General features: G+C 55.1%; 113 protein-coding genes, 2 pseudogenes and 1 riboswitch. Of the genes and pseudogenes, 78 read left to right on the forward strand and 37 right to left on the reverse strand.

The genetic code is table 11. The annotated features are described in order from the left end of the window. The first annotated feature begins 468 nt into the window (after window positions 1-468). The 3 genes from C8P63_RS10030 to C8P63_RS10040 all read left to right on the forward strand — a co-directional run bounded on the left by C8P63_RS10030 (window position 469) and on the right by C8P63_RS10040 (window position 3,754). Window positions 469-1,554 carry an acyltransferase family protein gene (locus C8P63_RS10030; RefSeq protein WP_170109598.1) on the forward strand — a complete coding sequence of 362 codons (1,086 nt, stop codon included), beginning with the start codon at window positions 469-471 and terminating at the stop codon, window positions 1,552-1,554. Between the two features lie 130 nt (window positions 1,555-1,684). Further along, window positions 1,685-2,776 carry an acyltransferase gene (locus tag C8P63_RS10035; protein WP_108023759.1) on the forward strand — a complete coding sequence of 364 codons (1,092 nt, stop codon included), beginning with the start codon at window positions 1,685-1,687 and terminating at the stop codon, window positions 2,774-2,776. A 360-nt stretch (window positions 2,777-3,136) separates the two neighbouring features. Next, window positions 3,137-3,754 (forward strand): vanadium-dependent haloperoxidase, encoded by a 618-nt coding sequence (locus tag C8P63_RS10040; protein WP_245920824.1) that lies wholly within the window; start codon window positions 3,137-3,139, stop codon window positions 3,752-3,754. Window positions 3,755-3,863: 109 nt separating this feature from the next. Here C8P63_RS10040 and C8P63_RS19375 read toward each other — a convergent pair whose 3' ends face one another. Further along, window positions 3,864-5,360 (reverse strand): FAD-dependent thymidylate synthase, encoded by a 1,497-nt coding sequence (locus C8P63_RS19375; protein WP_108023761.1) that lies wholly within the window; start codon window positions 5,358-5,360, stop codon window positions 3,864-3,866. Window positions 5,361-5,734: 374 nt separating this feature from the next. On the opposite strand from C8P63_RS19375, the gene C8P63_RS10050 reads away from it, so the two are divergent. The 5 genes from C8P63_RS10050 to nikC all read left to right on the forward strand — a co-directional run bounded on the left by C8P63_RS10050 (window position 5,735) and on the right by nikC (window position 11,899). Further along, window positions 5,735-6,745: an ABC transporter ATP-binding protein gene (locus C8P63_RS10050; protein ID WP_108023763.1), complete on the forward strand. Its 1,011-nt coding sequence runs from the start codon at window positions 5,735-5,737 to the stop codon at window positions 6,743-6,745. Continuing rightward, a complete protein-coding gene (locus tag C8P63_RS10055) occupies window positions 6,720-7,697 on the forward strand; it encodes an ABC transporter ATP-binding protein (protein ID WP_245920825.1) in 978 nt (325 codons plus the stop codon). The genes C8P63_RS10050 and C8P63_RS10055 overlap by 26 nt, the downstream gene beginning before the upstream one ends. Before the next feature lie 562 nt (window positions 7,698-8,259). Continuing rightward, window positions 8,260-9,873 (forward strand): ABC transporter substrate-binding protein, encoded by a 1,614-nt coding sequence (locus C8P63_RS10060; protein ID WP_108023766.1) that lies wholly within the window; start codon window positions 8,260-8,262, stop codon window positions 9,871-9,873. Between the two features lie 104 nt (window positions 9,874-9,977). Further along, complete coding sequence (locus C8P63_RS10065) at window positions 9,978-10,988, forward strand: ABC transporter permease (protein WP_108023938.1); 1,011 nt, start codon at window positions 9,978-9,980, stop codon at window positions 10,986-10,988. After that, window positions 10,985-11,899, forward strand: coding sequence for a nickel transporter permease (gene nikC, locus C8P63_RS10070; RefSeq protein ID WP_425437281.1), 915 nt, complete (start codon window positions 10,985-10,987; stop codon window positions 11,897-11,899). The genes C8P63_RS10065 and nikC overlap by 4 nt, the downstream gene beginning before the upstream one ends. Before the next feature lie 85 nt (window positions 11,900-11,984). On the opposite strand, the gene C8P63_RS10075 is transcribed toward nikC, so the two are convergent. Then, window positions 11,985-13,628, reverse strand: a complete 1,644-nt coding sequence (locus C8P63_RS10075; protein WP_245920827.1) for an SLC13 family permease — start codon at window positions 13,626-13,628, stop codon at window positions 11,985-11,987. A gap of 188 nt (window positions 13,629-13,816) precedes the next feature. Between C8P63_RS10075 and C8P63_RS10080 the strand changes: the two genes are divergently transcribed. The 6 genes from C8P63_RS10080 (at window position 13,817) to C8P63_RS10100 (ending at window position 18,713) form a co-directional block, all read left to right on the forward strand. Continuing rightward, entirely contained in the window at window positions 13,817-14,764 is a 948-nt protein-coding gene (locus C8P63_RS10080) for an MBL fold metallo-hydrolase (protein ID WP_108023768.1), read from the forward strand. A gap of 53 nt (window positions 14,765-14,817) precedes the next feature. Next, on the forward strand, window positions 14,818-15,045 hold the full coding sequence (locus tag C8P63_RS10085) for a glutaredoxin domain-containing protein (RefSeq protein WP_108023771.1): 228 nt from the start codon (window positions 14,818-14,820) through the stop codon (window positions 15,043-15,045). Window positions 15,046-15,311: 266 nt separating this feature from the next. Continuing rightward, window positions 15,312-16,814: a sodium-dependent transporter gene (locus C8P63_RS10090; RefSeq protein WP_108023773.1), complete on the forward strand. Its 1,503-nt coding sequence runs from the start codon at window positions 15,312-15,314 to the stop codon at window positions 16,812-16,814. Continuing rightward, window positions 16,811-16,930 (forward strand): MetS family NSS transporter small subunit, encoded by a 120-nt coding sequence (locus C8P63_RS18795; protein WP_146172159.1) that lies wholly within the window; start codon window positions 16,811-16,813, stop codon window positions 16,928-16,930. Before C8P63_RS10090 ends, C8P63_RS18795 begins: the two co-directional genes overlap by 4 nt. Before the next feature lie 168 nt (window positions 16,931-17,098). Beyond that, window positions 17,099-18,607 carry a sodium-dependent transporter gene (locus tag C8P63_RS10095; RefSeq protein ID WP_108023775.1) on the forward strand — a complete coding sequence of 503 codons (1,509 nt, stop codon included), beginning with the start codon at window positions 17,099-17,101 and terminating at the stop codon, window positions 18,605-18,607. Between the two features lies 1 nt (window position 18,608). Next, entirely contained in the window at window positions 18,609-18,713 is a 105-nt protein-coding gene (locus tag C8P63_RS10100) for a MetS family NSS transporter small subunit (RefSeq protein ID WP_108023777.1), read from the forward strand. 41 nt (window positions 18,714-18,754) lie between these two features. Here C8P63_RS10100 and C8P63_RS10105 read toward each other — a convergent pair whose 3' ends face one another. Then, a complete protein-coding gene (locus C8P63_RS10105; protein WP_108023944.1) occupies window positions 18,755-19,780 on the reverse strand; it encodes a M23 family metallopeptidase in 1,026 nt (341 codons plus the stop codon). 227 nt (window positions 19,781-20,007) lie between these two features. Between C8P63_RS10105 and C8P63_RS19120 the strand changes: the two genes are divergently transcribed. Continuing rightward, window positions 20,008-20,160, forward strand: a complete 153-nt coding sequence (locus C8P63_RS19120) for a hypothetical protein (protein WP_170109599.1) — start codon at window positions 20,008-20,010, stop codon at window positions 20,158-20,160. Between the two features lie 266 nt (window positions 20,161-20,426). Further along, window positions 20,427-21,323: a lipoyl synthase gene (lipA, locus tag C8P63_RS10110; RefSeq protein ID WP_108023779.1), complete on the forward strand. Its 897-nt coding sequence runs from the start codon at window positions 20,427-20,429 to the stop codon at window positions 21,321-21,323. Window positions 21,324-21,371: 48 nt separating this feature from the next. Here the strand turns inward: lipA and C8P63_RS10115 are convergent, their stop codons facing one another. Next, window positions 21,372-22,013, reverse strand: coding sequence for a YhcN/YlaJ family sporulation lipoprotein (locus C8P63_RS10115; protein ID WP_170109600.1), 642 nt, complete (start codon window positions 22,011-22,013; stop codon window positions 21,372-21,374). 186 nt (window positions 22,014-22,199) lie between these two features. Between C8P63_RS10115 and C8P63_RS10120 the strand changes: the two genes are divergently transcribed. Next, window positions 22,200-22,541: a YutD family protein gene (locus C8P63_RS10120; RefSeq protein ID WP_108023783.1), complete on the forward strand. Its 342-nt coding sequence runs from the start codon at window positions 22,200-22,202 to the stop codon at window positions 22,539-22,541. Window positions 22,542-22,571: 30 nt separating this feature from the next. On the opposite strand, the gene C8P63_RS10125 is transcribed toward C8P63_RS10120, so the two are convergent. The 4 genes from C8P63_RS10125 to C8P63_RS10140 form a co-directional block, all read right to left on the reverse strand. Then, window positions 22,572-22,838: a hypothetical protein gene (locus C8P63_RS10125; protein WP_108023946.1), complete on the reverse strand. Its 267-nt coding sequence runs from the start codon at window positions 22,836-22,838 to the stop codon at window positions 22,572-22,574. Window positions 22,839-22,911: 73 nt separating this feature from the next. Beyond that, a complete protein-coding gene (locus C8P63_RS10130; protein WP_108023785.1) occupies window positions 22,912-23,184 on the reverse strand; it encodes a DUF3055 domain-containing protein in 273 nt (90 codons plus the stop codon). A 145-nt stretch (window positions 23,185-23,329) separates the two neighbouring features. Then, window positions 23,330-23,980 carry a MerR family transcriptional regulator gene (locus C8P63_RS10135; protein ID WP_170109601.1) on the reverse strand — a complete coding sequence of 217 codons (651 nt, stop codon included), beginning with the start codon at window positions 23,978-23,980 and terminating at the stop codon, window positions 23,330-23,332. A gap of 174 nt (window positions 23,981-24,154) precedes the next feature. Next, entirely contained in the window at window positions 24,155-25,222 is a 1,068-nt protein-coding gene (locus C8P63_RS10140) for an acyltransferase family protein (RefSeq protein ID WP_108023788.1), read from the reverse strand. Window positions 25,223-25,430: 208 nt separating this feature from the next. Between C8P63_RS10140 and C8P63_RS19780 the strand changes: the two genes are divergently transcribed. After that, complete coding sequence (locus C8P63_RS19780) at window positions 25,431-25,553, forward strand: hypothetical protein (RefSeq protein ID WP_281258704.1); 123 nt, start codon at window positions 25,431-25,433, stop codon at window positions 25,551-25,553. 160 nt (window positions 25,554-25,713) lie between these two features. Continuing rightward, the gene (locus C8P63_RS10145) at window positions 25,714-25,935 is read left to right on the forward strand and encodes a GNAT family N-acetyltransferase (protein ID WP_281258709.1); all 222 of its coding nucleotides are present in this window, start codon (window positions 25,714-25,716) and stop codon (window positions 25,933-25,935) included. A gap of 21 nt (window positions 25,936-25,956) precedes the next feature. On the opposite strand, the gene C8P63_RS10150 is transcribed toward C8P63_RS10145, so the two are convergent. Next, the gene (locus C8P63_RS10150) at window positions 25,957-26,304 is read right to left on the reverse strand and encodes a spore coat protein (RefSeq protein ID WP_245920829.1); all 348 of its coding nucleotides are present in this window, start codon (window positions 26,302-26,304) and stop codon (window positions 25,957-25,959) included. A gap of 13 nt (window positions 26,305-26,317) precedes the next feature. Further along, complete coding sequence (locus C8P63_RS10155; protein WP_245920831.1) at window positions 26,318-26,563, reverse strand: ferritin family protein; 246 nt, start codon at window positions 26,561-26,563, stop codon at window positions 26,318-26,320. A 150-nt stretch (window positions 26,564-26,713) separates the two neighbouring features. On the opposite strand from C8P63_RS10155, the gene C8P63_RS10160 reads away from it, so the two are divergent. The 5 genes from C8P63_RS10160 to C8P63_RS10180 all read left to right on the forward strand — a co-directional run bounded on the left by C8P63_RS10160 (window position 26,714) and on the right by C8P63_RS10180 (window position 30,414). Beyond that, window positions 26,714-27,172 (forward strand): DUF86 domain-containing protein, encoded by a 459-nt coding sequence (locus C8P63_RS10160; protein ID WP_108023792.1) that lies wholly within the window; start codon window positions 26,714-26,716, stop codon window positions 27,170-27,172. Then, on the forward strand, window positions 27,172-27,747 hold the full coding sequence (locus C8P63_RS10165) for a hypothetical protein (protein WP_108023794.1): 576 nt from the start codon (window positions 27,172-27,174) through the stop codon (window positions 27,745-27,747). The genes C8P63_RS10160 and C8P63_RS10165 overlap by 1 nt, the downstream gene beginning before the upstream one ends. A 193-nt stretch (window positions 27,748-27,940) precedes the next feature. Then, a complete protein-coding gene (locus tag C8P63_RS10170; RefSeq protein ID WP_108023950.1) occupies window positions 27,941-28,672 on the forward strand; it encodes a class I SAM-dependent methyltransferase in 732 nt (243 codons plus the stop codon). Next, window positions 28,669-29,436: a TIGR01457 family HAD-type hydrolase gene (locus C8P63_RS10175; protein WP_108023797.1), complete on the forward strand. Its 768-nt coding sequence runs from the start codon at window positions 28,669-28,671 to the stop codon at window positions 29,434-29,436. The genes C8P63_RS10170 and C8P63_RS10175 overlap by 4 nt, the downstream gene beginning before the upstream one ends. Before the next feature lie 12 nt (window positions 29,437-29,448). Beyond that, window positions 29,449-30,414 (forward strand): MBL fold metallo-hydrolase, encoded by a 966-nt coding sequence (locus C8P63_RS10180; protein ID WP_108023799.1) that lies wholly within the window; start codon window positions 29,449-29,451, stop codon window positions 30,412-30,414. A 42-nt stretch (window positions 30,415-30,456) separates the two neighbouring features. On the opposite strand, the gene C8P63_RS10185 is transcribed toward C8P63_RS10180, so the two are convergent. Then, window positions 30,457-30,981: a phosphatidylglycerophosphatase A family protein gene (locus C8P63_RS10185; protein ID WP_108023801.1), complete on the reverse strand. Its 525-nt coding sequence runs from the start codon at window positions 30,979-30,981 to the stop codon at window positions 30,457-30,459. 119 nt (window positions 30,982-31,100) lie between these two features. On the opposite strand from C8P63_RS10185, the gene C8P63_RS10190 reads away from it, so the two are divergent. From C8P63_RS10190 to C8P63_RS10200, 3 genes are all read left to right on the forward strand, one after another. After that, a complete protein-coding gene (locus C8P63_RS10190; protein ID WP_108023803.1) occupies window positions 31,101-31,886 on the forward strand; it encodes an SDR family oxidoreductase in 786 nt (261 codons plus the stop codon). A 77-nt stretch (window positions 31,887-31,963) separates the two neighbouring features. Then, complete coding sequence (locus C8P63_RS10195) at window positions 31,964-33,055, forward strand: phosphotransferase (RefSeq protein WP_108023805.1); 1,092 nt, start codon at window positions 31,964-31,966, stop codon at window positions 33,053-33,055. Window positions 33,056-33,349: 294 nt separating this feature from the next. Then, window positions 33,350-33,544 (forward strand): PspC domain-containing protein, encoded by a 195-nt coding sequence (locus C8P63_RS10200; RefSeq protein ID WP_108023807.1) that lies wholly within the window; start codon window positions 33,350-33,352, stop codon window positions 33,542-33,544. Window positions 33,545-33,641: 97 nt separating this feature from the next. Here the strand turns inward: C8P63_RS10200 and C8P63_RS10205 are convergent, their stop codons facing one another. Further along, window positions 33,642-34,178, reverse strand: a complete 537-nt coding sequence (locus C8P63_RS10205) for a cysteine hydrolase family protein (protein ID WP_108023809.1) — start codon at window positions 34,176-34,178, stop codon at window positions 33,642-33,644. Between the two features lie 281 nt (window positions 34,179-34,459). On the opposite strand from C8P63_RS10205, the gene C8P63_RS10210 reads away from it, so the two are divergent. Further along, window positions 34,460-36,163: a GAF domain-containing sensor histidine kinase gene (locus C8P63_RS10210; protein ID WP_245920833.1), complete on the forward strand. Its 1,704-nt coding sequence runs from the start codon at window positions 34,460-34,462 to the stop codon at window positions 36,161-36,163. Further along, window positions 36,135-36,791 (forward strand): response regulator, encoded by a 657-nt coding sequence (locus C8P63_RS10215; RefSeq protein WP_108023811.1) that lies wholly within the window; start codon window positions 36,135-36,137, stop codon window positions 36,789-36,791. The genes C8P63_RS10210 and C8P63_RS10215 overlap by 29 nt, the downstream gene beginning before the upstream one ends. A 446-nt stretch (window positions 36,792-37,237) precedes the next feature. Here C8P63_RS10215 and C8P63_RS10220 read toward each other — a convergent pair whose 3' ends face one another. Then, entirely contained in the window at window positions 37,238-38,671 is a 1,434-nt protein-coding gene (locus C8P63_RS10220; protein WP_108023813.1) for a YheC/YheD family endospore coat-associated protein, read from the reverse strand. A 166-nt stretch (window positions 38,672-38,837) separates the two neighbouring features. On the opposite strand from C8P63_RS10220, the gene C8P63_RS10225 reads away from it, so the two are divergent. Further along, window positions 38,838-39,590 (forward strand): YheC/YheD family protein, encoded by a 753-nt coding sequence (locus C8P63_RS10225; protein WP_170109603.1) that lies wholly within the window; start codon window positions 38,838-38,840, stop codon window positions 39,588-39,590. Between the two features lie 306 nt (window positions 39,591-39,896). On the opposite strand, the gene C8P63_RS10230 is transcribed toward C8P63_RS10225, so the two are convergent. Continuing rightward, window positions 39,897-40,358: a macro domain-containing protein gene (locus tag C8P63_RS10230; RefSeq protein WP_170109604.1), complete on the reverse strand. Its 462-nt coding sequence runs from the start codon at window positions 40,356-40,358 to the stop codon at window positions 39,897-39,899. A gap of 108 nt (window positions 40,359-40,466) precedes the next feature. Next, window positions 40,467-40,760 carry an MTH1187 family thiamine-binding protein gene (locus C8P63_RS10235; RefSeq protein WP_108023819.1) on the reverse strand — a complete coding sequence of 98 codons (294 nt, stop codon included), beginning with the start codon at window positions 40,758-40,760 and terminating at the stop codon, window positions 40,467-40,469. A 164-nt stretch (window positions 40,761-40,924) separates the two neighbouring features. Here C8P63_RS10235 and C8P63_RS10240 point away from each other — a divergent pair, with 164 nt between their 5' ends. The 3 genes from C8P63_RS10240 to C8P63_RS10250 are packed head-to-tail and all read left to right on the forward strand — an operon-like array spanning window position 40,925 to window position 42,024. Beyond that, window positions 40,925-41,179: a spore coat associated protein CotJA gene (locus tag C8P63_RS10240; RefSeq protein ID WP_108023821.1), complete on the forward strand. Its 255-nt coding sequence runs from the start codon at window positions 40,925-40,927 to the stop codon at window positions 41,177-41,179. Window positions 41,180-41,189: 10 nt separating this feature from the next. After that, on the forward strand, window positions 41,190-41,432 hold the full coding sequence (locus C8P63_RS10245; protein WP_108023823.1) for a spore coat protein CotJB: 243 nt from the start codon (window positions 41,190-41,192) through the stop codon (window positions 41,430-41,432). Between the two features lie 22 nt (window positions 41,433-41,454). Next, window positions 41,455-42,024: a manganese catalase family protein gene (locus tag C8P63_RS10250; protein WP_108023825.1), complete on the forward strand. Its 570-nt coding sequence runs from the start codon at window positions 41,455-41,457 to the stop codon at window positions 42,022-42,024. A 249-nt stretch (window positions 42,025-42,273) separates the two neighbouring features. Here the strand turns inward: C8P63_RS10250 and C8P63_RS18800 are convergent, their stop codons facing one another. Further along, entirely contained in the window at window positions 42,274-42,606 is a 333-nt protein-coding gene (locus tag C8P63_RS18800; RefSeq protein WP_146172160.1) for a hypothetical protein, read from the reverse strand. Further along, complete coding sequence (gene recQ, locus C8P63_RS10255; RefSeq protein ID WP_245920834.1) at window positions 42,603-44,780, reverse strand: DNA helicase RecQ; 2,178 nt, start codon at window positions 44,778-44,780, stop codon at window positions 42,603-42,605. The genes C8P63_RS18800 and recQ overlap by 4 nt, the downstream gene beginning before the upstream one ends. Before the next feature lie 406 nt (window positions 44,781-45,186). On the opposite strand from recQ, the gene C8P63_RS10260 reads away from it, so the two are divergent. From C8P63_RS10260 to abc-f, 8 genes are all read left to right on the forward strand, one after another. After that, on the forward strand, window positions 45,187-45,396 hold the full coding sequence (locus tag C8P63_RS10260) for a hypothetical protein (protein ID WP_108023827.1): 210 nt from the start codon (window positions 45,187-45,189) through the stop codon (window positions 45,394-45,396). Between the two features lie 14 nt (window positions 45,397-45,410). Further along, on the forward strand, window positions 45,411-47,156 hold the full coding sequence (locus tag C8P63_RS10265; RefSeq protein WP_108023957.1) for a Rieske (2Fe-2S) protein: 1,746 nt from the start codon (window positions 45,411-45,413) through the stop codon (window positions 47,154-47,156). Between the two features lie 483 nt (window positions 47,157-47,639). Further along, complete coding sequence (locus C8P63_RS10275) at window positions 47,640-49,328, forward strand: M6 family metalloprotease domain-containing protein (protein ID WP_108023831.1); 1,689 nt, start codon at window positions 47,640-47,642, stop codon at window positions 49,326-49,328. Between the two features lie 217 nt (window positions 49,329-49,545). Beyond that, entirely contained in the window at window positions 49,546-51,237 is a 1,692-nt protein-coding gene (locus C8P63_RS10280; RefSeq protein WP_170109605.1) for an RNA polymerase sigma factor, read from the forward strand. 164 nt (window positions 51,238-51,401) lie between these two features. After that, window positions 51,402-51,872 (forward strand): VOC family protein, encoded by a 471-nt coding sequence (locus C8P63_RS10285; RefSeq protein ID WP_108023835.1) that lies wholly within the window; start codon window positions 51,402-51,404, stop codon window positions 51,870-51,872. Between the two features lie 81 nt (window positions 51,873-51,953). Beyond that, window positions 51,954-52,640 carry a DNA/RNA nuclease SfsA gene (sfsA, locus tag C8P63_RS10290; protein ID WP_108023836.1) on the forward strand — a complete coding sequence of 229 codons (687 nt, stop codon included), beginning with the start codon at window positions 51,954-51,956 and terminating at the stop codon, window positions 52,638-52,640. A gap of 287 nt (window positions 52,641-52,927) precedes the next feature. Then, window positions 52,928-53,041, forward strand: coding sequence for an RAxF-45 family protein (locus tag C8P63_RS19785; protein WP_281258705.1), 114 nt, complete (start codon window positions 52,928-52,930; stop codon window positions 53,039-53,041). A gap of 102 nt (window positions 53,042-53,143) precedes the next feature. After that, window positions 53,144-54,790, forward strand: coding sequence for a ribosomal protection-like ABC-F family protein (abc-f, locus tag C8P63_RS10300; RefSeq protein WP_108023840.1), 1,647 nt, complete (start codon window positions 53,144-53,146; stop codon window positions 54,788-54,790). A 55-nt stretch (window positions 54,791-54,845) separates the two neighbouring features. Here the strand turns inward: abc-f and C8P63_RS10305 are convergent, their stop codons facing one another. The 3 genes from C8P63_RS10305 to C8P63_RS10315 form a co-directional block, all read right to left on the reverse strand. Further along, the gene (locus C8P63_RS10305) at window positions 54,846-56,174 is read right to left on the reverse strand and encodes an aspartate aminotransferase family protein (protein WP_108023842.1); all 1,329 of its coding nucleotides are present in this window, start codon (window positions 56,172-56,174) and stop codon (window positions 54,846-54,848) included. Between the two features lie 25 nt (window positions 56,175-56,199). Then, a complete protein-coding gene (locus C8P63_RS10310) occupies window positions 56,200-57,582 on the reverse strand; it encodes a YjiH family protein (protein ID WP_425437282.1) in 1,383 nt (460 codons plus the stop codon). Between the two features lie 375 nt (window positions 57,583-57,957). Beyond that, window positions 57,958-59,487, reverse strand: coding sequence for a Na+/H+ antiporter NhaC family protein (locus C8P63_RS10315; RefSeq protein WP_108023846.1), 1,530 nt, complete (start codon window positions 59,485-59,487; stop codon window positions 57,958-57,960). A gap of 150 nt (window positions 59,488-59,637) precedes the next feature. Between C8P63_RS10315 and C8P63_RS10320 the strand changes: the two genes are divergently transcribed. The 3 genes from C8P63_RS10320 (at window position 59,638) to C8P63_RS10330 (ending at window position 62,612) form a co-directional block, all read left to right on the forward strand. Further along, window positions 59,638-60,039: a hypothetical protein gene (locus C8P63_RS10320; RefSeq protein WP_108023848.1), complete on the forward strand. Its 402-nt coding sequence runs from the start codon at window positions 59,638-59,640 to the stop codon at window positions 60,037-60,039. Window positions 60,040-60,320: 281 nt separating this feature from the next. Beyond that, entirely contained in the window at window positions 60,321-62,210 is a 1,890-nt protein-coding gene (locus C8P63_RS10325; RefSeq protein WP_108023850.1) for an OPT family oligopeptide transporter, read from the forward strand. 27 nt (window positions 62,211-62,237) lie between these two features. Then, window positions 62,238-62,612, forward strand: coding sequence for a PqqD family protein (locus C8P63_RS10330; protein WP_108023959.1), 375 nt, complete (start codon window positions 62,238-62,240; stop codon window positions 62,610-62,612). A gap of 51 nt (window positions 62,613-62,663) precedes the next feature. On the opposite strand, the gene C8P63_RS10335 is transcribed toward C8P63_RS10330, so the two are convergent. Further along, on the reverse strand, window positions 62,664-63,074 hold the full coding sequence (locus C8P63_RS10335; protein ID WP_108023852.1) for a DUF3899 domain-containing protein: 411 nt from the start codon (window positions 63,072-63,074) through the stop codon (window positions 62,664-62,666). A gap of 204 nt (window positions 63,075-63,278) precedes the next feature. Here C8P63_RS10335 and C8P63_RS10340 point away from each other — a divergent pair, with 204 nt between their 5' ends. From C8P63_RS10340 to C8P63_RS10365, 6 genes are all read left to right on the forward strand, one after another. After that, window positions 63,279-64,922: a peptide ABC transporter substrate-binding protein gene (locus tag C8P63_RS10340; protein WP_245920836.1), complete on the forward strand. Its 1,644-nt coding sequence runs from the start codon at window positions 63,279-63,281 to the stop codon at window positions 64,920-64,922. A gap of 433 nt (window positions 64,923-65,355) precedes the next feature. Next, window positions 65,356-66,972 carry a peptide ABC transporter substrate-binding protein gene (locus C8P63_RS10345; RefSeq protein WP_108023854.1) on the forward strand — a complete coding sequence of 539 codons (1,617 nt, stop codon included), beginning with the start codon at window positions 65,356-65,358 and terminating at the stop codon, window positions 66,970-66,972. Window positions 66,973-67,109: 137 nt separating this feature from the next. Beyond that, window positions 67,110-68,039 carry an ABC transporter permease gene (locus C8P63_RS10350; protein WP_108023856.1) on the forward strand — a complete coding sequence of 310 codons (930 nt, stop codon included), beginning with the start codon at window positions 67,110-67,112 and terminating at the stop codon, window positions 68,037-68,039. Window positions 68,040-68,048: 9 nt separating this feature from the next. Beyond that, the gene (locus C8P63_RS10355) at window positions 68,049-68,987 is read left to right on the forward strand and encodes an ABC transporter permease (RefSeq protein ID WP_108023963.1); all 939 of its coding nucleotides are present in this window, start codon (window positions 68,049-68,051) and stop codon (window positions 68,985-68,987) included. 17 nt (window positions 68,988-69,004) lie between these two features. Continuing rightward, a complete protein-coding gene (locus C8P63_RS10360) occupies window positions 69,005-70,039 on the forward strand; it encodes an ABC transporter ATP-binding protein (RefSeq protein WP_108023858.1) in 1,035 nt (344 codons plus the stop codon). Next, window positions 70,036-71,049, forward strand: coding sequence for an ABC transporter ATP-binding protein (locus C8P63_RS10365; protein WP_108023860.1), 1,014 nt, complete (start codon window positions 70,036-70,038; stop codon window positions 71,047-71,049). The genes C8P63_RS10360 and C8P63_RS10365 overlap by 4 nt, the downstream gene beginning before the upstream one ends. Window positions 71,050-71,125: 76 nt before the next feature. On the opposite strand, the gene C8P63_RS10370 is transcribed toward C8P63_RS10365, so the two are convergent. After that, window positions 71,126-72,385, reverse strand: coding sequence for an Nramp family divalent metal transporter (locus tag C8P63_RS10370; RefSeq protein ID WP_281258706.1), 1,260 nt, complete (start codon window positions 72,383-72,385; stop codon window positions 71,126-71,128). 134 nt (window positions 72,386-72,519) lie between these two features. Next, a complete protein-coding gene (locus C8P63_RS10375; RefSeq protein WP_108023862.1) occupies window positions 72,520-72,741 on the reverse strand; it encodes a NifU family protein in 222 nt (73 codons plus the stop codon). Window positions 72,742-73,058: 317 nt separating this feature from the next. On the opposite strand from C8P63_RS10375, the gene cysK reads away from it, so the two are divergent. Genes cysK through C8P63_RS10390 form a run of 3 tightly spaced genes read left to right on the forward strand, consistent with a single transcriptional unit; the run spans window position 73,059 to window position 75,483 of the window. After that, entirely contained in the window at window positions 73,059-73,985 is a 927-nt protein-coding gene (gene cysK / locus C8P63_RS10380) for a cysteine synthase A (protein WP_108023864.1), read from the forward strand. 3 nt (window positions 73,986-73,988) lie between these two features. Further along, window positions 73,989-75,122 carry a bifunctional cystathionine gamma-lyase/homocysteine desulfhydrase gene (locus tag C8P63_RS10385; protein ID WP_108023866.1) on the forward strand — a complete coding sequence of 378 codons (1,134 nt, stop codon included), beginning with the start codon at window positions 73,989-73,991 and terminating at the stop codon, window positions 75,120-75,122. A 22-nt stretch (window positions 75,123-75,144) separates the two neighbouring features. Beyond that, a complete protein-coding gene (locus tag C8P63_RS10390; RefSeq protein ID WP_108023868.1) occupies window positions 75,145-75,483 on the forward strand; it encodes a YuzD family protein in 339 nt (112 codons plus the stop codon). A gap of 70 nt (window positions 75,484-75,553) precedes the next feature. Here C8P63_RS10390 and C8P63_RS10395 read toward each other — a convergent pair whose 3' ends face one another. Then, window positions 75,554-76,165, reverse strand: a complete 612-nt coding sequence (locus C8P63_RS10395) for a sortase (RefSeq protein WP_108023870.1) — start codon at window positions 76,163-76,165, stop codon at window positions 75,554-75,556. Between the two features lie 238 nt (window positions 76,166-76,403). Between C8P63_RS10395 and C8P63_RS10400 the strand changes: the two genes are divergently transcribed. The 6 genes from C8P63_RS10400 to C8P63_RS10425 all read left to right on the forward strand — a co-directional run bounded on the left by C8P63_RS10400 (window position 76,404) and on the right by C8P63_RS10425 (window position 79,735). Next, window positions 76,404-76,664: a DUF1450 domain-containing protein gene (locus C8P63_RS10400; RefSeq protein WP_108023872.1), complete on the forward strand. Its 261-nt coding sequence runs from the start codon at window positions 76,404-76,406 to the stop codon at window positions 76,662-76,664. A gap of 212 nt (window positions 76,665-76,876) precedes the next feature. Beyond that, entirely contained in the window at window positions 76,877-77,113 is a 237-nt protein-coding gene (locus C8P63_RS10405; protein ID WP_170109606.1) for an aspartyl-phosphate phosphatase Spo0E family protein, read from the forward strand. Between the two features lie 206 nt (window positions 77,114-77,319). Continuing rightward, window positions 77,320-77,676, forward strand: a complete 357-nt coding sequence (locus C8P63_RS10410; RefSeq protein ID WP_108023875.1) for a HesB/IscA family protein — start codon at window positions 77,320-77,322, stop codon at window positions 77,674-77,676. A 234-nt stretch (window positions 77,677-77,910) separates the two neighbouring features. Next, entirely contained in the window at window positions 77,911-78,630 is a 720-nt protein-coding gene (locus tag C8P63_RS10415) for a hypothetical protein (RefSeq protein WP_108023877.1), read from the forward strand. A 160-nt stretch (window positions 78,631-78,790) separates the two neighbouring features. Beyond that, window positions 78,791-79,099 (forward strand): hypothetical protein, encoded by a 309-nt coding sequence (locus C8P63_RS10420; RefSeq protein WP_108023879.1) that lies wholly within the window; start codon window positions 78,791-78,793, stop codon window positions 79,097-79,099. Between the two features lie 123 nt (window positions 79,100-79,222). Next, window positions 79,223-79,735, forward strand: a complete 513-nt coding sequence (locus tag C8P63_RS10425; RefSeq protein WP_170109607.1) for a DUF2179 domain-containing protein — start codon at window positions 79,223-79,225, stop codon at window positions 79,733-79,735. 41 nt (window positions 79,736-79,776) lie between these two features. Here C8P63_RS10425 and C8P63_RS10430 read toward each other — a convergent pair whose 3' ends face one another. The 3 genes from C8P63_RS10430 to C8P63_RS10440 all read right to left on the reverse strand — a co-directional run bounded on the left by C8P63_RS10430 (window position 79,777) and on the right by C8P63_RS10440 (window position 81,344). Next, entirely contained in the window at window positions 79,777-80,040 is a 264-nt protein-coding gene (locus tag C8P63_RS10430; RefSeq protein WP_245920837.1) for a hypothetical protein, read from the reverse strand. A gap of 5 nt (window positions 80,041-80,045) precedes the next feature. After that, window positions 80,046-80,240, reverse strand: a complete 195-nt coding sequence (locus C8P63_RS10435; RefSeq protein WP_108023885.1) for a hypothetical protein — start codon at window positions 80,238-80,240, stop codon at window positions 80,046-80,048. 99 nt (window positions 80,241-80,339) lie between these two features. After that, a complete protein-coding gene (locus tag C8P63_RS10440) occupies window positions 80,340-81,344 on the reverse strand; it encodes an NAD(P)/FAD-dependent oxidoreductase (RefSeq protein ID WP_108023887.1) in 1,005 nt (334 codons plus the stop codon). A 1,117-nt stretch (window positions 81,345-82,461) separates the two neighbouring features. On the opposite strand from C8P63_RS10440, the gene C8P63_RS10445 reads away from it, so the two are divergent. From C8P63_RS10445 to C8P63_RS19125, 5 genes are all read left to right on the forward strand, one after another. Beyond that, window positions 82,462-83,655 carry an NAD(P)/FAD-dependent oxidoreductase gene (locus C8P63_RS10445; RefSeq protein WP_108023889.1) on the forward strand — a complete coding sequence of 398 codons (1,194 nt, stop codon included), beginning with the start codon at window positions 82,462-82,464 and terminating at the stop codon, window positions 83,653-83,655. Between the two features lie 82 nt (window positions 83,656-83,737). Beyond that, window positions 83,738-84,202 carry an NUDIX domain-containing protein gene (locus C8P63_RS10450; RefSeq protein ID WP_108023891.1) on the forward strand — a complete coding sequence of 155 codons (465 nt, stop codon included), beginning with the start codon at window positions 83,738-83,740 and terminating at the stop codon, window positions 84,200-84,202. A 451-nt stretch (window positions 84,203-84,653) separates the two neighbouring features. After that, window positions 84,654-85,391, forward strand: coding sequence for an ABC transporter ATP-binding protein (locus C8P63_RS10455; RefSeq protein WP_170109608.1), 738 nt, complete (start codon window positions 84,654-84,656; stop codon window positions 85,389-85,391). Continuing rightward, entirely contained in the window at window positions 85,388-87,064 is a 1,677-nt protein-coding gene (locus tag C8P63_RS10460; RefSeq protein ID WP_108023893.1) for a putative ABC transporter permease subunit, read from the forward strand. The genes C8P63_RS10455 and C8P63_RS10460 overlap by 4 nt, the downstream gene beginning before the upstream one ends. A gap of 335 nt (window positions 87,065-87,399) precedes the next feature. Then, on the forward strand, window positions 87,400-87,534 hold the full coding sequence (locus C8P63_RS19125; RefSeq protein WP_170109609.1) for a YuiA family protein: 135 nt from the start codon (window positions 87,400-87,402) through the stop codon (window positions 87,532-87,534). 46 nt (window positions 87,535-87,580) lie between these two features. Here the strand turns inward: C8P63_RS19125 and C8P63_RS10470 are convergent, their stop codons facing one another. Then, complete coding sequence (locus tag C8P63_RS10470; protein ID WP_108023897.1) at window positions 87,581-88,324, reverse strand: chlorite dismutase family protein; 744 nt, start codon at window positions 88,322-88,324, stop codon at window positions 87,581-87,583. Between the two features lie 230 nt (window positions 88,325-88,554). Here C8P63_RS10470 and C8P63_RS10475 point away from each other — a divergent pair, with 230 nt between their 5' ends. Both C8P63_RS10475 and C8P63_RS19560 read left to right on the forward strand, forming a co-directional pair. After that, on the forward strand, window positions 88,555-88,809 hold the full coding sequence (locus C8P63_RS10475) for a YuiB family protein (RefSeq protein WP_108023899.1): 255 nt from the start codon (window positions 88,555-88,557) through the stop codon (window positions 88,807-88,809). A gap of 185 nt (window positions 88,810-88,994) precedes the next feature. Beyond that, a pseudogene (locus C8P63_RS19560) lies at window positions 88,995-89,474 on the forward strand (3D domain-containing protein); the annotation flags it as partial. 40 nt (window positions 89,475-89,514) lie between these two features. Here the strand turns inward: C8P63_RS19560 and C8P63_RS10485 are convergent. Continuing rightward, window positions 89,515-90,321, reverse strand: coding sequence for an ABC transporter substrate-binding protein (locus C8P63_RS10485; RefSeq protein ID WP_108023971.1), 807 nt, complete (start codon window positions 90,319-90,321; stop codon window positions 89,515-89,517). A 13-nt stretch (window positions 90,322-90,334) separates the two neighbouring features. Between C8P63_RS10485 and C8P63_RS10490 the strand changes: the two genes are divergently transcribed. After that, the gene (locus tag C8P63_RS10490) at window positions 90,335-90,931 is read left to right on the forward strand and encodes a GNAT family N-acetyltransferase (RefSeq protein ID WP_170109611.1); all 597 of its coding nucleotides are present in this window, start codon (window positions 90,335-90,337) and stop codon (window positions 90,929-90,931) included. On the opposite strand, the gene C8P63_RS10495 is transcribed toward C8P63_RS10490, so the two are convergent. Continuing rightward, on the reverse strand, window positions 90,928-91,410 hold the full coding sequence (locus tag C8P63_RS10495) for a divergent PAP2 family protein (RefSeq protein WP_108023904.1): 483 nt from the start codon (window positions 91,408-91,410) through the stop codon (window positions 90,928-90,930). The two genes, C8P63_RS10490 and C8P63_RS10495, sit on opposite strands and share 4 nt — an antisense overlap. Window positions 91,411-91,696: 286 nt before the next feature. Here C8P63_RS10495 and C8P63_RS10500 point away from each other — a divergent pair, with 286 nt between their 5' ends. Then, a complete protein-coding gene (locus tag C8P63_RS10500; RefSeq protein ID WP_108023906.1) occupies window positions 91,697-93,784 on the forward strand; it encodes an amylo-alpha-1,6-glucosidase in 2,088 nt (695 codons plus the stop codon). 47 nt (window positions 93,785-93,831) lie between these two features. Here C8P63_RS10500 and C8P63_RS10505 read toward each other — a convergent pair whose 3' ends face one another. Next, the gene (locus C8P63_RS10505; protein WP_108023908.1) at window positions 93,832-94,116 is read right to left on the reverse strand and encodes a hypothetical protein; all 285 of its coding nucleotides are present in this window, start codon (window positions 94,114-94,116) and stop codon (window positions 93,832-93,834) included. Window positions 94,117-94,444: 328 nt separating this feature from the next. Here C8P63_RS10505 and C8P63_RS10510 point away from each other — a divergent pair, with 328 nt between their 5' ends. Next, window positions 94,445-95,470 carry an asparaginase gene (locus C8P63_RS10510; protein WP_108023910.1) on the forward strand — a complete coding sequence of 342 codons (1,026 nt, stop codon included), beginning with the start codon at window positions 94,445-94,447 and terminating at the stop codon, window positions 95,468-95,470. A 42-nt stretch (window positions 95,471-95,512) separates the two neighbouring features. Here C8P63_RS10510 and C8P63_RS10515 read toward each other — a convergent pair whose 3' ends face one another. Both C8P63_RS10515 and C8P63_RS10520 read right to left on the reverse strand, forming a co-directional pair. Next, a complete protein-coding gene (locus tag C8P63_RS10515) occupies window positions 95,513-96,235 on the reverse strand; it encodes a GDYXXLXY domain-containing protein (RefSeq protein ID WP_108023912.1) in 723 nt (240 codons plus the stop codon). Further along, complete coding sequence (locus C8P63_RS10520) at window positions 96,232-97,458, reverse strand: DUF2157 domain-containing protein (protein ID WP_108023914.1); 1,227 nt, start codon at window positions 97,456-97,458, stop codon at window positions 96,232-96,234. Before C8P63_RS10520 ends, C8P63_RS10515 begins: the two co-directional genes overlap by 4 nt. Window positions 97,459-97,646: 188 nt before the next feature. On the opposite strand from C8P63_RS10520, the gene C8P63_RS10525 reads away from it, so the two are divergent. The 5 genes from C8P63_RS10525 (at window position 97,647) to C8P63_RS10545 (ending at window position 102,147) form a co-directional block, all read left to right on the forward strand. After that, window positions 97,647-98,153, forward strand: a complete 507-nt coding sequence (locus C8P63_RS10525) for an FTR1 family protein (protein ID WP_146172162.1) — start codon at window positions 97,647-97,649, stop codon at window positions 98,151-98,153. 284 nt (window positions 98,154-98,437) lie between these two features. Continuing rightward, window positions 98,438-99,112 (forward strand): C40 family peptidase, encoded by a 675-nt coding sequence (locus C8P63_RS10530; RefSeq protein ID WP_108023918.1) that lies wholly within the window; start codon window positions 98,438-98,440, stop codon window positions 99,110-99,112. 173 nt (window positions 99,113-99,285) lie between these two features. Next, window positions 99,286-100,437 (forward strand): Re/Si-specific NAD(P)(+) transhydrogenase subunit alpha, encoded by a 1,152-nt coding sequence (locus tag C8P63_RS10535; protein WP_211308275.1) that lies wholly within the window; start codon window positions 99,286-99,288, stop codon window positions 100,435-100,437. Window positions 100,438-100,459: 22 nt separating this feature from the next. Next, entirely contained in the window at window positions 100,460-100,744 is a 285-nt protein-coding gene (locus C8P63_RS10540) for an NAD(P) transhydrogenase subunit alpha part 2 (RefSeq protein ID WP_108023920.1), read from the forward strand. Window positions 100,745-100,770: 26 nt separating this feature from the next. Continuing rightward, window positions 100,771-102,147 (forward strand): NAD(P)(+) transhydrogenase (Re/Si-specific) subunit beta, encoded by a 1,377-nt coding sequence (locus tag C8P63_RS10545; RefSeq protein WP_108023922.1) that lies wholly within the window; start codon window positions 100,771-100,773, stop codon window positions 102,145-102,147. 65 nt (window positions 102,148-102,212) lie between these two features. Here C8P63_RS10545 and C8P63_RS19790 read toward each other — a convergent pair whose 3' ends face one another. Continuing rightward, on the reverse strand, window positions 102,213-102,347 hold the full coding sequence (locus C8P63_RS19790) for a VOC family protein (RefSeq protein ID WP_281258708.1): 135 nt from the start codon (window positions 102,345-102,347) through the stop codon (window positions 102,213-102,215). A gap of 192 nt (window positions 102,348-102,539) precedes the next feature. Here C8P63_RS19790 and C8P63_RS19130 point away from each other — a divergent pair, with 192 nt between their 5' ends. The 4 genes and pseudogenes from C8P63_RS19130 to C8P63_RS10570 all read left to right on the forward strand — a co-directional run. Then, window positions 102,540-102,698, forward strand: a complete 159-nt coding sequence (locus C8P63_RS19130; protein WP_170109612.1) for a hypothetical protein — start codon at window positions 102,540-102,542, stop codon at window positions 102,696-102,698. Between the two features lie 327 nt (window positions 102,699-103,025). Beyond that, a complete protein-coding gene (locus C8P63_RS10560; protein WP_108023926.1) occupies window positions 103,026-103,910 on the forward strand; it encodes a hypothetical protein in 885 nt (294 codons plus the stop codon). A gap of 178 nt (window positions 103,911-104,088) precedes the next feature. Beyond that, a riboswitch (FMN riboswitch) is annotated at window positions 104,089-104,234 on the forward strand. Window positions 104,235-104,355: 121 nt separating this feature from the next. Next, complete coding sequence (gene ribB / locus C8P63_RS10565; protein WP_108023928.1) at window positions 104,356-104,991, forward strand: 3,4-dihydroxy-2-butanone-4-phosphate synthase; 636 nt, start codon at window positions 104,356-104,358, stop codon at window positions 104,989-104,991. Window positions 104,992-105,254: 263 nt separating this feature from the next. After that, window positions 105,255-105,434: pseudogene (locus C8P63_RS10570) on the forward strand (DUF255 domain-containing protein); the annotation flags it as partial. A gap of 287 nt (window positions 105,435-105,721) precedes the next feature. On the opposite strand, the gene C8P63_RS10580 reads toward C8P63_RS10570, so the two are convergent. From C8P63_RS10580 to C8P63_RS10590, 3 genes are all read right to left on the reverse strand, one after another. Then, window positions 105,722-106,588: an IS3 family transposase gene (locus tag C8P63_RS10580; RefSeq protein WP_108023932.1), complete on the reverse strand. Its 867-nt coding sequence runs from the start codon at window positions 106,586-106,588 to the stop codon at window positions 105,722-105,724. After that, window positions 106,585-106,878, reverse strand: a complete 294-nt coding sequence (locus C8P63_RS10585; protein WP_108023934.1) for a helix-turn-helix domain-containing protein — start codon at window positions 106,876-106,878, stop codon at window positions 106,585-106,587. Before C8P63_RS10585 ends, C8P63_RS10580 begins: the two co-directional genes overlap by 4 nt. 518 nt (window positions 106,879-107,396) lie before the next feature. Next, on the reverse strand, window positions 107,397-108,029 hold a 633-nt coding region (locus C8P63_RS10590; RefSeq protein ID WP_108023936.1), incomplete at its 5' end, for an IS4 family transposase.

The raw sequence follows: 108,029 nt of genomic DNA on the forward strand, positions 1-108,029 counted from the left end.
GCACCTCTCTTGTGGGTAAACTGTGGTGGGTTTTCCCATTATACAGGAGAGTGCTCTTTTTGTTTATCCGAAATTTTGGCTAATCAACAGGCCTGATACATAACATTACATTCTATTATATACAGGTCATTTCAAGGGAGATAGTAGAAAATCACCAACGAATAACAAGTTAGGAGCATTCCATTAAAGAAAGAACTCACTGTGAAAAAGAAAGAGTACCTCCTGTAGGCTGTTAGCGAGGGCACAACGTGTTGAAGCCGCTCATGAATCCATCGGAATATGAATCCCCGGATGCGGCGGCTCCTTTTGTCGGGACTCACCATACAGGCATTGGGGGTGCGGGGCAGGCGCGGGGATTGTTAAGGTTTGCTCATTTCTTTGTTAAGGGTGATGGAGGACCGGTTCCCGCCGGGATTTTATGTTAAGATACAGGTGGCAGGTCCATTGACGGAAAGAGGGGGGGAGGCTTTGAACCACCTGAAACGGCGGTCTTTTATCGAAGAGCTGTTTTTTGTCCGGGCCATCGCTTGCCTCTGTGTGGTGTTGATTCACGCCATCTCGGCCAACATCGATCTTTATGACCTGACCCCCTTGGAAACAGAAGCGTTTCGCTCTCTCCAGCTGGCAATGATGTTTGCCACCCCGCTGTTCATCTGCATATCGGAATTGCTGCTCGCCCACGCGTATCCTGACCGAACCCCCACGGGATTCTGGGGAAAACGGATCCGGTTCATCCTGATCCCGTATATCGCGATCGGGTTGCTCTACACCATCCTGTATTACGAAGCATCCTTTGAAGAGTTTTGGAGCCGGGCGGTGGACATCGTGGTGTTCGGCCGCTGGAACGGATACTTTGTCCTGATCATTTTTCAGTTTTACTTCCTCCATCGGATTTTCATCCGTTACATGAAAGATTGGCCGCCGGTTCCGGTTCTGGTCACTTCGTTTGGGATCAACTTTCTTTACTTGGCCGTCGTTATGGCCGCCGGACGGTTCGATCTGGTGGATCCGGCTCTCCTGTCCCATCACAAACTGCCCTTCCCCGGCTGGTTGTTCTATTTCACCGCAGCCTATTACATCGGGCGCAACCTGGGCGGCTTCCGCGAGTGGATCCGTCTGCGATGGCGTTGGGTGGGGTGGAGCTTTTTCGTCTGCATGGCCGGAGTGCTTCTGCTCAAAATGACGGGCTTGGTCCATACCGCCTCTTCCAAGCGGGTGGATATGCTCCTGTATACCGTGGCCGCCCTTGGTTTTCTGTTCGGGCTTGCCATGAGGCTCCGCCGGATTCCGGCCGCGCTGGTCCTGATCAGCCGGCTCTCGTACGGGATCTATCTGCTTCATCCCCTCGCCATGATGTATGTGGGACAGTGGTGGCTGTCCACCGGGTCCCTCCCCTATGCCGTCAGCCTTTTTCTCCTGTTCTCCGCCGGGGTGGTCGTGCCGGGGATTCTGACCTGGTTGTTGAACCTGACGGACTGGGGTCCGTACTTGGTGGGGAAAATCGGATCCGCCGCCCCGGGTGAGAAAGGCTACCGAACCGCACGGGTCACCTGACCGCCGGGAACGATCGGCGGTCCTTTTTGTTAAGGAAACATTTGTTTATTTAAGGTTGGATGAATGCTCCGTTTCAAAGTTCTTTTTGTGTTATGTTGGAAGAAAAAAGAGTCGCTGGGGGTTTTCATCCATGAAACCGGCACGATTTATTTCCGAAATCAATTTTGTGCGGGCGCTGGCGTGTCTGGCCGTTTTGGCCGTTCACGTTTCAGCGGGGGTGTTTTACCGGCAGGGGTACTGGGACCCCGTCGCCGCTGGGATGAATCAAATCGGGCGGTTCGGTACGCCCGTTTTCGCCGTGATCAGCGGTTTTCTCCTCTTTAACCAGGTGAGGGTGAAAGGATTTTCGTTGCCGCGCTTCATCCGGTCCCGGACGACCAAGATCATCGTTCCGTATCTGGTATGGAGCACGATCTATCTCTCTATTTTGAAATTCGGGTACGGGATCGATCATTTTGTCTCCTTCGACCACTGGTTGAAGACGGTTCTGTCCGGCAATGTTTTTTATCACCTGTATTTTGTCATGGTGGTCATCCAGTTTTATCTGGTATTTCCGCTTCTGCAACGGATTCTTCGGACTCGTGCGGCCTGGTGGGTTGGAACCGCGGCCGCCCTGGTTGTAAACGCCGCCGTCCTGATGGGGGACGTCACCGACTTGCCCGGCTGGATCGGAAAGGGATTTACCTTTTTTAGCAAAGCATCCCTGCCTTATTGGATCTTCTATTTCCTGTTCGGAGGGTGGCTGGCCTTTCACTGGGACGGGCTGGCCCAATGGTTCCAGAAAAAATCCGCGGCCGTTGCCGCTTGGATCGCCGGAGCAGTGGTCACGGCGGGAGCGGTGGTGGAATATCAATGGCTGGGGATGTACGGTTCCAGCCGACTGGCCAACCTGTTCAATATTCCGGTCCTGATCCTGACCGGTTCCGTTCTGTATGCGTCTATCCGCCGGGCGGTCCGGCTTCGGGAAGGGCTTCAGACGATCGGAAGCCTGGGATTCGGAATCTATCTCGTGCATCCCCTCGTGATTCTGTGTTTGGTACAGGTCCTTCCCGCATCGATGTGGAGGCCCCATTTTCTCCCGGTGCTCTTCCTCCTGGTCCTCCTGCTCACGGTCGGAGCGGTCAAAGCCATCCAACGGCTCCCCTTCCACCAGTATCTTCTGACGGTTCCGTCCCGGAATACGGGCTATACTGCAGGGAAGAGAGGAACGGAGCTGCGCTGATTTCTTTGTATGTAAAAAATCTCTCACTCCTTTCTGGGCTCATGCATAACTAAATGTAGAACCTCGGATTGGAGGGTGGAGGTTGAACCGCAAGCATCCCAGATGGTCCCGGCTTCCCTATGCCGGGGAAAGAAATCCGCCGACGAACCCGGTCAATCCGCTGGCCGGATCATGGCCCACCTGCTTTCTCAAACGGGGGCCGAAGGGGACATTCCGAACCCGGGGAGGGAAACGGATCCGGTTAGCAATCAGACATCCCAACACCATCGATTTTCATAAACAGTTACGAAGGGTGCAAAAAAAACGCTCAATACGATCACCCCGCGTCAGATCATCATCGCGAAATATTGGGGAGCCGGAGTGGCAACCAAGCAGTGGACGCCAATCATCGACCGGCTGATCGACACCTACGGTTTTTCGCCGCCGAGAGCGGCCCGGGTTTTGGCGGCAACCCAAGCCGCTATAAATGATGCCTTCGTCGTTGTCTGGTATTTGAAGTATCTCTGGGATGTGGCCCGTCCCAATCAGTTGGACCGAAGCTTGGCCACCATCCTGTGCACCCCGCGCTTCCCCGCTTACCTATCCGGACATGCCGTCATGGCGGCCACAGCGGCCGGCGTACTGAGCCATTTTTTCCCGCCCGAATCCAAACGGTTGCATGAATTGGCCCGGGAGTGTGCGATCTCCCGATTGTATGCGGGTGTTCATTTCCCGGTGGATAACAACCAGGGCTTGCGTCTCGGTCGACAGATCGGAAACATCGCCGTCAACATATTGAGAAAACAACGGAATTCCGCCGGAAAACGGATTGATGGTTTGAATTTGGAGGATCGAAACGCCGATCTGATTCCGCCTCCGTACAGACAGGCCATTCCCTTCAATTTTGATGAATCCTGCCAGTCGCTGGTTCGCGACACCTCCGAAATCGGGGAAGAATTCCCATACCGGATGAGCGATGAAGAAGACTGGGAGGAATAGAAATGACCGGCTCCCCGCTTAAAATGATTCAGAAAATTGGGAGTGAACCCGGGGAAGGTGAAAGGGGATTTCTCACCTTCCCCCGGGGGTTCGTTTTCTCATCCCTGTTTCATCCCCGTCGTTTGGCGTACCGCGCCAGGACGGGGTGTTCTTTTTCCCATTCGGTGAAGAGCTGTTCGAAGGCATGGCGGATATCCCATTGGGCCTCCGGTGTGGTTCTGAGGTTGATCAGGTGGTACATCTCCCACAGGCTGGCGGTGGCCACCACCTGGCGGTGATGGGCGTTGGTGACGCAATAGGGGGCGGCTTCCGGACATTCTTCCATCATCTGTTCGTGGACACGGTCCGCCTCTTCCACCAACCGGGAAAAAGGTTCCGCCAGCCCCGCTGCCCGCACGTGGGGAGGAACGGTGTACCCCCAGTCCACAGCGGGCTCCCCGAAGGTAAAGTGGGTGCCGCGGTTGTGGCGGAGCAACTGATGCCAATTGGCTTCCGAAACCGACAGCTCCATCGTGTAAAAGAGATGACGGAACAAATCCTTCGGGTTGTCGAAGAAGCGCAGGTGTTTTAAGGCCGCTTCCAGTCGTGTCTCCATTTCCTTTTGTTCCATTTGCTTTACCGCCGACTCCGCCTGCTCCCAGGAGAAACCGTATGCTTCCACCAGCAGGTGGGCGCACAAATCTTCCAACGCTTGCCGATAATCCGGCAGGCGGACAAAACGGGCGCAGGGTCCGTCAAAGGCGCGGCCACGCCAGGAGGTTTCCGGAGGTTGGATGGGGTTCTCCATCAGTTCCTTCCGGGTTTCCAGCAGGTAATCGCTCGGCCGGACGTGTTTGAGCAAGGTGGGGATGACACGACTGATCTCCCGTTCCATCTGCCGGGCCAGTTTCCGGGATTCGGAGTGACGGCTGGACAACAGGCGGACCAGCGTGTCCCTCAGGGCACGCCCGTTGCCTGTCAGCCCCAGGCTGGTTTGGGTGGCCAAGGTCAAAACGTAACGGGCGTCTTCGAAGGCCACTTTTTCCACGCGGGAAGAAAACCGCTTGTCGCTTTCCCCTTCATTCCGGGGGAGGGTGGCTTCCAGGTAAGGGACGAGCCCCGCCAGAAGGCGTTCATAGGTATCGTAGGCTTTCCCGTTGAGCCGGATAAACGCTTCTTTGGCCGCGGGGCGGGATTCCAGTTCCGCCGGGATGTGGAAAGAACCCCGTACGGGCCGCTGATAGCGTTGGCTGTACTCGGTGAAGCTGTTGAAGGTGTTGGCCAGTTCCAGTTCCGCCGATGCCAGACGGCTGATTTGCTCCACTCCCAAGTGGGCGACGGCGTGTTCGGCGACGCTGCTGTGTCCGTAACCGACGACCCACTTTTCGTGGAACCGGGCCGCTTTTTCCGAGTAGGCGGTGGCCATTCCGCCGGAGGAATCGCCCACGGCCAGTTCATCGTCCTTCAGAAGCTTGGCCAGGTTTTCCCGGAATCCGGCCGGGCTTCGGCTTACATAGGCGAAGATGACGGCGATCACTTCTTCCGGCAGGTTATAGATGGCGTATACGTTTTTGTCCTGGTTGGAGACGTACCGGGACAGGTCGATTTTCTCCTCCGCTTGCGTCACGCTCTCTCCTCCGTTTCCGATTCCGATGATGAGCTTCTCTTATTCTATCAGGAGAGGGGCCGATGCCCAAGGAGGAAGAGGCGGGAGCCCGCCCGTGTTTTTCCTCTTTTTTAAATCCATTTAATACCATGGAAGATTATTCAAGATTCAGTCTGTCCGATGAGTGCGAACACTCCGAAACCCCGACGGGAAGAGGGGTTGGAGAATTTCAAGGCGATCGGTGAAAAGATTTAGCATTATCCGTCTTTTTGAATACTTATTGACGAAAGGGGAATTGTTTAGTTATATCGAATATAGCAATGGTGAAAGGATTCATTCTTTTTCTTCGATTCAACGAATTTAATGTCTGATTTCACGATGATTGAGGTGTCTTCATGACTGAACCGTTACTCGAGATCTCCCAGTTCAAACTGCACTTTCACACGGACAAAGGGGTCGTGAAGGCGGTCGACGGTGTGGACATCACCGTGGGTGAAGGCGAAGTGGTCGGACTGGTCGGGGAATCCGGCTGCGGAAAAAGTGTCACCTCCCTCTCGGTCATGGGACTGGTTCCCCAGCCCCCGGGCAAGGTGGCGGGGGGCTCCATCCGGTTGGCGGGTAAGGATTTGACCCGCCTTGGGCGGAAGGAGTGGCGGAAAGTCCGCGGCAACGAGGTTTCCATGATCTTTCAGGAACCGATGACTTCCCTCAACCCTGTGTTCACCATCGGAAACCAAATGGTGGAAGCCATCCGGCAGCACCGGAAGCTCGATAAAAAGGAAGCCCGGCGATTGGCTGCGGAAACCTTGAGGGAAGTGGGGATTTCCCGTGAAGGGATCCTCGACGAGTATCCTCATCAGCTCTCCGGAGGGATGCGGCAACGGGTGATGATCGCCATGGCGATGGTTTGCCGTCCGAAGCTTCTGATCGCCGATGAACCGACCACGGCGCTGGATGTGACCATCCAGGCCCAGATCCTGGACCTGATGCGGCGCCTTAATGAGGAGACGGGGACCGCGATTCTGATGATCACCCACGATCTCGGGGTGGTGGCGGAGATGTGTGAACGGGTGGTGGTGATGTATGCCGGACAGGTGGTGGAGCAAGCGGACATCCAAACCTTGTTCCGCGACCCCCGGCATCCTTACACCCAAGGTCTTCTGAAATCCATCCCCAAGTTGGACAAGCGCACCGATCGCCTTTATTCCATTCCGGGAAACGTTCCCAATCCACGATCGATGCCCCAAGGGTGCCGTTTCGCCCCGCGTTGCGAATTTGCAATGGACATCTGCCGGGAAAAGGAACCGGGCCTCTTCACCCTGGGTGAAAACCGGGTGAGTCGGTGCTGGTTGGAAGAAGAGAAAAAGGAGGATGCGGATCGTGGCACAACCACAGTCCATTCTTGACGTACGCAACCTGAAAAAATATTTCCCGATCCGCGGCGGTGTGTTCGGCAGGAAAGTGGGCGAAGTGAAAGCGGTGGACAACGTCTCCTTTTCGGTCAACAAAGGGGAAACGCTTGGAATCGTGGGTGAAAGCGGTTGTGGAAAGTCCACCACCGGACGGACCATTCTCCGGCTGGAAGAGCCGACATCGGGGGAGGTGCAGTTCGAAGGGAAGAACCTGGTTCGATTGAAAGGAGAAGAGATGCGTCGGATGCGCCGGGAACTGCAGATGGTTTTCCAGGACCCCTTCGCCTCCCTCAATCCCCGGAAAACTGCCGGTGAAATCATCGAAGAACCGCTTCAGGTGCACGGGATCGGCAGTGCCAAAGAGCGCAAAGAACAGGTGAAGGAGCTCCTCCGGGTCGTGGGCCTCGATGCCTTCCATGCCGGGAGGTATCCCCACCAGTTCAGCGGGGGGCAGCGGCAGCGGATCGGGATCGCCCGGGCGCTGGCGGTCAAGCCGAAACTGATTGTCGCCGATGAACCGGTTTCCGCCCTGGATGTCTCCATTCAGTCGCAGGTGTTGAATCTTCTGGAAGATTTGCAGGAAAAGTTTGATTTGACTTACTTATTTATCGCCCACGACCTGAGCGTGGTCCGTCACATCAGTGACCGGGTGGGCGTGATGTACCTGGGGCGGATGGTGGAGTTGGCGGACCGGGACGGATTGTACGAAAACCCGCTCCATCCATACACCCAGGCGCTGCTCTCCGCCGTGCCGGTGCCGGACCCGGAAACCAAGCGGGAACGAATCATCCTGAGCGGAGACGTTCCCAGTCCCAGCAATCCGCCGAAGGGATGCGCCTTCCACACCCGCTGTCCCCATGTGATGGACGTCTGCCGGGAAGTGCGTCCGGAGTTCAAGGAACACGGAGACGGTCATTTCGCGGCCTGTCATCTGCTGGAGAAATGAGATTCCGTGAAGGAGGTGTTGTCGAAAGGGAGAACTTCTGGAAGCGTTGTGATTGATGGTCAGGCTCAGAAGAAGGGAAGCGTTTACCCGAAACAGCGACTTTGCTGTTTTGCCCGGCGGAGAATCAGCAGCAAGGGCATTCAGGGGCAAAAGCTTCTCTGTGTTGCATCCGCAGGCGTTGGCCCCTGCCGCAGCAGGAAGATTCGGCCACGGACAGAGCATACACCCTGCAGGACAGCATAGCGAGACCGGGAGAGAAGCGACCCCGGCGAGACTTGTGCTCTGTGAGTGCATAGCGAGACCGGGAGAGAAGCGACCCCGGCGAGACTTGTGCTCTGTGAGTGCATAGCGAGACCGGGGAGAGAAGCGACCCCGGCGAGACTTGTACTCTGTGAGTGCATAGCGAGACCGGGGAGAGAAGCGACCCCGGCGAGACTTGTACTCTGTGAGTGCAACCGGAGCGGCTTCGGGTAAATGCCGCCGCTCACTTTTTTTCACAATACTTCCAGCGCGACTGATAAGCTGGAATCCATCTGAAAGGTTTAAGGGGGTCATATCAAAGATGAAAATTCACAAATCGTTATGGATCGCCATCGGATTCGTACTTGTGTTATCGACGGTCCTGGCCGGCTGCGGCGGCGGGGGGTCGAATGCCGGAGGCCAGGGGAAAACCCTGATCTACGGACGCGGGGCCGATTCACCGAAATTGGATCCGGCGCTGGTCACCGACGGTGAATCCTTCCGCGTGACCGAAAACGTGATGGAAACACTGGTGGATTACGAGAAGGACAGCATGGACGTCCGTCCGGCCCTGGCCACCAAGTGGGAGACATCCGACGGCGGCAAGACCTGGACCTTCCATTTGCGCAAGGACGTCAAGTTCCATGACGGAACCGACTTCAACGCCGAGGCCGTTGTCTTCAACTTTGAGCGATGGATGAACCAGGAGCACAAATCCGGCAAGAAAGACGATTTCACCTACTACGCTTCCATGTTTGGCGGATTTAAGGGGGATGAAGGCCACCTTATCGAAAGCGTGAAAGCGGTGGATGATTACACGGTCGAGTTCAAACTGAAAGAGCCGCAGGGTCCGTTCCTGCAAAATCTGGCCATGTCTCCCTTTGCCATCGCTTCCCCGAAAGCGGTGAAGGAGGACCCCGGCAAATTCGCCCAACATCCGGTGGGGACCGGACCGTTTAAGTTCAAGAGCTGGAAAAAAGGCGACTCCATCACCATCGTCAAAAACGAAGATTACTGGCAGAAAGGCCTTCCGAAACTGGACCAGGTCATCTTCAAATCGATTCCGGATAACTCCGCCCGCCTGACCGCTCTCCAATCCGGGGACATCGACGTGATGGACGGGCTCAACCCGGACGATGCCAAGACGGTGGAGCAGAACGACAAACTGCAACTTTTCAAGCGACCGCCCAACAACGTCGGGTACCTGGCCTTCAACATGGAAGAGAAGCCCTTCGACGACAAAAAGGTGCGTCAGGCCATCAACCACGCCGTCAACAAAGAAGGTCTGATCAAGAGCTTCTACGCGGACCTGGCCGAACCGGCCAAAAACCCGATGCCGCCTTCCATGTGGGGATACAACGACGAGATCGAGCCTTATGAGTACAACCTGGAAAAAGCCAAGAAGCTTTTGAAGGAAGCCGGGTACGAAGACGGATTCGAAGTGGAGTTTTACGCGATGCCGGAACCCCGTCCCTACATGCCCGACGGCAAGAAAATTGCCGAGTACATCCAGGCTGATCTGAAGAAAATCGGCATCAAAGCGAAGATCGTCAGCCCCGAATGGCAAAGCTACCTGGAAGCCACGGAAGAAGGAAAGCACGACATGGCCCTCCTGGGCTGGACCGGTGACAACGGCGACCCGGACAACTTCCTCTACGTGCTTCTGGACAAGGACAACGCCCGGATTCCCGCCCAGAACATCGCATTCTACAAAAGCGACAAGCTCCACGACATCTTGATCAAAGCACAACGGGAAACGGACAAAGCCAAGCGTACCGAGCTTTACAAAGAAGCGCAGGAAATCATCCGTGAAGACGCACCCTGGGTTCCGCTGGTCCATGCGACCCCGCCGTTGGCCGCTCAATCCTACGTGAAGAACTATGTTCCCCATCCGAAGGGTTCCGACAGCCTGGCGGAAGTCGACATCCAAAAATAAGACCCAAAAAAGGGCGGCGTTGCGTCAGGGCAATGCCGCCTCTTTTTAACCGATTCGGACCCGGTGTCAGGTGGGTCAGTCAGGAAGGAAAGGTTGGTGAGAACGTGATTGCCTATACGATCCGGAGAATTTTAATGTTGATCCCGGTCTTGATCGGGATGTCCATCATTACCTTTTTCATCGTTCATGCCATTCCGGGAAGCCCCGCCAAAGCGATCCTGGGGGAACGGGCCACTCCCGAAGCGGTGGAGCGGCTGGAGAAGAGCATGGGGTTGAATGACCCCCTCTACATCCAATACTTCCGTTACCTTGGGAACATCCTTCAGGGGGATTTGGGGACCTCGGTCAAAACCGGCCGTCCGGTGCTGGAAGAGATCGGACCCTACCTTGCAGCCACCTTCGAGCTGGCGTTGTTCGCGATGTTGATCGCCATCTTCTTCGGAGTCAATCTGGGGATTATCTCGGCATGGCGGCATAACTCCACCGTGGATTACGGCTCGATGGTGATCGCTCTCATCGGGGTCTCCATGCCGGTGTTCTGGCTGGGTCTCATGGAACAATGGATCTTTGCCCAGGAATTGGACTGGCTTCCGTCCAACGGGCGGATGGATCCCCGAATGTTTTTTGAACCGATCACCCATTTTTATTTCTTGGACGCGTTGATTCAGGGGAATTTTTATGCCTTGCAGGATGCGTTCAACCATATTCTGCTCCCCGCCGTCGCCTTGGGAACGATCCCGATGGCGATCATCGCCCGGATGACCCGGTCCAGCATGTTGGAGGTGATGCGTTCCGATTACATCCGCACTGCCCGGGCCAAAGGGGTGGGGGAAACCCTGATTATCTACAAGCATGCATTGAAAAATGCTTTTATCCCGATTGTGACGGTTTTCGGTCTTCAGATGGGCCTTCTGTTGGGAGGAGCGATCTTGACGGAGACGATCTTCAGTTGGCCGGGGGTGGGACGTTATCTTTACGATGCCATCCACTCCCGCGACTATGCCGTGGTCCAGTCCGGGATTCTGGTCGTGGCCACCATCTTTGTGGTGATCAACCTGATCGTCGACCTTCTGTACGCCTATATTGACCCACGGATCCAATACGGGAAGGAGTGAGTGAGATGTCCATGAACGCCCCCACGATGCCAAACCAGGAGTCGGTGACGGAGACGAAGCCGGAACAGATGGATTCTCCCTTCCGGGATTCCATGCGGGCCCTGTTACGCCACCGATCTGCGATGATCGGAGGAGGGATTATCCTCTTTTTCATCCTGATCGCTCTGATCGCTCCTCTGTTGCTCCCGTTCGGGTACAACCAGATTGACGCCGACGCCCGCCTTCAGGCACCGTCTGCCGAACATTGGTTCGGAACGGACGATTTCGGCCGTGATATCTTCGCCCGGGTGATCTACGGTGCCCGCATTTCCCTCTGGGTCGGATTTTTCGCCATTACGGGATCGATTGTGGTCGGTTCCGTCCTAGGACTGATTGCCGGTTTTTACGGCGGGTGGCGTGATACCCTGATTTCCCGGTTTTTCGATATCCTGCTCGCGTTTCCGGCGATTCTTCTGGCCATCGCCATTGTGGCCATGCTGGGTCCCGGCCTGGAAAACGCCATGTATGCCATTGCCATCATCAATGTTCCCACCTTCGGACGGTTGATGCGCTCCCGGGTCCTGGCCGTGAAGCAGGAGGATTACGTCCTGGCGGCTCGGGCCATCGGGATGAAGAACAGCCGCATCCTGTTCCGCCATATCCTCCCCAACTCCTGGACACCGATCATGGTCCAGGGGACCCTGGGATTCGCCACGGCGGTGCTGGAGGCGGCGGCTCTCGGGTTTATCGGGATGGGGGCCCAGCCTCCGGAGCCCGAATGGGGAAAGATGCTGTCCGATTCCCGTGCGTTTATCCAGTCGGCCCCCTGGACGATGGTCTTCCCGGGTCTGGCCATCATGTTGACCGTTCTCGGTTTCAACCTGTTGGGCGACGGCCTCCGGGACGTGCTGGATCCCCGGATGAAGCAGTGACTTCCAAGGAAAAACCCCCGTCCGAACCCATGGGACGGGGGTTTCGTGTTTCTCCCGGTTTGTTGGCGAGGCGATTTTGTTTTTCTCACTTCATCGGCGACATCAGGTCGATTCCCCAGAGGTTGGGGAGTAAGAGGTAAACCGCCAGGGTGATCAAGAGGATGGAGAAAAGGTTGATCCACAAACCGGTTCGGGCCATGTCCTGGATCCGGACCGACCCCGAACCGAACACCACGGCATTGGGCGGGGTGGCCACCGGCAACATGAAAGCGCAGGAGGCAGCGATTCCGGCGGCCACCATCAACCCGTAAGGGTGAACCTGCATCGCCCCCGCGAAGGCGGCCATGATCGGAAACATCATGGTGGCGGTGGCGGTGTTGGAGGTGATTTCCGTCAGGAAAATGACGAGTGCCGTCACCAGGGCGAGAATCAGAAGGTAGTTCAACCCTTCGAGGGAGATGAGCTGCTTCCCGATCCATTTATCCAGGCCGGATTCCGTGATACCGGCGGCGATGGAGAGACCTCCCCCGAAAAGGAGCAGGATGCCCCACGGGAGGTTTTTAGCTGTGTCCCAGTTGAGCAGGAAGACGCCGGGACGGTTCCTGGAGGGGATCAGGAAGAGAACGGCGGCGGCGCTGATGGCGATCACCGTGTCGTCGATTCCCGGAATCCATTTCTTCAGAAGAAAGTCCCGGGTGATCCAGGCCAGGGCGGTCAAGGCAAAGACGGTGAAGACGGCTTTTTCTTCATAGGTGGTTGCCCCGAGGGCGCGTTGTTCCCTTTGGATGATCTCTTTGCCGCCGGGGATGTTGTCAAAATTCATCGGGTAGGCCACTTTGATCAGATACCACCAGGCGACGGCGAGGAGAAGGATCACCAGCGGAACGCCGAAGAGCATCCAGGTGGCGAAGGAGATCTCCACGCCGAACAGCTTGTTGACCTGGGCGGCGAAAATGGCGTTGGGAGGAGTGCCGATCAGAGTACCCAGTCCGCCGATGGAAGCCGAGTAAGCGATCCCCAGCATCATGGCGGTTCCGAAGGGGAACCGGCCCGGGGTGGTATCCACTTCCCCGTGTCCCTCCCTGCGGAACGATTCGGCCACATGACTGATGACGGCCATTCCGATCGGGACCATCATCATGGCCGTGGCCGTGTTGGAGATCCACATCGAGAGAAAACCGGTGGCCACCATCGACCCGAGGACGAGCCGGCCTGGCTGGGTCCCGATCCAGGCGATGATGTTGAGGGCAATCCGCTTGTGGAGATTCCACCGCTCCATCGTCAGTGCGATCATGAAACCGCCCATGAAAAGGAAAATGGTCGGGTCGCCGTAAGCGGCGGTCGCTTTGTCCACTTCCAGCGCACCCGTCAGGGGAAACAGAACCACCGGGAGAAGGGAGGTGGCGGGGATCGGAATCGCTTCCGTGATCCACCAGGTGGAAATCCAGAGGGTGCAAGCGAGCACGGCCCGGGCTTGATCCGTCATCCCTTCGGGAGAAAAACCGAAAAGTGCGAGAAAAAACAGGAGCGGTCCCAAGATCAAACCCACTTTTTGCCGGGGGGTGTATCCCGGAGTGGGGGGGCGGGTTTGGGCACGTGTCCCACCGGAGGAGATCCGGCCGCCTTCCGGTCCCGGTTCACCGGAGGGGGCGGCGGTGAAGCGGAGAAGTTGCTTTGCTTCTTCGTTCCACTGCCAAAGACGGTGCCACCAAAGTCGCAGGGTACTCAAAGTTTCAACCTCCTTCAGTAAGCGTTTACATCCTGAGCTTTATCTTAGACTCCGGGTCCGGGGGGCTGTCAAGGGGTATTTATACTGTGAGGTTGATCCGGATGCAACAGACGGTTTCCGCTTTGGGGTTGAATCCGTTATCATGGAGAGGAACGGGATTCAATCCACATTCATCCGAGGAGGTTACCATGGAACCGATCCGCCTGTTCGACTGGGGTCACCGCATCCGTATGATCGACGGTTACGATTTGAACATGCCGAGCCGAACCGGCATCTATGTCCTGGAAGAGGAAGAACTCACCCTGATTGAAACCGGTCCGAGCCCGTCGGTCCCGTACATATTAAAAGGGTTGGAAGAACTGGGGCACCGTCCGGAAGATGTCCGGAACGTCATCGTCACCCACATCCACCTGGACCATGCGGGAGGGGCCGGTCTGCTGTTGAAGAGTTGTCCGGAAGCGAGGGTGGTGGTCCACCCAAGGGGAGCCCGGCACCTGGCTGATCCCTCCCGGCTGATCCAGGGAGCCCGGATGGTGTACGGAGACCAGTTCGACGCCTTGTTCGACCCGGTGCTCCCGATCGGGGAGGAACGGATCCTGGTGCGGGGAGACGGGGAAAAGCTGGCCATCGGTCCGGATCGGACACTGACGTTTCTGGATTCCCCGGGCCATGCCGCCCACCATTTCACGATCCACGATCCGGTGAGTAACGGTCTGTTCACCGGGGACACGGCCGGTATTCATTACGCCCAGACGGAGGAATTCGGTTTTCGGCTATACCTTCCCTCCACTTCCCCCAACCAGTTTGACCCGGATGCCATGAAAGCGTCCATCGAGCGGTTCCGCGAACGACGGCCGGAAAGGATCTTCTTCGGCCATTTCGGAATGTCGGAAGAACCTGCTGCCGTCTTTGAACAAGTGAAGGAGGAACTGGAGGCCTTCATGGAGATTGCGGAACGGAGTCTGGCGGTCGGGGAAGGAGCAGCCGGCATGGAACGGGGTTTAAAAGACCGTTACCGGCGGATGCTCATGGAAAAGGGAGTTCCGGAGGATCATCCCGTGTTTCGGATCTTGTATCTTGATCTGACCGTCTGTGCCATGGGCCTGGAACATTACCTGAACCGGAAAAACCGTTGACGGCGGGGCCCGGTAACCGACGGAAAAGGGTCACACAGAGGAAGGTGGCAGAAATGAACGTGGTTGTATTTTCCAAGCCCCACTGCCTGGAGTGTAACTTGGTGAAACGGTTTCTCCGGGACCATGGGGTGGAATTCGAGGTGAAGGACTGCGGAAGTGACCCGCGGTACTTGGAGGAAGTGAAGGCGATGGGGTTCCTGGGGGTTCCGGTCACCGTGATCGACGGCACGCCGGTCCAGGGACTTCAGCCGGAAAAGTTGAAAGAGCTTTTGTATCTTTGATCTTATCCAGGGCCCGGCTCCCGAAGCCGGGCTTTTCCATGAGTAAAATTTTATAAAATTGAATCGGACGTGTCCTCTGAAGATGATCAAAACCAGAAAATGGTGTGGATTCCTTCTATTTTTGTATCTGAATACATGGACATTTGAATCACATTACGTTAATATTTCATAAAAAGTCCTTAGCAGTGGGGTCGATAAGGCAACTGAATTTTCATTCTATTCCAGCTCTATTTGCATCACCATTTACATTCAGGAGGCACTGCAATATGGCAACACGGGAACAATGGAACACCAAAGCGGGTTTTCTCTTGGCTGCGATCGGTTCAGCGATCGGGCTGGGCAATATCTGGCGTTATCCTTATATTGCCTATGAAAACGGCGGCGGGGCATTTTTGATTCCTTATTTCATCGCCCTCTTGACAGCCGGAATCCCGATTTTGATCCTGGAGTATTCCTTGGGTCACCGATACAAGGGATCCGCCCCTCATGTATTTCGCAAACTTTCGCAAAAATGGGAATGGCTTGGTTGGTGGCAGATTTTTATCTCCTTTGCCATCATTACCTACTATGTCATTATTATCGGCTGGGCTTTGAGTTACACTTTCTTCTCCTTCGGAACCCGGTGGGGAGAGAGCACGGATACGTTTTTCTTCGGTCAATACCTCGGCACCACCGATTCCTTCTGGGAAGCGGGGGGACTTCAGTGGAACGTACTCCTGCCGGTTCTTCTGATCTGGGCCGCGATCCTTGTGGTCATGCATAAAGGGATTCGCAAGGGAATCGAACGGGCGTCCAAAATCCTCATGCCGGTTCTGATCCTGATGATGGTTTTCATCACCATTCGGGCCGTCACACTTCCGGGGGCTTCGGAGGGGTTGAATGTCCTGTTCACCCCTGACTTCGATTCCCTCACCGATCCGAACGTCTGGATTGCGGCTTATGGCCAAGTGTTCTTCTCTCTCAGCATCTGCTTCGGCATCATGATCACTTATTCCAGTTATTTGCCGAAAAAGTCCGACCTGGCCAACAGCGGCATGATCGCGGCGCTGGCCAACAGCGGGTTTGAATTCATGGCCGCCATCGGGGTTTTCGGCGCTCTCGGTTTCCTGGCCGTCAGCCGGGGGATTCCGGTCAACGAGGTGGCCGATGCGGGGGTGGCCCTGGCCTTTGTTATCTTCCCGCAGATCATCAACCAGTTTCCGGGCCTCAATTCCCTCTTCGGGGTGTTGTTTTTCGGGTCGCTGCTTTTCGCCGGCTTCACTTCGGCAGTCTCCATTCTGGAACCGGCCGTCGCGGGGGTGAAAGAGAAGTTCAACCTGACCCGTCGCGGAGCGGTGAACTGGGTTTGCGGTTCGGCGATGGTTGTCAGCCTTCTCTACACCACCCAAGGCGGGATCCGGTATCTGGATACCGTGGACCATTTCATCAACCAATACGGGATCGCCGTGGCCGGTTTGGTCGAAGTGATCCTGATCGCCTGGTTGCTGCGTAAGTTGGATGATCTGAAGGGCCACATCAATGCCGTTTCCGATATCCGGATCGGTGGCTGGTGGAATTTCTGTCTGAAAGGAATCACCCCGATCATGGTTTCGCTCATGACCGCATTCAACCTTGCCGCGGAATGGGCCAAGCCCTATGAAGATTATCCGATGAGCGGTTTGGTGTCCATGGGTTGGGGTTCTGTCGCGCTTGTGATTCTGTTGGCCTTTGTTTTTCAGAATATCGGATGGCGGGATCCGGCCATCCGGCTTAAGGGGGGGCGGAGATGAATCCGGAAGCCGTCGCGGTACTGATCACCGGGGCCACGGGTTTGTGGGGCGGTCTGGCTTTCTTTCTGTGGCACGCTTATCGCTGTAAACGGAAAAATCAAACCGGTTCGGTTTAACCGAAAAAGGGATCCCCTGTCGGGTCTGACGGGGGATCCCATAACTTTTGTTTGATTGAATTATAAGAGGGAGGGATTAATTCAGAAAATGTCGAATACAGTTATAGTGACGGCCGAACAGGCTGTCACTCATAAACATCATGTTTTTTTACTCAAGGGGGGAACGATATGGCACAAGCAAGGGACCAGTGGACCACGCGCACCGGGTTTATCCTGGCCGCGGTCGGGTCCGCCATCGGTCTGGGGAACATCTGGCGTTATCCTTATGTCGTTTACGACAACGGCGGCGGGGCATTTTTGCTTCCATATTTCTTTGCTTTGCTGACGGCCGGGATTCCGATTTTGCTCTTGGAATACTCGCTCGGTCACAAGTACAGGGGATCCGGCCCGCTGTCTTTCCGCCGGCTGTCCAAAAAGTGGGAGTGGCTCGGTTGGTGGCAGTCACTGATCGCCTTTTTGATCTCAGGGTACTATATGGTGATCCTGGGGTGGGCACTCAGCTACACCTACTATTCCTTCGGAACCCAATGGGGGTCGGAGACGCAAACGTTCTTTCTGGAGAAGTACCTCGGAGCGGCAGATTTCGGTTCCTTTACACCACAGCTCAAAGTACTGATTCCGGTCGTTCTCCTGTGGGCTTTTGTCTACTACGTGATGCGGCAGCAGGCCCACAGAGGAATTGAAAAGCTGGCCCGCATTCTGATGCCTCTGCTGGTCATCATGCTGGTGATCATCACCATCCGGGGGGTGACCCTGCCGGGAGCCGCCGAGGGTCTGAACACGCTGTTCACACCGGACTTCACCGCGCTGGCCGATCCCCAGGTGTGGGTGGCGGCCTACGGACAGGTGTTTTTCTCCCTCAGCGTCGGTTTTGCCACGATGATCACCTATGCGAGCTATCTGAACAAAAAAGAGGATCTGGCCAACAGCGGGTTGGTCGCCGCTTTTGCCAACTCCGGATTTGAGTTCATGGCCGCCATCGGGATCTTCGGTGCTCTCGGCTTCTTGGCCGCCCAGTCCGGCGTGGGGGTCGATGAGGTGGTAAACCAGGGCGTCATTTTGGCCTTCGTGATTTTCCCGCAAATCATCAACGAACTGCCATTCCTCAACTCTTTCTTTGGGGTGACATTCTTCGGGGCCCTCGTGTTTGCGGGGCTGACCTCCATCGTCTCCCTGCTGGAGCCGGCAATCTCCGCCATCCGTGACAAAACGGGAGCGGCCCGGACAACCGTGGTGAACTGGATTGTCGGTCTGGCCGCCCTGATGAGCGTACTCTATGCAACCGACGGCGGGCTCAACTACTTGGATACGATCGACCATTATCTCAATTCCTATGGCCTGTTGATCGCGGCCACCTTGATGGCGGTCGCCACGGCCTGGACCACCCGGAAGGTCGGTGAGCTGCAGAGCCACATCAACCAGGTGTCCGATGTCCATATCGGCAAGTGGTGGGTCATCTGCGTCAGTGTCGTCACTCCGGTTATGTTGATCATTATGACCGGGCTGAATATCCGGACGGAATGGCTGGTGCCGTACTCCGGTTATCCGATGCCCTGGCTGATCGGGATGGGCTGGGGTGCCTTGGTTGCCGTTCTGATCGCAGCTGTCATCTTGCAGTCCAAGGAGTGGAAGGTGAACACCGGGCAGGCTGAACAACAAGAGAAGGAGGGAGCGTAAGATGGGAGCCAGCGCTTGGGTGATGTTTCTGATCGGTGCGGTCCTTCTCTGGGGAGGGTTGGCTTTCTTCCTGTATAAGGCGATGAAAGCCGGTCAAAAAGCCTGAACCGGATCATGCCGGAAAGACCCCTTTGACAGGGGTCTTTTTTATGAGCGTTTGCGTTTGGCTTTCCGGGTCTTTTTTCGCTTTTTGTATTCTTTTCGTTCCCATGCTTTCAGAAAAGGGTAGGGATCAAAAGAGAACGTGGTCCGCCCGTTGTACTTGTAAATCCCATAATGAAGGTGAGGAGGGAATTTCCCGGAGGTGCCCGGCGGGCCGTAGCCGGAGGAGCCCACGTACCCGATCACCTGGCCCGGTTCCACCACGTCACCCTTCTTGATCTCCTTGTTGAAACGGCTCAAGTGGGCATAGTAATGGTAATTGTTTCGCAAGTCCCGGATCCCGATGCGCCAGCCCCCGTACCGGTTCCATCCCTTTAATTCCACGTACCCGTAACTGGTGCTGAACACCGGGGTGCCGTAGTCAGCGAAGATGTCGGTGCCCTCATGGATTCGGAGCCCTCCCCAACCCCGTCGGTCGCCCCAGGTGTTGTGGTAGGTGTAGTTGTATTGAAGCGGCATGATGAAGTGGTTCCGGTCCAGTTGGGTCGTTCCGAAATGCTGATAGACCTTGGCGATGTGAGAGATGATGTCGACAGCGGTGGGGTTTTGGTAGTAGCGCCACAGGCCGATACGGAGGTCGTCCCGGCTCAGGCCGGTGTCGGAGAGGTACTTGGTAACGGTATAAAGAACGTCGATGGAATTTCCGGGGTCCGCCGTGCCATCTTCGTTGCCGTCTTTTCCGATGCCCCCGAAAAAGCGGATCGATTCCGGCACGGAGTCATAGGGGTCCGGGTTGGTGGGGCCGCTCCACATACGGGGTGGGACCGCAATGGACACTAGCCCCTTTCGCTCTTTCAAATCCTGTCGTGCCCGTTGAATGTTCCGCTCGTACTGGTCCATGGCGGCAAGAAAATACCAGGGTACCCCTGTCAACGTTTCCATTTTTTCGAAGAGAGCCTGTCGCTCCGCTTCGAATTTGTTTTCTTTTCTTGTCGCAGCCACTGGAGAGACGGTCCACAGATGGGTCCCCAAGGCGATGATCAGCACGAGAGAAAGAAGTTTTTTTCCCATCCAAAACACCGCGTTTCCTGATTGATATTTCATAGTCTGCATGTTCGGAGAGGGCTTCATTTAGGTATTTGATGGAAATCTCCTCCCGGGAAAAGGGAGGGGGCGGGGGATTCAGGAGACGGTGGCTTTGGGCGAGGTCACGGGCTTCCCGGGCCTCTTGGAACGGGATCAGCCATTCCGGACCGATGAGAAACAGTTCCTGAATCATCAAATGATCGATCACGCCGATGACTGACCAGACCGGGATCATCGCCCCGATCAACAGCAAGATGCCGATCCGTTTCTTGGTTTCCGCCACACCCGCGATCACGGATATCCGTATCCGGCGGGCCGGCGTTCCCATCCGGCGGGCCATCCAGCCGCAGACAAGGTTCCCGTGAGCAACGGCACAAACAGGGGAAGCACTTCAATGACGGGGTCATATTCCCTTTTCTTCCTGTTCCACAGAATGGATCTGAGATATTTTCCGAGTTCACCGATCCGTTCATGCTAATGGGGGCGTAAGACGGGGAGGTTTGTGGTAAACTATCCGTGGGTGCCGTAGGCGGTCAAGCTGAAACAACCAGAGAGACATCGCCATTTTATCATTTGGATCATCCACGGGCACGATGAGGCCCGTAAAACTTACATAGAGGAGGGCGCGGTTTTGGCATACGAATATAAACGGAAACCGGAATGGTTGAAAACGAAGTTGACCGTGAACGAAAATTTCCGTGAGATCAAAAAGATGATGCGGGGCAAAACCCTCCATACGGTGTGCGAGGAAGCGAAATGTCCCAATATCCATGAATGCTGGGCCGTTCACCGCACGGCCACCTTCATGATCCTGGGGGATATCTGCACCCGTGCCTGTCGCTTTTGCGCGGTCAAAACGGGGCTTCCCACGGAACTGGACCGGCAGGAACCGGAACGGGTGGCGGAAGCCGTGGAACAAATGGGTCTGAAACACACGGTGATCACTTCGGTGGCCCGCGATGATCTGAAGGATGGCGGCGCCTCGATCTTCGCGGAAACCATCAAAGCGGTGCGGAAGCGGAATCCCCAGACCAATGTGGAGGTCCTCATTCCCGATTTTCAAGGGAACTGGGACGCATTGAAAACCGTGATGGACGCCCGGCCCGATGTTCTCAACCACAACCTTGAAACCGTACGCCGGCGCTCCGACCGGGTCCGTTCCAAAGCCAAGTACGAACGTTCCCTGGAGCTGTTAAAACGGGCCAAGGAGTTACAACCCGACATCCCGACCAAATCAAGTATTATGATCGGTGTGGGGGAAGAGTGGGATGAAATCCTCGAGACAATGGACGATCTCCGCGGAGTGGACTGTAACATCATGACCATCGGACAGTATCTGCAGCCGACCAAAAAGCATCTGAAACTGGAGAAGTACTACACCCCGCAGGAGTTCGCCGAATTGAAAAAAGAGGGCATGAAAAGAGGGTTCGACCATGTGGAATCAGGCCCCTTGGTCCGCAGCTCGTACCATGCCCACGAACAGGTGGCAGCCGCCAAAGGGACTGCCGCCCGGGCCAAAGCCCAATAAAGCGCAAAAAAACAGCCTCCGAAAAAATCGGGGGCTGTCTTTTTTAGATCAGTCGTTCGGGTTGACAACGTTTCCAGGGGATGGGTTGTCCGGAATATGTTTTTTCATGGGGTACCCTCGATCCATCCGATCAACAAGGTCTTCCATCTCCTCTTTGTTCAGGCGATGGTTCTGCTGCGCATTTCCGGCCTTTCGTCCGATGTTCATCAGTTCCTTCCGGATCGTGTCGTTTTTGGTGACGTATACCTGATAATAACGGGGGGTCAGGCTCCATGCGGTCCGACGGACTTCATAGAGGGTGTCGTCGCTGATGTTACCCTTGTTGTTTTTGACACCGATGAAAACCTTGTCGTCCGTCACCACAACCGTGGCGTCATCCACTGTCGGCAGCCTCGTTGACAGAGAGGAAATCTGACGGGCCAGGGCGCTGCGGTTGATGTATACGTCCGGCCCGGGAACGGCCCCGCCGTCGGTGGCGTTGTAATATTCCCTTCCCTTCTGCCGGCTGAAGCCGATCTCGTTATAGAAGTTTTGCCGGGGGCGCCGTCCCTTGTTTGTCACGTAATCGTAAGCACCGTTCTGTGTGTCCGGGTTGAGGGATTCATCGTACCCGTCGTTGGGCCGCTCCGCGGGCGCACAGGCGGACAGGGCCAGGAACAGGGCCATGACGGGGAAAAGGTAACGTTTCACGGCATTCACCTCCTCCTTTTTGATTAGGTTGCCCCCGGACAAGTGGGATACCCTTGGACAATTCCTCCACTTTCTTTTGGGAAAAGAAGGAGATGCGGTGGGTTTTTCCGAAGAATTCAAGGAAGTGATCGAAAGGAATGCTTGTGGTAACATATAATGAGAACAGGAAATGTTGAGGGGTCGTCCATGGAAAAGATTGAAGTCAAAGGAAAGCCTTACGAGGTGATCATCAATCACAAGAATGGATGGAACCGGGAAGCCTTCGACAAACGATACAGTGAGATATTGGATAAATATGATTACATTGTGGGGGACTGGGGGTACGGTCAGCTTCGGCTGAAAGGTTTTTTTTCCGACCAGCACCCCCGTGCCACACGGGAAACGCGGATTACCCATGTGGAGGAGTACATCCACGAATTCTGCAATTTTGGATGCGCTTATTTTGTCCTTCGCCGTCTCCGTCCCTCAAAATCTCATTCCTTTCGGAAAGGGAAGCACCGGGAACGGCGTTCGGCGCGGTCCAAATAAAACCCGACGCCTTTTTGAGGCGTCGGGTTTTTACGATTCTTCGTCCCGCTTCGGATCGTCATGGGTCGGATGGCTTCCCGGCACCTGGCGGGGAATCCCTTCATGGAAATCACGCATTTCGTAGACAAAGGCGGAAGCGGCATGCTGGGAAGCTCTCCAGGGGGATTCTTTTCCCAACACATCTTCGTTGGTGGTCGCTCCGTAGGGGCCTTCCGGGAATTCTTCCGGAATCAGATCGTTTCTTTGGGACTCCACGCTTTTCAAGTCGTTGAATGGAGTGTTTCTGCGCCGGATCAACACAAACCACCTCTTTCGAATACCTTGTCCAAAGAGGGGGTCCATTATTCAACCTGTGAGTTGGATGGGGGGATCAAAACAGGGATTCAAGAAACTCCTTCAGTTCCGCTGCTTCTTCTTCTCCGATTCCGTACACGTGCTCCAGGTAACCCGGCTCCTCCAGGTCGTCCTGTCCGATGATGGCGTAACGGTTGGATTGAATATTGAAGATCAGCAGCTTTCCGTAGAAGCGGTTCGTCACCGTGATTCCGAGATCAAAACGGTTCGTTTCGCCCATGAAGCTGACAAAGCGTGTACGGGTGTCTTCCGATTCATCATACAGAAATTCAAAGTCATCTTGGGTCATGGGGAGAGCTCCTTTTCAAGTGTCTCCCCCATTATACCGAAACCCGGAAGTTTCCCGAAACCCTCGGAAGCGTTGTGAAAAAGTGAGCGGCAGCATTTACCCAAAGCCGCTGTTTCTTCTGAGCCTGAAATAAATCACAACACTTTTAGAAGATCCCGAGAAAACGGGTCCGCTTCTGCCGTCTGGGGGTCAGTTGCTGGGTTTCCGAGGTGGCGGAAGCGAGCCTGTGGGAGAAGGTGGCATTCCGGAGTTCGGCCTTCAACTGATCTTGTTTTTTTCCGATCTCATCCATCATGTGCTGAACCGTGGTTACCGGAAGGGTGTTTTGTTGGGAGGAAATCACCTTGCTCTCCATCTCCTCCATCATGTCGAACATGGTAAACACATGATCTTCCAGCTGATCGAGACGGGTGAAGACCGTCTCCATCATTTCACCGATTTCATCCAGGCTTCCCACCAGACGGTGAATGGGATATTCGGTCCCGAAGGGAGCCGCCGGAGCCTCGGCCGTCTCTTTTAAGGCGGGGGTTTTCTCCACGGTCCGTTCCAATTCCCATTTCCCTTCTTTGATCAAATCCTGCCGGATCTGACGCATGGATTTGTTGGTTTCCTGCAACCGATCCTGAATGTCCACCAACCTCTGGAAGCCTTCGGGAGACAATAGATAATGTCCACGGTCATTCACTTCGGGAGAGATGTATTCTTCAAACGCGTCAATCCATTTTCTTACCGTACGTGCATGAACGTGGAGGCGTTCGGCGGCCTCTCTGGTAGAAATGCGCGCCTCTTCGGACATACGATTACCTCCCCGGGATACTTGTTTCACACACTTTTTCGTTCGTCCCATACGGATTCCTTCCCCTGTGACAAAGGATGTCAGTCTGTGACAAACAAAGCGAAGAGATGACAAAGGTTGGGATTCCGAAAGGAATCCGGGAAATAAAAGACGGCCCTCCGTGGGCCGTTTTTGTCAGTAGGCAGCTTTGTTCAATTGGTTTCTTTTTTCCTGCTTTTGAAACAACCAGTCCATCTTGGGTTGTAAAAGCGGGCTTGCGATGTTTTGGATCCAGCCGGAGGACAGGATAAAGGTCAGGGCGATGGCCGCGAGAGTGGCCACGATATACATGGTGGGGCCGGCATATTTATCATCCAGGTCAATGGAGTCATAGAACTTGATGAAAAACCCGTGCAGGAGATAGACGTAAAGGGAACGACTCCCCAGGTGGCTGAAAAAGGTTTTCCCTCTGGGAATCACCGCCAAAAAGAGCGCCGAGGCTGCCAGGGCCAAAAGAATGAAGGCGAGTCGGATGGTGCCCGCATACCATTCGGGGTGACCCAGATCTTCGTACGGAAAGACGAAATAGAGCCACCGGCGATAGTCCAGGTCGATGGAGGAGTGGAATTCCAGGAAGTACATCAGAGAGACCAGGGAGAGTCCCCCCGCCACTCCGGCGATCTGTTTCCACCTGGAGAACAGTACTTCGAAATGCTTTCGTCGGAGGTAAAATCCGAGCAGAAAGAACGGGAAAAACGCCACAGTCCGTGACAGGCTGAGAAAGCTGTCGGCATCGTCGATATATCCCACCCCGATTGAAAGGAGGAATGCAATGATCAGAGGGTACTTGAGGTTGACGAAGTACGGCAGCATCAGCCGCCACAGGAAGAGGCTGAACAGGAACCACATGATCCAGTAGGGTTCCAGAATGGCGATCTCGATTTCGTCCGTTTGGTAGACAAAGTGGTCGTACAAGGAATAAAGCACTTGAAAAATGAAATAGGGGATCAGGACGGAGCGGATCAGTTTCTTGTTTTGTCCCTCTTTGTTGAAGTTTTTGGCGAAATAGCCGGATACCAGAATAAAGAGAGGCATGTGAAAGGTGTAAATGGCCAAGTACACCGCCTTCACGATTCCACTTTCATCGATCAGGGGGCGGTAGGTGTGGCCCAGGACCACCAGCATGATTAATACGAATTTGACATTGTCAAAATAGTAATCCCTTGACTTGGGAGTGCGGGCCTCTTGATTTGTTTCAGACATAAGCCGTTTTGGATAACCCCCTAAAACCGCAAATAAGCGGTTATATTTTTAAGGCATAAGACCAATCAGAATCCTATCTTAGAAACGTCGGGAACGCTCTGTAAGTTTCACCACAGACCCGATACGGTTTTTTATTTTATACCCCGGATGGAAGGTGCGCAAACCGTTTTGGCGGGTATGATATAATCCGCACAAAGGGGGGGTGAACTTGACGATTCGGGTTCGTCCGGTATCGGATCAAGACATTGAAGGAATCCGGGAAGTGGCTGTCCGTTCCTGGAGAGATACCTATGACGGGATCTTACCATCAGAAGTGATTGAAAAATTTTAATCTTCCGCTTATTCCCCTGACGCTTTGCGTTCAGTCGTAAAGGGAGGGAATCCCTTTTTTTGGGCGGCGGAAAACCGGGGACATCTGATCGCTTTTGCGGAGATGGCTGCCCGGGAAGGCGGGGTTTATGAGTTGACCCGCATCTACGTGGATCCGGATTCTGGGTGCGGGTTCGGCTCTCCTCGGACGCTTGTTGGATCAGGCGCCGGTTCGAAACTTGGTTGCTTGGGTGGAAAAAGAGAACCGGAAGGGGCGAAGGTTTTACGAAAAGCACGGTTTTCACGCGGTGGAAGAGATCGAGGAAGAATTCATGGGATTCCGCACCCGGACGCTTCGCTGCCTTCTGGTGTTGGAGACAAAACAAAACCGGCCGGAGATGTAATCCGACCGGTTTTGCTGTGGATTACCGGTAGGGAAACTGGGTCTGGTAGTTGGTGAACTTTTGGGCGGCTTTGGCGACGTTTTGTTGATCGGCGTTGTCAAATTTGTACCAGCCTTTGGCGTGCATCAGGTTGAAAACATCCCGCTGGCACTGGTGAATGTCGGAGAGGATGTTCATCTGCACCCTGTAGAGCGCATCATTGCTCGCTTCATTGGAGGCGACGTTGTAAGCCAACATCATGTACTTTTCCATGGCCAGCACATCATTGATTCGGTCACGATCGTTCATTTCCGGACCTTTGATTTTGGAAAGCTGGGACTGGGCTTGCCCTCCCGCTTGTTGGCCTTGTTGCGGTTGTGGGTTTTTCAAGGGCCTTCCCTCCTCATTGTGTCATGTTGGCACCCGATGGAGCGGGTTGGGTTGCTTGGGTGCCGCCGGCATTTGCGGCGTTCAGTTGTTGCAGGAGCTGTTCGTAGTGTTGCTGATGTTTGCGGCCGATGTCATCGATCAGCTGTTTCACTTGGGGATCCTGGCACTCTTTGGCATAATGGTGACACTTCTTGAAGGCCAAAAGCTCCCAGGACATTTCGTCTTTGAGATAGTTCAGGTCTTTGGTGCTGAGTTGCATCCTTTTCCCCGCCTTTCTGTTGGAGGTGATTTCCTTACTATCCTTCGATATCCGGGTGAAAATATGCAAAAAGGGTCCGTCTTCCCCAGAGGGGCGGACTGGGCTATAATGGAGGGGGTTTGAAGCCAACGACGGGAAAGGGTGGCATGAATGATTTATGAAGTGGATACGGAACGGATCAAGAGCCAGTTGGAGTACCTGGAGAGATGTTTGGATGTGATGTTTGACGCCCGAGAGGCGTGGTCCCGGGACGATCGGCTGGCTTGTTTCGCCGGGGCACGGGCGTTACATATCGGGGTGGAATGCGTCATCGATGTGGGCAGCACCATGATCGACGGGTTCATCATGCGGGATCCGGGCGGTTACCTCGACATTGTCGACATTTTGGAAGATGAAAACGTGGTTCCCTCATACGGGGCGGTCCGGCTGAAGGAACTGATTCGTTTCCGGGACCGGTTGGTCCGTCGATACCATGAAGTGTCGGAGGAAGAGCTGTTTCGGGAACTGTCCGACACGGAAGTCTTTCATTCTTATATCACGTGGGTCCGGGATTATCTGAAACAGGAGCTGGGTTCCGCCTACCCGGGCCCCAAGGGAGAAGAACGTTGATGAGCCGTTTTGCCTTTCATTCCCTCTCCGGATTTTGCGAGCGGATGGCCGAGCGGAAGATCCCCAGTCCGGCGGCGGGAAGCAGCTTGGCCGCATCGGTTATGATGGCTTGCTCCTTGTTGGAACTGACCGTATCTTCCCTGGCGGAGAAAGGAGAGAGTGTGGGAGAGAGGAATCCTGCCAGTGACTGGAGGCGGATCAGGGAATGGCGGAAAGAAGCAGAGTTTTTGGTCGATGAAGATATCCGGATCGTGGGGGAAATGATTCGTGAAAAAGAGCAAGTGAAACCAAAGGAATGGCTGAAGCCGATTCGGCGTCTACACGACATGGCCGTCGAGATTCTGGATCTGATCCCCGTTTATCTCCCCGTATCGGGGAACAAAGCCAGCGACACTGTGGTATCCTGCCTTCACCTGCGCACAGCGATGGCGGGGTCGTATCATATCGCCTGTTCCAATGCTCGTGCGTTTGGTTGGGAGTGTCCGTTTCCCGCGAATGGGGAAGCGGCATTGGAACGAGCGGACCGATTGGTGAGGGAGGCGCTCCGGACGGTGAAAGGCGCCCCTTTCTCCTGAAGGAAGTTTCAATCCCCGGCCGCTTCAGGTAGAATGGACGGGAGAAGTGACGCCGGAATCCGGTCCCGGTGACGGCCATCATCCGGCCGTCTTCCCTCGCACCGGAACGGGTTCTTATGCCCCGGCCGGGCGTCCGGGGAAGAACGGCACCTTTGTGTCGTTCTTTTTGGTGAACAGACGGGAGGAACCGAACATGCCATGGTATGAAGAAAGCTTCGGAGAAGATTATCTGTTGGTGTATCGTCACCGCAACCGGGCCAACGCGGAACGGGAAATCCGTGCCGCCGCCGGTTGGCTGGATCTGAAAAAGGGGGACCGGGTTCTCGATCTGTGCTGTGGGACCGGCCGCCATTCCATCTCGCTGGATGACCTCGGATTGAAGGTCACCGGAATCGATCTCTCGCCCGTTTTACTGAAGTATGCCGAGAAGGCTTCCAAGGGTCGGGACATCCGTTATGTCCGGGGGGACATGAGAGATCTCCCCTTTGAAGAAAACGAATTTGCCGCCGTTTTCAATCTCTTTACTTCTTTCGGCTATTTCATCGAAGACGGGGAGAATGAAAAAGTCCTGTCTGAAATCCATCGCGTGACACAGCCCGGGGGGCGCTTTCTGATCGACTTCCTCAATCGGAACGCCGTGGAGAAAAACCTCGTCCCCGAGAGTGTTCGGGAGGAAAACGGGGTGAAGATCACTGAACGACGGTGGATCGACGGAGATTTTGTCCGTAAGAAAATCACGCTGTCCGATTCCCGCGGACAACGGGAATATCGGGAACGGGTTAAGATGTACGACAGGACACGGATGGTCGAAATGATGGAAAAGGCGGGTCTGACCGTGGAAGGGGTGCGGGGTGATTTTGAGGGAAGCCCGTATTCCGAAGAGGAGAGCCCCCGCATGATTTTCTACGGAAGGGTGAACCCATGACACGTTATCGCGGCTATCTGATCGACTTGGACGGAACTCTTTTTAAAGGAGAGGAAGTGGTTCCCGCCGGGCTTTCCTTTATCAAAGAGTTACGGAAGAGGGACCTGTCCTATCTGTATTTCACGAACAACTCCACCCGCCGTCCGGAACAGGTGGCGGAGAAGCTCCGCGGATTCGGTTACCCGGCAACGCCGGAGCAGGTGGTCACGTCGGCTCAGGCGACGGCTGCCCATCTGGCGGAAGAGCTGAATTCTCCTGACGTGTACGCCGTCGGCGGGGAGGGGCTCAAGGCGGCGCTCGTTCAAGCGGGCTTGCGCCTGACGGAGAGCCGCCCCGATGCGGTGGTGATCGGCCTCGATCCCACCTTCACATATGATAAGATGAAGACAGCCTGTCTGGCGATCCGGGCCGGGGCGAGATTTTACGGAACCAACGGGGATTTGGTGTTGCCCACGGAGGAAGGGCTGTTGCCCGGCAACGGTTCTCTGTGCGCGGCCGTGGCCGCCGCCACCGGAGTCCGCCCCGTTTTCATCGGAAAACCGGAACGCCCCATTGTGGAGTACGCCCTGGATCGCCTGGGGGTCCGGCCGGAAGAAACCCTGATCGTGGGGGATAACCTGAGTACCGACATCCAGGCCGGTGTCAAGGCCGGAATCGACACCCTGTTGGTGTTCGGGGGTGTCACCACGGCAGAGGAGTACCGGAAAGGATCCATCCGGGCGACCTATACGGTCCGAAACCTGAGGGAATGGGAGTTCATCTAGAGGAGGTTGCCCATGAACCGCTGGGAGGATATATGGGAAGTTCCCCTGCCTTTGCCTTTCCCCCTGAAAATCATCAAATCCTACCTGTTGAAAGGTAGCAATGGATATACCGTGGTGGACACGGGTCTCCATTATGAAGGGGATATCGAAGCCTGGGAAGAAGCGGGAAAGACCATAGGATTCGACTGGAACGAAGTGGAGAGAATTGTCCTCACTCATTACCATCCGGACCATTATGGATTGGCCGGTTGGATGCAACGGCAAACCGGAGCCCCGGTGAAAATGTCCCGTACGGATTTTGAACAGGCCTCCCTTTTTTGGGATGAGGATTCAGACCAGCCGGAAGAGATGGCCCGTTTTTACGCCGGTCACGGATTGTCATCCGAATGGGTGGAGAAAATACCGGAACATCTGCGCGGCTTCACAAAGTGGGTCCAACCCCACCCCGAACCGGAATTTATCCGGGGAGGGGAAACCATCCGCCTGGGAGACCGGGAATACCGGATTCTTCATACGCCGGGGCATGCCGACGGCCACCTCAGTTTTTACGATGAAGAACGGGGGTGGCTGATCGGCGGGGATTTTCTGCTTCCCAAAATCACCCCCAATATCAGCTTGTGGCCCGGTTGTGACCCCGATCCGCTCCGCACTTATTTGAACATGCTCGAAGAGATGGACCAACTTCCGGTCAAAAAGGTGTTTCCTGCCCACGGCCCCGCTTTTGAGCATTATCATGAGCGGATCGAAGAGCTGAGACGACACCACGGGGAACGCCTGGAGCGCATGAAGGGATGGGTGAAAGGGAAAGGAGCCAATGCCGTGGAAGTCTGTTGCCGGATGTTTGGTAAGAACTTAACCATCCACAACCTCCGCTTCGCCCTCTCGGAAACGCTGGCCCACCTGGAATATCTCCGACTTGGGGGGGAGCTGGTGCGGGAGAAGGAAGCAGGAGTCTGGATCTACCGGACGACGGCATAAAGAACAAAGACCCGGGGTGGCTCGGGTCTTTTCTTTACCGGGCTAGGAGGTTTTTTGGGCGTCCTGCTGCCTCTTCCGGTTATGGGAAAGACGGGCGGCGGCGGAGGCGGCCAAGGCACCGACCAGATCATCCAGAAAGGTGTGGATCCGCCCGGAGGTTTTGTTGTTCAGTTCCTCAAGAATTCCCGGCTTCATCCGGTCGATGAATCCATAGTTGGTCATCCCGATACTGCCGTAAACGTTCACGATGGAAGTGGCCAGAATTTCATCGATTCCGTAAAGGCCCTCGTCCCGGCGGATCATATCCTGCAGGGGCTCGAACAGCAGATTTTTCTCCGTCAGGATATCCAGCTGAATCCCGGTGAGGATGGCGTTTTGGACCTCCCGCTTGATCAGCACCTGGTCCACGTGAGTCCGGCACTCTTCCAGGGTGAGTTCTTCGTGGAAATCCTTTTGTAGGTAATAGACGAGGTCGGCGACCTGGTCCAGGTCCACTCCCCGTTCCTCCAACCGGGAAAGGGTGGCCCGGTGAACTTCTTCTTCCGTTATGTTGATCTCATGACCCATATCCTTCCCCCCAAAGAAACATAACGTTATTGTGGCAAAAAGGACGCCGGAATATGTTCCGGCAGGTTGGCCCAATCTGTTCAGGGAGATCATAAAAAAGCGGTACGGAGGAGGACGTCATGCTGACGAAAAAGAACAGGACAGCGTTGGTCACGGGCAGTTCCCGGGGGCTGGGCCGGATGGCGGCCCGACTTTTGGCGGAAGCGGGTTGGTCTCTGGCCGTTCATTGCCGAGACCATGTATCGGAGGCCGGGGAGCTGGCGGAAGATCTGAAACGGCAGGGCAGTACGGTGCATGTTTTTCAGGCTGACCTCAGCCGTCGCGGTCCCGCGGACCGTCTGGTGGAAGAGGTGATCGGACGGTTCGGAGGTCTGGATGCGCTGGTACATGCCGTGGGACCCTTTGTCCGGGAGCGTCGCCGATTTGCCGATTATACCCCGGAAGAGATCGACGCCATGGTGGACGGCAACCTGAAAAGCGCGCTCCACACCACCCATGCTTCCCTTCCCCATCTGCGGAAAAGCGGCCACGGACGCATTATCCTGTTCGGGTTCGGGAGGGTCGGGGAAGCCCCGGCTTGGCCGGACCGGGCCGCCTATGCCGCTTCCAAGACGGGATTGGTCTCTTTTGTCAAAACGCTCTCGGTGGAGGAAGCCCCCTTCGGGGTCACAGCCAATATGGTTTGCCCGGGCGATATTGTCGGAGAAAACAAAGAGAAGCGGATTTCCGAGGTAATGGGGTGCCAAGACGGGGAAACCCCCTTGGGCCGACCGGGAACCGGCGAGGACGTGGCGCGGGTGATCCGGTTCCTGTGCAGCCCGGAATCCGATTTTGTCACGGGAAACCTCATCCAAGTGACCGGAGGGTTGGATGTGATCCATCCCGCATCCAAGGCAAAACGCTAAACGGGGCATAGGGCGACTTTCTCCCGCCTATACATAGAGTAGACAGCATCGGTTGCAGGAAACGGAGGGAGAGCCCGATGTCCGAGGTCGGCAGCATCAAAAAACTGACGGGGGAGCCGCGGTTGCCGGAAGTTCTCCGGCACCATTACGGGCTCCGGGTGAAAGCGGCCCGCCCCGTGGAGGGAATCCTGCAGCTCACAACCGACAGGGGAATTTTCGGCCTGAAACGGGTGCACGATCGGGAAGAAGGGCGCTGGAAGTTGGTAAGGGAGTTGGCGGAATATATATCGGAAACCGGGTCCCCCCAGATTCCCTCTCCGGTTCTCACCCGTCGGGGAGCTGTCACCGTGGCGGGTCACCGACGCCGTTATGTCCTTCTTCCCTGGATCAAAGGAGAGGTGCACGATCTTAGGATTGGGGATCGCTGGTCCCGGGCCGCCCGGACCCTGGCCCGGGTCCATTCCGTTTCCAAAGGGTTCGACCCCTCCCGGGGACTGGGTTCTTTCGTCCATACGGGAAAATGGGAGCGAATATGGCGAGATCTCGGACAGCAAGTCTCCATGTTCAAGCTGGCCGCCGATCTCAGCGAGGAAACAACACCGGTGGACCGGCTTTGGTTACGGCAGTGCACCTTTACAGAAGGAATGCTGGAGACCGCCCTTCGTTATCTCGAAAAACTGGGTGGAGATTCCGTCGTCCTCGAGACGCGGAAGAACGGGGAAGCTTGCCATTGCAACCCCCATCGGCGAAACTGGGTCTGGGACGCGGCCGGGATTCCGCATCTCATTGACTGGAACCGCCTGGTGTTGGATGGGAGGAGCCGGGATCTGGCCCGGTTCATTCTGTATGCTTACGGACGGACCGGCTCTCTTGCTCCGGCGGAAGCGATCCTGAAGGCCTACCAGGAAACGGCGCCTCTCGAAGAGGCGGAATACGGTCTCATCTATGCCCAACTGCTCTTTCCCCACAACCTCCTCCGAACCCTGTCCAATATCTACCGGGAACAGAAAATTCCTTCCCATCTGGCAAAGGGGCATCTCTCCTCCACTTTGGACCTGGAGGAGAAAAAAGAAGGTCTCCTGCGCGGATTCCCCGCTTTGGTGACGCGGGAGTTCCAAGTCACCATCCCCCGGGTGGACTGGCTGGAACGGTCAACCGACCGTTCCTGAGTGCGGTACAGCGGAAACCACCTTGATCGACAAGGTGGTTTTTGGTGTTTAAGCAACCCCCGTTGTCAGGTGGAGAAAGCCGTATGTGCGCCTTGCCGCGGGACGTGAATGCGGATCGCAAAAATCAGACCCGGGTCGGAGTCGGACTTATCCCCGGGGTTTGTTTTGAGAAGTCGGTTTTGCTCCTATACTTATCATCAAAGGAATGAAAAAAGCCGTCCCTTTCCCTCAATTTGGGAGAGAAGGGAATGCTATGGAAGTTCGGAATGAAGCCGGGAAAAGGGGGATTCACCGATGACACGGCTGCGAAGATCCCGCACGGATCGAAAGATTTTCGGAATCTGCGGGGGATTGGCAAAATGGTGGAACGTTGATTCGACCCTGGTAAGGGTTGTGTTCGTTCTATTGCTGATTTTTACTGGTTTCTTTCCCTTCGGGCTCTTGTACCTGATCATGGTCCTCGTCGTTCCAAAGGAACGCGTGGGATGATCCGGAAGGAGAAAATTCAGCCGCCACATTGTGATCAAAAAAAGACGCCTCCCGTAGAGGAGGACGTCTTTTTGGCATGATGATACCCGTTTCCGGTTCAGAACGTGATTTCTGCCACGGGAAGGGTACTAATTTCAGCTTCTACGTTATCTAACCCGTTCAGAATGTGATTATGGTGAGCGACGATTCGATCCGCCGCCAGGACACCGTTATCCGTGGTGGAATGGGCGTCGGCCGCTAAGATCACCTGGTAACCTAATGTGGTCGCCCTTCGGCAAGCGGTGTCGATGCAATATTCCGTTTTGCATCCCGCGATCACCAGCCGGGTGATCCCTGCCCGGCGTAACTTTTCATCCAGGTCCGTCCCATGGAAGGCGTCGGTTGCCACTTTTCGTACTGACGCTTCCCCGGGTACCGGGGCGATCAAAGGATGAACCCGCCACTCCACGGATTCCGGGGGAGCCACGTCGTCATCTTGGACGAAAATGACCGGCACGAAGGCATCCCTGGCCTTGCGCAGAAGAATACCGATATTCTTAAGGAGCCTCTCTCCCTCCCAAACCGGATCATGCATCTCGTCACCATCGATTAATCCGGTCTGTGCATCAATCACCAACAAAGCAGTTGCTTGCATGAACTTTCTTTCTCCCCTTCCGTATCAATCGAAATGCGTTCCCTCCTTTGCGGTCCGGCAACAACGCTCTATTCTCGTTTGTTTGTTCATGATGACCGACCTCCTTCCTTTTCACATATCACTTTTATTCGGCACGGGAGACTTCATTCCTTTTTCCTGAAATGATGGAGATATTTTCATCTTCATCCGGGTGGCTTTGTTTTCTGGATCAGGAAGGAGAACGAACTTATCCCGCTCGGCCGGTGCCGTTTTGCCATCGTCCCGATCATGATATATTAAAAGTGGAACAAAACCGTACGGTTGACAAAGAGATGGACAAAAGGGAAGGGGAAAGAGAGATGGCGGGAGGGCTCCGGGACCCCCGGTGGAAAACCCTGCGAACCATTGCCGAGACGCTGAACCGGTCCACGGCGGTTCGTCCGATGCTGCAATCGGTGTTGGAAGAGTTGCTGAATGTGACGGGTCTTTCCACCGGTTGGATCTTTCTTACGGAGGAGCGGCCCGGGTTTGAACCGGTGGCTGTGCACCGACTTCCCCCCGCTCTGTCCCGGGATGGCGGCCGGCCGATGTGCCGGGGATCCTGTTGGTGTCTGAACCGATACTGGGACGGACGGTTGAAGGAAGCGGTCAACATCATCGAATGCAAGCGCCTGGAAGACGCGGTCAAATACGATTGGGGAGATACGGGGGGCATCACGCACCATGCCACCGTTCCGCTGACGGCGGGAGAGGAACGGATCGGGCTTTTGAATGTGGCTTCCCCCGGGAAAGAGCGGTTTTCCGAGGAGGAACTGGCTCTGTTGGAAGCGGTGGCTTACCAGATCGGAACCGCCGTTCAGAAAACACGGTTGATCCAGGCCCAGAAAAAGCGGGCGGAGCTGTACGCCCGGCTGGATGAAGCCAGCCGGGCGATCTGGTCCGTCCGGGGTGACAACGGCTTGCCCGAACGAGCCGTGTGTGAGGTGGGGCGGCTGTTCGGTTGGCCTTTTGTGGCGATGTGGGTGAAAGAAGGGAAACGGTTTAAACTGGCCTCCCTCTACTTCCGGGGCACCTGTGTGTCCCCGGAAACCCGGTTTCCCCTGGAGAAATTGGGTCCCGTCAGCGCAGCTTTCGCGGAGCAGCGGGCGGTGAGCGGGGATCGATCTCTGGAGACGATCCAAGCTTTTTGGCCCGATTGCGCGGCGGTGGCCGCCGTTCCCGTCTCCATGCGGACGGAACGGATCGGTGTCTTATCCGTGGGAGTCAACCGCGCGGGCGGGATCGGAGAGGGAGACCTTCCGGTGCTGAAAGCGTTGGGCGAACATCTTTCCCTTGCCTTGGAGAGCGCCCGTCTGGAGGAGGAACGACAGCAACTGACCGTGTCCGCGGAACGGAACCGGCTGGCCCGTGATTTGCATGACTCCGTCAACCAGAAGTTGTTTTCCCTTTCGTTGACCGCCAGAGCGGCTCAGGACCTGCCGCCGGGAGAAATTCGGGAGAGCCTGGAAGACATCCAAAACCTCTCAACGGAAGCGCTGAAAGAGATGCGTTCCCTGATTTGGCAACTCCGTCCCCCGGGTCTCGAAAAGGGGGTGCTCACCGAGCTTCGGGACTACGGCCGACGTCTGGGTCTGAAAGTGGAAGACCGGGTGGAAGGGGTCCGGGATCTTCCCCGGAACGTGGAGGAAGCCCTTTGGCGGATCGGACAGGAAGCGCTCAACAACATCAGCCGTCATGCGGGAACCGATCAGGTATTACTTGTCCTGAAAATCGGGAAGGATGAGGTCCTCCTGGAAGTGGAGGATCACGGGCGGGGTTTTTCCCATGATCCGGACCTCAACCGGAAATGGTCCCTCGGGATCACCAGCATGAAGGAGCGGGCGGAACTATTGGGCGGCACCTTTACGGTGAAAAGCCGTCCCGGGGAGGGGACCCTTTGCCGGACGGTGCTTCCCCTCAGAGAAAGGAGTGCGGAACATGGCGATCCGGATCCTGCTCGTGGATGACCATCCCATGGTGCGGAAGGGATTGCGTCTTTTCCTGAAAACGAAGGAAGATATGGAAATCGTCGGCGAGGCGTCCAACGGAAAAGAGGCCGTGGAAGAGATGGAACGCCTGCAGCCCGACGTGGTGCTGATGGACCTGGTGATGCCGGAGATGGACGGAGTGGAAGCCACCCGAAAGATGAAGGAGGCCCATCCCGGGGTGAAAGTGGTGGTCCTCACCAGCTTCTCCGACCAGGACCATGTCTTGCCCGCGATTCGGGCCGGGGCGGAAGGATATCAACTGAAAGAGATCGAGGCGGATGAGCTGGCGGAAACCATCCGGGCGGCTCACCAGGGACAAACCCACCTCCACCCCCGGGCCGCGGGCCACTTGGTACACCAATTCACCTCCGGGGTTTCAAGGGAGGAAAAAAATGGACCGGATGTGCTGACCCGAAGAGAGCGGGAGGTTCTGCGCCTGATCACGGCGGGAAAAAGCAACAAAGAAATCGCCGCCGAACTGGTCATCGCCGAAAAAACGGTGAAGACCCATGTCAGCAGTATCCTGGGCAAGCTGGAACTCCAGGACCGGACCCAGGCGGCGATTCACGCCATAAAACAGGGGTGGTTTGATTACAGGAAGGAATGAATCGGAGTCCTCCTGGAACTTTTGTGAAAAAGTGAGCGGCAGCATTTACCCAAAGCCGCTCCGGCTGCACTCACAGAGCACAAGTCTCGCCTGGGTCGCTTGCGCTCCCCGGTCTCGCTATGCACTCACAGAGCACAAGTCGTGCCTGGGGTCGCTTGCGCTCCCCGGTCTCGCTATGCACTCACAGAGCACAAGTCTCGCCTGGGTCGCTTGCGCTCCCCGGTCTCGCTATGCTGTCCTGCAGAGATGGTTGCACTGTCCGCTCCGAATCATCCTGCTGCGGGCAGGGGCAAAACGTCTTCGGATGCAACACAGAGAAGCTTTTGCCCCTAAACGCCCTTGCTGGCTGATTCTCCGCTGGGCAGGACAGCAAAGTCGCTATTTTGGGCAAACGCTTCCCCTTTTCTCGAAACGAACATTCAATCACAACGCTTCTAAAGGTGTCTTTAATGAACATCGGTTCCGGCGGAAATGGTTTCCGGATTCCCTTCCGTCCTTGCGTGGGAGCGATCCTGCCGGTATGGATTTGACGGGGATGTTGAATGTTCGGGGCGGTAAAACCCCGCGAGACGTTTGGCGTAGGCGAGGTTGGAACGGCAGGCTTCTCTGGCCAGATCCTTTCTGCCCGCTTTGGCGGCTTTGTAATGATGGGGGTCCCTGGAGTTGATCTCGATCAGCCAGAGCTTCCCGTCCTGATCCATGGCCAGGTCCATGCCAAAGTTTCCGTAGTGGTGTTTCCGGTCCATGATCCGGGCGGCGCTCAGGGCGAGCTCCGACATTTTCTTTCTCACTGAATCAGCGTCCCTCTCTTCGGCAACGAGGCTCTGGATCGTGGCCTCTCCCGGTTCCCGGCGTGCACCTGTGATGCTGCTGCTGACCACGGCCCCCCTTTTGCCGAGGCGGCCGATCAGTCCCACGTCCTTCCACTCCCCGGTTTCGTCTTTGACCACGATGAGACGGAAATCCCGGATCCCCCCGGGGTAACAAATGCGGAGCAAGGGTTGAAATAGGTAGGTCTTTTCCGGATCGAGATGTTTTTTCAGGCTCTTCAGCAAAGCCTTCTCATTTGCAAGACGGATACTGAAGTTTCCTCTCCGGTTACTGGTGCTCAAACTATAACCGGACCCGTTTTTTCTGATCCGGTAGATGCTTCTTCCGAGGCTGCCCGCGACCGGCTTGATGTAAATTCCGTCCCAGGAATCCAAATAGGGAACCAGGTCACACAGGGAAGCCAGGAGATGGGTTTCCGGAAGATGATCCCGGGTCTCGGGGTGTTCTTTCAGGGCTTGATACATCTCCCATTTACTGAAGCGATACTCGTTGAACAGGCACCTGTCCAGGGAATTCCGAAAATGCGACCTCCAACGGTCGTTCAATGTGATCATATTGAAAATGGAGTCGGGATAGGGGACGGTGACCCGTTTCCAATTCTTTTTTTCCGGGTGGTAATAGAAGCCGCTGACCTGTTTTTCTTTCCGGTTGACGCCGGACAGGGAGAATGCCAGAAGAACCCCGTTGATGGAAGGATAGTGTTGGGTATACCGGGACAGGAATCTCAGTCTCCTGCGGAGTCCTTGTTCCGTTCCCGACACCAGCATTCCGATCAGGGGTCCGACCTGGATCTCCCGGTCCCCCGACACGATTTCATAACGTGGCGGAAGCGGGATGTTCATGGAGTGGAGCAGGCTTTCGGACAATCGGAGGAGGTTTCTCCGGTCCAGGTTGGGGTCAGGTTCCACCTGAACGATCCGAGTGGCGGCTCCGAATTTCAGGGTTCGGGTCTCCAGTGCCTTTATGCCGTACACGGCGGCGGTTTCCGGATGCATGTAAAGCCGGTCGGTGGAGGACTTCTCAATCGTCAGGGTGAAGGGGCCATCCATCCCGTATCCCCCTTTCTCATTCTGTCTTTCCTGATAGACTATGGTGGAACTCTCTCCTCTGACTATGCACTTCCCCAGGCAAAACACCCAATCTTGCAACCGCCCTTAACTCCCGCTGTGCCGGTGCATAGAGATATAGGGACCAGTCAGGATGTGGGTGAGTCGAATGGAAAGAGACACCAAGTGGACCCGGTATCTTTTGTTGGTCGGGAATGAAGGCATCAAAGATGCTCTCCCCCACACGGTCCCTTACAGCACAAAGGCGTTTCGTTCCTTTCTTGAGAAATACGGGGAGGTGATTGTCAAAAGGGAGGTGGGGTGCAGGGGATATGGCATGATGAAAGTGACGAAAAAAGGGGAAGAGCAGTACATCCTTCATTACAACCGGAAGCGGAGGACTTTTGGGGACCTGAGGCTTTTGATCCGTCAGATGGAAAAGCGGATGCAGGGGAGAAAATATCTCGTTCAGGAATACATCGATCTGGCTTCGGTGGATGGCAGACCCTTCGATTTAAGGGTGATGGTTCAGCGAAAAGCCGGTGAGCCTTGGAGAGTGACGGGAAGTTACGCCAAGCTCGCCCAAAAAGGTTGGTTCAACACCAACCTGGCGACGGGCGGAATCGTTCTCCCGACCCGGAAAGCCCTCCTCCTTGCCGGCCTGAAGGAAAAAGCCCCGGAGGTCATCCTGGACGAAATCGAAGGGTTGGCGATAAAGATCGCAAAACAGTTGGACGAAAAGTTCAAGCGTCAAACCATATGGGGCATGGACATGGGGCTCGACAAAACCGGAAAGGTCTATCTGATCGAAATGAACCGGGCCCCGGGAATCAAAGGGTTCAGGAAATTAAACAATCCCCGGGTGTACACCCGGATCCAAAGCATCATCCGCCACAACCGGAGAAAGCGGAAAAGCGCCTGAGAAGGCGTTTTTTATATACTTTTAAAGTAAAATAAAGGGTCTCTTCAGGGCCGCCTGCGAAATGAGGGGATGGACGTTTCCAACTGTGGTCTTCAAACGGATCCAAGCAGATGAACACAGCAGTTATACCGTCGGCGGATGGTCTTCCGCTGACGGGTTGCCTGGTCATGCAGGTCTCTTTTTCGTCCCGGGATTGGACCCCGTTTAAGAATTCGGGTGGCCGTCCAGCCTTTCAGAGGTGGGTCCCCACAGCGGTTCGCCAAGATGGCAGGGAAGGAGGGAACCCTGGTTCCCTTCTGTCTTTTTTTAAAGCTTATACAGGTGAACGTCGTGATCGAATTTTTCCGTGCTCTCCAGGATGATGGCTTCCACGGTTTCCCAGGATCCTCCCGCGAGGCCGCAGCCGATCCCGTAAGGCAGACCGACTTTGTAGCAAGAGGGATCTTCGTGCCGGTAAAGTTCGATAAACATGGAATCCAAGGCACGTTGCAGCGCATCATAATCTGTCTCACGGGTTCCGCTTCCATAGTGGAATTGCCCGTAGAGGTTGAAGATGAGACGCCCGTCGCTGTGGGCGTAGGAGACTTTTCCCAACCGATTTCGGTCTCCGGCCGGGATGTCAAAGTTTTTGTCGGCTTCCAGGGCTTCAGGATATCGCCGGGCAATCTGGCTGGCGATCCCGGCACCCATGGTGGCGAAACAATTGCATTGGTGGGCGATGACCGTGCAGTCACTCTCCAACAGATTTCCCTTCTGAATGGTGATCACCGAATCATCCTTTCCTTTCGCTTTTTCTGTTTGGTTTCTTCTCGGTCGGCTTGTCATTTTCCTGGCGAAAAAAAGAGAACCCTCCTGAAGGCTCTCTTTTTTCGTCGTTTATTGCTTCTTGACCTTATCCACCTGGGTCCCCAGTTCCATCGGCCCGTCCAGCCGGTCGTCGATGGTGATCTGGGTGACGACGCGGCGGATGCCGTTTTGGAGGGTGGAGCGGTGGATATCGGATGAGACGGCCATCAGCTGATCGATCTCTCCTTCCACCACGGTGGCTGTCGGGGTGACCTGGTAGGAGAGGCCGTTCTGCTCAACCACACGGCAGGCTTCCTTGACTGTCTCACTGAAGCTGGGCGTTTCACCGCCCACGGGCACGATGCTGATTTCCATCAGGGGCATGGGGTTCACCTCAATTCTTTCGAGTGTCCTTCGTTAGTATGTCCCCGGCAGGTCCGTTCAAAAAACGGGAAATCGGCCGCGTTTTTCAACGGTTGTTCTAAAAGGCCCGGCCGTGAAATATATAGAGTACAGGAGACAACGGGAAGGAGAAGGAGGGCGGAGGATTGTACACCTACCGGAAGTATTACGAACCGTATGTCAGCCCTTTGGATCCCTGTCCGCCGATGCGGGTGAAGTCGTACGAAACCCCACCCCAGCTGTACATGGGGTTTCAGCCGCCCAACCTCCCTCAGTACCACCCGAGGGAAGCATTGAAACAGGGGACGCTCTGGCCGGCGTTGTTCGCGCCGTATACCAATCCTTACAAAGGACCGGGAGGAGGTGTGGACGGTGGCGGGGAGAACCCCGATAACGGATGAACAAAAAGAGATGTACTTCCGGATGATGGAGGAGATCCAGGCGGTCGACTTTGTGTTGGTGGAGTTGAACCTGTATTTGGACACCCACCCCGATGACCAACAGGCGGTTCAGCAGTACAACGAGTACGTGCAACGGAGTGCGGCACTCAAAAACCGCTTCCAGTCCATGTTCGGTCCGCTCTACGGTTTTGGGAACAGTTACTCCGCCAGTCCGTTTTCATGGAAGGAAGCCCCGTGGCCATGGCAAGTGTAACCGGGTACAGGAGGTTTTGAATTTGTGGGTATATGAAAAAAAGCTCCAGTATCCCGTCCGGGTGAATCAATGCGACCCCCGGATGGCGAAGTTTTTGATGGAACAATACGGGGGAGCCGACGGGGAACTGGCGGCGGCCCTGCGCTACCTTAACCAGCGGTACACCCTGCCGGACCGGGTGATCGGGATCGTCAACGACATCGGGACGGAAGAACTGGCCCATCTGGAAATGATCGCGACCATGGTTTACAAACTGACCAAGGACGCCACCGCGGAACAGATGATGGAAGCGGGCCTGGGAGATCACTATGCCGACCATGACAAGGCGTTATTCTTCCACAACGCGGCGGGCCACCCTTTTACCGCTGAGTATTTTCAAGCCAAGGGCGATCCCATCGCCGATCTGTACGAGGACGTTGCGGCGGAAGAGAAAGCGCGGGCCACCTACCAGTGGCTGATCAATATGACCGACGACCCGGACCTGCAGGACGGCCTGCAGTTCCTCCGGGAACGGGAAGTGGTTCACTCCCAGCGGTTCCGGGAAGCGGTGGAGATCCTTAAGGAAGAACGGGACAGAAAAAAATTTTTCTGAAAGCCACAGACTGGGTCACGGGCGGAGCCTGTGGCTTTTTCACTGAAGGTTAATCCACGGTGTAACGATGGAGAAACGGAAACGCATCTTTTGATTTTAAGCACGAAGGGCGGGAGTCATCCCCGCCCTGGTTTTCGAAATGGGAGATATTTATCCGCTCAACTCCTGGAGGGTTTCATACAGATCCATGTGACGGAAGCGGGAGCCTTCGTCCAAAAAGCGTTTCGGAATGAGAAGATCGTGAGTATTTCATTCCCATCCTCCTTTGTGGGCGAGGATATTGACGATCGCAACGGTCAGGAGAATCAGGATGATATAAAATCCGATCCAACGACCCGCCTTTCCTTTCATACGTTCTTTCCTCTTTTGCTCATATCGGCGTTCAAACTCTTTGGAGACGCGACGATGAGCTATAATCGCAATGAGAAACGAAACTGCACCCATTGTTCCAGTGAAAACAACATAGCTATTTAATTGGTCATGCCTGAAATAATCCATGAGCGCATGAACTAAGTGAACGGTTCCAAACACACTCACAAAATCCCGGATCTGATACCAGGTTTTTTCACTGATCGAATTCACCTCTTTGATTTCATTTCATCTTCCTTCTGACCCCACGACCGACCCCTTCCCGACTGCTTGGCCAGCACCGCTTTGATGGCCGTGTAGGAAACATGGTCGGGAAGGGTTTCCTTGATCGGTTTGAGGCGGGTTCCGCCCACTTCTTCGACGGCTTGACGGATCAAAGGCTCCTGGCCTTCGGGAATCAGCCGGTCCCAATCCACCGGATATCCCTCTCCGGCGGCGCGGAAAAGATGGCCGTCCAGGGTGGCGGGGGAGAGGCCGCGTTCCTTCGCGATCGCGTCCAGATCCATCCCGTCATTCCAGAGTCGCCAAGTGATGAGGTGGCTCGGCTCTTTGTCTTTCCCGCCGGCGGGGGTGTCGAGGGCCGCAGCGGCTTCTTTGGCGGCATGGTTGGGGGAAAGTCCCTTTTCCTCCGCGTATTCCCGGATGACTTCCAGGAAACGGGTGCCGTACTTCTCCAGTTTCCGGTCTCCGACCCCGCGGACGGAGCGCATGCTTTCCGGTTCCACGGGAAGGATCCGGGTCAGGTCGGCCAGCGTGCTGTCCGGGAAGATCATGTAGGGGGGCACCTGTTCCGCTTCCGACAGTTCTTTCCGCAAGGACCGAAGTCTTTCATAGAGGTCGTCCCGGATGGAAGCGGTTTGTTTTCTCCGTTTTTTCACCCGGAGCAGCACCCGTTTTTCTCCTTTCAGGACGGCTGCGGCGTCGGGTGTCAGGGTGAGCACCGGGTACTCCTCATTGGTGAATTGGAGGTACCCTTCCGCTGCCAGGACGCGGATCCGGTGGGTGATCTCCTTTTCCGTATACTCCTTGAGCAGGCCGTAGGTGGGGAGGGAGTCGAATCCCAGTTCGAGGACCCGTTTGCTTTTGGAGCCTTTCAACACTTTGGCCGTCAGGGAAATCCCGAAGCGTTCCCGCATCCGGCGGACGCAGGAGAATATCTTCTGAGCCTCCACGGTGACGTCCGTCCGTTCTCCCGCATCGGTGCAATTTCCGCATTTCCCGCATGGCTCCGTCATTTTCTCCCCGAAATAACGGACGAAGGTTTGCTGGAGACACTGTTGGGTATGGGCGTACCCGTACATCTCCCGCAGTTTGGCATGCTCTTGCGCTTTCAGTTCGGGAGGAAGCTCCGACTGGTCGATCAGAAACTTCTGGGTTTGAACGTCGGAGGGGGAGAAGAGCAGGATGCATTCACTCTCCTCTCCGTCCCGCCCCGCCCTGCCCGCTTCCTGATAGTAAGATTCCAGGTTGCGGGGCATCTGGCAATGGATGACGAACCGGACGTTGGATTTGTCGATCCCCATTCCGAAGGCATTGGTGGCGACGATGGCCTGCACCCGGTCGAAGGCGAAATCTTCCTGGGCCTGCTTTCGTTCCGTTTCGGACAGACCTCCATGGTATCGTCCGACGGAAAACCCCCGCTCGGTCAGGAATTGGTGGAGACGCTCCGTCTCCTTGCGGGTGGCACAGTAAAAGATGCCCGGCCGGCCGGGGTTTTCTTTCAGGTAACCGGCGGCGAATCCCCGGGTGTCTTCGCCGTGAAGGACGGAGAAGGAGAGATTCTTCCGCTCCAGTCCCATGGTGAAGATATGTTCCGGTTCAAAGGAGAGAAGACGGGCGATGTCTTCCCTCACCTCCCGGGTGGCCGTGGCCGTGAAGGCGGCAATGACGGGCCGCTGGGGCAGCTCTCCGATCCACCGGGCAAGTGACCGGTAACTGGTCCGGAAGTCATGTCCCCATTGGGAGATGCAGTGGGCTTCGTCAATCGTGACGAGAGAAAGGGGAATCCCCCGGAGTATGGATTGAAAGCGGGGGGATTCCAGCCGCTCGGGAGCGACGTAGAGGAGTTTGTACGCTCTCCGTGCGGCGTCTCTCAGCACCTGTTCCATTTCCTCGGAAGAGAGGGTGCTGTTGATGTAGGCGGCGGGAATCCCCAGTTGATTCAAATGATCCACCTGATCCTTCATCAAAGAGATCAGGGGGGAGACCACCAGGGTCAATCCCTCCATCATCAGGGCGGGGATCTGGTAGCAGATCGACTTCCCTCCCCCCGTCGGCATCACCGCAAAGGTGTTGTGTCCGGCGAGGATCTTCCGGATAATGGTTTCCTGCCCCGGGCGGAAGGAAGAATACCCGTAATACCGCTCCAATAATTGCAGGGGTTCCAACCCTCCATCTCCTTCCTTATCTGTGATTCCGGTCGGTTCATGATGACATGAAACCATTATATCGAAGCGTGGGAACCCTTGGAAGATGATTCCCGGACCAAAGTCCTGGGACGGGTCCCGAAAGGCCTGCAGGACTTTTTTTGTATGCCATTTTCGGTCTTGCTGCCGACGAAAATCCGGCCGCCCCCCGGTAAGATGAAAGAGAAAACGGGAACGGGGGGATCCATGACGGATGATCGTGGCCATTCTCTTGTTCTTGCTGACGCCGCTTCCCCTTTTTCAGACAGAAGCGTTGTGATTGATTGTCAGGCTCAGTAGAAGCGCCGCTCACTTTTTCACAACGCTTCCAGGGGGGTGTTGCCTTCCTTTATTCTGCAGGGAAAACCGAACACGGGGTGGAGTGGATATGATGACGGAATTCCAACTGGATGGGATGCTCGCGGAACAAAAAGTGCGTCAGGACTGGATCAACCGCCACGGATGGAAGTTCTTCGACGAAGCTCTGTCAAAGGGAAGGAAAAGGAAACGGGAAAATGGAATGTCCCGGTCAACAGCGGATCGCCGGGGCGGGTTTCCAGGTGACGGTTTTTGGGATTTGAATTCCATCCATACATGAAAGGAGTGGATCCGATGGAGAGTTGGGTACACGCGGGATCATGGGAGGAGATTCGCAGAACCCCCAAAACGGTGAAAGGAGGGGAATCGGGGATTGCGGTCTTTTACCATGACGGGGAGGTGTTTGCCGTCGACAACCGTTGCCCCCACATGGGCTTTCCCCTTCACACCGGCAGTCTCTGTGACGGCATTCTCACCTGCCATTGGCACCATGCCCGCTTTGACGTGAAGACGGGTGGGACCCTGGACCCGTGGGCGGATGATGTCTCCACCTACCGGACCGAAGTGAAGGACGGGGAAGTCTGGGTAGAGCCGTTCTCCCGGCAAAAGCGAAACGTGGAACAGTACCGCAGGCGCCTTCGGGAAGGTTTGGAACAGAACATCGGCCTGGTGATCGCCAAGGCGGTGGTCGGTCTGGTGGAGGCCGGGGAGCCGATCGAAGCGATCGCCCGGATCGGGGTGGAGTTCGGGACCCGGCACCGGAGAGGGGGATGGCGTTCCGGTTTGACCATCCTGACGGCCATGGTGAACATTGCTCCCAAGTTGGACCGCCGCGGCCGGATCCTGGCCCTTTACCAGGGCCTGGTCCACGTCGCCCGGGAGAGTGCCGGAATGGGAACCCGTTTCCTGTTGGAACCGCTGCCGGGGGAAGTGGATCCGGACCGGTTGGCCCGTTGGTATCGCCGTTCGGTGGAGGTAAGAGATGTCCGGGGGGCGGAGCGGGTTTTGTTGACCGCCATCCGTGCCGGCGTACCGGAAGAGAGGCTGGCCGACATGATGACGGCGGCGGTGACGGACCACTTTTACATGGACACAGGTCATGCCCTGGATTTTCAAAACAAAGCATTTGAAATCCTGAAACACATCGGGCCGGAACATCGGGAGGAGGTGCTGACCTCCCTTTTGCCGCAGTTGTCAGAGGCGGAACGCAGCGAAGAACTTCACAGATGGCAATCCCCGGTGGATTTGGTCACCCCGCTTCGGGATGCCTTCGCCCGTCTGGAAGAGTTGGAATTCGGGGACGCCGTCGGATCCGTGGATGAACGGGCGCTGGTGGAGCGGATCCGGGGAGACGATCCCCTGAAGACCGTATCCAAGATGACAGAGGCCTTGGAAAAGGGCTTGTCTCCGGTGCGATTGGCACAACTGGTGGTCCTGGCCGCCGCCGAACGGATCGAGCGCTTCCATGTCCAGAACGATTTCGGGGATTGGATCACGGTGCTTCACACCTTTACCCATGCCCATGCGGTTCATGAGACCCTTCGCCGTTCACTCACCAAAGAAGGGGTGCGGGCCGTTTTCCACGGAGCGATGAGCGTCTACCTCGACCGGTTCCTCAACATCCCGGCGGCCAAGCCTCCGAATCCGGATGGATCTCCCGGTTCTGACCCGGGGGATCCGGCGGACCTTCTCCAGCTTATGGAGAAACAACAACAAGTGGTGGAGGCGGCGGTATGGACATCCGCCTACCTGGACCGCGGCGGCGAAAAAGGGCGATTGTTCAACACGCTGGGTCATGCGCTTTTGCGGGAAGATGCGGAGTTCCATTCCTTTCAGATGGTGGAGGCGGGGATGGCGGAACACGACCGGTGGGAAGAAGAGGATTCTTCCTTGGCGCAAGAAGCCACAAGGACGATGATTCTGGCCATGACCCGATACCTTGCGGCCCACGCCCCGACCGCCCGGGAACTTCCCCATACCGCCCGGATCGCCTGGCGCCTCCATCGCGGAGAAAAACTTTTTGAGGAGCCGGGAGAGTAGACGTTCCATCCAAGTGGAACTTTTCGTGGGTTCCTTCCGGATTTACACCGATGTTCCCGGTTTTCGCTCCGGTCTCCGGAAAAAGAGCACGGTATGGGTGGAAAACGGTTCGGACGGGTACTCCTGACTTCCGAATCGGTCCGCTCCCTGATCATTCTTTCTTTCCCTATGCCCTGAACTTCCGGAGGGGAGTGGGGGTGGATATCAGGATCACGTTGGATGACGTCCGAAATGATTCCCACCGGGTGGCGGGTCCGGATGGCCAGTGGAAGGGCCCCTGGAGGGACAGTTACAAAGATCGGCGGGATTCTCTTTCACTTCGTGGTGGAGAAAGGGTCATGTACGAAAGATACCGTCTCTCAGCAGCCGGTATTTTGCACCTCTCTTTTTGACGATGTGAAAGGGAAAAAATATTCGGTTGTCGAATGATGATCGAAGGCGGATGTTGGAATCATCCGACTTTTTCTCCAGGGAGTTGAGACCATGAAGAGGCACTGGATTTCTTCCCTGGCCGTTTTCTCTCTGCTGTTGGGAACGGTCATCACGGGAGGGTGGAGCGCCCCCGGTGCGGGATCCGCGGAAGCCGGCAAGGCCCCGTCCTATGAGGGGGTCAGCTTACCGGACGAAGTGGTGCAGGAGGCCAGGAAGAAGGGGATGAACCCGGCGACACACCAGCCGGCCCACCTGATCAACGGCCCCCATGCGGAAAACCCCAACCACACAGTGGACCCCCAACCGATCGATCCGGATCAGAAAGTGCTCGCCATCTATATGGATTTTCCGGATGCGGACGAGCCGCCCACTGAAGTGGCCTATGACCACGTGCCGGTGGACCAGCTGAACGACCTCCTGTTCGGGGATACATACAACCCCTACGAGATGGAACAATTCAAAAAATACGCCGAGTACAACGGACAGGCTGCCCCGACGGACCGCACGATGAAAAACTTCTACCAAGAAATGTCCTACGGAAAAGTGAACGTTTCCGGGGAAGTCGTCAAGGTGAAGATGCCGCATCCCTATTCCTATTACAAAATCGGCCAACCGTACGGGACGGTCCAGAACGACTACGGTGATTACACCATGGCCCTGTTGCTGGAAGACGCCGTGGCCGCCGCCGACCCGGTGGTGGACTTCTCCCGATATGCCGTGGACGGGGAAGTGCCCAACGTCTTCTTCATTCACGAAGGGACGGGAGCGGAATGGAACCTGGATCCCCGCGTGATCTGGTCCCATAAGTGGGAGTACAACGAAGCCGCCTACTACAACGAGTGGGCCAGAACCGGTGAGGAACCGACCTTTGATCCCGACAACAAGCTGGAAGTGGACGGGGTGAAAGTGAACACCTACTCCGTTGAACCGGAAGTCGGCGGCGACATTACCGGTTATCTGGGGGAAGTGGAAGGGCCGTTCCCGCCCCAAGTCGGCGTTTACGCCCATGAGTTCGGCCATGTGCTGGGGTTGCCCGACCTCTATGATTACGGCTACGACTCCGAAGGGGTGGGGGCCTATTCCCTGATGTCCGGCGGTTCCTGGACCCGTTATCCCAACGCCACCCCTTACTCCGGCAACTCACCGGTCCACCCCGACGCATGGTCCAAGATTTTCATCGGGATGGAGAAAGCGCAAACCCTGACCGAGGGGTCCAAAACCTTCACCCTGCAACCCTCCGCCACGGATCCAGGCGTGGTGAAACTGGTGGTCCCGGACTCCGAAGGAAGCGAATACTTTCTGATCGAAAACCGGCAACCGGTGGACGGATCCTTTGACAAAGGGCTGACCCGATACGGGGACGTAAAGGGCCTCGCCATCTACCACGTGGATGAGAATGTGTTGAAGCGCAATTTCTGGCGGCCCAACGAAGCCCAGAACTGGTTCCAGTCCCGGAAACAGGGCGTCAAACCGGATCCGCGAACCGGGGAAACCCATTACGCTGTTTCCGTCCTGCAGGCGGACAACCGCTGGGATCTGGAGAAGAACCACAACCGGGCCGATGAAGGTGACCTGTACCAGCCGGGCGACGTCTTCTCCCCCACCTCCACTCCGAACTCCGGTTCCTACTACTTTGACAATGGCAATGGGCAATCCCCCAACTACACCGGCATCTTCGTGAAGGACATCGTGCAGAACGAAGACGGCTCCGTTACCTTCACCGCCGGATTTGAGAAGTGAAACAACGTTTTTTCCCAAGCAGAAATCCTCCCGGATCAAGGGAGGGTTTCTTTATATTTGATTGAAAGGAATCAGTACATTAACACAACGCATTTAGGTGTTTTTCATCCTTCCACCCTGAAACGGGCGGAAAAAACTGCGTGAGAGCGTGTAAGATTCATCCTCCTTCCGGCATCGATGTGTCGAAACCTTCGCAATGACCGACGAGGTGATGCATGTGAACATCCGGGAATGGACAGAGAAAAAAGGTTCATCGACCGACACCTCCCCCGACCTGGTCCAACAGGCACGGGCGGGGGACCGGGATGCCTACGGGGAGCTGGTTCGGCTCCATCGCGCCCGGGCTTATCGATGGGCCCAAAGAATGGCGGGGGACGCCCACCTGGCGGAAGACATCGTACAGGACGCGCTGGTGCGGGCCTTCCTCAAACTGGGGACGTTGTTGGATGAATCCCGTTTTCTCCCCTGGTTGCGCCGGATTGTGAGCAACGAGGTTCGGATGAAGATGCGGCGGGGCGGTCCCCGGGGGCGGGAGCGGCCTGCCACGGGATGGAGGGATCCAACCGGTTCCGAAGGGGTGAATCCCTCCAACATGGAGGAGATTCTGGACTGGCTCCGTTTTCGGAAGGACGGGACCCTGATGGAAACGGAGCCGGAAGCGGCCGCCCTGCGACGGGAGACGTTGGAGACGATCCGGGTGGTTCTCCGTTGCCTCTCCCACCGGGAACGGGAGCTGTTCGAGGCCCATTTTTTCCGGCAACTGGCCCCGGGGGAGATCGCCGATCTTTTGTCCATGAGCCGGGGGAACGTCTACACCTCCCTTCACCGTGTCAAGGAAAAGGTTCGTCGCGAGGGTTTCCGGCTGACGCTTCAGCCGTATCTTCATAATCGGAAGGAGAAGGGGCACATGAGCCAAAAACAGCTGCGGAAACCCGTCCTCAACGGGAGATGGAATTCCGGTATCGCCTCGTTGGAGGAAGCGTTGCGTTATACCCATGGTACGGCATACGATTACACGGAGTTGATGGGATACACCGGTCAGGCTTTCCGGATCCAGGTCCATCCGGGGGATGTGGATGTGGCGGGACCGACGGCTTATCCGTGGAAAAACGTGTGGGGGCGGGGGCTGTCCAATATCGGGGTGCGGATGGGTTACTGCGGGGCGGAGGTTCCCACTTATGAACCCCCGACCGCGGAAGAGGTGATGGAAGCCATCCGCCGGATTCACGGGAGCATCGACCGGGGGGTGCCGGTGATTGCCTGGGATCTGTTCATTCCCGAGTTTGGCCTGATTTACGGTTACGATGACGGGAAACGGGAGCTGGATGCGTTGGATTATGAGGACAACCGCAGGCTCCCCTATGACCGGCTGGGCAGGGGACGGTTGAAGGAGTTGGCCCTGTTTACGCTGGAGAAGCGGGAAGCGGTCACACCCCGAGCTTCCCTGGCGGGAGCCCTGCACATGGCTTTGGACCACGGGAAGGGGAAGGAAACGCCGATCCCGGGGTATGTTCAGGGGCCACAAGCGTATGAGGTATGGGCGGAAGCCTTCCGCTCCGGGGAGGTGAACCCCTTCGGCAACGCCTACAACGCGGCTGTTTACTCCGACGCCCGCCAGTCCGCGGCGCAGTTTCTGCTCCGGTGGTGCGCATCGTATCCGGAACCCGGAACCACATCGGATGAGCAGGTGTTGCTGGCCCGGGCCGCCGTCTGCTATGCCCGGGTAAATGAAGCTCTCGTCCGTGTGAGGAGCCTCTTTCCCTTCCCGTCCGGAGGAGATCCCAAAAATCCGGAGGATGTCCGGGAAGCAATCCGGTGTCTTGACGAAGCCCGGGAGGCGGAGAAGGAAGGACTGGAGGTGCTGGGAGAACTGGCGGGGAAGATGGCGGCTGAGGGGGTGGCGGAATAAGGATGATGTTACCCTCATTTCAGTACCGGAAGGGATCTTCCGTCTTCAGACGTTGGACTGAATCAAACACCGGACCATGGGCTGAAACAAATTCCCGTCCTTTTCTGGAAGTGCGAAACCTCCCCCGTCTTCTACAATGAAGATAAAGAAGGAGGGGAGCGCTGATGCGCCTGTTTGAACAACATCTGGTGGTATCGGACCTGGAAAAATCCGCGGCTTTTTATGAGGGTATTCTCCGTTTCACCCTGGGCTTTGACGCAGGGAATATCCGGTTTTACTGGATCGATCCATCCCGACGATCCATGCTGGGACTGTGGCAAAGAGGGAAAGCCGACAGCCCCTTCGGACCGGATCCCGGCGAGATCATCCGCCAGCATCTCGCCTTTGAAGTTCCTGCGGAACAGTTCGAAGAGAGGGTGAAGGAGCTGAAGAACGGCGGAATTGAGGTGGTCGACTTCTTTGGAACCCCCACGGAGGAAGGGTCGGTGCATCCGTGGGTGCCGGCTGTTTCCGCCTATTTTTCCGACCCGGACGGGCATGTCCTGGAACTGTTGTCCATACTCCCCGGTCCATCCCGACCGGATTGGGAGCCAATGAGTGGGTCTGAATGGCGCAGGCGGACCGCGGGAGAGTGATCCACCCTTCGGAGAGCGGTTTGCCGAACAGATGAAAATGCCGGATAATCGGGTTGTTGGAACCCATACAGAGGTGAGTCGATGACTGTATCCATGAGGGGAACCCCCGTATCCGGCATTTTTTTGGAACGTCCCAACCGGTTTCAGGCCGTGGTGGAGTTGGAAGGGGAGAGGGAAATCGTTCATGTCCCCAACACGGGCCGCATGGACGAGATGCTTTTTCCCGGAACCCCGGTCCTGTTGGAGAAATCGGAGAATCCGAAGCGCAAACATCCCTACAGTCTGAAGTTCGTCAATAAGAACGGCCATTGGATCTGCATCCATTCCGCCCTGGCCAACCGGGTGTTTGAAGATGCGGTCCGTTCCGGTGAAATCGACTGGGCGGAAGGAGAACTGAAGCGGGAAGTCACCTTCGGCGGCAGCCGGGTGGACTTCCGGGTGGAGGGCAAGCCGCCCACCCTGGTGGAAGTGAAGTGCGTCACCTATGAAGAGGACGGGGTTGCCATGTTTCCCGACGCCCCCACGGTCCGCGGACAAAAACACGTGGACGAACTGATCCGTGCCGTGGAGGAGGGATACCGGGCCGCCATCGTTTTCGTCGCTTTCATGGATTTTGTCCACCGGTTCACCCCCCATGACAAAATCGATCCGGTCCTGGGAGAGAAGCTCCGGTTTGCCCGGGATCGGGGTGTGCTCCTGAAAGCCTATGCCTGCCGTCTCGGGTGGGAGGAGATCCGGTTGGACAGGGAGTTGCCGATCCATCTGTAAAAAGGCCTTCACGCTTGGGGTGTGAAGGCCTTTTGGCGGCTTCGGAAACGAAATAGGAAGAATCCTCGAGGTACTACCCCCGATTCCCGCAAAAAACAGTGCGAGGCCTGTCAGGGAGCCGATGACATCGTTCAGGAGGCTTCCCCCGCAAAAAATAAGTCCTCCCCTTGCGCAGGGTCAACCCCTTTTTCCGTTCCGGGAGGGTGTCGTTCCTTTGTTGCGAAAAGCCTGGATAAAAGATAAAATAAAATCACCTGAATGAATGAATAAAAGGAGGTGAAGGGACCGTGTCGTTCGGTCAGATGGCTTGGTATTCCATTGAGATTGCCAACATTACCCATGGGTTTGCCGCCAACGGGATTCGTATGCCCTTTTTCAGCCATCTGAACCGAAGGATGTAAAGTGTAAGGTTCCTTCACCACGTTCAGCGGATAATGCTTCGGACCGCAGGCGGGGATTCCTTGCCTGCGGTTTTTTGTGTTCAAAAAAGGAGGATCATCATCATGCTTTGTGCGGCAAACCAGGTGGGTAAAATGCTGGGCGGCAACTGGGTGCTGGAAGATGTCCGTTTTCAAATCGGACCGGGGGAACGGGTCGGGCTGGTCGGTCCCAACGGTTGCGGCAAGACCACCCTGCTCCGGCTGTTGGCGGGGATGGAGACCCCCGACCGGGGTGACATCTTCATCGGAAAAGAAGCCCGGACGGGTTATTTGGAGCAGGTTCCCGGAACGGATCCGGCGGCGACGGTGTGGGATGCCTTGCGGGCCCCCTTCGAAGGAGTGCTCCGACTGGAAAAACGGATGGAACGACTGGCGGCGGAGATGGCCGATCCGGGGCTGGCGCCGGCGGAGTTGGACCGGGTGATGAAGCGGTACGAATCCTGTCAGGAGGACTTTGAGAAGCGGGGCGGCTATGAAACGGAGGCCCGGATCCGCAGGGTGGCCCACGGCCTCAATCTGTCGGAAGGAATGCTGGCCCGTCCCTTCGGTTCCCTGAGCGGCGGGGAAAAGACCAAAATCGGGCTGGCGCAGATCCTGCTGTCGGAAGCCGATCTGCTCCTGTTGGATGAACCGACCAACCATCTGGACTTGATGGCCATCGAGTGGTTGGAGGAGTATCTCTCCCAATACCGGGGCGCGGTTTTGGTGGTCTCTCACGACCGCTGTTTCCTGGATCGGGTGGTGAATCGGGTCATCGACCTGGAAGGGGGCGAAAGCCAAGTGTACCCGGGTAATTACTCCGCCTTTATCCGGGAGAAAGAAGAGCGGTTGTTGGCGGAGTTCCAGGCCTACCAGGAGCAGCAGAAAAAAATCAAAAAGATGAAAGAGACGATCAAGCGCCTCAGAGAGTGGGCCAACCGGGCCAATCCCCCCAACGCCGGTCTGCACCGCCGGGCCGCCAGTATGGAAAAGGCCCTGGAGCGGATGGAAAGACTGGACCGGCCGGTACTGGAGAGGAAAAAGATCGATCTTACCTTTCAACTGGATCAAAGGAGCGGACAGGACGTTTTCCGCTGTGAAGAGGTTTATAAAGAATACGGGGAAGATCTGATCCTGGATGGCGTCAATCTCCTCGTTCGGTCCGGGGAACGGGTCGCCATCGTCGGGGAGAACGGTTCGGGGAAATCCACCCTGCTTCGCATCCTTCTGGGGATGGAGACGGCCGATCTCGGGAAAGTCGCTGTCGGTCCCTCGGTGAAGGTGGGGTGCCTGTCCCAGCAGGGATGGGAGGGGGACCCCGGTCAATCGGTGCTGGACGCTTTTCGGGAGGAGGTTCCGGTGGAAGAAGGGGAGGCCCGCCATCGGTTGGCCCGTTTTCTCTTCTGCGGCTATGACGTATACCGGCGGGTGGGAGACCTCAGCGGCGGCGAGCGGATACGTCTCCGCCTGGCCCAGTTGATGCACCGGGATTTGAATGCCCTGATCCTGGATGAACCGACCAACCACCTGGACATCGATTCCCGTGAAGTGCTGGAGGACGCACTGGAGCGTTTTCAGGGAACGGTTCTCGCGGTCTCCCACGACCGCTATTTTCTCAACAAACTCTTCGCTCCCGTCTGTTGGCTGGAAAAGGGGAAGCTCACCCGGTATGAGGGGAACTACGACGAAGCCAGGCGGAAGCGGGCGGTGTTGCAGGAATGGAACCGTTGATGAATTGCGGAAATGCCATGAAGAAAGAACCCGCCACGGGGAGTGGCGGGTTCTTCTATTCAACCGTGGCGGGCTGTTGAGTTTCCTGTTCGAATCGGGTCAACGCCCGATCCAGCATGCGGATCCCTTCGTCGATCTGTTCGCGGGTTACTGTGAGGGGCGGGATCATCCGGATGACTTCCCCGTGATTGCCGCAGAGGTAGAAAAGGACTCCTTCTTCCAAGGCAAGGTCCAGGATCCGCAGTGTCGCTTCCCCGTCAGGTTTCCCGGTATCAGGGTGGATGATTTCGATTCCGATCATGAGTCCGATCCCCCGGACATCGCCGACGATCGGGTGACGACGTTGGATTTCCTTCAGTCGTTCCATGGCATGGGCTCCCATGCGACGGGCATTTTCCAGCAGGTTCTCCTCCCGGATCACTTCCAGGGTGGCCAGGGCTGCGGAGCAGGCGATCGGGTTGCCGCCGAAGGTGGTTCCGTGGCTGCCCATCGGCCATTGATTCATCAGTTCCTTGGGGGCGACCGTGGCGGACAGGGGAAGGCCGGAGGCAATCCCCTTGGCAATGGCCATGATATCCGGCGTCACGCCGAACGATTGGGCGGCGAACCAGTCACCGGTGCGGCCGAAACCGGTTTGCACCTCGTCGAATATGAGGAGGATCCCGTGACGGTCGCAGATCTCCCGGACTTTTTTCAGCCATGCTTTGGGGGGAATGACATATCCCCCTTCTCCCAAAACGGGTTCCAGAATGACGCACGCCACTTCCTCCGGGGTGACCTGATGGGCGAACAGGCGCTCAAAGTCTTTCTCCAGTTCTTCCACGCACCGGACTTCGGGGTTTTCGTCCGGGAAACGACTCCGTGGGTCAGCGTAGGGAATCTGATAAACCAGGCCGGAGGGTTGAAGAAAGCGGCGGTATTTGCTTTTGGACGTGCTGACGGAGAGCGCTCCCAGCGACCGCCCGTGAAAACAACCGGTGAAGGAGACGGCGTAGGGGCGGCGGGTGACGTGCTTGGCCAGTTTGATGGCGCCCTCCACCGCCTCCGTTCCGCTGTTGGAAAAGAAGAAGGAGTCCAAATTTCCGGGAAGGACCCCGGCCAGTTCGTCAGCCAGGCGAAGGATCGATTCGTACACGATGACCCCGATGGGTCCGTGGATCAGATGATCCGCTGATTCTTTGATGGCGGCGACCACTTTGGGATGACGGTGACCGGTGTTGGTCACCGCGATTCCGGAGGTGAAATCGAGGTATTTTTGTCCCTCGGGACCAACATAGTACCCGCCTTCTTCCCTCACCACCGGGAGGTTGGGATGGTCTTTGGACATGCTGGGAGCAAATCGGTTGGGCATGTGTGCCATGAGTGAAGTCCAGTCTTGAGTCAATCTCAACACCTTCCCGAATTCGAGTTTAGAAAAGGAGATGAGCCACGAGGGCAAAGAAGGGGAGTGTGATCAGGGTTCGTTGAATGAAAATGATCAGGAGATCCGTAAAGGAGACCGGGATCTTGGAACGAAGGAGCAGAATGCCGATCTCCGACATGTAGATCAATTGAGAGACGGACATGCCGGCGATGACGAACCGGGTCAATTCGCTCTCCACCCCTTTGCCCACCACCACCGGCAGGAACATGTCGGCGAAGCCGACGATCAGGGCGGGGGCGGCTGCCTGGGCTTCCGGAATTTGCAGGAGTCCCAACAGCGGGACCAATGGGTAGGAGAGCAGGAAAAACACCGGGGTGTATTCCGCGATGACCAGCGCCAGCGTCCCCAGGGCCATCACCAGCGGAATCAGTCCGAACCAGATGTCCAGCACGTTTTGAAACCCGTGACGGATGACTTGGGAGAAGCTTTGGACGGTGGAAGCCTGTTCGACTGCTTTTTCGAGCCCCCACTGCCATCCGGATCTGCCTTTCGGGACTTCCTCGGAAATCTGTTTTCCCACGGCTTCATGGTACGTGTCTTCTTTTCTGGAAAGAGGAGGAATGCGCGGGCAGATGACAGCTGCAACAATTCCGGAGACAAGAACCGTCAGGTAGTAAGGAACGAACATGTGTTCCAATCCGATGAAGCTGATTACCACCAAGCTGAACGCGATGGAAGCCACGGAGAAGTTGGTGGCGATCACCGCCGCCTCGCGTTTGGTGTAGAAACCCTGTTCATACTGTTTGGTGGTGATCAGCACCCCGACCGTGCCGCTCCCCATCCAAGAGGCGACGGCGTCAATGGAAGACCGCCCCGGAATTTGAAAAAGGGGGCGCATGATCTTCCGAACCAAGGTCCCGAAAAACTCCATCAACCCGAAATCGAGGAGGAGAGGCATCAAAAGTCCGGCAAAGAGGAACCAGGTGGTCAGGACGGGAACGAGGGAATGGAGCACGGTTCCCCCCGTGGCTTCCGACCAAATCCATTCAGGACCGGTATGGTACAGCACCATCGTGGCGAAAACAGCTCCGATCAGACGCATGGCGACGGCGAAAATGCCGACATCAAACAACCCTTTCAGGAAAGGAGACCGGATCAGCCAACCGGGTTTCGCCGTCTTGGCCAAAACCGCAAGCAAAACGGATCCCCACAGAAGGAAAGTCATGAAACCGGACAGATAGTCTTGAGCCAACCCCTGGATGCTTTCCGCCAGGATGCCCACTCCGATGGTCCATTTCCCCTGATAGTACACAGGTGTCAAAAACAGAATAATCCCCAATAATGACGGGAGAAGGAATTTCAGAAAGTTCACCGGATGCCTCAGTCGTTTGTCATTCTCCAGGGCGGTTTTCGCTTGTTGAGTTTGCAATGTATCCACCTCTTTCACCCATGTTGGATTTTCATTCATCCGACCGAAAATGAATAAATATAAATTAATGGTTATATTTTATACACCCCCGTTCTGTTGTTCAACCGGTGGTCCCGAAAGGGTCGGAAGAAACTTTTTAACCATCGGGGCCGCCTCAAAAGTTCTTTGTTGCGATAAATATTTTGCAAGATGAATGCCAAGATCAACGAATGTTATTTTTTTTCAATTTTCTTGTCGCGTGCCCGGATCCGTTGTTTTCTCAACATCTCCAACTCACTTTTCACCCGGTCCATCTCCTCTTCCATTTTTTTGAGGTACTTTGTTGAATAAAGCCTGGCAGCAGAAGAGGCTGCCAGGCCAAAGGACGGGAAGGGGTCAGCGGCTCAGCATCCATCCAACCCACGCGTAGAGGGCAGTGCTGACGACGATGACGATCAGGGAAGCCTTCAGCTTCCGGCGGGCGTACTTCATCAACGGAAGTTTCATCACCGTGGCCATGGCGACGGTGTTGTCGCTTAAGGGGGAGGCGAAACCGCCGAAACTTCCACTGGCAAAGACCGCTCCGGCCACCAGCGGAAGGGGGGTTTCCGTTCCGGAGGCCAATGAAAAAGCCAGAGGCATCAGGATGGCCCAGGCGCCGAAGGTGGACCCGATCACATAGGAGATCAGGCAACCCACCAAAAAGAGGGCCGGGGCCACCCACAGGGGAGGGACGGCGGCTCCGATCAGGTTCCGGGTGTAAGCGATGAAACCGAGATCTTCCGAAACGGCGGTGAGCGCCCAAACCAAAGCGAGGAGCACATTGACCCCCATCATTTCGTTGCCTCCCTGGAGAAAGCCGAACAACAGGCGCTGCAACGGCTGTCGCCGCAGTCTGTACCAGAGGAGAGAGAGGAGGAGGGTGGCGAAAACCGCCAACAGCATGGCCTTGGCGGCATTGGCCCTGGCCAGCGCGCCGAGCAGCGTGTTGGATTGGGCCGCTCCGTCCAGCCAGGTGAGGAGGAAAGTGAATCCCACCAGAAGAACGAGGGGGATGGTCAGGTGGATCGCCCGGGGCGTCGATGTTTCAGCCACGATTTCCACCGGATCGGGAAAGTCGCTGTCAGCTTCATGTTCGCTGCTGGCTCCCGAAGCTTTCGGTTCCGCCCCCTCCGGCTGGGAACAGAGGTCCTCCAGGTATGCCACCTGGGGTGAGGTTCGGAACGGGGTGCGGATTCCGGGCGGGCAATCTTCTCCGTTTTCCACGTCGGATTCCGGCTTCCCTTGAACAAAACTGCGGAACAGGGCGTAGAGGAGCATCAGGATGGAGAAAAAATTGAAGGGGAGGCTTTGGAGCAACAGCCGGTATGCCGGGACCTGCAGTCCCTGGTGACCGGCGGAGTCGTTAATGAGCCCCACCATATACCCCACAAACGCCGTCCCGATCGGAACCAGGGCGATCAGCGGGGTGGAAGTGGCGTCGATGATGAAAGCCACCTTCGAAGCAGGGACTTTCAAGCGCTCGAACACCTTTTTCATCACGGGACCCACGGTGATGATCCGAAAGTCCGGTGCCATGAAGGTGGCCGCCGAAGAGAGCCAGGTCAGACCGAAGGCCCCCCGGACGGTGCGGACTTTTTTGTTCATCCACCGTGCGAACCCGGACACCCCGCCGGTCACCCGGACCAGCCCCACAAAGGAGCCGAAGCCGTACAGGAATACAAGCAGACGAAGGTTGTCCGGAGAGGCCAGTTCCTGTAACAGGTATTGCATGGCGGCTTCCAGTCCGCCCACGGGAGTCGGTCTCATCATGTAGGCTCCCACGAGCAGACCCGCCACCAGCCCGGGAAGAACCTGGCGGGTGAGAAGGGCCAAGGGAATCACCAGAAAAAACGGAAGGAGGGACCAAATGGAAGGTTGCGGCATGGAAGGCATCCTTTCTTCAATGTTCCAATCATATTTTGCTGCAGAAGGAATGAGAACATGCGGTCATTCCGGTCCTGAAACAAAAGGGCTGATGGGCGGGGGGAAATAGGATACAATAGACTTCAGTTGATGTTCTTCGGAGGTGGAACCGTGACCGAGCTTGCAAAAAAACTCCATATCAAAGAGGGACAGAGCATCCTCATTCTGAACGAACCGGTTGGCTACCGCGAACGGCTGGAACCGTTGCCCGAAGGGGCGGAGTACATATCCGACGCAGGGGAAGGGATGGCGGATTTCGTCCAGCTTTTCGTCAAAAGCGTGGCCGATTTGGAAGAGTGGGTGCCCCGGACGCTCCGGACGCTCAGATATGACGGTCTCTTCTGGGTGACCTATCCCAAAAAAGCTTCCGGTGTGGAGACAGACATCCACCGGGATCAGGGGTGGGAATCATTGACGGAGGCCGATTCAACCCCGTCGCCCAGGTTTCCATCTCCGATATCTGGTCCGCCCTGCACTTCAGGCCGACGGAGAAAATCACACGGAGTCAGGTGACAGGTCCATTTGCCGGACACAAGAGAGCATAAAAAAAGCGACTGTCGCAGGACAGTCGCTTTTTTTATGCAGATTCCACCAATGAAATGGGAAAAATAAAAGATCATACCACTAATTCCCTTATAATGTATTATATAAAAGTTCAACTTTTCTCCTTGTGCCCCTTTTTTGACGGTGGTATCATAATCAAAGCGATCTTTTAATTAACTTAATTTGTATTTAATTTACTAAAAATAGAAACCAATTTCCGTTAACCAACCAGTGAAAAGAAGGGGTAGGAGATGAGCAAAGAAAGCAACAAGCCATCCGCGGGATTTGTACCTTATGTCTCGTCATCCAAATCCCTGCCGGAAATGACGGTAATTGCCGTCCTCCTCGGGATCGTGCTGGCGATCGTGTTCGGCGCGGCCAATGCTTACCTGGGGCTCAAAGTGGGTCTGACGGTTACCGCTTCCATCCCGGCAGCCGTGATTTCGATGGCGATTCTGCGGGGGATTTTCCGCAGGGAGTCCATCCTGGAAAACAACATTGTCCAAACCATGACCACCGCCGGTGAAGCGATCGGCGCGGGGGCGGTTTTCACCCTGCCGGCGCTCTTCCTTTGGGATCTTCAGCCGAGCCAGGTGATGATTGCCTTCATCGTGCTGACCGGTGGATTTCTGGGTGTCTTCATGATGGTGCCGCTCCGTCGCCTGCTGATTGTGAACGAGCACCACACCTTGCCTTACCCGGAAGGCACCGCCTGCGCCGAAGTTCTGAAGTCGGGGGAAACCGGCGGACGGAATGCCCGCCTCGTCTTCTCCGGGTTTATCGTGGGCGGTCTGGTCAAAGCCCTCGGGGACGGCTGGATGCTCTTCAAGACCGAGATTGAAACGGGAATCGGCAAATTCAAGAATGCGGTCATTGGAATGGACGTCCTTCCCTCCCTTCTGGGGGTCGGGTATATCATCGGTCCCCGGATCGCCGGACAGATGATTGCCGGCGGGCTGCTCGCCTGGATCGTGTTCATTCCCATGATCGGGTTCTTTGGTGCCGGGACAGAACAAACCATCTTCCCGGCTGAAAAACCGATCCGCCAGTTGGATGCTTGGGGGATCTGGAAGGGGTATATCACGTATATCGGTGCCGGCGCCGTGGCCGTGGCCGGTGTGATCACCCTGATCAAGACCCTTCCCACTCTGGTCCAATCCATTCAGGCCACCGCCCGGAGCTTCCAGGGTGACCAGCTGTCCGGCGGCCTGGAGCGGACGGATCGCGACATCCCCTTCAAGTGGGTGCTGGTTGGCGTGCTGGCAGTGATTGCCCTGATCGCCTTCGTTCCCGTGACCAACGTCGGAATCACCGGTGCCGTTGCCATCGCCATCTTCGGTTTTCTGTTCGTGGCCGTGGCTTCCCGGATCGTGGGTATTGTGGGAAGTTCCTCTTCACCCGTATCGGGGATGACGATTGCGACCATCCTGATTGTGACGATGATCTTTAAGTTTACGGGTCTCTCCGGTCAGGAAGGGATGATCGCCTCCCTGACCGTCGGTGCCATTGTCTGTACGGCACTGGCCGTTGCGGGTGACATTTCCCAGGACCTGAAGACCGGTTACCTGGTCGGCGGGACTCCCTGGAAACAGCAAATTGCCATGATGATCGGCGTGGTGGCTTCCGGTCTCTTGATCGGATTTGTGCTGGTGGTTCTCGATGCTTCCTTTGAAATGGGTTCGAGAGACCTGCCCGCTCCAAAAGGGGTTCTGATGAAAATCATCATTGAAGGTCTGATGGCCGGAAACCTGCCCTGGGATCTGATCTTCCTGGGCGCGGCCACCGCTGTGGTCATCGAATTTTTGGGTCTGAATTCCCTGGTGGTGGCCGTGGGTCTGTACCTGCCGGTCCACATCAGTGCTCCTGTGATGATCGGTGGGGTTGTGCGTTGGTTGATCGACCGATTCACCAAAGAGGACCTCGTGCGAAAAGCGCGTCAGAACACCGGAACCCTCTTTGCCTCCGGTTTGATCGCGGGTGAGTCCCTGGTGGGCGTGATTATCGCCGCTCTCATCTTCTTCGGAATCATGGGCGGGGATGCTCCGGTTATGATCGAAAACAATCTGGTTTCCTTGAGCGTCTTCCTTGCCGTCACGGTGCTCTTGTGGGCGGTTTCCCGCCGGGGCAAAGCTGAGGTTTGACCCGGGAAATTCATGGACGGTGCAACGATGTTCAGGCGCCATAAAATACGGAAGAACCTGTTGGAGATGAAGCCGCTCCTGAAGGAGCAATATAAACTGGAACCCCGGGACTCGGCGGAGTCCGGCTTCCCGCTGTACGAGCTGGTGATTCCCCGGGACAGCTGGCTGGAACGGCTGTCGGTCCGATATCTCGGGCAACCGGAGACGATCAAGGTGAAGCTGGACCGTCTGGGAAGTTATGTGTTGTCCCATTGTCGGGGGGAGCTGACGGTGGAAGAGATCTCAGACAAACTGTCGGAAACTTTCGGGGAAGAAGCGGAACCCGTCTTGCCCCGGCTGGTGAAGTATCTCGAAATCGTGGAAACCAACGGGTGGATCCGGATGATTCCGGACCCATCATGATGTTGAAAAATCCCCGCACCGGCAAAGGTGCGGGGATTTTTTTGACATGTTTCAAAGAAAGGAGAGCAACAAAAAGGAGAATGCGGTATCCAGAGCGCCCGCGCCGAAACAGACGGCCGCCAGCCAGGCTCTGATCTTCTCCCGGCGTTTTTCGGCCGCTTCGCTGCCGGATCCGTCCAAGGGATCCTCAAATCCGTAATCTTCTTTGCGACCTCCGAACAGCCTCGAAAAAACGTTGCGGGATGGTTCGGAGTTGGCACTCAACTGTTTAAACCCTTTGACAAAAACGCTGAAAAAACCGCCGTTCACTACCGTGTAAATCGCGGCCAGCAAAAGCAGGGTCAGGCCGATCATGAAAAGGGAATTGATCCATCCCACCCGATCCCCTCCCGAATACACGTAACAACCCGCGAGGCTGATTCCTGCCCATATCACGGACCAGAGGATGCGGCTTCTTATCATATCTGGATACCTCCTTTTGCGAAGGTGCGAAAACAGGTACAATCTCGGTGAGACGAAAGCATTATACCACAGGGTTGACTTGCTTTGAAATCTTCCTATTTTTCAACAACTCTTTTCTGGAATGAAGAATTCATTTATAATTGGACAAGGTTGGATTCATTTGAAAGCGATCATGATACCCGATTTTTTCCTGAAGGAGGCAGGGTGTTGGCTAAAAAGCGATTGGTTCCTTTGTTGGCATTGGTATCCGCTGCAAGCCTTGTGTTGACGGCTTGCGGAGGGTTGACGACCTCCAACAGCAACGCGGAGTCCACGGTGGACAAAAACCAGGTGCTGGACATGACGTTTCCGGCCGAACCGCCGACCTTGGACAGTGCGACCACCACAGACGTGACCTCCTTTGACGTTTTGAACAACATCATGGAAGGCCTTTACCGGCTGGACAAAGACAATCGTCCGGAGCCGGCCATTGCCAGCCGGGTGGAGATCTCCGACGACAAGAAAACCTATACGTTCCACCTGAAGGAAGCCAAGTGGAGTGACGGCAAGCCGGTGACAGCGAAGGATTTCGAGTACGCCTGGAAGCGGGCTCTCGACCCCGGGACCAAAGGGGAATATGCTTACATTCTTTTTCCGATCAAAAACGCAGAAGAGTTTAACAGCGGCAAAGCTTCCCGGGAAGAAGTCGGGGTCAAAGCGGTGGATGATCAAACCCTCAGAGTGGAACTGAAACAGCCGGTTCCGTATTTCCTGAGCCTGACCGCTTTTGCCACCTATCTTCCTCAGCGGAAAGACATCGTTGAAAAGAACGGATCGAAGTATGCCACCGAACCGGACAAGATGGTGTACAACGGCCCCTTCAACCTGGAAGAATGGAAGCACGAACAAAGTATGAAGCTGAAAAAAAGCGATACTTACTGGGACCGGAACAGCGTCCGGTTGAATACGGTCAACATGAACATCGTCAAAGACACCGCCACCGGCGTGAACCTCTACACGACCGGGGAAACGGACCTCACCCAACTGGATTCCGCCCTGGCGGAGGCCTTCAAGAAGAGTCCGGAATACCTTCCGGTGACGGGTTCCGCGGTGCAGTACCTTCAGTTTAATACATCCAACAACTTTTTTGACAACGAAAAGATCCGGAAAGCGATCAGTTATGCCATTGACCGGGAATCCATGGTCAAGGTATTGAAGAACGGCTCTGAACCGGCTTACGGCTTGGTGCCTCCCTCGATCATCAACAGCAACAATAAAAACTTCCGGAAACAGGCGGGCGCCGGTCACCAATACAACTCTGCCGAGGCCAGACGCCTTTTCGATGAAGGTTTGAAGGAGCTGGGAATCAGCGAACCGCCGGAAGATCTGACTCTTTTGAGCTATGACGACCACCGCAAGCAAGCCGCTCTGGTGATTCAAGAGCAATTGGACACGGTCTTGGGCTTGAAGGTCAAAATCGATCCCCAACCCTTCAAAATGAAATTGGATCGGGAATCCAAGGAACAGTTCGATCTGACTTTCGCCGGGTGGGCGGCCGACTACAACGATCCGATGACCTACCTGGACATTTTCGTCAGCGACAGTTCCTTTAACCGGGGGGATTGGAGCAACAAGGAGTACGATCAGCTGATCGAGAAAGCGAAAAGCAACACCGATTATCAGGAACGGGCCAACCAACTGGTGCAAGCGGAAAAAATCCTGAACGAGGAAGTCCCCATCGCACCCCTGTACTATGCCGGGGAGGTTTATCTGCAGAAGCAATATATCAAAGATCTGGTTCGCCATCCGGTCGGTGCCGGGCTCAGCCTGAAATGGACGTATATCAGCGGCAAAGAAAACAAGCAATAGCGGCGGTTTGCCAGGTGTATCACAAAAAAGACATCCGCAGAAGTGGATGTCTTTTTTGTGAGGGGGTGAAGGGGCATCTAACATTTACCAGTATGACCCATAAAATTCATCTTTATTTCCTCAGTGATTACAGGTATTATAAATGTGCATTGATTTTTTTAAAATAAATTGTGTGAAAGTTACCTTCTTTTTTACTTAGCACACATCCTTCCAGGTTGGATTTCGGGGGAATGATTGTCGCATTATGGACCGTCAACTGTCAGACGATTCCTGATATGGTTACCGTATCGACAAAAAAATGTCGTTTGTCAGTCGAAATTCGACGAAACTTCCCGAATCAGGTCCGTGTTATCGGCTCTTCGGAGCCATAACAGATGGCCCGCAAGGGTCAAAAATTATACAGAAATTTTTATTATTCGAGGGGGAAACCAATATGGGCAAGAAGTGGAACATGGCTCTTTCCCTGCTGCTGGTGGTCAGCATGGTTCTGACGGCCTGCGGCGGTGTTCAGCAGGGAGCCGGAGGAAAGGACAAGCAGGAGCTGAACTGGGTAATCACGGCCGAACCGCCGGGTTTGGACAGTGCGATCACCACCGATACTGTCTCTTTCCAAATCCTGAACAACATAACCGAAGGACTCTATCGGTTGAATAAAGATAACGAGCCGGAACCGGCCATCGCAAAAGACGTGGAAATCAGCGATGACAAAAAGACCTACACCTTTAAGCTCCGTGACGCCAAGTGGAGTGACGGGAAACCGGTGACGGCCCATGATTTCGAATTCGCGTGGAAGCGGGCCCTGGATCCGAAGAACAAATCCCAATACGCATACATTCTCTTCCCGATCCAGGGTGCGCAGGAATACAACGAAGGTAAAGGCGATCAAGAAGATGTCGCCGTGAAAGCGGTCGATGACAAGACCCTCAAAGTGGAACTGAAAGACCCGATCCCGTATTTCCTGATGATGACCAGCTTCGCGACTTACCGTCCGCAACGGGAGGACATCGTGGAGAAGTACGGCAAAGATTTTGCCGAAGACCCGGACAAAATGGTATACAACGGTCCCTTTAAGCTGACCCAATGGCAGCACAACAAGAGCCTCAAGCTCGAGAAAAACGAGAAGTATTGGGATAAAGACAAAGTGAAGCTGGATACGATCAACTTCACCAAGAGTGATGAAGTCTCCACCCAGGTCAACCTCTACAACACCGGCAAACTGGACTTTGTGGAAAACCTGGATGCCAGCTTTGTGGACAAATTCAAAGGGAAAGAAGACGTCAAAGTCTTCAACGAAACCACCACATTCTACCTCCAGTTCAACACCAATGATCAATTCTTTGCCAACGAAAAAATCCGCAAAGCCTTCACCATGGCCTTGGATCGCAGCATCATGACCGACAAGATCTCCAAAACGGGGTCCAAACCGGCGCAGGGTCTGGTGCCTCCGAACGTCGAAGTGGATGGGAAGAGCTTCCGGGAACTGTCCGGCAAGTATCTGAAAGAAGATCCGAAAGAAGCGAAAAAACTTCTGGAAGAAGGCATGAAAGAAGAAGGCATCAAAAAAGTGCCGAAGGTCGAGTTGCTCGGTTATGACCGAGACACCGCCAAGAAAGACCAGGAGTACATGCAACAAACCTTTAAGGAAGTCCTGGGTGTGGACGTGGATATTCAGATTCTGCCCTTCAAACAGAAACTGGAACGCGAGGATGCCGGGAAATTCCAGATTTCGTACGCCGGCTGGGGTGCCGACTACAACGATCCGATGACCTTCCTGGATCTGTGGGTGACCGGCAACGCCTTCAACCGCGGGGACTGGAGCAACAAAGAGTACGACAAGCTGATCAAAAAAGCGCAAAGCAACCCGGACTTCGAAGAGCGGGCCAAACAATTGGCCAAAGCCGAGAAAATCCTGATGGAAGAACAGGCGATTGCCCCGCTGTACCACCGTGCCCGTATGCAACTGCAAAAACCCTACGTGAAAAATGTATGGCGTCATCCCTTCGGTGCGGATTACACCTTTAAAGAGGCTTATATCGAAGGGAAACAGTAACGGAGAATGAAAGGTTGAAGACCTGATATGTGGAGCACAGGAAGGTATATGCCCGATGGGGTCATATACCTTCTGTGTGCTAATGAAACGGCTTTCTTTCGATTCTGAATACCTGGAAGAGAAAGGGGAGAGGAGCCTTGGGGCGTTTTATATTGATCCGTTTTATGTACATGGTCATCACCCTGTGGGTGATCGCCACGGTGACTTTTTTCCTGATGCATCATTTGCCGGGTTCCCCATTGGCGAATGAAGAGCGGATCCCACCGGAACTGAAAGAACAGATTTTGGCCCAATATGGCTTGGACAAGCCACTGCCGGTTCAATATTTGGATTACCTTGGAAAATTGGTTCAGGGCGATTTGGGAACCTCCTTCAAATATGACGGCCGCAGTGTGACGGAGATGATTCAACAAGGCTTTCCTGCATCGGCGCAAATCGGGCTTCAAGCCATGGTTTTCGGTGTCCTGCTCGGCGTGATCCTGGGTTGCATCTCCGCACTCCGTCGGGGCACTTTGGTTGACAACGGAGCCACGGTTCTCTCCGTTTTGGGCTATGCCATTCCCAGCTTTACCCTTGCGGCACTCTTTTCTTATTATGTCGGGGTTGTTTGGAGAGTTTTGCCCGCCGCCGGGTGGGGGACTTTTGCTCACAGCGTCCTTCCTTCCCTCGCTCTTTCTTTCCTGGTGATCGCTCAGATCACCCGTTATGTCCGTACAGAGATGCTGGAAGTTCTGGGTCAGGATTATATGAAGACGGCACGTGCCAAAGGTTTGGAACGGCGAGTCATCATCATCCGCCATGCGCTCAGGAACGCCCTGATCCCCGCGATCACGATTATCGGACCGTTGACGGTGGCGCTGATGACCGGGTCTCTCGTGGTGGAAAAGATCTTCAACATCCCCGGAATGGGCTGGATGTTCGTCGACTCCATCATTACAAATGATTACACCATGATCATGGGTGTGACAATGTTCTACAGTTTCCTGTTGATTCTCAGCATTTTCATTGTGGACATTCTTTACGGAGTCGTCGATCCCCGGATCCGGCTTACGGGTGCGAAGGAGTGAATGGGGAAAATGGCTGCAAACATTAAAAATCTGTCCCCGGATCTCTTTGAACCGGCGGAGTTTGACCATACGAAAGAGGAAATTTCCCGGAAGCGCCTGTCCTACTGGCAGGATGTCCGGCGTCGTTTTTTCAGTAACACCGGTGCGGTCATCGGATTGGTCTTGATCCTGGTGATCGGGATGATGGCGATCATCGGACCGGGGATGAATGATTACAACTATCGCCAACAGGATTATAACGTCCAGAACATTTCGCCCTTTGACCGCATTGTGGGTGATCATTGGTTCGGAACGGACAATTTGGGACGGGATTTGTGGACCCGAACCTGGTACGGGGCTGGAATCTCCCTCCTGATCGCATTGATCGCTGCCGGAATCGACCTCACCATCGGTGTGGCCTACGGTTCCATCTCAGGTTATTTCGGAGGAAGAGTGGATGACTGGATGCAGCGGATCGTGGAGGTGCTGGTGGGGATTCCCAACCTGATCGTGATCATCCTGCTTTTGATCTGGCTGGAGCCGGGAATTTTCCCGATCGCCCTGGCCATCGCATTGACCGGTTGGGTCAACATGTCCCGTATTGTACGGGCGCAAATGCTCCAGTTGAAATCCCAGGAGTATGTTTTGGCGGCACGCACGCTGGGAGCCGGTACCCGCCGGATGCTGATGAAACATCTGTTGCCCAACGTCATGGGTCCCGTGATCATTACGTTGATGTTTACCATTCCCCAAGCGATCTTCTTTGAGGCGTTTCTCGGTTTCATCGGATTGGGACTCCGGCCTCCGGAAGCCAGCCTCGGTGTGTTGATCAACGACGGTTATAAAATGTTGCAGGTGTTCCCTTACCAGACCTTCTTCCCGGCCGTGATCCTGTCTTTGCTGATGTTCAGCTTCAACCTCTTGGGTGACGGGCTCCGGGACGCGCTGGATCCGAAACTGCGGCAATAAGAAAGGAGGGAGAGAACATGGAAAAGGATAAAATTTTGGAAGTCAACGATTTGCATGTTTCGTTCAAGACCTATAACGGCGAAGTTCAGGCCGTGCGTAGCGTCAGTTTCGACGTGAAAAAAGGGGAAACGGTCGCCATTGTGGGGGAATCGGGCTGCGGAAAGAGTGTGACCTCCCAGAGCATCATGCGGTTGATCCCCGAGCCGCCGGGTTGGATCAAATCCGGAGAGGTTCTGTTTGACGGGAAGGATTTGACCAAGGTTTCGGAGAAAGAAATGGAGGGGATCCGCGGCAAGGACATCGCAATGATCTTTCAAGACCCGATGACCTCGCTCAATCCGACGATGACCGTCGGCAAGCAGATCATGGAGGGGCTGGTGAAACATCAGAACATGGGCAAGGCCCAGGCCAAGGAGCGGGCCCTGGAAATGCTCCGTCTCGTTGGCATCCCCAGCCCGGAGCGACGGATCAACCAATATCCCCATCAGTTCAGCGGCGGGATGCGGCAACGGGCCATGATCGCCATCGCTCTGGCTTGCGCTCCCCAACTCCTGATCGCCGACGAACCGACCACCGCTCTGGACGTGACCATCCAAGCCCAGATCCTCGATCTGATGAATGATCTGAAGGAGCGGCTTGGGACCTCCATTATCCTTATTACCCACGACCTGGGTGTGGTGGCTGACGTGGCGGACCGGGTGGTTGTCATGTATGCGGGAAAAGTGATCGAATCGGGAACCGTGGAAGAAATTTTCCACCGTCCGCGCCATCCCTATACTTGGGGTTTGATGGGGTCCATGCCGCGGCTGGACCTGACCCGCGATAAGGAGCTCAGCCCGATCACGGGGACACCGCCGGATCTGTTGTCCCCGCCGAAAGGCTGCCCCTTTGCCGCACGGTGCAAACACGCGATGAAGGTCTGTCAGCGGGAGATGCCGGAAACCACTCAGGTTCGGGGAAGTGGTTCCCATAAAGTCAACTGCTGGCTGGAACACCCCATGGCGCCCGCGGTGGAACCACCAGCTGAAGTGGTAGGAGGGGGTTCGAAATGAGCGTAGCCGAACCGAAAGTGGAAAAGATTCTCGAAGTGAAGCAGGTTAAAAAGCACTTCAAGATGGGAAGAAACCAGGTCGTCCAAGCGGTGGATAACATCAGCTTCGATGTGTACAAAGGAGAAACCCTGGGTCTGGTGGGGGAATCGGGCTGCGGCAAGTCCACCATCGGTCGTACGATCATCCGACTGTACGAAGCGACTGACGGCGAGGTGCGGTTCAAGGGACAGACGACCAAGAATCTGAAAGGGAAGGACCTGAAGAAGTTCAACCGCGAGATGCAAATGATCTTCCAGGATCCTTATGCCTCCCTGAATCCCCGGATGACGGTCGGAGACATTATCGCCGAAGGTTTGGACATCCATGGTTTGGCCAAAGGCAAAGAACGGCGCGAAAAAGTGGTGGAACTCCTGAAGACCGTCGGCCTCAACGAAGAGCACGCCGATCGATTCCCCCACGAATTCAGCGGGGGACAGCGGCAACGGATCGGGATTGCCCGGGCCCTGGCGGTGGATCCGGATTTTATCATTGCCGATGAGCCGATTTCGGCATTGGACGTCTCCATCCAGGCACAGGTGGTCAACCTGATGAAAAAGCTGCAAAAGGAAAAAGGGTTGACCTATCTTTTCATCGCTCACGACCTGTCCATGGTGAAATACATCAGCGACCGGGTCGGCGTGATGTATCTGGGGAATCTGGTGGAGTTGGCGGACAGCCAGGAGCTGTACGACAACCCGCTCCATCCTTACACGGAAGCTCTGCTCTCCGCCGTGCCGATTCCGGACCCCGACGTCGAACAGCGGCGGGAACGAATCATACTGAAAGGGGATGTACCGAGTCCGATCGATCCGCCCAGCGGCTGTCGATTCCGCACCCGCTGCCCCAAAGTGATGGATGTCTGCGCCCAGGAAGTGCCGAAATGGCAGGAAGTCCGTCCGATGCACTGGGTGGCCTGCCACCTGTATCAGGAAGAATCCCTGAAGAAAGAAGAAGCGAATAAGACCCGGTAAAATCAACCAACCCCTGAACGGTCCGTTCAGGGGTTGGTGATCCTCTGGAAAGGGAATGGGCTTTCCAATTGGATGGTTATTCAAGCAACTCGATCACGTTCTGGACCGCCAGCACCCCGAAAAGGATCACGCTGGCCCCCAGGACGATATTGGAAACCCAACCGTTCCGATACTCCGGCGCCACCCGTCGCGAGTTGAGCAACCAGATGAGGGTGACGGCGAGAAAGGGCATGAAGAGGGCCCCCAGGACTCCATAGGCGATCACGAGAGCAAAGGGTTTTCCCAGAAAAAGAAGGAGCATCGGCGGAAAGGTGAGCCAGGCAAGATAGCTTCGATAATAACGGCTTTTTTCCGAAAGATAGGGAGCGGCTTTCTCCATGGGAATTTTCTTCACGGTTCTTACGAAATCGGAGAACAGATAGGGAACTCCGTTCCACACCCCGAGGAGGGATGTGAAAGAGGCCGACCAAAACCCGATCAGGAAAAGCCAGCGCACCGGTTCACCCAACCGTTCGCCGAGAAGCCCGGACAGGGAGATTAATCCTTTATCCCCTTCCAGCACCGTTCCGGTACCGAACAGGAGCTCCGCTCCGATCACCAGAAGGGCCAGGGTGAAAATACCGGTCATGGTGTAGGCCACCGTGGCATCCAACCGCATGACCGGCATCCAGTCCGGGCGTCTCCACCCTTTTTCCCTGAGCCAGTAGCCGTAAGAAGCCATGGTGATGGTACCCCCGACGCCCCCGATCAAGCCAAGGGCATAGAAGAGGGAACCCTCCGGAAGACGGGGGACAAGACCGAGGGACAGTTCTCCGAGGGAAGGCGCAATCATGACGGCCGATCCGACGACCGTCACAAACATGACTCCGACGAGAACCAGCATCACTTTCTCAAAGAGCCAATACCGCCCGGTCCACACCAGCAGAAAGCCGAGGAGCCCGTGGAACATGGCCCAGGCCCAAAGCGGGATTCCGGGGAACATGGCCGTGGTGGCCAGGGCGGTGGTGGAAGTGACGGCGGCGCCGAAGACAAAGCCCCAGATGATCACATAGACGCCGAAGTAACCGGTCGCCCATCTCCCCAGTTGCTTCCAGCCCTGCAGAATGGTTTGGCCCGAAGCGAGATACCAGCGACCGATGCCTTCATTAAGAAAGTATTTTAAAAGAGCGCCAATCAAGATGGCCCAAACAAAGGTATTGCCGTACATCGTTCCGGCCACGAGAGCAGCGACCAGGTCTCCGACTCCCACTCCCGTTGCCGCCATGATGATGCCCGGGCCCACCAGCTTCAGCCGGTTTTTAACGGAAACAGGGGGTGTGTTCGTTGGGGGATTCACAGCAGCGTTGGTATTGGTTTCGATCGTCTTTCCCTCCCCATGAAAGTATTAATTTTTTATAATGATACAGGATTCACAATATTTCCTGCAAGGAAAAACCGCCAAGCACAGCCTGACGGTTGATTCTGCGATGGTTAAAGGACTTGTTCCACCTCGGTGACACCGGGTACTTCTTCCATCAGCGCCCGTTCGATTCCGGCTTTCAGGGTGATGGTGGAACTGGGACAGCTTCCGCAGGCTCCCAGGAGACGGACTTTGACCACACCGTCTTCCACTTCCACCAGCTCCACGTCACCGCCGTCCTGCTGGATGAAAGGGCGAAGCTTATCCAAAACTTCCTGGACTTGTTCTCTCATCGTACATGCTCCTTTCAAAAGAGGCGGTCTCCCAAAGGGTTCGCTCTCTGTATCGGTTATTGTAGTCGCGATCATGGATCGGATCAACCGATGGCGAGGGAAACAATTCTCTAGATCATTATATAAGATACCACAGGATCTGTCTCGGGAAAATCCTGACGGGAGCCGTTTGTTTATACCGGGATCGGTCCTGGGTGCCCGTAACGGACGGACGATCATCCCGGCTTCACGGGCCCGTGTTTTTCAGACCAAGACGGAAATGGTAAAATGAAAGCGAACTCATGGGATCAGTCAAGGATACGGGAAGAGGGATTTTGATGAAGCACGTTTATGAGGATATAAAGGAACTGATCGGGTGGACGCCCATCGTCCGAATCAAAGGATTTTCCTTGCCGGAAAGGGTGCAAATTTACGCCAAGTTGGAGTATTTTAATCCGGGGGGGAGTGTCAAGGACCGTCTGGGTTTGGCGCTCATTCGGGCCGGGGAGAAAGAAGGGCGGTTGCGCCCGGGAGGCACGATCATCGAACCGACCGCCGGAAACACCGGGATCGGACTGGCTCTGGCAGCGGTGGGTTCCGGCTATCGGGTGGTCTTTGTGGTCCCCGAAAAATTTTCCCAGGAAAAACAGCAGCTGATGCGGGCATTGGGTGCGGAAGTGGTCAACACCCCGACGGAAAAAGGAATGAAGGGGGCCATCGCCAAAGCGAAGGAACTGACCGAAACGATTGAGGGCGCCTGGTGCCCCCAACAGTTTGGCAACCCGGCCAATCCCCGCGCCCATTATGAAACCACCGGACCGGAAATCTGGGAGCAGATGGACGGAAAGGTGGACGTGTTTGTGGCCGGTGCCGGTTCGGGCGGGACGTTTATGGGATGTGCCCGATACCTGAAAGAGAAAAACCCGGAGATCCGGACGGTGATTGTGGAACCGGAAGGTTCCATCCTCGGCGGAGGCAAACCGGGTCCCCACCGCACGGAAGGCATCGGAATGGAGTTTCTTCCGGAATACATGGACCCCTCTTATTTTGACGGGATTCACACCGTTCCGGACGAAGATGCCTTCCGGATGGTGAAAGAACTGTCGCGGCGCGAAGGGCTTCTGGCGGCCAGCTCCTCCGGGGCTGCCTTTTATGCGGCCCTCAAAGAAGCGAAACGTGCGAAACAGGGAACCCGGATCGTGGTGGTCTTTCCGGACAGCAGTGAGCGGTATTTGAGTCAGCAGATCTACGGAGAAGGAGAGTAAACCATGCGTATCGACACAAAACTGATTCACGGTGGTGTCTTTGGAGATGAACGGACCGGGGCTGTCAGTGTGCCCATCTATCAAGTGTCCACCTACAAGCAGGACGCCATCGGCAAGCACCGGGGTTACGAATACTCCCGAACGGGAAACCCGACCCGGGAAGCGTTGGAGAAACTGATCGCCGATCTGGAAAACGGAACCCGGGGTTTTGCCTTTTCTTCCGGGATGGCGGCCATTTCCACCATCCTCTCCCTGTTTGACCAAGGGGACCATCTGGTGGTGGGGGATGATATCTACGGAGGTACTTACCGTGTGATGAGCGGGGTATTCAACCGGCTGGGAATTCAGTCCACCTTTGTGGACACCAGCGACCCGGAGGAAGTGGTGGCGGCGATCCGTCCCGACACCAAGGCGATCTACATGGAAACCCCCAGCAATCCCCTGCTGAAGGTGACCGATATCCGGAAGATGTCGGAAATCAGTCGGGATCGCGGACTGCTCCTGATCGTCGATAACACGTTTCTCACTCCCTACTGGCAAAATCCCCTCGATCTCGGCGCGGACATTGTGGTTCACAGTGCCACCAAATATCTGGGGGGGCACAGCGACGTCGTGGCCGGACTGATTGCCGTCAAGGACGAAGAAATGGGAGAGCGTCTCCATTTCCTGCAGAACTCCATCGGCGGGGTGCTTCCGCCCCACGATTCCTGGTTGTTGATGCGGGGAATGAAGACCCTGGGGCTCCGGATGCGGCAACATGAAGCCAGTACCCGCAGATTGGCCGATTGGTTGCAGTCCCGTTCCGATATTGAAACGATACACTATCCCGGTCTGAAAGATCATCCGGGTCACGGGGTGGCCTCGAGTCAGGCCCGTGGCTACGGCGGAATGCTTTCCTTTGACGTCGGAAGCGGCAAACGGGCGGAAACCGTTCTTTCCCGCACTCGCTATTTCACATTGGCGGAAAGTCTGGGGGCGGTGGAAAGCCTGATCTCCGTTCCCGCCCGGATGACCCACGCTTCCATTCCGCCTGAGCGGCGCCGGGAGATCGGGATCACCGATGGGTTGATCCGGGTTTCCATCGGGGTGGAAGATGTGGAGGACTTGATGGAGGATCTGGAACAGGCCCTTCGTTGATAACCGAGAGAGGAGGCCGCTAATGACGATGGAAAAAGCGGAAGTGCTCGTATACGGAGCGGAGGAGCTGTGTCCCAGTTGCGTCCATCTCCCGTCGGCCCGCGAGACCGCTTCTTGGCTGGAAGCGGCACTGAAAAGGAAATACGGAGATGTCGTGTCGGTCCGGTATGTTGATATTCACGCTCCCGGAGGAGAAGAGGAGACGGCTTTTTCCCGCCGGGTGATCGAGGATGAACTTTGGTACCCGGTGGTGGTGATTCAAGGGGAGATCGTCGGGGAAGGAAACCCCCGTCTCAAGGATATTCAACGAAAACTGAAGGCGATGGGTTTTTCCCCGAAAGGGGAAACGAAAGTTTATTGACGATCGCCATTAAGGAAGCGACTGCTTTTCCGAAAGGAAGAGCAGTCGCTTTTTTGGTGTAAGAGGGATCTTATTCCGTCTTTTTGCTGTCGATGAGATCCGCACGGATGATGTAGCGTTGGGGGGCGCTTCCCACCAGGTCAAAAGGGTAGCAGGTGATCAGCGACATGTCCGGTTTCTCATGGGGAACGATCACACTGCGATCATCCTTGTCGACGATGAACATCTTCCGGATCTGATATGTGTGAGTGTACCCATTGATTTTTACGTAAAGTTTATCCCCTTTTTTCAGTTCACCCGCCCGGCGAAACGTGGTCTCCCGGTGTCCGGCCAGAACCGAATGTCCCGTTTCCCCGGGAAGGACCGTTCCGTAGCCGATGTACTGCCCCACCCCCTTGGCCAGCTGGGCATCATCCGTTCCGTAGATGATCGGGAGGATCGCTCCGATCCGCGGAATGATCAACTCTCCGATTTGATTCCCTTTTTCGGGATGGAAAGTCGCGTCGGTCCCCTTTTTTTTGGAGGGTTTCTTGTTCAGATTATCCCAGTCTTCCGCAATGGACATCGCCAACTTGGGATCGTGAACGGCCACGCTGATCTGATCCCACCACTGGTAGCCGTTGTAGGCGACGAGAGAGAGGCCGGTGACGATCAGGATGATGGCCATACTTCGAAGAATCACGGTGAAGACCTCCTCGGCCCTGATTCCACTGCATAGAAGTTGTCACAATCGTATCCAAATTTTTCACAAAGATATCTTATCATGTCTCCCTCCGGGAAACAATTGCCGACAAGCGTCATTCACCCGTCGGTAACGTTTTTCACGAAGCTTTTGCCCCCTTTTGTTCACAAGCTCAACGGGTTACAATATAGATCAGTGTCCGGAAATTTGTCGATCCGTCAGTAAGAGGTGAAATGGGATGCGACCGATGGTTGAATTCTGCATCAACCGGCTCACGCCGGATGTTGAAAAGATAAAGAACAAGCTGGAAAACGATCCTGAGGTGGATGTGTTGGAGTCCCCCTGCCTTGGCAACTGTGAAATATGTGCCAAAACCCCCTATGCCATGGTGGATGGGGAAATCGTGACCGGCGAAGACGGTCCCGATCTGCTGAAAAACATCCGCAAGTCGATCGAAGAACGGAAGAAAAAAATGGAAGATTTGCTGGATCTCCTGTAGAAATGGAAGCGCTCCGAACGGAGTGTCTTTTACGGTATAAAAGAATGAATCATTTTGGAAAGTGGTTTTTTCTTACTACCAATGAACTAATTGGATACCAGTTTATATATAAATCACGCAAAACAAGTTTCATATGACCCACGGGTCAGGTATGATATTATAAAATAAAAACGGTTTCCATGAGGTTGTGGATATTTAGGGGGTTTCTCATAATGGGTCGTTGCAAACTGGAAGAGGAAATGGAACGCTTGAGAACGGCGATGCAACATCAAGCGGAACGATTGGGAATGAACCACCCGACCGTGGTTCAGATCAGTCAACAATTGGACGAGCTCCACAACCAATGGAACCGCTGGCATTATCCGTCCTCCGACGCGGATCACCGCGCGGCTTATATAATCCGAAGGTATACATCAAAGATCCGGGAAGTCGCGGTCGACCGTGCCTGAATCGAGCTTCGTCCGTATCGGCGGGGTTTCTTATTGAAGAAAGGGTGTAGTCCGGGGCTTTTCACCCACTCACAAACCAACGGTTTTTTTGGTACAATGAAACCAAGGAGTGCGGGAATCATTCATTCCGCCGCACAGAGCATGCCGGTTTCAAGGAGTTCGGCGCATGGTTTCGCGCCCGTGATGACAGGAAGGAGGGCTCTGGCTTGATTGAACTTTCCGAGCGTGCCGGTCATAAAATAAAGGAAATGATGGAAGAAGAAGAGCATCCCGAAAAGCAGTATCTTCGCGTCGGTGTCAAGGGCGGAGGTTGCAGCGGTTTTACCTATAATCTCGGTTTTGACGAAAACAAGACGGAGGACGATACGGAATTGACCCTTCACGGAATCCGGATTCTGGTGGACCGGAAAAGCGAAAAGCTGATCCGCGGTCTTGAAATCGATTATAAGGAGTCCATGATGGGCGGTGGGTTTACCATCCACAACCCCAACGCCATCGCCACCTGCGGTTGCGGTACGTCCTTTAAAACTGCCACCGACGAAGGTACTCCGGAAAAATGCTGACGGAATGACGGCCGTCCCGACCTCACAAGGTCGCGGACGGCTGTTTTTTTAAAAAATGATCAGCTCCCCTTTTTTCGCTGTCCAAAAAGATTTTGTTTTCCTTTGGATCGAAAGCGGAAGCGTGGCTCCCGGCGGCTTAAAATTTAAATCCATAAAATTTATTATAATCAATATATTGAAACATTTGGGTCGAATGTATAATATTGAATTAATTGGAATGCAGGGGGGATATTTTTGGCGGGAAAAGCGTTGGTGAAAAACGGATGGATCGTGGTCCTGGCTTTGGTATTCATTTTCGGTTCAGCGCCCGGCCCGACCTTTGCGAAAGAAGGCGAAGCAAAGATCCTTTCCGGAAATGAGGTTCTGAACTGCAATGAAGTGAGCGTCGGTTCCATCAAAGCCGAGGGGCCTTGTAACGATCAGAAGAAGTCCGGCGGCGGGAATGGAATTTTGTCCGACAATGAATTTGCCAACTGCAACAAGGTGACCGTCGGTTCCGACAAAAGCGACGGCCCCTGCAACGATCAGACGAAATCCAAGAGTGGGAAAGAAAGCGGGATTTTGAACAACAACAAGGTAGCCAACTGCAATGAAGTCACCGTCGGTTCCGATCAGGGAGAAGGTCCCTGCAACAATCAAAAAGAGACCGGTGGCAACAACGGAGGACTCGGCAGCGGCAACGACCTTCTCAACTGCAATGAGTTGACGGTGGGGAGCGACGAAGATCGAGGACCCTGTCATGACAATGGCAATGATCCGGGAAATGGGGAAAAGCCAAAGGACGGAGGAGCTTCCGGTGATCCCCCCAAAGAGACTGGCGGCAAAGTGGAAAACTCCAAAGGGGGTCAGATGCCCGATACCTCCACTCCCCACCCTCTGTTCGCCGGGATCGGGGGCAGCCTTCTGGCGGCCGGAGTCGGATTTATGGCTTGGCGCAGAAGATGGATCGGCTAACTGAGAGAAGAATCAGCGGGAAGAGGAATCAGCATCCGACTTTGGCGGGTGCTGGCTTTTTTCTTCCAGTGTTTGACCTGTCCCTTCCATGGGAAGAACATTACTAACCGTACTTCATCCTGCGGGGTGGGACCCGATCCGAAGCTGGGAGGTGTTTGACTTGTCCCGGAAACAAAATCGCGAAAGCACGGAGGAACAGGTGGACCGGATGGTCGATGAAGGCTTGGGGGCCGGAAGAACAGGCAAACAATCCGGAACCATCAAGGGGGAACAAAACCACTTGGACACCGAAGTGAACGAAACGGGAAAAATGGCTCAAAAAAAGGACGTCATCGATGAGGGGAAAGGTCGCTACTGGATGGATGTCGACCGGATGGTGAATGAAGGTCTCGGTGGCGGCCGTGTCGGAAAACGAACGGGTAAAATCGAAGAAAGTCGTCCCCTTGAAGAGGAAACAGATCAAGGCTGAGCCCGGAGAGCGGGCTTTTTTCATCTTTCATCCGATGGGGTTTCACCCCTTTTTGGCAGTGAGGGATTTGTTGTATGATTTGAAGGAAATGTTTTGACTTGCACCCTTAGGGAGGAACATGCCGTGTTGGGGATCCTGTTGTTTATTTTTTTTGTACAAATTGCTTACGTGACCGTATCCACCATTCGTCTCATCGTCATGATGAAAGGGAATGCCCGTTTGGCAGCGGTAATCAGCTTTTGCGAAGTATTCATCTATATGTTGGGTCTCGCGGTGGTTCTGGAGAATATCGATGCTTGGTACAACCTGATCGTATATTGTCTGGGATTTGCACTAGGTGTGTATACCGGTTCCCTTGTTGAGGAAAAAATGGCCATCGGATATGTGACGGTTCAAGTCATCACCCGGAAAGAAGATTCCAACTTGCCGGAGCAACTTCGAAACGACGGTTTCGGCGTCACTTCGTGGATCGGGGAAGGCTTGACGGGGGAACGTCTCGTCCTGATGGTGTTAACCAAAAGAAAAAGACAGAAAGAACTGATCAGTCGGGTGAAAGAAATCGATCCCCAAGCTTTTATGGTTTCCCATGAACCCAAAACCTTCAACGGCGGTTTTTGGGTGCGGCGGACCCAGTGAGCCGTGCCATCCGGAATCGGCCCCGTGCGGGCCGGCTCTTTTTATATGGGGATTTCCTCCACCAAGGTGAGATCGTAAAAGCCGCAGTTTTGGCAGAAAAGGTGATGCGGACACTGATGGCTCTCCAGATCGCAAAACCCGTCCGTCTTTTTCATGTCTTCGATCGGCCGGTAGGGGCTGTAGTCAGCCAGCAGATCGAAAAACCGGCCACGGTCTTCCATCCATTCCGTGCAGTGGGGACAGGCGACTTCCAGTGCGTCAAAACCGTTGCAGACCGGACAGCCGGTGTGAACGCCGGTTTCCAAGATCATCACCTCCTTTTCAAGTTGGGAATGATCAGGTAGGCGAGGAGAACCGCAAAGGCGAGAATCGCGCCCACCATGCCGTAGCCAGTGTCGGCACCGCGACCCCGGCTGCCGTAAAAGATCAGCAATGGAATCATCAGAGTGGCCAGGAACATCAGAAGATGGTAAGATCCGGCAACCCAACGGCGGGTTCGGTTCAATTTGCAAACTCCCTTTCGACGTTTGGGACTTATTGTATCCGTGCATCCTCCCTTCATGCATAGAAAGAAAGCCGCCTCTTTTTGAGGCGGCTTTTCTTCTCAAAACTTCATATTGGAACTGTGTCCCGGTTGCAAACGGGCCTGAGGGTCGATGTATTGCTTGGCGTTATTGACCGCGGTGGGCGCTTCACCGAAGCCGACCGCGATCAATTTTACCTTGCCGGGATAGGTGGCGATATCTCCGGCGGCATAGATACCGGGGATGTTGGTTTCCATGCGGGAGTTGACGATGATGGAGCCTTTTTCAATCTCCAAGCCCCACTCCTGAATCGGTCCCAAGGAAGAGACAAAGCCGAAGCTGACAATCACCGCGTCCACCTCGAGCTCTTCCACGACGTTGTCTTTCTTGTCAGCCACCACCGCTTTTTCGATGCGGTTTTCGCCATGAAGGGCAATGATTTCCCTCGGAGTAAGGATCCGAACACTGGAGTTTCTCATTTTTTCTACACTGGTTTCATGAGCGCGGAATTTGTCCCTCCGGTGGATGAGGGTCACCTGTTCCGCAATCGGTTCCAGCATGTTAGCCCAGTCCACAGCTGAATCGCCGCCTCCGGCAATCAGTACTTTTTTATTCTTATATTGCTGAAGATCTTTCACGAAATAGTGAAGATTGCTGTTTTCATACGTTTCGGCCCCGGGAACCTTCAGCTTCCGGGGTTCAAAGGCACCGACGCCGGCGGTGATGATCATGGTTCGGGTGAAGTGTCGCTTTTTGGTCGTGGTAATTTCGAAAATGCCCTTCTCGTTTTTTTCCACATGGAGCACTTTCTCGTCCACGCAGAAAACGGGATCGAACAGTTTGCACTGTTCCAGCAGGTTGTCAACAAGCTCCTGAGCCAGCACTTTCGGAAAGCCGGCGACATCGTAGATATACTTTTCCGGATAAAGGGCGGAAAGCTGGCCGCCCATCTGGGGCAAGCTCTCGATCACTTTGACGGACAAATTGCGCATTCCGGCGTAAAAAGCGGCAAACAGCCCGGTCGGTCCGCCCCCGATCACTGTGATGTCCATTACTTCCGGCTCGTTGATTTTGTCTGGGGACATAGGCGCACCTCCAAAACGTATGTATGGCCTTTACGGGTTTTCACATCATTCAATCGTTCAGATCCTGGGAATAGCGTGGCATTGCCGAATGATCCCGGGCATTCTTTCGGTCACCGCAGGCAGGGTTCCGGGATGGGCGGATAACGGTTGACCTCACTTCTGCGGGTGAACCCGATCGGGAATCATTTCACGAGCGTTCGCTCGTGCCTTAAAGATAACAAAAACTTACCGGACTTGCGAGAGGGTCCCATGAAGGCCGGGGCAGAAACGGTAAATGGGGACGGATGGGCGTCTCCGGTTATCACGGATCTTTCCATCCATCATTGTACAGTTATTTCCTGTCATACCACAAGCTTTTTGGTGCGAATCCCCGATAAAACAAATGGAGAGCGTTTATAAAGGAGCGGGAAAACCCATCTCTTGAGGGTTGGGATGAAAGGGAGCTGCCCCTTGATCCCTTCGGGAACCTGGAACGTTGTGATTTCATGTTCGTTTCGTGAAAAGGGGAAGCGTTTACCCAAAATAGCTGTCCTGCCCAGCGGAGAATCAGCCGGCAGGGCGTTCAGGGGCAAAAGCTTTTCTGTGTTGCATCCGAAGGCTACATCTCTGCAGGACAGCATATCGCCACCGGGAGTGAAGCGACCCCAGGCACGACTTGTGCTCTGTGAGTGCATAGCGAAACCGGGGAGCGCAAGCGACCCATGCGAGACTTGTGCTCTGTGAGTGCAGCCGGAGCGGCTTTGGGTAAATGCTGCCGCTCACTTTTTTACAACGTTTCCAGAGGAAACGATTTTTCTGGAGACCTGATCGTGCGGAACATAAAGGCACTGCCATTTTGGCCCGAAGCATTTTAGCCGTGGGGGCACACGGTTGAAAGTTTGGGGATTGTGCGAGTCAGTCGACAGGATGAACCAAGAATCCCGCACTTCAGGCGTGTGGAGTCAATGTGATTGTTTTCACCCATTCTTTTTCCCGGATAAACCGTCATCTCAGGGAAACACTCTTGGATAAACACCCCCTTGTCAAACTGGAACGAAACTTTTATCATGATCTATAGTGTCCGGTGGCCCGGAATATTTTATGTGATATTTTTAACATAATTAATGGATGTGGTATGATGGCTCTTCCAAAAATTGTGGTTTTGGGGGCGGGTTACGGCGGTTTAATGACCACCGTCGGCCTCCAGAAGGAATTGAACTACCAGGAAGCGGAGGTAACGCTGGTCAATCAAAACCCCTACCATTACGTTACCACCAAGCTTCACGAACCGGCGGCGGGGACACTGGATCCGGAATATGCCCGGGTGGAGATCGCTTCCGTCCTGAAACAAGACAAAGTGAAATTTGTCCAGGACCGAGTGATCAAAGTGGATCCCGAAAACAAGGAAGTACATCTTGCCGACGGAGAACCCTTGAAATACGATTACCTGGTCTTCGGGCTGGGGAGCGCACCGGAAACCTTCGGAATCAAAGGCCTATTGGAGAATGCCTTTTTCATCCGGAATCTGAACGGTGTGCGTCTGATCCGGGAACATATCGAGTACATGTTTGCCAAGTACAATACCCTGAAGGAAGATCGGGACGATTTGTTGACCATTGTCGTCGGCGGCGCCGGATTTACCGGAATCGAATATGTCGGCGAACTGGTGGACCGGATCCCCGAACTTTGTCGGGAATTTGACATCCCCCGGGAAAAGGTGCGGCTGATCAACGTCGAAGCCGCCCCGACCGTGTTACCCGGCTTTGACAAAGAGTTGGTGGATTATGCCGTCAAATACCTGGAGGAACGGGGTGTGGAGTTCCGCATCAACACTCCGATCGAAGAGTGCACCCCGGAGGGTGTTGTTCTCAAGGGCGGAGAAAAGATTGATTCGGCCACCGTGGTTTGGACCGGCGGGGTTCGTGGAAACCCGCTGTTGGAGGAAGCCGGGATCGAAACCGCCCGCGGCCGGGTCAAAGTGGATGAGTATCTGCGTGCCCCGGGGTATGAAGACTTCTTCGTTGTCGGGGACAGCTCCCTGATTTTCAACGAAGAAGAACGTCCCTATCCGCCCACGGCCCAAATGGCGACCCAACAGGGACAACATCTGGCCAAAAACCTGACGGCTCTCATCCGGGGCGGTTCGATGCAACCCTTCAAGTTTGATCTGAAAGGGACCTTGGCATCTCTCGGCCGCGGCTCCGCCATTGGAATCGCCTTCGGCAAAAAGCTCTTCGGTACGAAAGCCTCCATTCTGAAACGTATCAATGATTGGCGCTGGTACTATCTGATCGGTGGTTTGCCTCTGATGTTCAAAAAAGCCAAGTTCTGAACCGGTGAAAACCGTAAACCCCGTCCATTCCGGACGGGGTTTCTTAGTCCGGAGTCCAACAGCCACGGGGGGGGGGGATCGGATGAAACGCGGCGGTGTGTGGTTAGGTGTGGGCGGTTTGGTTCTTCGGGGTGACGACCTCTTGGTGGTAAAGAAAAAATATGGGGCAACAACCGGGCTATGGACCCTCCCCGGCGGTTTTGTCTCACCGGGGGAGACCCTGGATGAGGCGGCAGAACGGGAGGTCCGGGAAGAGACAGGGATCAGGGTACGGACCGTCGGTGTGGCGGGCATCCGCACCGGGGAGAGTGATAACATGATCTGTTTCGTGATGGAACCGGAACCCGGAGAACCGGAGCCGGACGGTGTGGAAATCTCAGAAGCTCGCTTTCTGCCGCGGGAAACCCTTAAAAGGGACCCCCTGTCGGCCGATTTGCTCCGGTTGATCCTGACGGAGGAGAAACGTTTGCTCCCCGCCATGGTGCGGCGCAAATTTGAGCCCCGGCGGGATTACGGTTATCAAAGCTACAAGGTGTTTTCACGCTGAAGCCGCCGGATTTGGGCGGCTATTCCAGCTGGACAACCAATCAGTTGGGCATATCCAGAGATTTCAGATTTTGCTCAGAATGATTTACCAAAGGACCCATGATGGGATCCGTGATCAAGCGAAAAACTGTATGTGGGCAAAAATGTGGTCATGGTAGACAACACGGACACCCAGAGCAAGGGGAGCCTCGGCAGCTGGGCCTCTTCCACCTCCGGCAGTGGCTATCAAGGCTACGATTACCAATACAACGGAACCGGTATCACTGGGGATCCTTCACTTGGAACCTGAACATTCTGCAGGATGGGAATTACACGGTTTACGTGAAATACGCTTCCGGATCCAGATGAATTGTAGTGCAAGTTGATCGGGATCGTGAAGGTCCTTTCTATTTGATGATATGATAAAATGCAAACTGAAATATTTTCATAACTGTGAAATGGGGGCGTATTCGGTGATCTGGCTAGGAAATGTGAGCAAACATTATTCAGGATCCGACCGGCCGGCGGTGGATCAGCTGCAGCTGACTGTGGAGCGCGGGGAGATTTTTGGCTTCCTGGGACCGAACGGGGCGGGGAAAACCACCACCATCAAGATGATTACCGGGATTCTGGAGCCGGATGCGGGTGATATCGAGGTGGAGGGGATCTCTCTTCGAAAAGATCCCCTCTCTGCCAAGAAAAAGATCGGTTACGTTCCGGATGGTGCAGAACCTTTTCCGAGGTTGACGGGGATGGAATACATCGGATTTATGGCAGACATTTATGAGGTGGACCCGGAAACCCGTCGCCGCCGTATTCCGGAATTATTGGAGAAGTTCGGGATGGAACATGCCGTCGGTGATCTGATCGACGGTTATTCCAGGGGGATGAAACAGAAAATCACACTGATTGCGGCACTTCTCCACCGTCCTTCCGTATGGATCCTGGACGAACCGATGGTGGGACTGGATCCGAAATCGGCTTCGGTGCTGAAAGAAGAGATGAAAACATATTCCCGGGAGGGGCGTACTGTTTTCTTTTCCACTCATGTGCTGGAAGTGGCGGAGCGGTTGTGCGACCGGCTGGCGATCTTGAAAGACGGGCGACTGGTCGCCAAAGGAAAGCTGGAAGAATTGAGGCGGGGCACAGGTGGAGAAGTGACAGACGAACGATCCCTTGAAAATCTCTTTCTGGAGCTTACCGGAACATGAAGAAATGGATGACGCTTTTCAATCTGGTCCTGAAAGACCAGTTTCGTCTGTCGGTGTTGCGGGAACGGTATGTGGTCAGGAAAGAACGGCTGTGGGAACCGGCTCTGGCGATCCTGTTTTTCATGATGCTGATCCCCGCCTTTATTGTGATCGGCGCTTTTTATCAAGCTGTTTATATGGGAATGCAATGGGCGGGTCACCCGGAGGGCTTTTTGATACTGACCGTCGCCGGTGGTCAGTCGGTGATTCTGATGTTCGGCTTTTTTCATGGGATTGGACGCCTTTACTTTTCGAAGGACAGTGAGGCTCTTTTGGCCCTTCCGGTTACACCGGTTCAGGCTTTTTCATCCCGGATGGCTGGATTGTGGATCAGTGAAGGATTGTTGCTGTGTTTGTTGACCCTGCCGGGTTTTTTGGTTTACGGCTGGTCCGAAGACGTCGGTGCGGGGTATTATGCGAAGATCGCACCGGCCCTGCTGCTGTTGCCCGCCCTTCCGCTCAGCCTGGCTGCAATTTTGGCGATGCTCTTTATGCGGGTGACCAACCTGAAACGTTACCGGAACCTTCTTCGGGCTCTTGGTCCTTTTTTGGGTGTGATGATGGGGGTTGGATTTCAACTGTTTATAAACAGTGGACGATCAGACAAGCTCGGAGAGGTCAAATCGGCCGGTGCCTGGTTGGTCGGTCCGGGGAGCCTTACCGAAACGCTGACCCGTTATTTTCCTCCCGTCAAGTGGGCTGCCGACGCCCTCGGGTCACCCTTGTTCGGAGCGGGAGGGATTTCCTGGCTTCTGTTCTTGGGAGTGACTCTGGCGGCGGTGGGGATTACTGTCGGGGTCTCCGGAGGCATGTATTACCGGGGGCTGATCGGGGGGAACGAACAACGGGAGCGGGGCGGTCATTTCCGGTCGGTGGTCGACGCAGCACTCAAAAAAAACCCACCCTTTCTCGCTTTGTTCCGTAAAGAATGGCGCATGCTGTTTCGGACTCCGGCGTTCGCTTTGCAAGCGGTGCTGGGTACATTGCTCTTTCCGGTGATGATGTTTCTTCCCACCCTATGGCTGCACGGAGACTGGCAGCAAAATATCGATGCCCTGAACGCCATTCCCTTCCGGGAGGAGGTCTTGATCTGGGGTGGAGTGGCTGGTGTGGCCTTTCTCACCGGCGTGAACGGAGTGGCTGCCTCTTCGGTTTCCCGGGAGGGAAACCTCTTCGCGTTGAGCAAAAGCCTGCCGGTATCCGCCGGGGTGCAGGTGGCGGCCAAATGGTTCCTGGCTCTTGTGTTCACGGGATTCGTGACCCTCCTCGTCACAGGAATGCAATGGGTTGTCGGAGGGGAGGGTTCCGTTCTGATTTGGACGGCTTTTCTCGGACTTTCGGCCGGTTTTTTGACCACCGGACTGGGGGTCGCCATCAATCTCCTCTTCCCGAGACTCGATTGGAACACGCCCCAGGAGGCCATTCGCGGGGGGTTCAACGGTTTGTGGCTGATGTTGACTCAGCTGGTCGGGGGTATGTTGCTGGCGGTTGTGGTCTGGATTTTCAGGATGCTTTCTTTGCCCGATTATCTGATATACAGCTTCATTCTCCTGGTGTTGGTTATCGCCAATATCGGTCTTTTTGCCGGAGTACGGCAGTTTGCCGAAAAGCGGTACCGGAAAATCGAGTGTTGAACCTTCTGTGACGGAAATGCCCATAGGGAACATTCGTATTCGTGTGATTGAAAGAATTTGCCGGCCGGTAGAGCCTGGGATCAAGGGGATGCTTAAGTTTGAAAATGAATATCCCGAGGGGATTCAGCGGGGGTGTTTTTCTACATAAAGAGGATATAAAAACCGCCCAGTTCTTTGGAAGAAGGATTTGGGCGGTTTTGATCGTAGTATGTTTCTTCATTCCGAGTCCTACTTCCATTCTTTCCCGGTTTCATATTTTTGTCCAATCCGGTATTATTATCTGAAAATTACAGATATATAGTGGTTACAACCTTCTTATAGGGGGGGTTTTTCAAATGAAGAATCACACCCTAAAAAGCACCGATGAAAGGTGCACATATTGCGGGGGTGACGGATATGTCCAGCTATTGCTGGGCGGTTCCGAAACCTGCGGGTGTTGTAAAGGGTCCGGAAAACGGCCCCGAAAATGAGAAGAACCCCGGCCGCCGACGGCCGGGGATTTTGTTGGGTTGATCGTTACAGGGTGTTCAGCGCCTCTTTCACATCGGGGTGATGGATGCAGGTGAACATGGGCACGTCCCGGAGGGTGTACCGGCTGGCTTCCGTTTCCCGAAGTTCCTGCACCAGGACGGAGAAATCGGTGATCTCATCGGTTTCGAATGCCACCACGAATTCCTGATCGTCGATTCCGAAGCTGTAGGTGGTGTTCAACTTGACGGAGGGATATTTGCTCCCCACCTGAATATGTTCGTCCATCATCCCCTGCCGGGTCGGATAGGACAATTGGTACCAGTCCCGGGTTTTGATGAACGGGTAAACGAACAGGTACTTTTTCATCCCCGGTATAATGTAGACCCGGGGGTTTTGATGCTCCGGATCCATTTTATCGACATACATGCTCCGTTTGGTGAACGAGAGGTACGAATAGGTGATCTCCAAATACTTCCCCAGACCGGTATGTAGAAGCCGGGTCATCATCTCCTGAAATTGTTCCACGCTTTTGGAAATCCGCCACAACATGAAATCGGCGTCGGAACGGATGCCCACCATGGAATAGGAGTGAACCATCATCCCCGATTGCCGGTACTCCTCCACCACGGAAGCGAATTCCTGTTTTCCTTTTTCCTGTTCTTCCCGACTCAGACGCCGCCAGGCGGGGTCGACTTTGAAAAATACAAAGTTGACAAACTGGGTCGGCAGTTTTTTCTTTGACTGGTCACCGCCGGTATCTTTCCCGCCGGGTTGACCCGGTCGACCCATGGGAGGTCTACCTCCGGATTTAGGACGCATGCTGCGTTCCCCCCTTGTCTGCGACTTCACGTTCCATTGTATCGAAAGGGGGTGGCTCTCGCAAACATTCGGCGGGAATTGTCGGTGGAATGCCACAGCTTGTTCACGTTTTCACACGTCGCAACCCGAATCCAACTGTGTTAAAATACCATGAGGAAAACAAGCTCGATGTATCGCGGTGAAGATGGAGGCGATGATCCGTGAGTCTGCCCCAGATTCTGATCGGGGTTCCGCTGTTTGGATTTTTAGGCTTCGGTATTTCATTCATTTTGAACATGATTTTAAAGACCACCTGGCTGCCTTTTGTTTTGTACCTCGGTCTTTTGGGATATTATTTTTTCACCTTTGATTTAAAGGGCGGGGATTATCTCATGCTGACCGTGGGTATGATCGGAATCCTCGGCGGCGCCTGGACCATCCGGGTACTGCGGCAAAAAGGGTATCGCATGTTTTGATCCCCACCATGTAAGGACGCGTTTTCCGGACTTTTGGGTCGCGGATCCGCGTCCTTTTATTTCTCCCCATGTCCAATGTTTCCTCCCATGAATGGCCTGCCAAGCGGGAATACTGTAAGGGAAAGAAACCGGATTCAAATGGGAGGGGGATCGCCGTGAGCGCCATTCGTTTTTCGCACAAGGCAATGCGTGGTTGGATGGTTTTATTGCTGTTGGGTGCGTTTTTTCCGGTCGAGGAGGCGGCAGGAAAAACGGCGGAAGAAAAGGAAGCCGGATTGCCGTTTTCCGGAGACTCATGGAGCTTTTATCCATCCATGGTGGTGACTGCGACCGGATATACGTCCGGGCGGGAGTCGACCGGAAAGGATCGCTCCCATCCGGCTTTCGGTTTGACGCGATCCGGTGTTCAAGCACAAAGGGGGGTCTTATCCACTGTGGCGGCAGACCCCCGTGTCTTTCCCATCGGCACGTTGTTATACATCCCCGGATACGGTTACGGCGTCGTGGCGGACACGGGAAACGCCATTCAGGGCCGACGTCTGGATCTTTATTTTGATACCGTGGAAGAGGTTTATAAACAGTGGGGGAAAAAGAGGGTTCGAATCTACGTGATCGCCAAAGGGGACGGATCGTTGTCCGAAAAGGACCTGGAAAATCTGAATGAGACGGTCCGCCTGACAGGGAGACAGCCAGAATCCCCTGATTTCACAGGGGATTGTCAGGATCGGAAGGTGCGAAACGATCCGGATACAACAGATGGGCCAAGTGTTCAATGCCCGTGAGAATCCGTTGAGATGGCCGGCAATACCATCCTTCATCCAGGATGTATACCCGGTTTTCCCGGATGCAGGGAAGGTCTTTCCATTCGGGGCGGTTCATCATTTTATCTTTGCGGACTTTCTTCATGGGGACCCCGGTCCAAACGGCAAAGACATAATCAGGGCGTCGTTCCGCCACCGTCCGCCAATCCGACTGTACGGTTTGTCCTTCTTCCTCTCCGAAAATATTGATGGCCCCGACCGTCCGGCTGACATCTGTCAGCCAATTTTCTTTTCCCGGGGTGAAAACGGGTTTGGGCCACCATTCCCAGTAAACCCGGGGGGCCGGACGGTCCTGTGGGATCTTTTGGCGGATGGTTTCCAATCTTTTCTTGAACCGATCGGCCAACTTCCGTCCCCGTTGCTCCAGGCCGGCAAAACGGGCCACCCGGAGGAAGTCACGGGGGATATCTTCAAGTCCACCGGGGTAAAGAACAAGAAAAGGGATGCCTGTTTGTTCAAGCGCTTCAATGTTTTTTTCCATCCCGGGAACACTAAGAGAAGCCAGAACCCAATCCGGTCGGAGAGCCTGGACCCGGTCCATGTCGATCTCGAGGTCCGGCCCCAGTCGGGGGAGGTCCGCCACCTGCTGTGGCCAGTCCGAATAATCATCGACGCCGACCACGTTTTCACCTAAACCCAAGGCCCAGAGAATTTCCGTGTTGCTCGGACAGATGGAAACAATCCTTTGCATGGAGATCCTCCTTATGAATCAGGTTCGAAAGGAGACCGTTCATCCCATGGCTGTTGATTTGAAACGAACCGCTCCTCCTTATGAAGAAAAAAAGACATACCGTGTGAAAGGGCACGACGTGGTGATCCGTCAAGCGAGTGCACAGGATGCACCGGAACTGAAAAAACGCCTGGCCCGTGTCGTTCAGGAAGGAGTTTATCTGGATGAGACGCCGGAAACCATGCCGGATACCCGGGAACACGAGCGGCAAATCCGGGAAATTCGGGATAAAGGCGGTATGTACGCCGTTGTGAAAGTGGACGGAAAGATCGTCGGATCGGCCCGGTTGAAACGGGGTTCAAAAGGCATGAGTCACCATACGGCCAAATTCCGGACCTGGTTAACTCCCGGCTACCGGGGAATGGGGCTGGGCAAAAAGTTAATGGAATATACGATTGCCTGGGCCAAGGCCCACGGGATCGAGAAAATTAATCTGGATGTATGGGAGACCAACGACCGTGCCATCCGCCTGTATCGTAAATACGGCTTCCGGCTGGAAGGCCGCCGGCGCCGACAAGCGATTTTGAACGGACAGTACGTGGATGAAGTTTTTATGGCCCGGTTCCTTTAAACCCAGAGCCAGTAAAGGATCAAAGCGATGCCGACCCCGAACCAGGCTCCCACGAAAACTTCGATGGGCTGGTGCCCCAGGATTTCCTTCAATTTCACCCCGGTTTCACGGGGTGATTTTTGTTTGATGTGTCGAATTTCTTCCAGGACTTGGGCGAAATCCTCGGCCAATTGATTCAACACTTGAGCTTGCATGCCTGCCTGCCGCCGAACTCCGGTGGCATCGTACATGACGATGATGGCTGTGATGGTGGTGATCGCGAATAAAGAAGAACCCCAGCCTTCCCAAATCCCGATGGCGGTGGCCAGGGAAGTGACGGCGGCCGTATGTCCGCTGGGCATGCCCCCGGTGTTGAACAACCAATTAAAATCCCATTGGCGGGTGATGGTGTAGTTCCATGGAACCTTGAGAATCTGGGCGAGACTGAGCGCTGTGAGGGAAGCCCAGAGGGGATAATTGTCCAGTATGTTGGAATACATCAGTCCATTGCCGTCCTTTCAGTATCACTCGTACCCTATCTGTTGTTCCGTATTCCGATGAGGGGTAATCAGGGTAAATGGAACCCATCTCTTTTTCAAGGGGATTATATTGTACCACAAAATCCCGGTTTGTCTTCGCCCCCAAGGGAGTCGATCCCTGAATGACGATTCGGACCCGCCTGCCGTTTGTGCGGACGATTGCCATTGACCTTGGTCAACCGTTTTCGTTATGCTGGTTCAGATGACAGAGGAACAGCGGGAAAACTCCGAAAGGGGAGGAAACAGAATGAGCCATGTGATCAAAGAAGGAGATTTGTTCCTGTTTACCGACGAAGACGGGAACATACCGGAGGGGAATCGGGAAAAGTACGGACTGTACATGAAAGATACGCGGTTTCTCAGCCTTTTGGAGTGGTCCATGGGGGACCTTTCCATCCGGCCGCTTTCCGCGGAAGCCGAGGGAGCGGAAAGCCTGTACCGATGCACCCACGGAGAGGGAAAAGACCTGGACGGAAGGGTGATCAGCCGGGAGTCCCTGGAGATGACCCGCAACCGGTGGATTTACAAAGGGGTTCTTTACGAAACCTTTACCCTGATCAACCGCGGGCGAACCATGGTACATGTTCCCCTGACGTTCCGGTTCGACGCGGACTTTTCGGACATGTTCGTGGTCCGGGGTTACAAGGAAGCCGAGCTGGGGGACCCCCGGATCCGGAGGGAGACGGAAAAGGGGGTCCGCTTTACCTACTGGGGGACCGACGGCATCGAACGGGCAACGGCCATCCAATTCCTCCCCGCTCCGGACAGGGTGGAAGGCGGGCAGGCGACGCTGTCCTTTTACCTGGAGCCGGGTGCCTCCAAACGGATTCATCTGACCTGTATGCCTTCGGTGGGCGGAGAGATCCGGGAGGTATTTGAAGAAAGCGTGGCCAGGGAGGCCATCCGGGAGGCGTACGGGGAGTGGTTTGACTCCTGCCCGACCGTCGAATCCGACTCCTCCGTTTTCAATTCGCTTTACCGGAGGAGCTTGTCCGACTTTCGGATGTTGATGACCGATATGGGGGAAGGAGAAATTCCGGTGGCAGGCCTTCCCTGGTTTGCGGTTCCTTTTGGCCGGGACAGCATCATCGCCTCCCTTCAAGCCCTGAGTGTCCATCCCGAGACGGCGAAGAACACCGCCCGGACATTGGCCCGGTTCCAGGGGAAGGAAGTCAACCCCTACCGGGATGAGGAGCCGGGGAAAATTCTGCACGAAATTCGGTTCGGGGAGCTGGCGGAGACGGGGGCCATCCCTCATACTCCCTACTACGGAACCATCGACGCCACGCCTCTCTTTCTGGTGCTGGTTGCGGAAATCCACCGCTGGACCGGGGACGACGGCTTTGTCCGGGAGATGCTGCCCCACGTCCGGAAAGCCCTGGAGTGGATCGATACCTTCGGGGATCCGGGGGGTTACGGTTACACCGCTTACGAACCCCGTTCGGAACAGGCCCTCTTCAACCAGGGATGGAAGGATTCCGACGATTCCAACACCCACACCGACGGAACACTGGCCCCGCCGCCGATCGCCCTGTCGGAAGTGCAGGGTTATGTCTATATGGCCAAAAAAGCTTGGTCGGATCTTTTTCATCAAATTGGAAATATTGAAGACAGTCGCCGGCTTGCCCAGGAAGCCGACCGGTTGCGGGAGAAGTTCCACCGGGACTTTTGGATGGAGGAAGAGGATTTTCCCGCCATTGCCTTGGATCAGGAGAAAAAACAGGTGGCCAACGTTTCCAGCAACCCGGGTCACTGCCTGATGGCGGAGATGTTTGATCCGGAGCAGGCCGATCGCGTGGTGAAGCGGCTGATGGAAAAGGATATGTTCAACGGGTGGGGAATCCGGACGCTGAGCAGCCAAGCTCCATCCTATAATCCCTTCAGCTACCATAACGGTTCGGTTTGGCCCCATGACAATTCCCTCATCCTGTTCGGGATGAAAAAGATGGGCTGCCACCGGGAAGCGGAACGGTTGATCGGGGGGCTGTTGGAGGCGGCCGCCGCTTTTCCGGATACCCGTCTGCCCGAGCTGTTCTGCGGATACGGCAAAGAAGAAGGCCGGCTGGTTCCCTATCCCGTTGCCTGTTCCCCGCAGGCCTGGGCGGCGGGTACGGCCTTCGCCGTTCTTCAGGCCATCCTCGGATTGGAGCCGGAGGCATCGCGGAAACAGATCCGCTTGTCTCCCCGTCTTCCGGAAGGGATGGAGAGGCTGGAAGTACGGGGAATCCGGGCGGGGAAGGGAACCTTGGACATCTCCCTCCTCCGGAGGGAAGGGGAGACCTTTACCCGGATCCATCAAAACACGACGGGCTGGCTGGTAACGGTGCTCCCGTGACACACAAAAAGACGTGCCGCCTTACGGGCGGCACGTCTTTTAGGATTTTATAGAGAGGGAAACCGATTTTTCCCCGCGGCTCGGGATCCGCTTTTTCGGAGACCTTCCGTGTTCCACAGTCCGGCGAGAGAGATCAGAAAGAGCGTCAAACCGCCGAGAAGAAGCCAACCTCCGGTGGTATGAAACAGCAGGGTGAAGAACGGAGCCCCGGTAAAAGCCGCCGGGGGGTGGAAGACAGTGAAATACAGACCGAACAAAAGCAGGATCAACCCCGCCGCATGGGCCATGACCAGAAAGGAACCGCTCCGGAACAGCTGTTTGTCGATCCTCATTTGTCCATCGCCCCTTTTTTATCCTTCGGTCGTGGATTGTCGTTTCTTACTTATTCAGTATATTCAGGAAGAATCCTGTTCGGTTATAACATTTTCTTTACAAATATCGCTGTATCAGGCCGGGTGAAGGCCTTCCTGCAGGGGGGCACCTGTCACACCCTGTATCATTACCGTGCAAACCTGCGCGGTTTCGGGGTGCTTGATCGGTCCCCCCGTCACACATCCTGTTCATCGAATATACATTCGCCTTCCGGATTGAAGAAACCTCCGATACGGTGGTATTGTGCCATATATTTTCGTGTTGATCTGTAAGAGGGGAGAGGAACGGATGAGTGAGATGATTCGGGTGTTGCGCGGGAATTGGACGGAGAGTCGACACCGGGGGCATGTGGCCGTGGTGGATGCCTCGGGTGCTCTGTTGCATTACTTGGGGGATCCTTTTCGGCCCACTTTCGCCCGGTCGGCAATGAAGCCGGTTCAGGCGTTGCCGTTGGTGATGAGCGGTGCGGCGGACCGGTTTGGATTCGGTCCGGCGGATCTGGCTCTCTCCTGCGCTTCCCACAATGGAGAAGAACGGCATCGCCTGCGGGCGGCCTCCATGCTGGCACGGGCCGGCCTTCGGGAAGATGTGTTGGAATGCGGATTTCACCCGCCCCGGCATCGAGAGAGTCATCATGAGGTGATCCGGAAGGGAGTGGAACTGACGCCTGTCTTCAGCAATTGTTCGGGAAAACACGCCGGCATGGTGGCAACGGCCGCTCATCTGGGAGAAGATCCGACCGGATATTCCGCCCCCGACCATCCGGTGCAAAGACGGATTCTGCGGGAGGTGTCGGCGATCACCGGATGCCCGGAACAGGAGATCGTCTATGGAGTGGACGGTTGCAACGTCCCGGCCTACCGACTCCCGCTGGACCGGCTGGCCCTGATTTACGCCCGCCTGGCCGATCCCGCATCCATATCGGATCGAAAACGGCGGGGGGCGGCTGAACGGGTAACAGAAGCGATGGTCACCCATCCGGAGATGGTGGGCGGGAAAGAGCGGTTCTGCACGGATCTGATGGAAGCATTCCGCGGCTGTCTGGTTGGAAAAGTGGGAGCCGAGGCCGTTTACTGCATCGGCGACCGGCAACAGGGAATCGGGATCGCCGTCAAAATCGAAGACGGGGCGGAACGGGTCCTTTACGCCGCGGCGGTCGAAGTGCTCCGCCAGCTGGAGATCGGAACTCAAACCGGTGAGCTGGAACGGCTGTCCGCTTACACCCGGCCGGAAGTGAAAAATATGCGGGGCCGGGTGGTGGGACGCATCGAGCCGGATTTTGAGCTTCGAAGCGGTGAACCGGCCCGATGGTGATCGCTGTGGAAAAAAGAACCCTTCCACTCGGAAGGGTTCTTATCATCCATAAATTTTTGTTCCGCTGGAAGTGGGGTCGGCGCTCTGTGCCCGGGGTCCATTGGGCACCGCCACCATTTCCATCAAGGCCGGAATCAGGACTTGTTCGCCCCGTTGGTAACTTTGAAACAACTCCGTGAAAGACGCCCCCTGCCCTGTGAGGGTAAGATTCCATCCGGACGGTTCTTCTCTGTTGCGTTGTTTCTTTTCCACATCCACAATTCTGGCCTGCCCCCAGGGTGCAACCTTCACCCGGACGGTCAGGGGCGCCCTTGCCCGCTCGAATTGTCGGCCGGTTCCTTCCGGGACGTAATAGCGTTCCAGGCCGTACTCCAGGTGGAGCGTCTTCTCGGGAGAGGAGGTTCCCCGTCCCATTGACCGGCCTCGGGAGGCCCGGGCTTTCAGCACCACTTCGTTTTTCCCGGGGTCGGGACGGTTCAGGTGAACGGATTTCACCTGCCAGTACCCCTCCTTCGGAGTGAGCAGCACGTGGACAGGCGTGTTCTCGGGAGGCTCTTCCCTCTTCCAGTGATCCGGAGAAACGTCGCTGATTTTATAATGAAGGGTAACGTAATCCCCGTACAACGGGTCCCGGGGATCCACCGGTTCCGTTTTCAGCCGGATCTCTGTTCCCCACCAGTTCACCGCAAAATAGGAAGCGGCGGTTCCAAGCAGCACCAGGACCTGACAAAGAACCAGAATCGTAAGCCATCGGGTACGGTTCACCGGCCGTCACCTCCCTTGGAAAAGCGGGTGTTTTTCCGATGCTGGAGAAATCGGTTCAGGGCGAACAGGAGAAGGCCTCCCAGCAGGAAGAAGAGGGACTTGGGCATGAAGTCCCAAGCCAGGTTGAAGTAGGCATTCACTGTGGTCACGAGAAAGAGAAGGATTCCCCAGTTGGCTTCAAACCGGGAACCCCGGCGGCTTCCCCGGAGGAGGACACCGACGGAAGCGGCATAGAGCACCACCAGGTACACCGCCTGATGCAGCCACTGGGGTCCGTCGGCCGTGAGGTAAAAGAAAGGGAGAAACAAGAGCCAAGAGTCACTTTCCCGCAGTCGACCCCACCGGTGCTTCGCCCGGAGAGAGAGCGCCAGAAATCCCGCGGTCAGGGTCAGATAGGGGAGGGAGGCGGGAAGGGACGGGAAGGTCCCACTCTCCCCCGGAGGGTTGTAATAGACCACCAGGGTCATGAGAAAGGCAGCTGAGATCGAGACGGTTTGAAGAGGACGTCTCCAGCCCCTTGAATGCCACCAGTCTCCCGCGGTGTAAAGAACCATCAGGAAGGGAAAGAGCCAGAGGGCTTCCTCTTCGGATCCGATCACCCAGAGCAAGGACTGGTGAACCACCCCCGCCGCCACGAACCACCGGTGAAGACGGTGTTCGGACCGATGGGCTTCCCAGCCCAAGCCGGCAAAAAACAACATGGCGGTCCCATAGCTGAATGTTCGGAATTCTTCCGTGCTGTACCATTGAGCAGCAGACAGAATGACAAAGGTCAGATAAAACAATACCGGATGCCGGTACAGAAACGTGGAAATCAGGGCGGCCGTCCCCCACAGGATAAACAACCGTACATCAAAAGCCACCAGGTGGTACATCTGCCCCACCAGCACCATCCCGCCCCCGAAAGTAACGACACCCAGACCGGTCAGAACGGCGCCGGTGTGGGGAAATCCCTGACGGGTGCATTGTTCCCCCGCCGCGTAAAATCCGGTCATTCCTCCGATCAGGATGAGCAGGCGGAGAAAGGGGGGGATCCCTTCCCAGTTGGAAGCGATGAAGGAGAGGATCCCCAAACCGATCAGGATTCCGGCCAGGATCGGGAGCCAGGACATGCGACGGTCGGGTCCGGGATTCCGAGCAAGGATGCGGGTCAGTTGTTCTTTGGTGATGATCCCTTCCCGGACCCACTCCTTTCCTTCCCGGTGCAGCCATCTCTTGAACATGAGGAAGCCTCCTCCCGGATGTTTGGTTACAGTATATCGTTTTTCGGGGCGGGATGGCTCCTTTCTGGTTAAGTGTTCCTTTGATCCTTGAAAAAGGGATTGACAAACAAAAAGGATCTCCCTATCATGATAATCGTTCTCAATCAGTTGAGTCCGCTTACCATGAATTCCATGAAGGATGGGAAAAAGTGGAGGACGGAGTCCGGGCGGATTATCCGGGGGCTTACGGCTCAATCGAATCCAAGATGGCCACGGTGAGCGCCGCCCTGGAGGCGGAGCCAAAAGACCAGCAGAAGACGGCTTCCGCCATCCATGACCTGTCCCTCGGCATCGGCGGCGCCGCCCTGCTGTTGATCATCTTGGGCATCCTGATGATCAAGTTCAGCGTTAAAATTCCGATGCGACCCTTCTTCCTGACGGTCAGCATCCTGATATACTACTTGGCTTTCAAGTTCAGCGGGGAAAGCATCCATGCTCTGCAAGTGGTCAACCGGATGCCCTCCACACCGGTATCGGGAGCACCGGAGATCGGTTTCCTGGGGGCTTATCCCACTCTGGAAACCACTCTGGCCCAAGGGTTCCTGCTCCTGATTATCCTGGCGTCGGTTCTTTGGACTCGCCGCAAAAACGTCGCCGCCGAGAAAGCGGCAGCGGAAAAATCGGGAGGATCCTTCAAAGAACAGCCCAGTTCCTGAACTCAGTCAACGTCCGGCTTCGTGCCGGGCGTTTTTCATTTGCTCCTTCTAAAAGAAGGGAATCCGCTCGGGAGGGGGATCATGCACTGGATCCCGGCGTGGATCGGAGTGGGTCTCATGATCTCGGTTGTCTTTCTTGTAAATAGATTTATTTACCAGTAAAATAGATAGGATATTTTACGGTATTATGGAAATGGGCGACAATCCCAAAGTTCGAATAATAGGACCATTCCCTGATTTTGTGATTGTTGCCCATTATGACATAAAGGAGGAATTTTGGAAAAGTGAAGAGAGTGATCACTCTGACCACGGCGGTTTTGGTTGCTCTGATGTTGTTCACCGCGTCCACCGCTGCCGCGGCTCCGAGTGTGAGCGGAATTTGGCAAACGGTGCTGAAGATGCGGGGTAACCCTGAGGGGAACGCAGTGCAGTCCAAACCGGATCCGGCACCCCGTCCTCCATCCCAAACCGAACCTGCCCCGGAACCCACTCCCGAACCCCAACCGGTTTCGCACCCCCAAAGGGCTGCATGGGAGAAAAAAGCGGATGCCATTATCTCCTACGGTAAGCGATTCCTCGGTACCGACTACCGGTTCGGAGCCGAGTATCCCACGAGCGGGAAGTTTGATTGTTCTTCCTTTACACAATATATTTATGGGAAGCATGGGATCAAACTTCACCGCACCGCCGGAGCGCAAGCCAAATACGACGGTTTCCAGATCCGCAGCAAATCCCAGCTCCGGAAAGGGGATCTCGTGTTCTTCGATGCTTCCCGAAGGGCGAAAGGCCGCTACATGAACATTGATCATGTGGGAATTTACATTGGAAACAACAAGATTCTCCACACGTACAAGCGCGGGATCGGGGTGACGATCACCAAGTTCGAGGGTAGCTTCTGGGGTAGACAATTTATCATGGGTGCCCGTGTGATCGGAAATAACGGCAAGGAACCCCGTTGATCGGAAAGATTGGTGAAGGCTCCTCCGGAAGGAGGCCTTCTTTTTTTCCCGGAGATCAGCCCTGTTTTCGAAATTCGGGACCATTTGCGAAAATACTGTTGTATAATAGCGCATAATTGTTATAATATACGACAACTTCGGAAATCGATCAATCTGTCGGAGGTGGAAAAAGGTTGTCATTGAAGATCGCTGTTCCCAAAGAGCGGACCGCCGGCGAGAACCGCGTCGCCCTCGTCCCCCGGGAAGCGGAACGGCTGATCCGATCCGGCATGCGTGTATGGGTGGAGAGCGGAGCCGGATCAGGAGCCGATTATGCGGACGGGGCTTACCGGGAGGCGGGAGCCGAGGTGGTGTCGGAGATCGGTGAGTTGTACAGGGAAGCTGAAGTCATTTTGAAGGTGCGGAGGCCGGAACCGGAAGAGATGGAACACATGCGGAAAGGAGCGGTTCTGATCGCCCTCCTGGACCCGATGCGCCATCTCTCCCATGTGGAAGAACTGGGGGAGCGGGGTCTGACGAGTTTCAGCATGGATATGGTGCCCCGGATCACCCGCAGCCAGGAGATGGACGCATTGTCTTCCCAGGCCACGGTGGCCGGTTATAAGGCCGTGTTGATGGCTGCCAACCGCTTGAACCGGCTGATGCCGATGATGGTGACGGCTGCCGGCTCCATCATCCCCGCCCAAGTGTTGATCCTGGGGGCCGGTGTGGCCGGATTGCAGGCCATCGCCACCGCCCGGCGTCTCGGAGCCGTGGTCAAAGGATTCGATATCCGGGTTGCCGCCAAAGAACAGGTGGAGAGCCTGGGGGCGGAGTTTATCGATGAGCATCTGCAGGAGGACGCCGAGGGAGAAGGCGGCTATGCCAAGGAGTTGGCCGAAAACCAGCAGGAGAAGAACCGCCGGGTGATTCACAAACACATCCGGGAGTCGGATATCGTCATCACCACCGCCCTGATTCCGGGCCGACCCGCACCGCTGCTGGTGACCGAGGAGATGGTCGCGGACATGAAACCCGGGTCGGTCCTGGTCGATCTCGCTGCGGAGGCCGGAGGGAACTGCGTGTTGACGCAATCGGGGGAGACGGTGACAACGGAAGGCGGGGTCACCCTGATCGGTCATACCAACCTGCCTTCCCTGGTGCCGGTGCACGCTTCGGATATGTACGCCCGCAACATCGTCAAGCTGCTGGGTCTGATGGTGAAGGACAACCGGTTGGACCCCGATTTCGAAGATGAAATTTTGCGGTCCACCTGCATCACCCGGAACGGGGAAGTCGTCCACTCCCGGATCGGGGAATTGTTGAACAAGCACCCCGTAACTTAAGCACTAAAAGGAGCGGTGTTCCATGACCGAAATCCCGGTCTTCGGATTGTATATTTTCGTTCTGGCCATGTTTGCCGGTTTTGAAGTGATCACGAAGGTTCCGCCGACACTGCACACCCCGCTGATGTCCGGATCCAACGCCATCTCCGGTATCTCCATCATCGGCGCGTTGCTGATCGCGGGGCAGGCGGATGGAACCCTTCAGACCGCGTTGGGCCTGCTGGCCGTCATCCTGGCGACGATCAACGTGGTCGGCGGTTTTCTGGTGACGGATCGGATGCTCCGGATGTTCAAACGAAAATCTTAAACCTGACAGAGAGGGCGATTCTGACCATGGCAGCCAATCTTTCGTATCTGGTCGCTTCCGGCCTGTTCATCATCGGTTTGAAACAACTCTCCTCACCGGTCACCGCCCGGCGAGGCAACACCCTGGCTGCAGTCGGTATGTTCCTGGCCGTGGTGGTGACCCTGTTGGACCAGGAGATCGTGTCCTTCGGTACGATCCTTGTGGGGGTGGTGATCGGTTCCGCTGTGGGGGCGGCTGCGGCCCACTGGGTGAAAATGACCGCGATGCCCCAGATGGTGGCGGTTTTCAACGGCTTCGGGGGCGGGGCTTCCGCCTTGATCGCCTGGGTGGAATTCACCCGGCTGGCGGAGGGTTCCCCCGGGGTCTCCGCCGCAATCGCCGTCGCGGTGGTGCTGAGCTTGTTGATCGGCGCGGTGACGTTGTCCGGTAGCTTTGTCGCCTTCGGAAAACTCCAGGAATGGCTCCCCACCGCGCCTGTCCGTTACCCCTTGCAGCACCCTCTGAATTTATTGATCTTTTTGGGTCTCTTGGCTTTCGCCGTTTATCTGATCGGGGGAGCCGCCGGGATGGGGAACCTTATGGCCATCACGGGACTTTCCCTGCTGTTGGGAGTGCTTCTCGTGCTCCCCATCGGCGGGGCCGACATGCCCATCGTCGTATCCCTTCTCAACTCCTACTCGGGGCTGGCCGGAGCGGCGGCGGGGTTTGTGGTCGGAAGCAACATCCTGATCATCGCCGGTGCTCTGGTCGGTGCCTCGGGGATCATCCTGACCCACATCATGTGCCGGGCGATGAACCGCTCCTTGGCGAACGTCGTCTTCGGCGGCTTCGGCACCGGTACCAAAGGAGAGGACGTTCCGGGGGCCACGGGGACGGTCCGGGAGGCGAGCGCGGAAGAGGCGGCCATCGTTCTCGGCTATGCCCGTTCGGTCATCTTCGTCCCCGGTTACGGCTTGGCCGTCTCTCAGGCCCAGCACCAGCTCCGGGAATTGGCCGATCTGCTGGAAAGGCGGGGGGCCAAGGTGCGCTATGCCATCCACCCGGTGGCGGGAAGGATGCCCGGCCACATGAACGTACTCCTGGCGGAAGCCAACGTCTCCTACGACAAGCTGTGCGACTTGGAAGAGATCAACCCGGAATTCTCCCGGACGGAAGTGGCCGTTGTCGTCGGTTCCAACGACGTGGTCAACCCCTCCGCCCGGGACGTCCCGGACAGCCCGATCTATGGGATGCCGATCCTGAACGTCGACCAGGCGGATCACGTCCTGGTACTGAAACGATCCCTCAAACCGGGCTTTTCCGGCGCCGACAACCCTTTGTTCCACAAGGACAAAACCATGCTCCTCTTCGGCGACGCGCAGGATTCCCTGACCAAACTGGGCCAGGAAGTGAAGGCGCTCTGAACCGACCGCGCCAATGGAACCGGCCGCTCCATGGAGGAGCGGCCGGTTTTTCTGTCCGGTGGCGGCTACTTCGCGTTTTCGTCTTCCTCCATGCTCCCGAGGATGTTGCCTTTGGTGTCCTTGCCGTATGCCAGCCAGCCGACTCCGGGAATGGCCATTTTCGGGTGGGCGATTTCACCCGATAACCTGTCTTTTTCCATTTTAAAATATTTTGTTAATATCTAAGAGGGAAAACAAAGAAAGGGTGATACCCTTGCGATGGATCGGTTCTGCCGTTTTGGAGGTGCTGGCCTTTTTTCTCTTCAACAAAGGGATGGATCTTTAAGCTTTGGGTACCGACGTGGATGGAGACGGGATTGGGATCCATTTCGGTCCTTTAAAGGGGAGGTCGGATGAAGTATATCACCAGGTGGAATCAGATCCCTGCTGAAGTCCGGGATCAGATCATCCACATCGTCAATGGAATCAAGTGGAATGTCTACGACAAACCCATTACTTTGTGTGACGCGCTGGCTGATGCGGATGGGTTTACTTTATTGAAAGAAGATTGATCTCCGTGGCAATAAGATACGGGACCAATGAAAATATACCGAAGCATTGGGAAGGATATTTTGAGATCAAGCACGAGTTCGAAGAGATGATCGGTCAATCCATCTATCAAATGTTGCCGGGAATCGAACAATCCATCTATAAAAAGCTCCCTTTGAATCATTCCCACCCGTCATGAGGGTGGACATCGTGATCCATGCAATTCACTCCCCGCTCTTCCATGATGGAGTATCACCTTCCAATAAAGTTGTGTAAATTTCAACCATTCCCAGTTGTTTCGTGGTAAAATGAACCTGTTTTTATTTCCTATTGAACAAGGGGGAGTGCATGTGCCTTCATTTTTCTCATTGTTGAAGCAGCACGGTCTGAAAATGGGCTTGGCCACCTTCCTTGGGTATGCGGCCGGCTTTGTTGGTTTTTACGGGGTGATGTTCATCCTGATGTTGGTCCCCATGATGATGCTGGGGGGAATGGCCGCTTTTGAAGAATCCCTGAACCCCGAAATGGCAGCCGGATTCGGGTTGGTGGGGATGATTGCTTTTGCGATTCTGTATATCGTGATGCTGTTCTTTTCCTTGTTGTTCGGCGGCTTTTTGAACGGCGGGATTTACGGCATGGGGACGGAGATGCTCCTGGAGAATCGATCCGGCATCGGTGACTTTTTCCTCAAAGGGTTTCGGTTTATGTGGCGGTTGACCGGCCAATCCTTCCTGATGTTCCTGATCTTCATTCCTGTGTACATTTTGCTGATTCCTTTGGGGGTGGGTGCGGAAGCGATGGGAGACGCGGGGGCTTTTCTGATGCTTCCCGTCTTCTTTGCGGTGATGCTGGTGCCGATGTCGGTGTATTTGCACGCTCCCGCCCTGTTGGTCCGGGAAGATTTGCGGGTGTGGGCTTCGATCAAACGCGCTTTCCGGGTCGCTTTTTCTTCTTTTGGTTCTTCCGTTGTCTCCGTACTGCTTTACTTCTTCACCATTATCGCCATCAATCTGGCCTATGCCATCCTGGCAGGCGTGATTCTCGGTCCCTTCTTTTTGTTGCAGGTAATGGTGCATGAAGGATTCATGGTGTTGACCGGTCTCGTGGGACTCCCCCTGGGTCTGGGGTATGCTGTGATCATTCTCCCCTTGTCGGTGGCGGCCGCCCACATTTTGGTCCTGTACCGGTACGAGAAGCACATCCGGCGGCGGGATGATTTCCCGCAGGCGGCATAAGCTGAGCGATCGGAAGTCGGGTGATGAACCCGGCTTCCTTTTTATATGGATGAACCAACAGAGATGAAAGGATTTCCTGCGACTTTTTTCAGGGGTCCCGGAAATAACGGGATGAATGAACAGAGCCAGAGGCACTCCTGCAGATTCCGCCTTCTGATATAATGGATTCTGAATTGAATGCAACCTTCGGGGGCAGGGTGGAATTCCCGACCGGCGGTGATAACCGGATGACGGTTTCAGCCCGCGACTCACGATCCGGAGGATCGTGACTGACTTAGTGAAAATCTAAGGCCGACGGTATAGTCCGGATGGGAGAAGGTGCACGGGTTTTGTCAATCTTTTTTGAAAACAGGATGGCAAGGCTTGCTTCTCTATGCCCGAAGTTTGAACTTGGGGCATTTTTGGTTGGATTCAATTCAAAAATCTTTGAAAAGGGGATTTTTGAATGATTCAGACCGCATGGGACCGAGTGAAGAAAGCGATGGATGAGGTGAGAGGAGGAAGGGTGGTTATCATTCAGGATGACAAAAGCCGTGAAAATGAGGGAGACCTGGTCATGGCGGCTGAAATGGCCACCGGAGAAAACATCAATTTCTTTGCCCGGTACGGGCGGGGATTGATTTGCACGCCGATGTTGAGAGAACATTTGTCACGGTTACACCTTCCTCAGATGATGGGACAGAATCAGGAAGCGATGCGTACGGCATTTACCGTATCGGTGGATGCCAAAGAAGGAATCACAACCGGCATCTCAGCGTTTGAGAGAGCCTTCACCATACAGAAATTAATTCATCCCGATTCCACTCCGGATGATTTTGTGCGGCCGGGACACGTTTTTCCATTGCAGGCGCGGTCCAACGGAGTCTTTGAGAGGAGAGGCCAAACCGAAGCCTCCGTGGATTTGATGCGGTTGGCCCGGCTGTTTCCGGCTGCGGTGATCTGCGAGATCATGAATGAGGATGGAACGATGGCCAGGAGAAGGGATCTGGAACGGTTTGCCGGGGAGCATGGATTGTGTTTGATCACGGTGCAGGATATTGTGGAATACCGATCGGAGAAGGGCATTTCTCACTGGCAATAAATGATCCCCCTATTGCGAAAAGGGGCGTCGGCCCCCCTTCAATCTCCCTCTCGGACAGAACTCCGTGAGGGGGTTTTTTCAGAATGGTGTTCGTCATCGCGGTATCACCTGCTCCCAATCAATTCTCCAGCAAAACGCCCTCAATCAAGGGTTCTAACAGATGAGGGAAGCATGTACCCGAGCGGAATCCACTCCCCCGGTTTTGGAACGGCTGATTTTTGTGTATATAATGGATGTACCTTTCATGAACGGGGAGGCCAAACATGCCGGATGATCGCGAACCGAATCGACTGATCAAGGAAAAATCGCCGTATTTGCTCCAACACGCCTACAATCCCGTGGATTGGTATCCCTGGGGGGATGCGGCGTTTGAAAAAGCGAAAAGGGAAGACAAGCCGATTTTTCTCTCCATCGGGTATTCCACCTGCCATTGGTGTCATATATACGGATAAACACAAGAAAACCGCGCCGATGCGCGGTCTATTTATTTAAAGACAGTTTCGATGCTCCTTGAACCTTCCCGCGTTGGAACCTTCGTTTTATCTGCTTATACTCGTATCTGGCAAGCATCGACTCTACGTCAGCGAGTAGTTCGTTCTGATCGTCATTATGATCATATATCCTGAATGGAGTGGCTATGTATGTGTTAGCTTCTCTTAGAGTTTTGCGAATAATCGCTTGATCAAGGATGGTCAAGCCCCCATTTTGTATACACTCGAAAAAAACCGGGTTAAGCGACAAGTTGGCGTCTGTACTCTACAGGCGTCAACTTTTTTAATCTCCGTTGAATCCGCTGTTCGTTGTAAAACTGAATGTATTCTTCCATACACCTTTGCGTTTCAGCCATATCTTGGATACCATGGAGGTAGAGAGCTTCTGCTTTCAAGTGGGAAAAGAAGCTTTCGATGCAGGCATTGTCAAAGCAATTGCCTCTCCGCGACATACTGGGTGTTAGGGCCACCCGGTCAAGCATGTCGTGGTACGCTCGGGATGTGTACTGGAACCCTCGGTCGCTATGGAGGATGGTTCCGGACACATCCTTTCTTTTTTGAACCGCTTGTTCCACGGTTTGAAGGACCAGGGCATTGTCGTTTCGCCTGCCGATCTGAAAGGCTACAATCTCATTGTTGAACAGATCCATGATGGCGGAAAGGTAAAGCCATTGTCCTCGTACGGGAATGAAGGAGACGTCGGTCACCCATTTTTGGTTGGGAGCATCGGCACGGAAATTCTGTGCTAATAAATTGTCGGCGACACGCTCCGTACCCCCGGGTTGGGCATGGCTATGCCGGTGCGTTCGTCGAATTTGAGCTTTTAACCCCATGTCCTGCATGAGACGCAATACCCGTTTATGATTGACACGGACCCCGAATTGCCGTTGCAGCTCCACCTGAATCCGTCGATAGCCATAGGTGCCTTTTCTTTTTTGGTAAATGGAATGGATTTTCTCTTTCAAGTCCTTTTCCTTTGGGTCCACCGACTGACGACGTTGCAGATAGCGGTAGTACCCGCTTCGGGAGATTTTCAAATAACGACAGAGATCTTGGACCGTGTAGCGATCCCTTAATTCCTCCACCATTTGATATTTGACTTTCATCCCTCCTTGCGCTGGATTTCCCACCACTTTTTTAGGACATCATTCTCCAATTCCAATTGACGAACATATTCATCCCTTTCCAGTGGCCTCTTTCGCCCTCCCCGGCGGTCTTGTAGCTCTTTTGATCCTTTTAACTTATATTGACGCAACCAGACCTTCAAGCGACCCACATCATAAATCCCCAACCTTTTGGCTACCTCCCGTTTGGTAACCCCCTGAAGTCTCATTTGAACAGCTTGCATCTTCAGTAAGAAGGGATAATGCTTGTACTTCTGTCCTTTTTTCGCCATGAAAACACCCCTTAAAAGTAGTTCCGTTCACAGGGGGTTTTTCCTGTGTCTACTTTAAGGGGTGCACATCACGTGGTTGGAGGGCTTTTTCCGCTTTGCTCATTAAGAGGCAATCAGAGTCCTATCCTTTTTTCCACTCCTCCGGTAGCGTGTAGGGGAGAAAGGAGGATGGGAGGGAACAAAAGTGCTTTTTCGGTGGTTAGCAATTCAGTATCAGTTGGCGGAACTAACGATGTCCAAGGAATTTGCCCCATGATAGCTTCCTCTTTTTGAAGGGTAAATCCTAATTGATGTAGAAAATCATTGTTGAAAGTTAGACCTGAAAGGGGACTTCCATTGAATCGAGAGTATGTGATGCACCTTATTAATAGCACAAAACTCATTCCTGAATTGAAGGAAGCTGCGAAACAGAGTGTTCGATATTCTATCCGCATTTGCCACATAAAGAGGAATGGAAACCTTGCAGGGAAAATTCATCAGAAGAACCAGGCCTGTTGATTAGGGAAAATAAACCAAAATCATCGGTATCTGTCTAATAATTCATATACCGACCACTTAACTTCTGTCGGTAATTGCCGCCAACGAAGCTTTCGAACAAAGTGAATAAATGAAAGTTTAACCGTACGCCATTCAGACTGGGTCTGTTGGTAAAGCCAGTTCAACAGCAAATAAGCAATGAATGCACCGTAAAGCTGGTTGTAGACAGCATTTTGGCTGGTTCCGAAGAGCTTTTTCACATGCAAGTGCTGTTTGATCCAACGAAAAAAGAGCTCGACCTGCCAACGCTCTTTGTAAAGCGCAGCGATCGTTTCTGCAGATACATTCCACAGATTCGTGACCACCCGAATGGGTTTGCCGCGTCCATCGCGAAAGGTAACCACTCGAAATCGATGGCGGGTTTTCTTTCCCCGACCCAATAGCGCACTCGCATCCCCCACGACATTGGAACCCTCAACCGGCAGCCGTTTAAGTCCTTTCCTCTTGGAAATCACGGTGTTATCTCGAAGGCGAACCACAAACAAGTGTCCCTGATCTTGCCACTCATCCAGTCGCCCAAGATCCAGATAACCCCGATCATATACAGTAATCCCTTTTGATGGAAGGATCTTTTCGGCCCAAGGAGAATCATGTTTTCGAGCAATCGACTCCTC

It is taken from the genome of Melghirimyces profundicolus, from assembly GCF_003054245.1.
GTDB lineage: Bacteria > Bacillota > Bacilli > Thermoactinomycetales > DSM-45169 > Melghirimyces > Melghirimyces profundicolus.

Excerpts from the sequence above, each read along its gene's own strand:
- C8P63_RS10035 (WP_108023759.1), top strand. The coding sequence starts at position 1,685 with ATGAAACCGGCACGATTTATTTCCGAAATCAATTTTGTGCGGGCGCTG.
- C8P63_RS10050 (WP_108023763.1), top strand. The coding sequence starts at position 5,735 with ATGACTGAACCGTTACTCGAGATCTCCCAGTTCAAACTGCACTTTCAC.
- C8P63_RS10060 (WP_108023766.1), top strand. The coding sequence starts at position 8,260 with ATGAAAATTCACAAATCGTTATGGATCGCCATCGGATTCGTACTTGTG.
- C8P63_RS10080 (WP_108023768.1), top strand. The coding sequence starts at position 13,817 with ATGGAACCGATCCGCCTGTTCGACTGGGGTCACCGCATCCGTATGATC.
- C8P63_RS10085 (WP_108023771.1), top strand. The coding sequence starts at position 14,818 with ATGAACGTGGTTGTATTTTCCAAGCCCCACTGCCTGGAGTGTAACTTG.
- C8P63_RS10090 (WP_108023773.1), top strand. The coding sequence starts at position 15,312 with ATGGCAACACGGGAACAATGGAACACCAAAGCGGGTTTTCTCTTGGCT.
- C8P63_RS18795 (WP_146172159.1), top strand. The coding sequence starts at position 16,811 with ATGAATCCGGAAGCCGTCGCGGTACTGATCACCGGGGCCACGGGTTTG.
- C8P63_RS10095 (WP_108023775.1), top strand. The coding sequence starts at position 17,099 with ATGGCACAAGCAAGGGACCAGTGGACCACGCGCACCGGGTTTATCCTG.
- C8P63_RS10100 (WP_108023777.1), top strand. The coding sequence starts at position 18,609 with ATGGGAGCCAGCGCTTGGGTGATGTTTCTGATCGGTGCGGTCCTTCTC.
- C8P63_RS10105 (WP_108023944.1), bottom strand. The coding sequence starts at position 19,780 with ATGGGAAAAAAACTTCTTTCTCTCGTGCTGATCATCGCCTTGGGGACC.
- C8P63_RS19120 (WP_170109599.1), top strand. The coding sequence starts at position 20,008 with ATGACTGACCAGACCGGGATCATCGCCCCGATCAACAGCAAGATGCCG.
- C8P63_RS10120 (WP_108023783.1), top strand. The coding sequence starts at position 22,200 with ATGGAAAAGATTGAAGTCAAAGGAAAGCCTTACGAGGTGATCATCAAT.
- C8P63_RS10130 (WP_108023785.1), bottom strand. The coding sequence starts at position 23,184 with ATGACCCAAGATGACTTTGAATTTCTGTATGATGAATCGGAAGACACC.
- C8P63_RS10135 (WP_170109601.1), bottom strand. The coding sequence starts at position 23,980 with ATGTCCGAAGAGGCGCGCATTTCTACCAGAGAGGCCGCCGAACGCCTC.
- C8P63_RS10140 (WP_108023788.1), bottom strand. The coding sequence starts at position 25,222 with ATGTCTGAAACAAATCAAGAGGCCCGCACTCCCAAGTCAAGGGATTAC.
- C8P63_RS10155 (WP_245920831.1), bottom strand. The coding sequence starts at position 26,563 with ATGCAACTCAGCACCAAAGACCTGAACTATCTCAAAGACGAAATGTCC.
- C8P63_RS10160 (WP_108023792.1), top strand. The coding sequence starts at position 26,714 with ATGATTTATGAAGTGGATACGGAACGGATCAAGAGCCAGTTGGAGTAC.
- C8P63_RS10165 (WP_108023794.1), top strand. The coding sequence starts at position 27,172 with ATGAGCCGTTTTGCCTTTCATTCCCTCTCCGGATTTTGCGAGCGGATG.
- C8P63_RS10170 (WP_108023950.1), top strand. The coding sequence starts at position 27,941 with ATGCCATGGTATGAAGAAAGCTTCGGAGAAGATTATCTGTTGGTGTAT.
- C8P63_RS10175 (WP_108023797.1), top strand. The coding sequence starts at position 28,669 with ATGACACGTTATCGCGGCTATCTGATCGACTTGGACGGAACTCTTTTT.
- C8P63_RS10180 (WP_108023799.1), top strand. The coding sequence starts at position 29,449 with ATGAACCGCTGGGAGGATATATGGGAAGTTCCCCTGCCTTTGCCTTTC.
- C8P63_RS10185 (WP_108023801.1), bottom strand. The coding sequence starts at position 30,981 with ATGGGTCATGAGATCAACATAACGGAAGAAGAAGTTCACCGGGCCACC.
- C8P63_RS10190 (WP_108023803.1), top strand. The coding sequence starts at position 31,101 with ATGCTGACGAAAAAGAACAGGACAGCGTTGGTCACGGGCAGTTCCCGG.
- C8P63_RS10195 (WP_108023805.1), top strand. The coding sequence starts at position 31,964 with ATGTCCGAGGTCGGCAGCATCAAAAAACTGACGGGGGAGCCGCGGTTG.
- C8P63_RS10200 (WP_108023807.1), top strand. The coding sequence starts at position 33,350 with ATGACACGGCTGCGAAGATCCCGCACGGATCGAAAGATTTTCGGAATC.
- C8P63_RS10205 (WP_108023809.1), bottom strand. The coding sequence starts at position 34,178 with ATGCAAGCAACTGCTTTGTTGGTGATTGATGCACAGACCGGATTAATC.
- C8P63_RS10215 (WP_108023811.1), top strand. The coding sequence starts at position 36,135 with ATGGCGATCCGGATCCTGCTCGTGGATGACCATCCCATGGTGCGGAAG.
- C8P63_RS10220 (WP_108023813.1), bottom strand. The coding sequence starts at position 38,671 with ATGGATGGCCCCTTCACCCTGACGATTGAGAAGTCCTCCACCGACCGG.
- C8P63_RS10225 (WP_170109603.1), top strand. The coding sequence starts at position 38,838 with ATGGAAAGAGACACCAAGTGGACCCGGTATCTTTTGTTGGTCGGGAAT.
- C8P63_RS10235 (WP_108023819.1), bottom strand. The coding sequence starts at position 40,760 with ATGCCCCTGATGGAAATCAGCATCGTGCCCGTGGGCGGTGAAACGCCC.
- C8P63_RS10245 (WP_108023823.1), top strand. The coding sequence starts at position 41,190 with ATGTACTTCCGGATGATGGAGGAGATCCAGGCGGTCGACTTTGTGTTG.
- C8P63_RS10260 (WP_108023827.1), top strand. The coding sequence starts at position 45,187 with ATGATGACGGAATTCCAACTGGATGGGATGCTCGCGGAACAAAAAGTG.
- C8P63_RS10265 (WP_108023957.1), top strand. The coding sequence starts at position 45,411 with ATGGAGAGTTGGGTACACGCGGGATCATGGGAGGAGATTCGCAGAACC.
- C8P63_RS10275 (WP_108023831.1), top strand. The coding sequence starts at position 47,640 with ATGAAGAGGCACTGGATTTCTTCCCTGGCCGTTTTCTCTCTGCTGTTG.
- C8P63_RS10285 (WP_108023835.1), top strand. The coding sequence starts at position 51,402 with ATGCGCCTGTTTGAACAACATCTGGTGGTATCGGACCTGGAAAAATCC.
- sfsA (WP_108023836.1), top strand. The coding sequence starts at position 51,954 with ATGACTGTATCCATGAGGGGAACCCCCGTATCCGGCATTTTTTTGGAA.
- abc-f (WP_108023840.1), top strand. The coding sequence starts at position 53,144 with ATGCTTTGTGCGGCAAACCAGGTGGGTAAAATGCTGGGCGGCAACTGG.
- C8P63_RS10315 (WP_108023846.1), bottom strand. The coding sequence starts at position 59,487 with ATGCCGCAACCTTCCATTTGGTCCCTCCTTCCGTTTTTTCTGGTGATT.
- C8P63_RS10325 (WP_108023850.1), top strand. The coding sequence starts at position 60,321 with ATGAGCAAAGAAAGCAACAAGCCATCCGCGGGATTTGTACCTTATGTC.
- C8P63_RS10330 (WP_108023959.1), top strand. The coding sequence starts at position 62,238 with ATGTTCAGGCGCCATAAAATACGGAAGAACCTGTTGGAGATGAAGCCG.
- C8P63_RS10335 (WP_108023852.1), bottom strand. The coding sequence starts at position 63,074 with ATGATAAGAAGCCGCATCCTCTGGTCCGTGATATGGGCAGGAATCAGC.
- C8P63_RS10345 (WP_108023854.1), top strand. The coding sequence starts at position 65,356 with ATGGGCAAGAAGTGGAACATGGCTCTTTCCCTGCTGCTGGTGGTCAGC.
- C8P63_RS10355 (WP_108023963.1), top strand. The coding sequence starts at position 68,049 with ATGGCTGCAAACATTAAAAATCTGTCCCCGGATCTCTTTGAACCGGCG.
- C8P63_RS10360 (WP_108023858.1), top strand. The coding sequence starts at position 69,005 with ATGGAAAAGGATAAAATTTTGGAAGTCAACGATTTGCATGTTTCGTTC.
- C8P63_RS10365 (WP_108023860.1), top strand. The coding sequence starts at position 70,036 with ATGAGCGTAGCCGAACCGAAAGTGGAAAAGATTCTCGAAGTGAAGCAG.
- C8P63_RS10375 (WP_108023862.1), bottom strand. The coding sequence starts at position 72,741 with ATGAGAGAACAAGTCCAGGAAGTTTTGGATAAGCTTCGCCCTTTCATC.
- cysK (WP_108023864.1), top strand. The coding sequence starts at position 73,059 with ATGAAGCACGTTTATGAGGATATAAAGGAACTGATCGGGTGGACGCCC.
- C8P63_RS10385 (WP_108023866.1), top strand. The coding sequence starts at position 73,989 with ATGCGTATCGACACAAAACTGATTCACGGTGGTGTCTTTGGAGATGAA.
- C8P63_RS10390 (WP_108023868.1), top strand. The coding sequence starts at position 75,145 with ATGACGATGGAAAAAGCGGAAGTGCTCGTATACGGAGCGGAGGAGCTG.
- C8P63_RS10400 (WP_108023872.1), top strand. The coding sequence starts at position 76,404 with ATGCGACCGATGGTTGAATTCTGCATCAACCGGCTCACGCCGGATGTT.
- C8P63_RS10405 (WP_170109606.1), top strand. The coding sequence starts at position 76,877 with ATGGGTCGTTGCAAACTGGAAGAGGAAATGGAACGCTTGAGAACGGCG.
- C8P63_RS10440 (WP_108023887.1), bottom strand. The coding sequence starts at position 81,344 with ATGTCCCCAGACAAAATCAACGAGCCGGAAGTAATGGACATCACAGTG.
- C8P63_RS10445 (WP_108023889.1), top strand. The coding sequence starts at position 82,462 with ATGGCTCTTCCAAAAATTGTGGTTTTGGGGGCGGGTTACGGCGGTTTA.
- C8P63_RS10450 (WP_108023891.1), top strand. The coding sequence starts at position 83,738 with ATGAAACGCGGCGGTGTGTGGTTAGGTGTGGGCGGTTTGGTTCTTCGG.
- C8P63_RS10460 (WP_108023893.1), top strand. The coding sequence starts at position 85,388 with ATGAAGAAATGGATGACGCTTTTCAATCTGGTCCTGAAAGACCAGTTT.
- C8P63_RS19125 (WP_170109609.1), top strand. The coding sequence starts at position 87,400 with ATGAAGAATCACACCCTAAAAAGCACCGATGAAAGGTGCACATATTGC.
- C8P63_RS10470 (WP_108023897.1), bottom strand. The coding sequence starts at position 88,324 with ATGGGTCGACCGGGTCAACCCGGCGGGAAAGATACCGGCGGTGACCAG.
- C8P63_RS10485 (WP_108023971.1), bottom strand. The coding sequence starts at position 90,321 with ATGCAAAGGATTGTTTCCATCTGTCCGAGCAACACGGAAATTCTCTGG.
- C8P63_RS10490 (WP_170109611.1), top strand. The coding sequence starts at position 90,335 with ATGAATCAGGTTCGAAAGGAGACCGTTCATCCCATGGCTGTTGATTTG.
- C8P63_RS10495 (WP_108023904.1), bottom strand. The coding sequence starts at position 91,410 with ATGTATTCCAACATACTGGACAATTATCCCCTCTGGGCTTCCCTCACA.
- C8P63_RS10500 (WP_108023906.1), top strand. The coding sequence starts at position 91,697 with ATGAGCCATGTGATCAAAGAAGGAGATTTGTTCCTGTTTACCGACGAA.
- C8P63_RS10505 (WP_108023908.1), bottom strand. The coding sequence starts at position 94,116 with ATGAGGATCGACAAACAGCTGTTCCGGAGCGGTTCCTTTCTGGTCATG.
- C8P63_RS10510 (WP_108023910.1), top strand. The coding sequence starts at position 94,445 with ATGAGTGAGATGATTCGGGTGTTGCGCGGGAATTGGACGGAGAGTCGA.
- C8P63_RS10520 (WP_108023914.1), bottom strand. The coding sequence starts at position 97,458 with ATGTTCAAGAGATGGCTGCACCGGGAAGGAAAGGAGTGGGTCCGGGAA.
- C8P63_RS10540 (WP_108023920.1), top strand. The coding sequence starts at position 100,460 with ATGACCGAAATCCCGGTCTTCGGATTGTATATTTTCGTTCTGGCCATG.
- C8P63_RS10545 (WP_108023922.1), top strand. The coding sequence starts at position 100,771 with ATGGCAGCCAATCTTTCGTATCTGGTCGCTTCCGGCCTGTTCATCATC.
- C8P63_RS19790 (WP_281258708.1), bottom strand. The coding sequence starts at position 102,347 with ATGGAAAAAGACAGGTTATCGGGTGAAATCGCCCACCCGAAAATGGCC.
- C8P63_RS19130 (WP_170109612.1), top strand. The coding sequence starts at position 102,540 with ATGAAGTATATCACCAGGTGGAATCAGATCCCTGCTGAAGTCCGGGAT.
- ribB (WP_108023928.1), top strand. The coding sequence starts at position 104,356 with ATGATTCAGACCGCATGGGACCGAGTGAAGAAAGCGATGGATGAGGTG.
- C8P63_RS10580 (WP_108023932.1), bottom strand. The coding sequence starts at position 106,588 with ATGAAAGTCAAATATCAAATGGTGGAGGAATTAAGGGATCGCTACACG.
- C8P63_RS10585 (WP_108023934.1), bottom strand. The coding sequence starts at position 106,878 with ATGGCGAAAAAAGGACAGAAGTACAAGCATTATCCCTTCTTACTGAAG.